Raw genomic sequence first — 115,066 nt, forward strand, 5'->3', positions numbered from 1 at the left:
CCCCCACCCCCACGCCTCCGGGTAACGGCGGCGAGCACTACGACTTCACGCTCGCCGGCGAGACCTTCGTGAAGGCGCCGAACGGGACGGCGCCGCTGAGCGGCACCGTGGGCGCGGACCTGAACCTGGACAGCGGCGCCGTCACCGCGGACCTGAAGCTGAACCCGACCAAGGGCAACTTCCAGATCCTCGGCTTCCTGCCGGTGACCTCGGACATCGCGCTCGTGAACCAGGGCCCGACGACCGGCCTCTACAAGGACGGGCAGCTGACCACCAACTCCAAGGTGATCACCAAGCTGTCGACGTTCAACGTCTTCGGCGCCATCCCGATCGGCGGCGGCGACAAGTGCCAGACGACCAAGCCGTCCGACATCACGCTGAAGTCGGCCGACGGGCAGTTCTTCGACCCGGGCGTCGGCGGCAAGATCAGCGGCACCTACGCGCTGTCGTCCATCGACAACTGCGGGCCGCTGACCGGCATCCTCAGCCTGTTCACCGCCGGTGACGGCAACACCATCGACCTGAACCTGACGCCGAAGTCCTGATCGGGGACGGCGGACGCAAGGTCGACGAAGGACGGCCCCCGCCGTACCGGGAGGTGCGGCGGGGGCCTTCCCCGCAAGGGGCGCGGAGCGCCGAGAGGTGGCAAGTGAGAACCAGGAACAGAGCCAGAAGGGCGGGAGCCGCCCTGGCCGCGGCCGTGGCGGCCGTGGCCGCCGCCGGCCTCGCCGGTGTCGCGGGCGCCGGTCCCGCGGCGGCCGGGCAGGTGACGCTGGGGCTGGACTACCACTGCACCTTCCCGCTGCTCGGCCCCGAGCCCGTGCACGTGGACCTCACCGCGGACGTCCCGTCCTCGGTCGAGGTCGGACAGCAGATGAACGGCTTCACGGTCGACTCGGTGTCGGCGGTGAACGCCGAGTCCGCCCGCGCCCTCGGCGCGCTGTACTCCGTCACCCTGGAGGGGAACGCGCTCGCGGACGCGACCCTGACCGTCCCCGAGGAGCCGGACGGCCTCCCCGTCCAGGTCGACTCCGCGCTCGACAAGACCGCGCTGCCCGCGTCCGGAGGGTTCACGGTGCGCGGGAAGGGGACGTCCCCCGACCTGACCTTCACCCAGGCCGGGCCCGGGAAGGTGACGGTCGGGAACCTCGTGCTGACCCTCACCCCGCGCACGGACGACGGCGGCCCCACCGGCCTCGGCACGTTCCAGTCCGAATGCACCCAGGACCCCGGCCAGAACAACGTCCTCGCCGGCTTCCAGATCACGCTTCCGGGCGCGCAGGGGCCGTCCAAGCCCGGCACGCCGGCGGTCACCGCCCACACCTCGACGAGCGTGACGCTCAAATGGGGCGCGTCCACCGAGACCGGCGGGACGGTCACCGGCTACGACGTCTACAGCAACGGCGCCGTCGTCGCGAGCTCCACCGGCACCACCGCCACCGTCCCGAACCTGACCCCCAAGACGAGCTACACCTTCACGGTCAAGGCCAAGGACGGCAAGGGCAACGTCTCGGACGCCAGCGACCCCGTCACCGTGACCACCGACGCGGCCGGCCCGTCGAGCCACGCCTACACGCTCAAGGGCACCACCACGATCAAGGCGTCGAACGGGACCGTGCCGCTGACCGGCTCCCTCAACACGCAGGTCGCCCCGGACACCGGCGCCGTCACCGGCGACCTCGCGCTCGACCCGGCCGACGCGGCCCTCCAGGCGTTCGGCTTCCTGCCGGTGACCGCGCACCTCACGTTCGCGAACCAGGGACCCACCACCGGCACCTACGCCGGCGGCGCGCTCAGCACGGACACCAAGGTGCTCGTGAAGGCGTCCTCGTTCACCGCGTTCGGCATCGTCCCGATCGGCGGCGGCGACCAGTGCCAGACCACCGCCCCGTCCGACCTGAAGCTCGCCTCCGCCGGGACGTTCGACCCGGTCAAGGGCGGCGCGCTCAAGGGCGGATACGACCTGGCGGCCCTGACCGGCTGCGGTCCCGTCACCGGCCTGCTCAGCCCGCTCGTCGCCGGGACCGGCAACACCGCCGACCTGGCGCTCACCCCGAAGTCCGGCAGCTAGGAGGCCAGGAGATGCCGAAGCACATCGCGCTCCCGCGCCGCGGCCGGGCGCTCCTCGCCCCCGCGGCCGCCGCCGTCGCGCTGGTCGCCGCGCTCGGGACGGCCCCCGCCGCCCCCGCGAGCGCCGCACCGGCCGCGCCCGCCGCGGCCGCGCCCGCGGCCGCGCCCGCGGCGACCGATCCCGGCCCGGCCGGCGACGCGTTCTACACCCCGCCGTCGCCGCTGCCCGCGGGCAAGCCCGGCGACGTCATCCGGGCCCGTCCCGCCAAGGCGGGCCCGCCCGCCGCGCGGGACCTCGCCAACGCCTGGCAGGTCATGTACCTGTCGACGGACGCGCTCGGCAAGCCCGCCGCGGTCACCGGGATGGTGCTGGTGCCGAAGAACGCCGACCCGGCCAAGGCGCCGATCGTCGGGTTCGGCCCCGGGACGAGCGGCCCCGCGTTCCGCTGCGCGCCGTCGAGGTTCATCGACCAGGGCGCCTTCTACGAGCAGTCCGCCGTCAACGAGATGCTCCAGGCCGGCTACGCCGTCGCCGAGACCGACTACCAGGGGTACCACGAGAACCCCACGACGACGTACGTGGTCAACTCGATGGGCTACGACCTGATCGACGCCGTCCGCGCCGCGCAGCGGCTGCCGGAGTCGGGCCTGTCCGCGTCCGCGCAGGTCGCGTTCCGCGGCTACTCGCAGGGCGGCGCCGCCGCGATGTGGGCGGGCCAGAAGCAGCCGGGCTACGCGCCGGAGTTGAAGCTCGCCGGCGTCGTCGGCGGCGGGGTGCCGTCCGACCTCGCGGCGGTGGGTGCCCCGCTGGAGGGCGCGAAGCCGTTCGGGTTCCTCCTGTACTCGATGGTCGGCATGGACAACGCCTACCCGGAGCTGAAGCTCGCCTCGTACGCCAACGACGCCGGGAAGGCGATGCTGGCCGATTTCCAGGGCAACGTCTGCACGCTGGAACTGCTGCTGGACTACCAGGGCAAGACCGTCCCGGACTACTTCACCTCCAGCCCCTACGGGAACGAGGACTGGCTGGCGCGGGTCGCGGAGAACACGCTCGGCGCCGACCCCGTCAAGGTCCCGGTGTTCCAGTACCACTCCACCGCCGACGAGATCGTCGCCTTCGGCCAGGCCAAGGAACTGCGCGACAACTACTGCAGGCTCGGCGTCCAGGAGACGTGGAAGACCTGGGACAAGGTCAGCCATATCACGCTCGTCTACCGCGGCGACCAGGACGCGATGGCATTTCTCGCCGACCGGTTCGCCGGAAAGCCGGCGACCTCCAACTGCTGACCGCGGTCCCATCGGGGAATTCATCGGCCGGTCTCAGCTCGGCACCGGCGCAGTCGAGAAGGAGAAGGAAATGGTTCGGCGATTGATCGCCGGAGCGGTGCTGGCCGGTACGGCCGCCTGCTCCGTGGCCGGATGCGGCTCGGACGGCAAGAAGGACCAGGCCGGTCCCGAGGTGGCCTGGGCCGGGAACGTCTGCACCGCGATGGCCAGGACGAGCGCGCTGTCGGTGCCGAAGCTGAACTCGGCGGACGTGCTGACGGACAAGCGGTCCCTGACGAAGCTCCTCGACGGCATCGGCAAGCGGATGGGGACGCTGGAGATGAACCTCCAGGGCGTGGGGGCGCCGCCGGTGCCGAACGGCAAGCAGCTGTTCACGACGGCCATGGGCAACCTCACCCGGACCCACTCGTCGGTCAGCACCGCCTCCAAGCGGCTCCAGCGGGCGAAGGTCACCGACAAGAAGTCGCTGCAGACCGCGGTGAAGCAGGTCGGCACCGTGTTCGCGCAGTACAACACCTACCAGGGGCCGCAGCAGGACTTCCGCAGGGACCCCAAGCTGAACGCCGCGTTCGCCAAGGCCCCCGCCTGCCAGACCACCAAGCCGGGCTGACCCGTGCGGCGGGGACCCTGGAGGTCACTTCGCGCCGGCGGACTTCATGCAGGCGAGGAGCGCGGCCTGCATCTTGGTGTCGCCCGGGCTGGACGTGGGCTGCCAGTGGCTCACGTCGTCGGGCACCTTGACGCCGTGCGCGCGCATGCAGGCCACGAAGTCGTTGACGACCTTGGTCGGCGCGGAGGAGACCTGCGGGGCGCCGGGGGACGCGGCCGATCCGCCGGTGCCGCCGCCTCCGCCGCCGGACCCGCCGCCGGGGCTGGACGGGAAGGTGATGCCCGAGCTCGCCTCCGGGGCCGGCCCGGACGGGGAGGGCGAGGCGCTCTTGCCGTCGCCACCGCCGCCGCAGGCGGTGAGGGAGAGCGCCGGCGCGAGCAGCAGGACTGCGAGGCGACGTCGGTTCACTTCGGTTCCTTCCCGCGGGGTGGGGCCCTGACGATAGCCGGTTCCGCGCCGTTCGCGCGCCCTCTCCGGGCGGCCGGTGAACGTGTTGCCCGGCGCCAAATAAATACCGGTGATCATCGAGAACATGTCAGTTCGGGATAGAAAGGCACCGGCCAAAGGATTTTCGTCCCCCGAGTTCTTGCGAACCGAATTTACCCGCCAGTAGTTTTCCTCGGACCCTGCGAAACGCGAAAGGAGGCCCGGCCGTGGCGGTACCGGTCATCGAATTCCCGCTGGGCGCGCTGCGCCAGGCGGGGCGGCTGTTCGCGCTCGGCGCCACCGTGCTCGGCATGGCGTTCCGCCGGCCGTTCCAGTTCCGCGAGTTCGTCGAGCAGTTCTGGTTCATCGCCAGCGTGACGATCCTGCCGACCGCGCTGGTGTCCATCCCGTTCGGCGCGGTGACCTCGCTGCAGGTCGGCTCGCTCACCCAGCAGTTCGGCGCGCAGTCGTTCACCGGCGCGGCCAGCGTGCTGGTGGTGATCCAGCAGGCCAGCCCGATGATCGTGGCGCTGCTGGTGTCCGGGGTGGCGGGCTCGACGATCTGCGCGGACATCGGCGCCCGGACGATCCGCGAGGAGCTGGACGCGATGGAGGTGCTCGGCGTCTCGCCGGTCCAGCGCCTCGTCGTGCCCCGCGTGCTCGCGTGCGTCGCCGTCGCGCTGCTGCTGAACGGGCTGGTCTCGGTCGTCGGCGTCGCGGGCGGCTACTACTTCAACGTCATGATGCAGGGCGGCACGCCCGGCGCGTACGTGGCGAGCTTCTCCGCCCTGGCGCAGCTCCCCGACATCTACGTGGGCGAGGCGAAGGCGCTGCTGTTCGGGTTCGTCGCGGGCGTCGTCGCCGCGTACCGGGGGCTGAACCCGAAGGGCGGGCCGAAGGGCGTCGGCGACGTCGTCAACCAGTCCGTCGTCATCACGTTCCTGCTGCTGTTCCTGATGAACCTCGTGATCACCGGGATCTACCTGCAGGTCGTCCCGCCGAAGGGAGGCTGAGCGATGAGCCTGCTGACGGCGGTACGCGGCGGCCCGAACCGGTGGTTCGCGTGGCTCGACCAGCCCGGTGACCAGGGCACCTTCTACGTCAAGGCGCTCCTGTGGACGCCGCGCGCCCTGCACCGCTACCGCAAGGAGGTGCAGCGGCTGCTGTCGGAGGTCGCCTTCGGCAGCGGCGGTCTCGGCGTGGTCGGCGGGACGATCGGCGTGATGGTCGCGATGACCCTCGCGACCGGCGTCGTCGTCGGCATGCAGGGCTACTCCGCGCTCCAGCAGATCGGCACGTCGGCGTTCACCGGGTTCGCGTCCGCCTACATCAACACGCGGGAGATCGCGCCGGTGGTGTCGGGCCTCGCCCTGTCGGCGACGGTCGGCGCCGGGTTCACCGCGCAGCTCGGCGCGATGCGGATCAGCGACGAGGTCGACGCCCTGGAGGTCATGGGCATCCCGAGCCTGCCGTACCTGGTGACGACCCGGATCATCGCCGGCGCGGTCGCGATCGTCCCGCTGTACGCGATCGGGCTGATGTGCGCGTACCTGGCGTCCCGCGAGGTCACGGTGAAGGTGAACGGGCAGTCGGCGGGCACCTACGACCACTACTTCGGGCTGTTCCTGTCGCCGGCGGACGTGGTGCTGTCGTTCCTGAAGGTGCTGGTCTTCAGCGTCCTGGTGATCCTGTCGCACTGCTACTACGGCTACCGCGCGGCCGGCGGCCCCGCGGGGGTGGGGAAGGCCGTCGGCCGCGCGGTCCGCACGTCGATCGTGCTGATCAGCGTGAGCGACTTCTTCTTCAGCCTCGCGGTCTGGGGCACCAACACGACGGTGAAGGTCGCCGGATGAGCGCCCGGCGGGAGGCCCGCGGGCGGCGGGCGGGGCGCGAGCGGGTCGCCGCGCGGCGGCTGGCCGGGGTGGCGTTCCTGCTGGTGCCCGCGCTGCTGGTCTGGCTCTCGATCGCGATCTACGACAAGGCGTTCACCAGGGCGAGCTGGGTGACGCTGAAGACGGCGAGCGCGGGCAGCGAGATGCACCCGCACGCGGACGTGAAGCTGCGCGGCGTCGTGGTCGGCGAGGTGCGGACGGTGTCGTCCAACGGCGGCGTCGCGACGCTGAAGCTGGCGATCCAGCCGGACAAGGTGAAGCTGCTGCCGCGCAACGTCACGGCCCAGCTGCTGCCGACGACGCTGTTCGGGCAGCGGTTCGTCGCGCTGATCCCGCCGGCGCAGCCGAGCCCGGCGCGGCTGACGGCGGGGAGCACGATCGGCCAGGACCGCTCGTCCAACGCGATCGAGCTGCAGCGGGTGATGGACAACCTGTATCCGCTGCTCACCGCCGTGCAGCCGGCGCAGCTGTCGGCGACGCTGACCGCGGTGTCGCAGGCGCTGAGCGGGCGCGGCGAGCAGCTCGGCGACACCCTCGTCGAGCTGGACGGCTACCTCAAGAAGATCAACCCGAGCCTGCCCGCGCTGAACCGGGACATCCGGGAGCTCGTCGCGGTCAGCAACGACTACGCCGAGGCGACGCCCGACATCCTCCAGGCGCTCAACGACTTCGGCTACACGACGCGCTCGATCGTCCAGCAGCGCACCGAGCTGAGCCGGCTGTACGAGACCGTCACCGGCGCCTCGCAGGACATGTCCGACTTCCTTCACGAGAACTCGGCCAACTTCATCGCGCTCGCGGCCGACAGCCGCGCGTCGCTCCAGGTCCTGCAGAAGTACTCGCCGGAACTGCCCTGCACGCTGCGGATGCTGAACGACTTCATCCCGCTGATGGACAAGGTCCTCGGCAAGGGCACGGACCGTCCGGGCCTGCACGTCGACGTGACGACCGTCCGGAACAAGGGCCGGTACGTCCCCGGCAAGGACGCGCCCCGCTACACCGACCGGAGCGGGCCGCACTGCTACCCGGCCGGCGCCGCGGCGAAGTCCGCGCCGCCGAACGCGGCCACGCCGGTCGCGGTGGCGCCCGGCGCGCTCGGCCTGCCGAACTCCCCGGAGGAGAACCGGCTGGTCAACGAGCTGCTCGCGGCCGGCCTCCAGGAGGTGCCCGAGGACCTGCCCGACTGGAGCAGCGTGCTGCTCGGCCCCGTCTACCGCGGCACGGAGGTGAGGCTCAAGTGAACCGGAGGGGACTGGCCGGGCCGCTGGTGAAGTCGCTGGTGTTCGTCGTGGTGACGGTCGTCGCGACGGCGCTGCTGGCGCTCAGCATCACGCAGACCGGGGGCGGCGGGACCGTCACCTACAAGGCGCGGTTCACCGACGCGTCCGGGCTGCGCGACGGCGACGGCGTGCGGATCGCGGGCGTCGAGGTCGGCCGGGTCGCCGGGATCAGGGTCGCCGGCCGCCGGCAGGCGCTGGTGACGTTCACCGTCGGGCGCGGGCACCGGCTGCCCGCCGCGTCCACCGCGACGATCAAGTACCTGAACCTGATCGGGCAGCGGTACGTCGAGATCGGCCGCGGGACGGGCGGCACCGGCACGCTGCGGCCGGGCGCGACGATCCCGGTCGAGCGGACGGCCCCGGCGCTGAACCTGACGCAGCTGTTCAACGGCTTCCAGCCGCTGTTCCAGGCGCTGTCGCCGAAGGACGTCAACCAGCTCGCCGGGTCGATCGTCCAGGTGCTCCAGGGCGAGGGCGGCACGGTCGAGGACCTGCTGTCCACGGTCGGGACCCTGACCCGCGGCATCGCCGACAAGGACCAGGTCATCGGGCAGGTCATCGACAACCTCAACACCGTGCTCGACACGGTCAACGGGCGCGGCGACAACCTGTCGAGCCTGATCGCGACGCTGCGGCGGCTCGTGTCGGGCCTCGCGGGCGACCGGACGTCCATCGGGAACGCGATCAGCGCGCTGGACGACCTCGCCGGGGTCACCACCGGCCTCCTCCAGGAGGGCCGCGCGCCGCTCAAGCAGGACATCGCGCAGCTCGGGCGGCTGTCCGCCAACCTCAACGACGACTCCCCGACGATCGACCGGTTCCTGCGGACGCTGCCGGTGAAGATGGCGGCGATCGGCCGGATCGGCTCGTACGGGTCGTGGATGAACTTCTACATGTGCGAGGCGTCCGTGACCGGGGTGACCTACAAGCAGTACCCGGGCGAGACCCACCCGGCGCCGACCGGCGTGCACTCGGACGCGGCGAGGTGCGGGTCATGAGGCGGCCGCGGCTGAAGCCCGTCCGGGAGCGCAACCCGGTCCTCGTCGCGATCGTGTCGATCACGCTCATCGTCGCGGGCGGGCTGGCGGCGTTCAACGCCAGGAACCTGCCGGTGATCGGCGGCGGCACCCGCTACACCGCCGACTTCGGCGAGGCGGCCGGGCTGCGGTCCGGCAACGAGGTGCGGGTCGCGGGCGTGAAGGTCGGCGAGGTCACCGGCGTCCGGCTGGACGGCGCGAAGGTCGCGGTGTCGTTCCGGGTGAAGGGCGCCTGGGTCGGCGACGCCAGCACCGTCGCGATCGCGATCAAGACGCTGCTCGGCGACAAGTACCTCGCGGTCGACCCGCTCGGCCCGCGCCGGCAGGACCCGGGGGACACCATCCCGCTCGACCGGACGACGTCGCCCTACGACGTGACGCAGGCGTTCCAGGACCTCGCCACGACGACCGGGCAGCTCGACTCGGCGAAGCTCGCGCAGAGCCTCGACGCGATCTCCGGCGCGTTCGCGCACACCGCGCCGAGCGTCCGGCAGGCACTGACCGGCGTGTCCGCGCTGTCGAAGACGATCTCGTCGCGGGACTCGCAGCTGTCCCGGCTGCTCGCCAACACCCGGCAGATCACCGGGACGGTGTCCGACCACACGCAGGACGTCCAGGCGCTGCTGCGCGACGGGAACCTGCTGCTCACCGAGATCGGCCGGCGCCGCGAGGCGATCCACGGGCTGCTCGTCGGCACGCAGTCGCTGTCGCAGCAGATCACCGGGCTCGTCGACGACAACCAGGAGCAGCTCGACCCGACGCTGCGCGCGCTCGGCCGCGTCACCGACCTGCTCCAGAAGAACCAGGACAACCTGGACCGCGCGCTGAGGACGGCCGGCCCGTACACGCGGCTGCTCGGCAACACGATGGGCAACGGCCGCTGGATGGACGGGTACCTGTGCGGGCTCGTCCCGAAGGAGTACGCGCCGAAGACCACACCGGACAAGGGCTGCATGCCGCCCGAGAAGGGCGGGCACTGATGCTGCGCAAGCTGGCCGGTCCGGCGTCGCTGGTGGCCGCCGGGCTCGCCGTCATCGCCGCGGCCGCCGTCGCGTTCGTCGTGCTGCGCCCGCCGGCGGGCACCCGGGTCACCGTCTACTTCCACGACGCCGTCGGCGTCTACAAGGGCTCGGACGTGCGGGTCCTCGGCGTGAAGGTCGGCACGGTCAACTCCGTCCGGGCGCAGGGGACGCAGGTCAGGGCGGTGATGACGGTCGACCACGGGATCGTCGTCCCGGCGGACGCGAAGGCCGTCGCGATCGCGCCGAGCCTGGTCGCGGACCGGTACGTCCAGCTCACCCCCGCCTACACCGGCGGCCCGAAGATGGCGAGCGGCGCGACGATCCCCGCCGAGCGGACGGCGACGCCCGTCGAGCTCGACCAGATCTACGACAGCGTCCGGAAGCTGTCGGACGAGCTCGGCCCGAACGGCGTGAACAAGGACGGCGCGCTCTCCCGCGTCCTCGGCACCGGCGCCGAGAACCTCCAGGGCAACGGCCGGGACATCCGCACCACCACCGAGCGGATGGCGCAGGCCGCCAAGACCCTGTCGGGCTCGCAGAAGGACCTGTTCGCGACGATCTCCAACCTGTCGACGTTCACCACGATGCTGAAGACGAACGACGGGCAGGTCCGGCAGGCCGAGCGGCAGCTCGCGGACGTGTCCGGGTTCCTCGCCGACGACCGGCACGAACTGGACGCGGCGCTGAAGGAGCTGGCCGCCGCGCTCGCCAGGGTCAAGGTGTTCATCCACGACAACCGCGAGCAGATCAGCACGAACGTGCGGAAGCTCTCGAAGATCACGCAGCTGCTCGCCGACCAGCGGCGGTCGCTGGCCGAGGCGCTGGACGTCCAGCCGCTGAACGTCACCAACGTCCTGAACGCCTACGACCCGAGGAGCCGGACGCTGATGGGCCGCGGCGACCTCGACGAGATGAGCCTGCCGCTGCCGGCGGCCGGCCGGGCCGCGCCCGCGGGCGGTGCGGGGAAGGGGGCGCCATGAGCCGCGCGCACCTGCGGCGCGTCCGGAACGCGGCACCGGCCGCCGCGCTCGCCGTGCTCGCCGCGGCGACGCTCGGCGGCTGCGGCCCCGCCGGCGCGCTGGGCGGCTTCTCCGGCGTCCAGGACCTGCCGCTGCCCGGCGGCGCCGACCTCGGCGACCACCCGTACACGGTGAAGGCGCAGTTCGCGAACGTGCTGAACCTCGTCCCGCAGTCGGCGGTGAAGGTCAACGACGTCGCGGTCGGGCGGGTGGTGAAGGTGTCGCTGCCGGCCGGCGGCTGGACCGCCGAGGTCACCATGAAGATCAACGGCGACGTCCGGCTGCCCGCGGACGCCGCCGCGCAGCTGGAGCAGTCGAGCCTGCTGGGCGAGAAGTTCGTCCAGCTCAGCGCAGCACCGCGAGACACCGGGCTCCCGGCTGGCCCCGCCGCGCCGGGCGGTGCCGCGCCGGGCGGGCCCGCGCCGTCCGCGAGCCCGGGAAGGCTCGCGGACGGCGCGGTGATCCCGGTGTCGCGCACCAACCGCAACCCGGAGGTCGAGGAGGTGTTCGGCGCGCTGTCGCTGCTGCTCAACGGCGGCGGGATCGCGCAGCTGCGCACCATCACCACCGAGATGAACAAGGCCCTCGACGGCAACGAGCCGCGGATCCGCTCGCTGCTGGAGCAGGCGCGCAGGCTCGTCGGCGACCTCGACGCCAACCGGAAGGGCATCACCGACGCGCTGGACGGCGTCAACCGGCTGTCGGCGACCCTGCGCGCCCGCCAGGGGCAGATCGGCGTCGCGCTCGACGACCTCGAACCCGGCCTGAAGGTGCTGGAGGAGCAGCGCGGCGCGCTCGTGCGGATGCTGAACTCGCTGAACGACCTGTCCGGCGTCGCCGTGACGACCGTCCGGCGGAGCCAGGACGACCTCGTCGCCGACCTGAAGGCGCTGGAACCGACGCTGCGCAAGCTGTCGGACGCCGGGCACGACCTGCCGAACGCGCTGCAGGTGCTGCTCACCTACCCGTTCACCGACGCGGTCCTGCCCGCGATCAAGGGCGACTACCTGAACGTCTATCTCCAGGTCACCGCGCAGCCGGGGACGCAGATCGTGCCGCCGATCGCGCCGCTGCCCACGGCCGGGGACGGCAAGCCGAGCGGCTCGGCGGGCGGCGGCCCGGCAGGCGGCGGTTCGGCGGGCGGCGGTTCGACGGGGCAAGGGGGCTGACCGGATGCTGACCATCGGCACCAGGATCAAGAACGTCGTCTTCCTGATCGTCGGCGCGCTCGCGATGTGCTACGTCGGCCTGAACTACGCCGACCTCGGCGGATACGTCGGGCTGCAGAACTACTACGTCGTCAAGGTCGACCTGCCCGAGGCGGGCGGGCTGGCGAAGAACGCCGACGTCACCTACCGCGGCACGTCGGTCGGACGCGTCGGGGGCCTGGAGCTCACCGGCGACGGCGTCATCGCCGACCTGCGGATCCGCAAGTCGGCGCCGAAGGTGCCGCGCGACACCCGGGCCGTCGTGGCGAACCGGTCGGCGATCGGTGAGCAGTACCTCGACCTGCGGCCCCGCACCGCCGCCGGGCCCTACCTCGCCGCCGGCTCGGTCATCCCGCGCTCCTCGGCCACCACCCCCGCGCCCGTCACCGACCTGCTGACCAGCGTGAACAACCTCGCGGCGTCCGTCCCGACCGGCTCGCTGCGGACGGTCGTCGCCGAACTCGGCACGGCCTTCGCCGGCGAGGGCCCGAACCTCCAGGTCCTGCTGGACAACAGCCACACCCTCACCGAGGCCGCCGACCGCAACATCGAACCGACCCGCTCGCTCATCGGCGACGGCCAGACCGTCCTGCGCACCCAGGACGAGGAGTCCGGCGCCCTCCAGGCGTTCGGGCGGAACGCCCGGCTGCTGTCGCAGCAGCTGCGCGCGTCCGACCCGGCGTTCCGCAAGCTGGTGTCGACGGCGCCCGGCGCGGCCGGCGAGCTCCAGGGCCTCGTCCGCGACCTCGACCCGTCGATGAGCGTCCTCGTCGCGAACCTGCTGACCACCTCCCGCGTCCTCCAGCCGAGGACGGACGGCCTCGAACAGCTCCTCGCCAAGCTCCCCGACGCCGTGTCCATGGGCCTGACCGTCGCGCGGAACGGCCGCCTCAGCTTCGGGATGGTCAACACCTTCTTCAACCCGCTGCCCTGCACGTCCGGATACGGCGGGACGGAGTACCGCAACGGGCTCGACACGTCCGCCGGGCCAGCCCTCAACACGGCGGCCCGCTGCACGGCCCCCGCGTCCAGCGGCGTCAACGTGCGCGGTGCGGCGAACGCGCCGCACCGGCCCGTCCCGGCGGCGGTGCGCCCCGGCTCGGTGCTCGGCGGCGGGACGGCGGCGTCGGCGTCCGCCCTGCCGGGGGCGCTGGCCCTGCCGGGCGTGGCGCCGGGACCGTCGGGGATGAGCGCGCTGCTCGGCCTCCAGGGAGGGCACTGATGGCCACCACCGCGAAGGCCGAGGCGCCGCCGCGGCCCCGCACGAAACGGCGGCCCCTGCTCGCCGGGTGGGGCCTGATCGGCTGGACCGCGGTCCTCGCCGCCGCGGCCTTCCTCGGCTGGACGGCCTGGACCCTCCTCCACGGCGGCACCGGCCACGAGAGCGGACCCGAACGCGAACGCGGCATCGTCCTGCGCAGCGGCGAGCGGGAGATCGCCGCGCTCAACACCATGGACCGCGCCGACCCGTCCGGCGGGCTCAAGGCATGGCTGGACGCCTCCACCGGCCCCCTGCGCGACCAGCTCCAGCGCGACGAACCGCAGAACCGCGCCAAGATCGGCACGTCGCGGACCAGCGCGTCCGCGACCGTCACCGGCGCCGCCGTCACCTCCCTCGACACCGCCGCCGGCAAGGCCCGGATCATCGCGTCGGTGCGGGTCGAGCTCACGCCGCAGGGCGGCGCGCCCACCCTCCAGCGCAAGCGCTTCGAGGCCGGCGTCGTCCGGACCGCGTCCGGCTGGAAGCTCGAATCGCTCACCTCGATCCCGGCCGGTGCCCGATGAGCCGCCTCCTCGCCCTCTCCAAGCCGCTCGGGATCGCGTTCGGGCTCGTCCTCGCCGCGCTGCTCCTGCACCCCCTCGCCGGCCGGCTCCGCGACGACGACGCCCCGCACGACCGGGCCGTCCTCGACGGCGTCGCCACCACCAACGTCACCGGCGACGTGTCCACCGCGCTGAGCCGCATCTTCAGCTACACGCCCGCCGACGTGGACGCCGCGCAGCGCGCCGCGTCCGAGGTGCTCACCGGCTCCGCCGCAGCGCAGTACGAGCAGATCTTCGGCCAGGTGCGGCGGCAGGCGCCCGCGCAGCGCGTCACCCTGGCCACCCGCGTCGTCCGCGCCGGCGTCGTCTCCCTGGTCGGCGACACCGCGCGGCTCCTGGTGTTCCTCGACCAGACCGCGACCCGCGCCGGCAGGCCCGACGGCACCCCCGCCGCCGCCCAGCTCACCGTCACCGCGCACCGCGACGGCGGCCACTGGCGCATCACCGAGCTGAAGTCGGCGTGACCGGGAGGCCCGCGATGCCCCAGCCCGAAACCGCAGACCGGAACGACACCGTCCGGCGGACGGCCGCCTGCCTCGCCGTCCTCGCCGCGCTCTTCGCCGCCTGGGCCGGCTGGAACTGGTACTCCGCCGCCCACGACGGCGCCTACGCCTACTCCCGGACCCGCGACGACGTCCTGCAGAGCGCCGAGCAGGGCGTCCAGAACCTCAACACCCTCGACTACCGCGCCGTCGACGCGGGACTCAGGAGCTGGCTGGACTCCACCACCGGCGACCTCCACCAGCAGATCGCCCAGGGCCGCGCCGCCTTCACCGGCCAGGTCCGCAAGGCCCGCACCGTCACCACGGCCAGGATCCTGGACGCCGCCGTCTCCGAACTGGACGAGCGGTCCGGCAAGGCGAGCGTGCTGGTCGCCGTCGAGACCACCGTCACCCCGCCGGACGGCCCCCCCGTCACCAAGCAGAACCGGCTGGAGGCCCGGCTCGCCCGCAGCGGCGGCGGCTGGCGGCTCAGCGACCTCGGCCAGGCCCCGACGGGCACGACGTGAGAGGACGGCCCGCCATGGCCGCGCAGACCACCCGCATCGTCGGCGGCGCCCGCTGGAAGGCCGCCGCCGCCTCGCCTCCCGTCCTCGGCCTGCTCGCCGTGCTGCTCGCCGCGTCCGGGATCTGGATGCACCGGCAGGCGGACGGCGTCCGCGCCGACCCGGCCGTCCGGAACACCGCCCTCACCGACAGCGCCGCCACCAGCCAGGTCAAGGGCGCCGTGGCCGACATGGTCGGCGCGCTGTTCTCCTACGACTACAACGACCCCGGCCGCACCGACGCCGCCGCCCGCACCGACCTCTCCGGGGACGCCGTCCGCCGGTACGCGGCGCTGATGGGCAAGGTCCGCACCGACGCGCCGCGGGAGAAGACCGTCCTGAGTACCAAGGTCACCGACAGCGCCGTCATCACCCTCCGAGACGGCCGCGCCCGGCTCCTCGTCTACGCCGACCAGCAGACGACCCGCACCAGCGACGGCAAGAGCACCACGTCCCCCGCCATGCTCGCCGTCACCGTCGCCCGCCATTCCGGTCACTGGCGGATCACCGGCCTGAACACGTTCCAATCCTGAAAGGCCGCCGCCCGCGCGACGGCTCCGGCCTGCCGGGGGCACGGTCACCGCCGTTTCCGTCGGATTTTCCAGAATGGTGAAATGGAAATGCCGTGCGACCTGCGGTTTTATCAGTCGACTCCAAGAAATACCGCTGAACGGTTTATTTCAGCGACAATCGGAATCGGGTCCCCATCCGGGATCCTGGGGAGCGCCGCCGGACCGGCGGACCTGGGACAGGGGGATCGACGCGTGGTGCGAACAGGGTTGGACGGGCGGGTCTTCGAGGCCGTCCCGGCGTGGGTGGCGCGGCGGCTGCGGCCGCACGTGGACCGGGCGGCCGACGAGGTGCTGAACGAGCTGCGGCACGGCGACCCGCCGCTGGGCGAGGAGGAGGCCGGCCGGGCGCGCGCCGGGATCGCCGCCGGGATCCGGCACTTCTGCGACCTCGTCGAGGACCCCGGCGCGGGCTGGGACCGGGTGGCGGCGTTCTACCTGCGGGTCGGTCGGCACCAGGCGCGCGACGGCCGCGACCCGGTGGAGACCCAGCAGGCGCTGCGGCGCTCCGCGCTGGCCGCGTGGCGGACGCTCGCGTCCGCGCCGGGCGGGCTCGAACTCGACGTCGGCGCGCTCAGCCTCGTCGTGGACGCCCAGTTCTGCTACATGGAGGCGGTGTCGGAGATGATCGCCGCCGGGTACGCGGCGGAGGTCGCCGCGCGCGCCGGCGGGGCCGACGACCTCGCCGCGCGCCGCCGCCGGGCCCGGCTGCTGCACCTGCTGCTCGCCGAGCCGCCGGCGGACGCCGCGCGGATCGCGGCGCTGGCGGCCGAGGCCCGCTGGCCGCTGCCGCGGACGGTGGCGGTCGCGGTGGCGCGGCAGCGCCGCGAGGACGCCGGCCGGGCGCCCGCCGCCGTCGCCGGCGGCCTGCTGTGCGACTTCGCGGCGCCCGAGCCGTGCCTGCTCGTCCCCGACCCGGACGGCTCCGGACGGGCCGGCCTGCCGGACGCCCTGCTGCGCGACTGGTCGGTCGCGATCGGGCCCGCGGTCCCGCTCGCGCGCGCGGCGGACTCGCTGCGGTGGGCGCGCGAGACCCTCGCGCTGGCGGCGCGCGGGGTGATCCCGGACGGCGGGCTGATCCGCAGCGCCGAGCACGTCCCCGCGCTGGTGATCTCCCGGGCCGGGGAGCTGATCGACGACGCCGCCGCGACCCGGCTGGCGCCGCTCAGCGCCGTCCCGCCGGCCCGCCGGGAACGGCTCGCGGAGACGCTGCTGGCGCTGCTGGAGCACAACTTCAACGCGGCCGACGCGAGCCGCCGATTGCGCGTCCACCCGCAGACCGTCCGGTACCGGCTGCGCCATCTGCAGGACCTCTTCGGGGACGACCTGCGCGACCCGCGGCGCTGCCTGGAGATGGAGCTGATCCTGCACGCCCGGCTCGCCGGCCGCGGCACGGCCCGTTGAACCGGGCGATGTGACGCTTCGACGCGCGATCGCACGACTTTTTGTCAATCCTGTGACAATCGGACCGCCGAATCGTTGCGCGGCGTGCATGGTGCGCGACGGAGCGCGGCGCCATAGTCGGGGACCGCATGCTCGGCCGTCCAGTGAGGTGGTGCTCCGATGTCCGGTGACGCGTACGACGTCGATGTGATCGTCGTCGGGTCCGGGTTCGGCGGCAGCGTGTCGGCGCTGCGGCTGGCCGAGAAGGGCTACCGCGTCGCCGTCCTGGAGGCGGGCCGCCGCTTCGACGAGCGGACGCTGCCGAAGACGTCCTGGCGGCTGCGCAAGTACATGTGGGCGCCGCGGCTCGGGATGCGCGGCATCCAGCGCATCCACCTCGTCGGCGGCAAGGCCGGGGTGCTGGTGCTCGCGGGCGCCGGCGTCGGCGGCGGGTCGCTGGTGTACGCCAACACCCTGTACGTGCCGCCGGAGCCGTTCTTCAAGGACCGGCAGTGGGGCCACATCACCGACTGGCAGGACGAGCTGAAGCCGTTCTACGCGCAGGCGCAGAAGATGCTGGGCGTGACCGTCAACCCGCTCGTCACCCCGGCGGACGAGGCGATGAAGCGCGTCGCCGACCGGATGGGCGTGGGCGACACCTACCATCCGACGCCCGTCGGCGTGTACTTCGGCGACAGGCCGGGCGAGGACCACGACGACCCGTTCTTCGGCGGCGCCGGCCCCCGCCGGACGACGTGCACCGCGTGCGGCTCCTGCATGATCGGCTGCCGCGTCGGCGCGAAGAACATGCTGACGAAGAACTACCTCTACCTGGCCGAGCAGGCCGGCGTGGAGGTGCTGCCCGACACGACCGTCACGGCGGTGTCGCCGCTGGACGGCGGCGGCTACACCGTCGAGACGGAGCACACCGGGCCGCTGCGCAAGCGGCGCCGCACGCTGACCGCCGAGCACGTCGTCTTCGCCGCCGGGACCTACGGCACGCAGCGGCTCCTGCACCGGATGCGCGCCACCGGCCGCCTCCCGCACCTGTCGCCCCGCCTCGGCGAGCTGACCCGCACCAACTCAGAGGCGCTCCTCGGCGTCGAGCGCATGACGGTGTGGCACCGCAAGAAGGACGTCGACCACAGCACCGGCCTCGCCATCACCTCGTCCTTCCACCCCGACGACAAGACCCACATCGAGCCGACCCGCTACGGCGCCGGCAACAACCTGATGGGCTTCATCCGGACGCTGCTCATCGACGGCGGCGGCCCTCCCCGCTGGCTGAAGTTCCTCGGGCAGGCCGCCCGGCACCCCACCGTCATCCTGCGCGGCCTGTCGCTGAAGGACTGGGCGAAGCGGACCGTGATCGCGCTCGTCATGCAGACCGCCGACAACTCCATCACGATCAGCGAGAAGCGCGGGCGGCTCGGCCGCCGCCGGCTGTCGGCCGGGCTGGGCGAGGGCGAGCCGAACCCGACCTGGATCCCGATCGCGCACCGGGCCGTCCGGATTCTGGCCGACGAGCTGGACGCCACCCCCGGCGGGACCTGGTTCGACCTGTTCAACATCCCGACCACCGCGCACTTCATCGGCGGCTGCGTCATCGGCGAGACGCCCGAGACCGGCGTCGTCGACCCCTACCACCGCGTCCACGGCCACCCCGGCCTGCACATCGTGGACGGCTCGGCGGTCACCGCGAACCTCGGCGTCAACCCGTCCCTCACCATCACGGCGCAGGCCGAGCGGGCGATGGCGTTCTGGCCGAACCGCGGCGAGAAGGACCCGCGCCCCGAGCCCGGCGCCCCCTACCGGCGCGTCGAACGCGTCGCCCCGCGGTCCCCGGCCGTCCCCGAGGGCGCACCCGCCGCCCTCCCGCTCGTCTGAGCCGGGACGCTCAGCGCGGGCCGGTGCCGTCCGCGTCCGGGCACGGGCTCATCAGCCGGTCCATCAGCACGTGCATGTGCTCGCGGAACGAGGCGATGATCTCCGGGTCGAAGGCGCTGCGCATGCCCTGGGACTGCTCGAAGACGCCCGAGCCGAGGAAGCCGTGCACGCACCAGACCATGGTGCCGAGCAGGTAGAACGGGTTGACGTCCGGCGGGATCACGTCGCGGATCTTGCGGATGGCCAGGTGGAACAGCGGCCGCGCGTAGTGGTCCTCCAGCTCGGAGATGTCGGCGGCGTCGGCCACCCACCGGTGCGCCCACAGCGCGCGGTTCTGCGGATGCTCCAGGTGGAAGTCCAGGTAGCCGTCGACGATCTGGTGGATGGCCCGCCGCCCGGGTTCGGCCTGGTCGACGACCGTCTCCAGCATGTCCCGCTCGGCCTCGAACGCCTGCCGCATGACCTCCAGGTAGATGGCGCGCTTGTCGCCCGCCGCCTCGATGACCGCCGTGGACCCGGTGCCCAGGGCGTCCGCGATCAGCTGCATGGGGGTTCCGTCGTAGCCGAGTTCGCCGAACAGGCGGGTGGCGACATCGATGACCTGCTGCCGCGTGATGACACTGCCCATACGACGACGCTATGTAGCCCCGGTTCGGGTGGAACGTAAGCGCGGGCATGGGCGTGGCCAACACCCGGTAAACGCCGTGGTCCTGCCGGTAGACGCCGTGGCCGCGCCGATCTCAGAGGATCGGCGCGGCCACGGACGGGAAGACGCGGGAGGGAGGGGTCAGGCCTTGAGGGCGGCGGTCGTGACGGGCTTGTCGAGGACGCCGCCCGACGTCCACTTGGCGAACGACATCTGCCAGTAGCCCCAGCCGTTCCACCACTCCAGGTTCCGCTTCGTGCCGGTGATGGTGACGATGTCGCCGCGGTAGGACCAGCCGTAGAACCACCTGGCGTCGTCACCGGGGGAGCGGACGCAGCCGTGGCTGCAGTTGCGGTCGCCCAGGCAGGTCGGGTCGTCCATGTTCTGGTGGATGTACTCGCCGCTGTTGGAGATGCGGGTCGCCCACGGGACCTGCTCGTCGTACCAGCCCGGGTCGCCCTTCTTCTTGCCCGGCGGGCGCATCCGCTCCAGCCGGCTGTGGTCCATGGTCAGGTGGACGCCGCTGGTGGTGAGCAGGTGGTCGACGCCGTCGGACTGGACGTCGCCGCCGGCGCCGAGGCTGACGCCCCAGGACCGGACGGTGCGGCCGTTCTTCTTGACCACGAGCCGGTCGGTCTTGGCGTTCACCTGGATGGTGTGCGAGTCGCCGATCTTGAACGAGCGGGTGGTGTCCTTGTTGCCGAACACGTTGTCGCCGATCTTCAGGCCGGCGTAGTGGACGGTGACGGAGACCCGCTGGTGCGGCGCCCACGGGTGCTTCGGGCGGAACACCAGGGACGGCAGGCCGTTGAACGACTCGCCCGGCGCCAGCCACCGCCAGGCGCCCTCGGTCGGCTTCGTCGAGGAGATCTCGATGCTCTTCTCGATCGCGGCGCGCGCCTTGACCGGGACCGTCTTGTTGAACTGGATGAAGACCGGCATGCCCGTGCCGACCGTCTCGTTCGCGCTCGGCACCACGTTGTTGATGACCGTGGCGGCCGTCGCCTTGCTCGTCTTGAACGCGCTGGTGGCCGTGGTGGCCTTGCCCTTGGGGGAGGTGGCGGTGGCCGACACCTGGTAGGTGCCGCCCGGCTGGAGCGTCCAGGTGGAGTGCCACTGCCGCTTGTCCGCCGACAGCTCGCCGGGGACCGGGACCGTCCTGCCGGACGCGGTGCTCTTCAGCTGCACCGAGATCTGGCCGAGCGTGCCGCCGGCGGCCGCCACCGTCACGCCCTCGTCCGGGCGGGCCTTGCCGGCGCCGTTCGCGGGGGTGATCGTCACCTTGGGGGCGCCGTCCTCACCGCCCGCCGCGGTCGTCCCGCCCTCGCCGCCGCTGCCACCGCACGCCGTCGCCAGCCCCAGCACCAGAGCGACCACCGCAACCGACTTCCCTCGCACCGTACTCCCTCATCCAGCCCACCCGAACCCGGCGGAGCGCGGACCCCGCAACGCGATCGCTGACGAACGGCCCTTCGAGCCCGGCCCGTACCAGGGGGACGGCCGGTCAACACGCCCGATCACATGTGACGTCCATCGTGCCCGGAAGGTTCGCGTCGCGCAGGGGGTTCTCCTCATCTTTCGCCGCAGGCGCCCCAGGCGTTCACCGCGGCGGGCCGGGCGCCGGCGCGGCCGGCACCGCCCGGGGGCCGCGGCCGGGGGGCCGGCGGGGGCGGCGGAACGCATGTCATTGCTCGCAATCGGCGCGGGGTCGGGCGAAAAGGAAAGGCATCGGCGGCGTCCCGGGATATGGAAATGCAAGGGCCGCCGCGGGGCCGCGGCCCTTGGTGTTTCTTGGCGAAAGCGATGGCCGGTGATGGGGTCGTCGCCGCAGGTCACGTGGGTAGCACCCGGACAGTGTCGATCTTCTATTCAAGACTGCGGTGGCCTTCGTTAAAAGCGCCGATCGGCGCCGGTTCGCGCTGCGATGCTGGGCCGTGGCCGCTCGCGGACCCCGTGTTCGGCGGCGGGGAATGCGCGCGGCGCCATGGCACGGCGGAGCCGGCGCCGCCACCTGCCGGTGAGTTCCTGTCAGCGAAGGGACGCGGGAGATGAGAGCCCAGGGGCTGAGCGCCTCCATCGACTCGAGCGCCCCCGTCGGCTCCGGGGCGCCCCTCGCGGACCCGCCGTCCCCGCCGCCGCGCCGCCGCCGGACCCCGGCCCCGATCGCCGTGCTGTACCCGGCCTGCCTCGCCGTCGCCGACGGCTGGGCGATGGCCGCCGCCGTGTCGGTCGCGCGCGGCGCGGGCCCCGACGGGGCGCTGCCCGCCGCCGCGTCCGCCGCCGTCATCGCGCTGAACGCCTCGGGCGGGCTGTACCGGATCCGGCGCAGCCCGTCGCTGCTGGCGGACGCGCGCCCGGTGCTGGTGCGGACGCTGGTGGTCGGCGCGCTGGCCGCCGCGCTGCTGCCCGCCCTGACGCCCGGTGCGGCGCCGTCGCGCGCCGGGACGGCCACGTGGCTGCTGATCGCGTCGGTCGCCGGCCTGCTCTCGCTGGCCGTGCGGGCGTTCGGGAACGCCGCCGTGCGCACCTACCGGTGCCGCCGGTCGCGCGCCCGCACCGCCCTCGTCGTCGGGACGGGGGCGATGAGCGAGCACGTCGTCGACATCCTGCTCGGGCGCGGCGACCTCGGCCTCGCCCCGGTCGGGCTGGTCGCGGCCGGCGGGACGGACGCGGCGCCGGGCCAGCCCGTCCTCGGTGACGCCGCCGACCTGCCCGCGCTCGTCGAGGAGCACGGCGCCGACACCGTGGTGATCGTCGCCGAGGACGTCCATCCCGGCCGGCTCGACGCGGTGCTGCGGCTGGTGTTCGGGCTGCCGTGCGAGACGCTGCTCGTCCAACCGCCGTCGGACGTGGTGCCGGTGGCGCCGGCCCGGCGCGAGTACCTGGCCGGGCTGCCGTGCGCGCGGGTGGACTGGCGGCTGCGCGGCGCTGCGCCGCGGCTCGCCAAGCGCGCGCTCGACCTGGCCGGCGCGCTGCTCGCGCTGCTGCTGGCGGCGCCGGTGCTGGCCGCGTGCGCCGCCGCGGTCCGGCTGGAGGGCGGCCCCGGCGTGCTGTTCCGGCAGCGGCGGATCGGGCGCGGCGGCGAGGAGTTCGTGCTGCTGAAGTTCCGCACCCTCAAGCCCGCGGACGAGCAGGAGTCCGACACCCGCTGGACGGTCGAGGGCGACCACCGGATGGGCCCGGTCGGCCGGTTCCTGCGCCGGACGTCGCTGGACGAGCTGCCGCAACTGTGGAACGTCGTCCGCGGCGACATGAGCCTGGTCGGGCCGCGCCCGGAGCGCCCGCACTTCGTGGAGCAGTTCTCCCGGTCGTGCCCCGGCTACATGCTGCGGCACCGCGTCCCCGTCGGGATGACGGGCTGGGCGCAGGTGCACGGGTTCCGCGGCGACACCTCGATCGAGCTGCGCGCCCGCCTCGACAACCACTACATCGACCACTGGACGCTCGGGTCGGACCTGCGCATCCTGCTGCTGACGGTGCGGACGATGCTCTGCCGGGACGCCGCATGACCGAGCGAAGCGAGGGCATGCGGCTGCCTTTGCCAGGGGGTGTGGGGGGTCGTCCCCCACAAGCGGCACGCATGACCGAGCGAAGCGAGGGCGTGCGGCTGCCTTTGCCGGGGGGTGTGGGGGGTCGTCCCCCACAAGCGGCACGCACGACGACGCTGCCCCGGCACCGCACGACGGCCGTCCCCTGCCCGGGCCGGACGGCGCGGGCGTCCCGGCGCGTCCTCGCGGACCTGCGCGGCCGGCCGAGCTGGCTGGTCGCGGCGACCGTGGCGTGCGTCGGCGTCCCGCCCGGCGGCGACGGCGGCGACGGCACCGGGGTGCAGGTCACCGCGGGCGACGTCGCGAGCGCCGTGCTGGTCGGGGCGGCCGTGCTGCTGGTGGCGACGCGGCGGGTCGCGGTGCCGCGCCGGGCCTGCTGGGCGTTCGCGCCGGCGGCCGTGGCGTTCGGGGTGACGACGGTCGCGTCCACCGACATCGCGTCCAGCATGTCCGGGTTCGTGCGGGACGTGCAGATCTTCGTGCTGGTGCCGCTCGCGGTCGTACTGCTCGCGCGGGACCGCCGCGACCTCGGGATCGTGTTCGGCTCGGTGCTCGGCCTCGGGCTCGGCGAGGCGCTGTACGGGATCTGGCAGTCGCTCAGCGGGACGGGCGCGTCGATCGGCGGCGAGAACGTCCGGGCGGTCGGCACGTTCGGCGCCGCCGACGTCATGGCGATGTCCATCGTCGTCGGGTTCGCGTTCCTGGTGCTGACGGCGTTCGCGCTGGTCGCGCCCCGGTACGGCGCCGCGGCGGTACCCGTCGCGCTCGCCGGGCTCGGCGTGCTGGCGCTCGCGCTGCTGCTCGCGCTCAGCCGGGGCAGCTGGATCGCGCTCGGCGCCGCCGTCGCGCTGATGCTGCTGGTCTTCGACCGGTGGCTCGCGGTGAAGGCGGCGGTCTGCTGCGCCGCGCTCGGGCTCGTCGTGTTCGGGCTGCTCGGCGGCGGCGAGGTCGTCCAGCGGTCCGCGTCGATCGCCAGCTCGGTGAACGACCCGGACCAGTCGGTCAGCGACCGCTACAACCTGTGGGCCGCCGCCGGGCGGATCTGGACCGACCACCCGGTCACCGGCGTCGGCGTGAAGAACTTCCCCGCCTACCGGGACGCCTACGCGGGCATCGAGCTGTCGTCCGGCAGCGAGACCGACGACCCGGTCAACGGCTACCGGCGGCAGCCGCTGCTGTCCCCGCACGAGGAGTACCTGCTGGTCCTGTCCGAGCAGGGCGTGCTGGGCTTCGCCGGGTTCGCCGCGCTGCCCGCCGCGATCCTGTGGGGCCTGTGGACGCGCCGCGACCTGCGCGACCCGTTCTGGCTCACCGGCACCGCGTTCATGACGTTCCTGCTGGTCAACTTCCTGTACGCGGACATGGGCGGGCCGACGTGCGTGCTCACCGGCGTGCTGCTCGGCGCCGCCGCCCGCCGCGCCTTCGGCCTCGGCCGCGGCACCGCCCCCGACCGGCCGGGCGGGGCCGGCGGATGACGGCGCGGGACGTGCGGCGGGGCGGCTCGGTCGGACGGGCCGCCGCGCTGTCGGGCGTCCTGATCGCGGCCGGCACCGGGCTCGGGTTCGTGCGCGACCTGGTGATGGCGCACCGGTTCGGCGCGAGCGGCGCCACCGACGCGTTCCTCGTCGCCTGGACGATCCCCGAGACCGTGTCGCCGCTGCTCATCGAGGACGCGATGGCGCTGCTGATGGTCCCGGTCGTCACCCGGCTGCTCGCCCGCGGCGGCGGCCTGCGCCCCTTCACCGCGACGACGCTGCCCCGGATGGTCGCCGGCCTCGCCGTCGTCACGCTGGTGCTCGGGTTCGCGGCCCCCGCCGTCGTCGAGGCCCTCGCGCCGGGGCTGACCGAGCCGGGGCCGGCGGTGCGGTGCGTCCGGCTGACCGCGCTCACCGTCGTCACGTTCGGCGTCGCCGGGTTCATGAGCGCGACGCTGCGCGCCCACCACCGGTTCGGCCCGCCCGCCGCGATCTACCTCGCGTACAACGTCGGGATCCTCGCGCTGATCGCCGGGTTCGCCGGGCTCGTCGGCATCATGAGCGCGGCGATCGGCGTCGCCTGCGGCAGCGTCCTCATGGTCGCCGTGCAGCTGCCCGCGTTCGCCCGCTGCCTGCGCGAGGACGCCGCGCCGCAGCTGGACCGCGCCGGCCTGCGGCTCGGCCTCGCCGCCGTCGCGCCCGTCGTCGTCTACACCGTGACCCGCCAGGCGCAGGTGTTCGTCGAGCGGTTCATCGGCTCCGGCCTCGCCGCCGGGTCGATCTCGCACCTCAACTACGCGCAGAAGGTCGCGCAGGTCCCGATGGTGCTGTCGCTGCTGATCGTCACGGTGACGTTCCCGCGCCTCGCGCGCGCCTCGGCGGACGGCGACACCGGCGGCGTCGCCCGCCGCGTCCAGCAGGACCTCGTCGTCGCCGGCGGCCTGGTGCTGTGCGCCACCGCGTTCCTCATCGCGTTCGCGCCCGCCGTCATCCGGGTGCTGTTCCAGCACGGCGAGTTCACCGCCGCCGACACCCGCGACACCGCCGCCACCCTGCGCGTCTACGCGCTCGGGCTGTGGGGGCAGTCGACGGTGGGGCTCGCCGCCCGCGCGTTCTTCGCGCTGCGACGGCCGCCGTGGCGGCCCGCCGGCGTCCTCGCGGGCGGCCTCGCCGTCACCGCCGCCGTCTGCGCGGCGCTCGCCGCCGCGACCGGGACGGTGGCGCTGGCCGCCGCCGACGCCGCCGGCATCACGCTCGCCGCCGTCCTGCTGCTCGCCGGGCTGCGCGCCCGCGTCGCGCCGATCGCGCTGCGCCGCGTCGCCGCGGACGTCGCCCGGCTCGTCCTCTTCGCGTCCCTCGCCGGCGCCGCCGCCCTGCTGGCCACCGGGCCGCTGGGCCGGTCCGGCGGGACCGCGCCCGCGATCGCCCGGCTCGCCGCCGGCGGCATCGTCACCGCCGCCGCGTTCGCCGCGCTGATCGCCGCCGCGGGACGCGACCTCATCGCGCCATGGGCGATCCCATGGCCCTCATGGAGGCCCGGCGCGCTCGTCCGCCGCGGCCGCACTTCTTCCGGGGGAACCAGTGACCCAGCCGACCGAACCGGCGCCGCACACGACGCCGCAGACGATGCCCGTGCCGGCGACAGAGCCGGCGGCGCGGCCCGCGCAGCCTCCGCAGGAGGTCGAGCCGCCGCCGCTGGTGCTGATGTACCACTCGATCGACCGGTGCGATGACGACCCGCACCTGGTGACCGTCTCGCCGCACCGGTTCGAGCGGCAGATGGCCTGGCTGCGGGCCCGCGGGCTGCGCGGCGTCGGGATGGCGGAGTTGCTCGCCGAGCACGCCGAGGGCCGCGCGCGCGGCCTCGTCGGCCTCACCTTCGACGACGGCTACGCCGACTTCGCCACCCGCGCGCTGCCCGTCCTCGTCCGCTACGGGTTCGGCGCCACCGTCTTCGCCGTGTCCGGACGCGTCGGCTCCTACAACGCCTGGGACGACGGCCCCCGCAAGCCGCTCATGACCGCCGAGCAGCTGCGCACCGTCGCCGACACCGGCATGGAGGTCGCCTCGCACGGCCGCCACCACGTGTCGCTCCCCGAGGTGGACGACACCGAGCTGCGCGAGGAGCTCGAGGAGAGCCGCACCGCCCTGGAGGGCATCGTCGGGCGGCAGGTCACCGGCTTCGCCTACCCGTACGGGCACGCGACGGCCCGCGAGATCGCCGCCGTCCGCGCCGCCGGGTACGACTACGCCTGCGACATCCGCCCGCAGGAGCCGTCCCGGCACGCGCTCGGCCGCGCCTACATCGGCGAGCGGGACGGCGGCCTGCGGCTCCGCGCGAAGATCATCCGGCATCAGCTGCAGTGGCGGAGCCGCCTGTGACCCGCGTCCTGCACGTCATCACCGGACTGGAGCACGGCGGCGCCGAGCGCCAGCTCGCGCTGCTCCTGCGCCATCTCCCGCTGGACTGCGAGGTGGCGACGCTGACGCACGCGGGTGCGGTCGGCGAGGAGATCCGGCGCGGCGGCGTGCCCGTCCACGAGATCGGCATGCGCGGCAACCGCGACCTCGCCGCGCTGCCGCGCCTCGTCCGGGTGATCGGCGACGGCGGGTACGACGTCGTCCACACGCACCTGTACCGCGCCTGCGTCTACGGCCGCGTCGCCGCCCGGCTGGCCGGAACGCCGCGCATCATCGCCACGGAGCACTCGCTGGGCGACGGCCACATCGAGGGCCGCCGCACCACCCGCGCCGTCCAGGCCCTCTACCGGGCGACGGAGCACCTCGGCTCCATGACGGTCGCGGTGTCCCCGACGGTCGCGACACGGCTGCGCGCGTGGGGCGTCCGGCCGGACCGCATCACGGTCATCCCCAACGGGATCGAGCCCACGGCGTTCGCCTTCGCCCCCGCGCGTCGCACCGCCACCCGCCTGCGCCTCGGCATCCCGGCGGACGCCCACGTCGTCGGCGCCGTCGGACGCCTCGTCCCGACCAAGCGCTTCGGCCTGCTCGTGGAGGCCGTCGCCCGGATGCCCGGCGCCCGGCTGCTGATCGTCGGCGACGGCCCGGAGCGCGCGCGGCTCCACCGGCTCGCCCGTGCCCGGCACGTGGCCGACCGCGTCGTCCTCGCGGGTGCGACGGGCGACGTGGCGCCGGCCCTCGCGGCCATGGACGTGTTCGCCGCCCCGTCCACGCAGGAGACGTTCGGCCTCGGGGTCCTGGAGGCGCTGGCCGCCGGGCTGCCCGTCGTCCGCACCGCCTGCCCGGCCCTGGACGGCCTTCCGCGCGGGGAGGCCCCGGACGCCGTGCGCCTGCCCGCCGCCGCCGGGCCGGACGCCTGGAGCGCCGAACTCGGCCGCCGCACCGGACGGGTCCCGGTGCCGCCGGCCGTCCACCGCTACGCCATCGCGGAGCAGGCCGCGAAGCTCGCCCGGCTCTACGCGGGCGGCGCGCCGCGCGCCGGCCGGGCCCGGCCCGCCCGCGAGTCCATCCCGACATGACGGCATGAGAGAAGGGTCAGCCGATGTCGCAACGTGACACCAGCAGGAAGCCGGCCGCCCGGAAACCGGCCACCGGGAAGCCGGCCGCCGGCGGACCGGCCGAGCAGCCGGCCGACGCAGGCGCCGCCCCGCCCACCGGCCGTGCCGCGCGGCGGCTCGCGGCCCGCCGGGCGGCGGGCCGGGCCGCCGCGACGCCACGCCGCGCCGCCGGCCGGCTGCGCGCGCCGCTGGCCGCGTGCCTCCGCCGGTTCGGCCCCGCCGTCGCGCTCGTGCTGAGCGGGCTCCTCGGCGGGCTCGGCTACGCCCTGTTCGCGCCCGCGACCTACACCGCCACCGCCTACGTGCTGGTCGTGGACGACGGCGACGGCGCCCAGGGGCCCGCGGCGGTCAGCTTCGCGCAGGCGTTCGGGCGGCTCGCGCCGCTGCCGGAGACCCTCGCCTACTCCTCGATCCCGCTGCCGGACGGCGCGATGGCCGCGACCCGCGACCACATCCAGTCGTCCACCTCGCCGGACACGCCGCTGATCAAGCTCGCCGGCAGCGCGGACACCCCGGCCGGCGCCGCCGCGTTCGCCAACGCCGCCGCCGACGCGCTCGTCCGGTACGGCACGTCGCACCGCACCGACACCGGCGTCCGGGTCGCGCTGATGAGCATGGCCGCGACCCCGTCGGCGCCGTCGTCGCCGAACCTGCCGCTGGACGTCGCGGTCGGCACCGCGTCCGGCGTGCTGCTCGCCGGGCTCGGCGCCGCCGTGCTGAGCGGGCGGCGCGGGCGCGGCCAGCACGACGCGTCCCGGCCGCCGCGCGGCGCGGTCCCGAGCCCGGCCGCCGAGCCCGTGGAGGTGAACTCGTGACGCTGTCCAGCACGATCCGCCCGCGCAGGGCCGCCGCGCCCGCCGGGACCTGGCAGGTGGAGGTGCGCCGCGACGAGGGCGCGCTCATCGAACTCGCCGGCGAGCTGCGCGACCTGTACGAGCGCAGCCCGGAGGCCACGCCGTTCCAGACCCACGAGTGGCTCAGCGCCTGGTGGGGCTGGTACGGGATCCGCGGGCGGCTGCGGCTCGTCCTCGTCCGGCACCGGGGCCGGCTCGTCGCCGCCGCGCCGCTGATGACGGCGGGCCGCTGGGGCTTCCCCGTGCTCGTGCCGATCGCCGACGAGCAGAGCGACTTCACCGACTTCCTGCTCGACCCCGCCTACGCCGACGGCGCCGTCGAGCACCTCGCCCGCGCGCTGCACCGGATGCGCGGCCGCTGCGCGGTCGACCTGCGCGAGGTGCGCCCCGGCTCCGTCGTCCACCAGGTGGCGCAGCGCTGGCCGGGCCGGTCGTGGCGGATGCCGGCGTCGGTCTGCATGGAACTGCCCTGCACCGGCATCGACGACGTGCTGGCGCGGCTGCCGGGCCGCAGCGCCGGCAAGATGCGCGCGAAACTCCGCAAGATCGACGTCCGGGGCATCACCGTCGAGACCGTCCCGCCGGACGCGGCGGGGGACGCCGTCGCCGCGCTGCTGGACCTGCACGCCCGGCAGTGGCGCAACCGGCCGATGAACCCCGAGCACACCCGCGAGCGGTTCCGCCGCCACCTGGCGGAGGCGGGCGCCGCGATGGTCCGCGAGGGCCGCGCCGCCATCCTCCAGTACCGGTGGGACGGGCGGCTCGTCGCCAGCGACCTCGTCCTCATCGGGCACCGGTTCGTGGGCGCCTACCTGTACGGGGCGATCCCAGAGCTGCGCGACAGCGTGGACGTCACGCTGATGCTGCTCCGCGAGGACCTCGCCCTGGCGCGCGCGCGTGGCCGCCAGGCCGTCAACCTGCTGCGCGGCGAGGAACCCTACAAGCTGAAATGGCGGCCGAGCCGCGTCCAGAACCAGCGGATCATCCTCGGCCGCGCCGTCCCGGCGCCGGTGTTCGCGGGGATGGCCCTGGTCCGCGCGGGCCTGGCCGCGCGCAGGCACCACCGGCCGGCGCCCGTCCCCCTGCCGACCCGGCCCGGCGACGACACGCCGACGCCCCGCGTCGACGTGCCCCAGCCCCGCGAAGACGCCCCCCGCACCGCCGCACCCCGCGGCGATGCGGGGAGCACGGGCGCGGCGCCCGCGCACGGCGGGACGCGCGAGGGCGGGCAGCCGGGGCATGGCTGACGCCGCCGCCCCGCTGCGGGTACTGCACGTCAGCCAGCCGAACGCGGGCGGCGTCGCCGTCTACGTCGGGCAGGCGGTCGCCGACCAGCGCAGGCGCGGCTGGGAGGTCGCGGTCGCCTGCCCGTCCGGCGGCGACCTGCCGGCCCGCTGCGCGGCGGCGGGCGTGCCGTGGTTCAACTGGGACGCCCACCGCGCGCCCGGCCCGCGGACGCCGCTGGAGGCGCTGCGCCTGCGCCGCCTGGTGCGGGGCTTCGAGCCGGACGTCGTGCACCTGCACTCCTCGAAGGCCGGCCTGGCCGGACGGCTGCCGGGCCGCCCGTGCGGGGTGCCGACGATCTTCCAGCCGCACGGCTGGTCGTGGCTCGCGGCGACCGGCCGGCAGGACCTGGTCAGCCGGATCTGGGAGCGGCTCGCGGCCCGCCGCGCGGACGCGCTGGTCTGCGTCGGCGAGGGCGAGCTGCGGGCGGGGATGCGGGCCGGCGTGCGGGGCCCGTTCCGGCTGGTCCGCAACGGGGTGGACCGGCGCCGGTTCGGGCCCGCCGACGCGTCCGCCCGGCTCGCGGCGCGGACCCGGCTGGGCCTGCCCGCCGCCGCGCCGCTCGCGGTGTGCGTCGGCCGGCTGACCCGGCAGAAGGCGCAGGACGTGCTGGTCGCGGCCTGGCCGGCGGTCGCCGCGCGGTGCCCGTCGGCGCGGCTGGCGATCGTCGGGGACGGCGAGGACCGGGACGCGCTGCGCCGCCGCCGGGTGCCGGGCGTCCGGTTCGTCCCGGCGGTGCAGGACCCGCGCGACTGGCTGGCGGCGGCGAACGTCGTCGTGCTGCCGTCCCGCTGGGAGGGGCTGCCGCTGACCGCGCTGGAGGCGCTCGCCACCGGCCGGTCCCTCGTCGGGACGGACATCCCCGGCATCAAGGAGGTCGTCGGCCCCGGGCTCGGGGCGCTGGTCCCGGTGGACGACCCGGGCGCGCTCGCCGACGCGCTGGCGGCCCGGCTGCTGTTCCCCGGGGTCGCGGAGCGGGAGGGCCGTGCGGCGGCCGGCGCGGCGGCGGCCTACGACATCACCGAGACGGTGGCGCGGCTCGCGGCCGTCACGTGCGAGGTCGCCGGCGTGCCGGTGCCGGACGGCGCGTCCGGCGTGCTCGCGGCGGCCTCGACGTCGGAGGCTCAGCTCCTGGGCGCGGACGTCCTGGCCGACTCGGAGGTCCTGGCGATGTCGGGCGCGGGCCGCGCCGGGTCGGCGGGCGGCGCGGGCGGTGCGGGCGGCGTGTTCGCGGGCGGTGGAGCCGGCGCCGGCGTGGTGTTCGACGCGGGCGGCGCCGGTTGGGCGGGCGGCGGCGCGGGGCTCGATGCCGAGGGCGCGGGGTTTGGCACCGGTGGCGGAACGGACGCCGGAACGGACGCTGGAGCGGACGCCGGTGGGGACGCCGGGGCGGGCGAGCCGGCGGGCGGATCGGCGGCGCTGCCCGACGGGCTCGGGGACGGGGCGGTCACGCCGCCGAACAGCTCGCGGTAGGCCTGCGCCGACCGCGGGTTGGCGCCGCATTCCCACACGCCGTGCGGGCAGTAGTCCGTGATCGACTGATAGACCACGTTATGCGAAACGATCCAGTCATGCATTCCCTGGATATATTCGGGGTTGTCGGAGTTGCGGAACAGGCCCCATTCGGGAAAGGAGATCGGCTTGCCGTGCGCGGCGGCGAAGTCGGCCTGCGCCCTCATCCCGTACGGCTGATCGATGTAGTCCTGGAAGGAGTCCCCGGGCGGCTGGTCGTAGCTGTCGGACCCGATGATGTCCACGACGTCGTCGCCGGGATAGCAGTCCGTCCACGGGACGGCGTCGTGGCCGCGGTTCGGCGCGAAATCGAACCGGAAACCCGCGCCGGGGACCGCGCGCATGGCCGTGACGATGCGCCGCCAGTACGCCTTCCACGCGCCGGGGTCGGGCGCGCACCGGCCGTCGTAGACGTCGCCGTTCATCTCCCAGCCGAGGACGAGCACCGAGTCGCCGGCGTTCAGCCCGACCAGGTTGCGCGCGAGCGCCCGGTAGTGGTCGTCGAACGCGCCCGCCGCGCCGCCGCGCAGCAGCGAGGACAGCACCGTCGGCGGCAGCTCCGCCTCGTTCGGCGCCATCATCGGCACGTTGACCGCCAGCGTCCGGCCCGGGGCGGCCTCCCGCCAGCGCGTCCACGGCTGCAGGATCTGCGGCGGGCCCTCGACGTCCGCCCAGGAGTCGCCGGGCAGGTAGGTGCGCCCGACCGTCACCGTGGAGCCGAGCCAGCGCTGGAACCGCTCCACCCGCGCGACGCCTTCGGCGCCGGACCCGAGAAATGCCCCCAATGGCACATAATTCACCGTTTTATGCGCCGCCTGCGGCTGGAACCAGGTGACCAGGGTGGACGCCGCGAGCGCGACCAGCGCGGCGGAGCCGAGCAATACCGGGGAGAACGGCAGGAGCGGTGCGCGCCTTTTCCGCCGCGTTTCCTGCGGCCGCCGCCCGGTCGAATGGATATTCGCAGCTCGCATGCGTATCGTATGCCCTCTGGCGGCCGCAGCGAACGAATCGGCCAAGCGGCCGATCACAAAATTTACCTTGAAAGGGAAGGCTAGCCGTGCGCCTCAATCCGCCGGAACCGGCCGGCTGACGCGGATGTTCCTCGACACCCTGACCCAGCCTTTCGGACGGAGGTCCCGGATCTCCGCGGGGCCGCTCCCGGAGGCGACGCCGCCGCCGGTGCGGCCGCCGCTCGATCCCGGGCTGCCCGTCCTGCTGCTGCGCACCGACCACAACCTCTTCCACCACGGGAGCCTCGGCGCGATCCGCTCGCTCGGCCGCGCCGGGGTGCCGGTGCACGCGATCCTGGAGGGCCGCGCCAGCCCGGCCGCCCGGTCGCGCTACCTGCACCGGGGGCACCCGTGGGCGCCGCCCGCCGAGCGGCCCGCCGAGCTGGTCCGCCACCTGCACGGCATCGCCGAGCGGATCGGCCGCCGGGCGCTGCTGCTGCCGGTCGACGACGCCGGCGCGCTGTTCGTCGCCGAGCACGCCGAGGCGCTCGCGCCCGCGTTCGCCTTCCCGCACCAGGACCCGGGCGTCCCGCGCCGCGTCGCCGACAAGTCGCAGCTCATCGCGGCGCTGCGGGAGCACGGCGTGCCGTGCCCGCAGAGCCGCACGCCGCGCAGCGCCGCCGACGTCGAGGACGCCGCCGCCGAGCTCGGCCTGCCGCTGATCGCGAAATGGGCGCGGCCGTGGCGGCTGCCGCCCGGCATGCGCAGCACCACCGTCGCGCACACCCTGGACGAGGCGTACCGGCTGTTCGCGGCCGGGCTCCGGCGCGACCCGCACGGCGACGCGGGCCCGCTGATCCTGCAGCGGCGCATCCCGAAGGCCGGCGGCGACTGGTTCTTCCAGGGCTACTTCGACGCGTCGCTGGACTGCCTGTTCGGCGCCACCGGCCGCAAGCACCTGGCGCATCCGCCGCAGGCCGGCCACACGATCGCGGGGGAGTGGGCGCGCAACCCGGAGCTGGAGCGGCTCGCCGTCCAGACCGTCCGGACGCTCGGCTGCCGGGGGCTGGTCGACCTGGACTTCCGCTTCGACGCCGGGACCGGCGCCTACCACCTGCTGGACTTCAACCCGCGGATCGGCGCGCAGTTCCGGCTGTTCACCGACCGGCGCGGGCTCGACCTCGTCCGCGTCCTGCACCTGGACCAGTCCGGGCGCGAGGTCCCGCCGGCGCTGCCGGCGTTCGGCCGCCGGCTGCTGGTGGAGAACCACTACCTGAAGCAGTCGATCGGCCGTCCGCTGCTGCGCGCGGGGACCCTCCGCCCGCTGCGCCAGGCCGACGAGCTGGCCTGGTACGCCGGCGACGACCTGCCGCCGTTCCTGGCCATGGGCCGGCAGAGCGTGCTGCGCGCCGCCCGGCGGCGGGACCCGCGCCCGTCCTGAGGCGGCGCCGCCCGCCCGCGGGCGGCCCTTCCACACGCATTGACACACACATCGGGGGAACGAGAAATGACCGATTCGGTCAGCGACGTCGTCATCGTCGGCGCCGGGCCCTACGGCCTGTCGACCGCCGCGCACCTGCAGAACCTCGGGCTGGGGGTGCGGATCATCGGCACGCCCATGGAGTACTGGGCCACCAGCATGCCCGAGGGCATGCACCTGAAGTCCGAGCCGTTCGCCTCGAACCTCGGGGCGCCGCAGGAGGGCCTGCGCTTCACCGACCGCCATCCGGACTGGCGGCTCGGCCGGCCCATCCCGCTGGACACCTTCGTCGCCTACGGCCGCTGGTTCGCCGAGCAGGCGGTCCCGGGCACCGAGCCCGTCGAGGTGGTGAGCGTCGAGCGCGGCGCGCCGTCGGGGTACGCGGTGACGCTGTCCACCGGCGAGACGATCGCGGCCCGCGCGGTCGTGATGGCGGTCGGCGTCGGGCCGTTCGCGCGCGTCCCCGACGAGCTGGCGGGCATGCCGTCCTGGCTCGTCTCGCACAGCGGCGACCACCGCGACCTCAGCCTGTTCGCGGGCAAGGACGTCGCGGTCGTCGGGGCCGGGCAGTCCGCGCTGGAGACGGCGGTGCTGCTCGCCGACGCGGGCGCGCACCCGCACGTCATCGCGCGGCGCGGCGAGATCGACTGGAACACGGTGCCGAAGGAGCACCGCACCCTTCCCGAGCGGCTGCGCCAGGGCCCGCGGTCCGGGCTCGGCACCGGGTACCGGACGTGGGTGTGGTCGCAGCGGCCCGGGCTCGTCCGGTACCTGCCGGAGCGGACCCGGCTGCGGCTGGTCCGCGAGACGCTGCCGCCGGCCGGGTCCTGGTGGCTGCGGGACCGGCTGGACGAGCGGATCCGCGTGTCGACGGGCCGGCGGCTGGTGAAGGCCGTCGAGCAGGACGACGTCGTCGCGGTCACCACCATCGACCGGACGGGCCGGCGGCTGGTCGTCGAGGCCGAGCACGTGATCGCGGCGACCGGGTTCGTGCCGGACGTGGAGCGGCTGACGATGCTCTCGCCGGAGCTGCGGGTGCGGGTGGACAACCGGCTCGGCGCGCCGGTGCTCAGCGCGAACTTCGAGTCCTCGATGCCGGGGCTGTACTTCGCGGGGCTGGCGGCGGCGCCGACGTTCGGGCCGGTGATGCGGTTCGTGCACGGCGCGGGCTTCGCGGCCCAGCGGATCGCCCGGCACATCGTGCACCGGACGCCTCCGGCGGCGGCGCCGGCACGGCCCGCGACCGCGCCGGCGCTGGAGACCGACGCCCGGTAGCGGGCCGGGAGAAGGATCTCTCCGGTCGAAGGATCCTGCACCGGACGGGACGACGCCGGTGGCGCGCCGAGGCGGCGCGCCACCGGCGCCCGCGTTCGCGGGCCCGCGCGGAAGGAGCCGCCGGTGTCAGCGCCAGAGCGGGTGGGCGCGGCGGCGGACCCGCTCGAGCCGGGACGTGGCGATGGCCCATTCGAGCCGGGCGAACAGCGTCCAGGCGCGGGTCCACTCCGGCCGGGTACGGGTGAGGATCCGCTCCGGCCTGCGAAAACCGCCGGCGACGCGGATGCCCTCGCGGCTGACCGAGTAGCGCACCGGCCGCGCGCGGGACGCGCCGGGCGGGCGCGGGCGGGCCGGCCGGGGAAGGAACCGGTGCGGCGGCCGTGGCCACGTGTTCGCGGACGAGGGGTCGGGCATGCGGTCGGCTCCTCGGCTAGACGGCCACCGTGTCACCGAATGTAGCGCATCGGATACCGCGCGCCATGCTTCTCCCGGACATCGGGGGGAAACCGGATGCCGAGGCGGCCGGGGGCGCGTGGGTGACGAGTCCCGTTAATTCGGGCGAAGTCCAGTCAAACGGCCAGCTCTTCGGGCAGAGAATATGCCGGGAGAAAAGCGGAATCCATGCCCGGGTAAACGATGGCAAAGACGCGCCGACCTGCCCGATGACACATCGGTGAATGCGCCCAGCGCGGTGCTACGGTCATGCCGACCGGCCAGGAACCGGACATCGGACGACGGCCCCGCGAGGGCCCGGAGCGAGGAGTTTCCGCAGTGCGACGCCTACCGATCCGCGACGGGGCGAGCCGCCCCGACGGGCGGCGGCGTGCCCTCGGAAACGTTCTGGTGCGCGTGGCCGCCATTGCCGGATTCGCGTTCGCCGGCTGGATCGCGCTCAGTTCCATGAACCAGTCCGCGCACGCTGCAGAAGGCGGATCACCGCGCAATGACGCGGGCCCGGGAACGGACCGGACCGCCCAATGGAGCCCGGTCGATGTGGACGGGCTTTCCACGCTCCGTCATTTCCGGTTCGAGCACGGACGCCCCACCGGCCGGACGCCCGGCGCCGTCGCCGGCGACGTCCGGGAGGCCGGCTCGCGCCCGGTCCCGTACCTCAGTGAGCGCGGGCACGACGCCGTCCACGACGGCGGGCATGCGACCCGCGGCGTGGTCCGCACCGTCGGCACCACCGTGAAGAAGACGGCCGACGCGACGGGAGCGTCGCACCTGCGGCTCCCGGACGTCCGCACGTCCGGCTCCGGTGTCGGCCGGCTCGTGCACGGCGTGGCCGCCCCGCGCTCCGCGCCGCACGGCGCGCAGCCGGACAAGGCGCACGCGTCGTCGCGTCATGACGGCGCCGCGCACGGCAGGGCCCACGGCAAGGCGCACGCGCAGATCGCCGCGGCCTCCAGGACGGCCCGCCACGCCGACGCGAAGGCGTCGTCCGGCGACCACCGCTCCGGCGGGCACTGCCGGATGTGCGGGTACGGGCACCGCGTGCCCGGCGCGCCCGCGATGCCGTCCGACCAGGACGGCAACCCGCGCAGCGGGCCGCCGTCCGGCGGGCACCCGTTCGGGCCCGTCGCCGACCTCGGCACCGCCGCGCACCCGCAGGCGCCGCGCGCCCTCGCGTCCGGTGCGTTCCACCGGACCGCGCTGACCGACGAGGCGGCCCCGGGCCGTCCCTCGGTCGTCCCCGACTAGCACCCGCCGCCGGGCGCCCGCCGCGATCCCGCGCGATCCCGCGCGCCCCCGGCCGGAAGCCGCCTCCGCGGTACGAGCCCTTCCCGTACGCGTCCGTCGTGCGAGCCCGTACCGGCCGGACGGCCGGCTCCCCCGCATCCCACGAGCTTTTCTCCCAACGGCACGGCCCTGGCCAGGCCGCTGCCCGCTGCGCTCACCCGGACGGTGCACGCAGTGATCATCACCGATTCACCGATTCACCGAAAGAAGGAGCAACACCATGCGCATCTGGGCAAGGAACACGGGCCGCGCCGCGCTCGTCGCGGCGGGCTGCGTCGCCATGGGGGCGAGCGGGCTCGGCGCCCCGGCCTCCGCGGACACCACCACCAGCGGCGACCTCAGCATCCTCGGCGGCAACCAGGTCGTCGCGCCGATCTCGATACCGATCGAGGCCAGCGGGAACGCCGTCGGCGCCGTCGCCGGGATCGCTCAGGCCGGTTCCAAGGGCGGCGCGCTCGTCGAGCGCCGGGGCCACGAGGGCGGCGACATGCACACCTCGGGCAACATGTCGATCGGCGGCGGCAACCAGGTCTACGCGCCGATCTCCGTCCCGATCGACGTCTGCGGCAACGCCGTCGGCGCCGTTCTCGGCATCGCGCGGGCCGGCTGCGAGGGCGGCGCCGCCGTGATCAAGAAGGGCGGGGACGGCGGCCACGGCGGCTGGCGCGCCGGCGGCCGGGCCGCGACGCCCGGCGAGCGCCAGGCGGCGCCCGCCGCCGGCACCGCCGACGACGCCGCCGGCAACGGCCGCATGGCCGCCTGGGACGGCGCCTGGAGCGGCGGCGGCGGCCACGGCGGCGGGCACAAGATGCAGACCTCGGGCAACATGAGCATCCTGGGCGGCAACCAGGTGTACGCGCCGATCTCCGTGCCGGTCAACGTGTGCGGCAACTCGATCTCCCTCATCGCGGCGATCACCCAGGCGGGCTGCAAGGGCGGGGCCGCCGTCGTGCGCAAGGGCGACGACGGGCCCGACATGAAGACGTCCGGCAACATGAGCATCCTGGGCGGCAACCAGGTGTACGCGCCGATCTCCGCGCCCATCAACGTGTGCGGCAACGCGATCGGCGCCATCCTCGGCATCGCGCAGGCGGGCTGCAAGGGCGGCGCCGCCGTCATCACCGACGGCGGCCACAAGAAGCACAAGCTGCCGCCGACGCTGCGCACCCCGAAGAAGCCGCACAAGAAGAAGCCCTACAAGCCGGCCAAGCACCGTCCGGCGGCCGGGCACCACAAGCTGCCGTCGACCCTGCGCGGGTCGAGCGAGCGCGTCGCGATGGGCCCGGACTACCGCAGCGCCGACGGCATGCCCGCCGTCCAGGAGCTGCTCGGCAAGGTCACCCGCGTGGCCAAGCCGGTCGCGAGCGTGACCCCGGGGCAGGCCGACGCGCAGCTGCCGCAGGGCAACGAGGTCCCGGTCAAGCTCGGCACCCCGCTGACCAACTGAGCCGCGGCCGGCCCGGATGACGATCCGGACCGCCGGGGCAGCCGGTGAAGGGGGCGGCAGACGTGCCGCCCCCTTCCCGCGTCCGGACGGCGCCGCCCTCCCGTGCGGGCGGCGCCGTCCGGCTCCCGGGACGCGGGAGACGGAGACGGCGCGGGAGACGGAGACAGTTCAGGAGACAAAGACCATGACCGAGAGAACGTTCCGCGCCCGGGTCCGGGCGCTGCCCGCGGCGGGCCTCCTCGCCGCCGCCTGCGTGACCGCCGTAGGGACGCCGATTGCGCACGCCGCGCCGTCCGCGCCCGCCGCGCCGGCCGCCGTCCGGCCGAAGACCGGCAAGGTGGTCGCGACCATCGGGATCAAGCGGATGCACCTGGCGATGAAGGTGCGGGAGGGCGTCTCGGAGCGGGTGCTTAGCCAGGGCGTCGGGCACTACCCGCGGACGGCCCTTCCCGGTCGCCTCGGCAACACCGTCCTGCTGGGGCACCGCACCACCTGGAAGCACCCGTTCGGCAGGCTGGACACGCTGCGGCGCGGCGACCGGATCGTCCTCAAGGCGCACCACAAGACCTACGTGTACCGGGTGCGCGGAACGCACGTGATCAAGCCGGCCGACCGGCGCGCGCTGGAACCCGTGCCGTTCAAGCCCGGAAAGGCGCCGGACGGTCAGTACGTCACGCTCATCAGCTGCACCCCGAAGGGCTCGGACCGGCGGCGCATCGTCGTCGTCGGCAAGATGAAGAAATGACGGCTATGCCGTCGAAGTGCGGGCGCCGTAAAGGGCGATGAGCCCGTCGTAGTCGCCCTTTCCGAGGGTGGCCGGGTCGTCGACGCAGGCCGCGACGGTCGGCGCCATGGTGAGCGCGGAATGCTGCGATCCCTCGACGTGCCCGAGCCCGAGCATGTGGCCCGCCTCGTGCGTGGTGACCGCCGCGGCGTCGTAGCTGCCCGCCGGGCAGGACGAGCCGTCCTGCGGGCCCGGCCACCACTTCTTGCCCTGCGCCTGGAGCGCCGTGTCGCTCTCGATCGTCGTCGAGCCCTGGTACCAGGTGCAGGTGGCCGCGAGGATCTCCGGCTCGGCGGCCGGCATCGCCTCCCAGCCGGACACGTTCGTCCCGTCCCGGTCGCCGCAGTTGGCCTGGGTGGTGACGTTCGGGGCCGTGCCCGTCTCGCCCGCGTACTTCTCCGAGACGTCCGGCGGCGGCGTGAACTTCCGGGCCGGATTGCAGTCGGTGGCGGCGTTGAACACGTTGGAGATCCCGGTGGACACGCCCGACATGGGCAGCCCGGCCGTCCCCGCGTAGTAGTGCCACTCGATCGTGGCGCCCTTCGGCCATTTGCTCGGTTCCTGCTGGTAAGCGCCGTCCTTGCAGGGGTCGAGCGGAGCACGGAACTGCCGCGGCCGGCCCTGCGGCACCCGCGTCCCCACGGCGGTGACGGTGACCTCGCCCTTCCGCTCGTCCACCCGGATGCGCAGTTCGGACGCGCCGTCGGTGCCGAGCGCGTGCGCGGTCACCGAGGTGCCGTCGGACGGGACCGCCGCGGCGAGCCCGTTCTCGCCGCGCACGACCCGGCCGCGCAGGTCGCAGTCGGACATCCGCACCTTCTGCGGCATCGCGCGGGCGGACAGGGCCCCGCCCGGCTTGCACCAGGCGGGCGGGCGCCGGGCGGCCAGTGCGGTGCCCGGCCCCGCGGTGACCGTGCAGGACAGAGCCGTGGCGGCGGCCGCGCCCACTGCCGTGGTGCACAGTGCGCGGGTGCGCCGCCCGCGTCCGGCGGGCGAGACGTCGTCCATGCCATTTCTCCGATGTGTCGGTCCAGCTGCTGCGGTGCGGCCCTTCGCGCTCCAGCCGTGAGTCTTTCGCGGCGCCGGAAAAGGCAAACCGGCGCAGCCTAAAATGATCACCACGTTGCGAATGGGCCCCTTGTCGAATAGACGGCATCTGCGCATCTTCCGGAAAACGTGGGCGGGACGGTCAGAGGGGCGCTCCCCGCGCCCCGGCGGCATCCGGTAAGGCTTGGGCAAATCACCGTTCATCATTCGGTAAACGCGTTTACCGGTGTGCGACCGGGAAAAATCAGGAGGTAATCAGGCAACTCGGGGGTGTTCAACGTGCAGACGCAGACACAGGTGCGGGAACTGATGGGCATGAGCGTGACCGACACCCACGGCACCAAGGTCGGCACGGTCAAGCAGGTCTACCTCAACGACGACTCCGGCGCGCCGGAGTGGGTGACCGTGCACACCGGCTGGTTCGGGATGCGCGAGAGCTTCGTGCCGCTGTCCGGCGCCCGCAAGGCCCAGGACATGCTGCAGGTCCCCTACGACAAGGAAACGATCAAGGGCGCGCCCAACGTGAACGCCGACGAGCATCTGTCGCACGCGCAGATCGTCGACCTCTACCGGCACTACGGCGTGCGCCCGCCGAGCGGCCGCCGCACGGAGGGCGGCGAGGGCACGGGCACGGCCGGGGGCGACGCGGACCGCCGCGCCGGCGGGGCCGAGACCGGCCCGTCCGCGCAGGGCACGACCGGTGCCCAGGGCAAGGCGCCGTCCGGCATGGCCGGCACGACCGGCACCGGCGGTGACGCCGGCACCAAGGGCACTACGGCGGGCGCCGCCGGGATGGCCGTGCGTCCCGAGCACGCAGAGCGCGGCGGGCGCGGCGAACCGCTGCCCGGGCAGCCGGGCGCCCCGATGACCGAGGTCACCCGGTCCGAGGAGCGGCTGCACATCGGTACCGAGCGGCACGAGGCGGGCCGCGTGCACGTGCGCAAGTGGGTGGAGACCGAGATGGTCGAGCGGACCGTGCCGGTCACCCACGAGGAGATCAAGATCGACCGGGAGCCGATCCCGGACGGCCAGCCCGACATGAAGGTCAACGTCACCGAGGACGACGTGGAGATCATCCTCTACGAGGAGCGCCCGATCGTGAACAAGGAGACCGTCCCGGTCGAGCGGGTCCGCGTGCGCACCGAGCAGGTGCGGGACGAGCAGACCGTCCGGGGCGAGCTGCGCAAGGAGCGCGTCGAGGTCACCCGCGACGAGGAGGGGCGCGGCGAGGGGGGCGGGCCCGGCAGGCGTCCCCGCAGCTGACCACCGCACCCGGCGTCGCTCGAGAACCGGACCGCGCGCGCCCGGCCGGCCCTTCCACCCGCAGGCCGGCCGGGCGTTCCCGGCGTCTGGTATGGGCATGGGCGTACAATTTCGGACATGGCCACGGTAGCGCTCGCCGTCAGCGAGGGGATCACGCTGTTCGAGGTCGCCGCCCCCTGCGAGGTGTTCGGCGTGGACCGCGGGCTCGCCGACCCCTGGTACGACTTCACCGTCTGCGCTCCCGCGTCCGTCCGGCTCGGCGGCTGGTTCCAGGTGACCGCTCCGGACGGGCTGGACGGGCTCGCCGCCGCCGGCACGGTGATCGTCCCGGCCTGCCGCAACGTCCTGGAGGAACCGCCCGCCGATCTCGTCGCGGCGGTCCGGGACGCGCACGAGGCGGGCGCGCGGGTGGTGTCGATCTGCACCGGCGCTTTCGTCCTCGCGGCCGCCGGGCTGCTGGACGGGCGGCGCGCCACGACGCACTGGATGCACGCGGCGCGGCTGGCCGAGCTGTACCCGCGCGTCGATGTCGACCCGGGCGTGCTCTACATCGACGACGGGACGGTCATGACGTCGGCCGGCAAGGCCGCGGGCATGGACCTGTGCCTGCACATCGTCCGGCTCGATTACGGCGCGGCCGTGGCGAACGACCTGGCGCGGCGGCTGGTCGTCCCGCCGCACCGTCCGGGCGGGCAGGCCCAGTACATCCCGGCGCCGGTCACGGCCGGGCGGGACGAGCCGCTGGCCGAGCTGTTCCCGTGGGCGCTCGCCCGGCTGCACGAGCCGCTGACGGTCGAGGACCTCGCGCGTCGCGCCGGGATGAGCTCCCGCAATCTCGCCCGGCATTTCAACGCGGTCGCCGGGACGACGCCGCTGCAGTGGCTGCACGCCCAGCGCGTCCAGCGCGCCCAGGAGCTGCTGGAGACCACCGACGACGGCATCGACCTGATCGCCGACCGGACCGGGATGGGCACGGCCGCCACGCTCCGGCGCCACTTCGGCCGCGCCCTCGGCGTCTCGCCGGACTCCTACCGCCGGACGTTCCGGGCGGCGGCCGCTTCCGGCTGAGCTGTCGGTGGCGTGCGGACCGTGAGCGCGGGGTCCGCCGTCCTGACGAGGGCCGGGATCGCGAGCGTCAGCACGGCCAGCCCGGCCATGACCAGCAGCAGGACGGCCGGCGGGGCGAACCGCCCGGCGGCGGCCAGCGGGAACGGCACCGCGAAGCCGAGGTAGGAGACGGCCTGGTAGACCGATGTCAGCGCGGCGAGGCGGTCCGGGCGGGCGAGCCGCTGCACCTCCTGCAGCCCGCACACCTGGCAGGACCCGTATCCCGCACCGAGCACCAGCGCGGCGGCGACCGCCGGCCACGGGCTGGTCGCGGCGGCGGCGCCCGCCGCGACCAGCATCCCGGCGATGACGAGGCCCAACGCGGCCGTGCGGAGCCGCTGCGGTGTGCGGGCGCGGCGGGCGATCGGCTGCACCGCGATCCCGGCCGCGGACGCCAGCGTCGCGACGGCCGCGCTGTAGACGAGCGCGTACCCGCCGAGACGGTCCCCGAGCTGGGCCGGGAGGTAGGCCAGGGCGACGGCCGCGGAGGCGAACACCCACGGCGCCAGCGGCACGACGACCGTGAGGAAGCGCCGCCCGCGCGCCTCGGGGACGCGCAGCGCGTCGCGCAGGCCGCCGCGCGCCGCGTCCGGCCGCCGGGTCTCCCGCGCCCGGGCGGCGAGCGGCAGCGCGACCGCGGCGAGCAGCAGGTGCGGCGCGTACGGCAGGACGGACGGGGCGGGCGCCCACTGGGCGAGGACCCCGGCGACCAGCGGCCCGAGGCCGAACCCGACGCTCATCGCGATCGTGAGCCGGCGCGGCGCGGCCCCGGCCCGGGACGCCGAGAGCTCCTTGATCCAGGCCGATCCGGCGCTGAACGCGGCACCGCTCGCGATGCCGGCGACGAGCCGCCCGGCGAACAGCCAGCCGGCGCCCGTCCCGCCGAGGACGAGCAGGGCCGTGCCGGCCGCGGACACGGCGAGCGCGGGGACGAGCACCCGGCGGCGGCCGTACCGGTCCGACACCGGGCCGCCGAGCAGCAGGCCGGGGACCAGGCCGAGCACGTACATGCCGAAGGTGGCCTGCACGGTCGTCGCGGAGAGGCCGAGCCTCGCCCGGTACATCAGCAGGAGCGGGGCGAACTGCTGCGCGCCCCAGCCCACCGCCGCGACGGCGAGCGCGGCCCGCCACCAGGCCCTTTCGTCCGGGTCGAAGTCGTTCATGGCTCCATGCTCGCCACCGCGCCGGTCCGGGACGAGTGTCTGGAACGACAAGGTCCGCACAGTTTCGGACGGCCGCGTCCCCGAGTGCCGGGGCCGCGGCCGGGTGTGGCCACCGGGCCGGACGGGCCGCCCGCCGGGTGCCGCGCCGGGGCAGCGCGGAGCCGGGGCGGGCGTCTTGGGTCCCGGCCCCGGTGCGCAGGCTTAATTCAGCCGATGATTTAAAGGGTGAACTTAGTTCCCGTCAAGCCCCCGCGGCCCATCCGCCGACCAAGATCATCCAGGCGGGGCGGGAGGTGCTTGACAGGTGATCAAGGGCGGGGGAGGTTCCTGGTGACGCTGAAGCCCGCCGCAAGGGGTCATGGCCGTCCGGGCGCGCCGTGACCCCGCCCGTCCCGTCGCGGACGTCCCGTCCGCCGCGGGCGGGTGGAGCGGGCGAGCGGCCCGGCCGGGCCGCGCCGCGTCGCCGTAGCGACCCAGGAGGGACCTTGCGACACCCCCACAGACGAACGGCCACCCGGACCAGGCGTTCACTGATCGCGATCGCGGTCGCCGCCGCCGTCCTGCCCACGGCGGCGGTCGACACCGCGTTCGCGGGCGCACCCGCCTCCGCGCCCTACCTGAACCCGCGGCTGCCCGTCGCGCAGCGCGTCTCCGACCTGCTCGGCCGGATGACGCTCCAGGAGAAGATCGGCCAGATGACGCAGGCCGAACGCGGCGCCATCGACTCCGACCCGAGCCAGATCACCGCGCTCGGCCTCGGCTCGGTGCTGTCCGGCGGCGGCTCCGTGCCGGCCGACAACACCCCGTCCGGCTGGGCCGACATGGTCGACCGGTACCAGGCCGCCGCGCTGAACACCCGGCTGAAGATCCCGCTGCTGTACGGGATCGACTCGGTGCACGGCGACAACAACCTCGTCGGGGCCACCGTCTTCCCGCACAACAACGCGATGGGCGCGACCCGCGACGCGGACCTCGTCCGCAGGGAAGAGCAGATCACCGCGACCGAGACCCGCGCGACCGGCCCGCAGTGGGTCTTCGCGCCCTGCGTCTGCGTCTCCCGCGACCTGCGCTGGGGCCGCACCTACGAGTCCTTCAGCGAAGACCCGGCCCTGGTCATGAAGATGGAGACGGCTCTCGAAGGGTTCCAGGGCCGGCGCACCAAGGACCTCGCCGACCCGACGCACGTCCTCGCGACCGCCAAGCACTACGCGGGTGACGGCGACACCAAGTTCGGATCGTCCACCAGCGGGACGTACACGATCGACCAGGGCGTCACCGTCACCGACCGCCGGACGTTCGGCCGGATCGACCTCGCGCCCTACGTGCTCGCGGTCAGGAAGTACGGGGTCGGCAGCATCATGCCGTCGTTCTCCAGCGTCGACTGGACCGAGGACGGCATCGGCAACCCGGTCAAGATGAGCGCCAACAAGGAACTGCTCACCGACGTCCTCAAGCAGAAGATCGGGTTCGACGGCTTCCTGATCAGCGACTGGGAGGCCATCCACCAGATCCCCGGCGACTACGCCACGCAGGTCCGCACGTCCGTCAACGCGGGCATGGACATGTTCATGGAGCCCTACAGCTCGCCGCAGTTCGAGCAGACGCTCCTCGCCGAGGTGCAGGCCGGACGCGTCCCGATGTCCCGCATCGACGACGCCGTCGGCCGCATCCTCAAGTCCAAGTTCGAGCTCGGGCTGTTCGAGCACCCGTACACGGACCGGACGAACATCAAGTCCGTCGGCTCGGCAGCGCACCGCGCCGTCGCCCGCGAGGCCGTCGCCAAGTCGCAGGTGCTGCTGAAGAACTCCGGCAACGCGCTGCCGCTGAAGAAGTCCCAGCGCATCTACGTCGCCGGCGTGAACGCCAACGACATGGGCAACCAGGCCGGCGGCTGGACGGTCACCTGGCAGGGCGGCTCCGGCAACACCATCCCGGGGACGACGATCCTGCAGGGCATCCAGCAGAACGCCAAGAACGTCACCTACAGCGCCGACGCGTCCGCGCCGACGGCCGGCAGTGACGTCGGCGTCGTGGTCGTCGGCGAGACCCCGTACGCGGAGGGCGTCGGCGACGTCGGCAACGGCCACACCCTCAACCTGTCCGACGCCGACAAGGCCAACATCGACAAGGTCTGCTCCGCGGTCGAGAAGTGCGTCGTCCTCGACGTCGCCGGGCGCCCGCAGATCGTCACCGACGAGCTGTCCAAGACGGACGCGTTCGTCATGTCGTGGCTGCCGGGCATCGAGGGCGCCGGGGTGTCCGACACCCTCTTCGGCCACCGCCCCTACACCGGCCGCCTCCCCGTGACGTGGCCGCGCAGCGAGTCCCAGGAGCCGATCAACGTCGGCGACAAGAACTACCACCCGCTGTTCCCCTACAACTACGGCCTCCGCACCCGCGGCTGATCGGGTGCCCCTCGGCGCCGGGCCCCCAGCCCGGCGCCGAGGGCGCGGCCGTGGTCAGGAGCAGGTGGAGCGGTAGGGGAGGTCGGGCGCGTACCGCTTCCACTCCGCCTTCGTCAGCCCGCCGACCTGCGCGCACAGCCGGTCGCCGATCCGCTCCGGATCCAGGACGAGGGCCTGGACGGTGTGGTCGCTCCCGGTGCTGAACAGGGTCCTGCCGTCGCGGGAGAAGGCCAGGCCGTCGGTACCGTCCGCGTGGCCGGGCAGGTCGAGACCGAACTGGCGTCCGGAGGCGACGTCGTACAGGTGGATGCCGCCCGTCCTGTCGCTGACGGCGGCGAACCGGCCGTCCGGTGAGAACGCGGCGGGTATCGGATCGGTGCTGTTCTGGTTGGACACCGCGGCGAGCGCCGGGCCCTTCCGCTTGCCCGCCCGGACGTTCCACAGGTACACGTCGTCGGGCGGGGCGACGGCGAGGGCCGTGGCGCCGTCCCGGCTGAGCGCCATGAGCTGCTTGACGGCATCCTGGCCGAACCGGGTGCGGACGCGCCCCGACGGCACGTCGACGGTGCCGGTCTGCAGCGTGACGGCCCGCCCGTCGGCCCGGTAGAACATCGGCCCGCTCGCCGGTTCCTTCAGCAGCGCCTCGCGGGTCCGTCGGCCGGTGCGCGCGTCCCAGAACTGCAGCCGGTCGGGGCCGTCGTCCGACAGGAGCGGCGCGGCCAGCGTCCGGCCGTCCGGGGAGAAGGCGACACCGTTGACGCCGGCGCTGGAGCCGGCGCCGCCGGGCCAGTCGAGCTGGGCGAGCTTGCGCAGGGAGCGGGCGTCCCAGACGCCGTATCCGGAGTCCGGGCTGGCGTCGGGAATGGCGAGGAGCGTGCCGTCGGGGCTGAACACCACCGGGTCGGTGCTGAGGCCGGGCACGGGAATGGCGGCGGACGCCCGCCGCGCGCGGACGTCCCAGACGGCCACGCTGTCCAGCCGGACGATCGCGGCGCGGTCGCCGAACGGGCTGAGCACGATGCGGTCGGCGTCCTGCGCGACGGGTGCCCGCCCCGTGTAGGCCGCGACGTTCGTCGCCACGATCCGGTCGCCGGTGGTCGCGCAGCGCAGGATGTCACCGCCCGCGGAGAAACGGCAGTCGGCGGGCAGATCGTCCTCGGACAGGCGGCGGTCCATGAGCGGCGGACCGTTGCGGTGGTCGTCGATCTCCCACAGGGTGAAGCCGACGGCCAGGAACCGGCCGTCGGGGCTGAACACCGGGGCGTCCAGCCCGCGCCTTCCGAGGTCGGAATGCCGGGGCGCTCCGCTCAGGGAGGCGGTCAGCTCGCCCCGGTCGACGTCCACGGCGAAGGCGTGGGTGCCGGCGACCAGCGCGAGCGTGGTGCCGCGCGGACCGAACGCCAGCCGGCGGACCGGCTCGCGGCTCTCGCCGAGGACGTCCTTCAGCCATGGTGTGGGCACCTGCTTGTGCGTCCGGATGTCCCACAGTCGCAGGCCGCCGGGCACGACCATCGCCGCGTACCGGTCGTCCGCGCTGACCGCCCAGCTCTTCGTGGCCTGCTTCCATTCCCCGACCAGGTGTCCGTCGCGGGCGTCCCACAGCGCCATGTAGGGCTTGGTCCGGGGGTATCCGGAACCGGTGCCGGCGTCGGCCATCAGGTAGTCGCCGCCGACGCTGTAGCGCAGGCTCCGGAACGCGTTGCCGGGCCTGGTCAGCGGTGCGCCGGCGGGCCTGCCGGTGGACGTGTCGTAGATCCGGACGGCGTCGAACACGCTCTTGTTCGTCGCGGACGGCAGCAACTGGGCCATGTGGCGGCCGTCCGGGCTGAGCACTGGCCTGCCCTTCGGCAGCGCGCCCGGCGTCGCGGGCAGCCGCTCGTGAGACCTCAGGTCCCAGCGCGTCACCTTGAAGGAGTTGTCGAGCGTCGCCGTACGGCCGTCCGGGTTCAGCGTCGCGACGGCGCCCTCCCCTTCGAGGCCGAGCGCGAACACGTCGTCCTCCCACTGGTACATCGCGCTCAGCTCGGCCTGCCGCGTCTGGTCGTCGTCCTTGATCCGCAGCGCGGCGAGGGCGAGGCGGCGGCTGGTGCGCGGGTCGTCGCGGTGCAAGGAAGTGGCGAGCACGGCCAGCCGGTCCGCGACGGCCTTGTCGCGCTGCGACGCCACGGTCCGGCTCTGCCGGACCGCGACCACGGCGGCTCCGACCGCCACGACCAGCAGCACGGCGAGCACGGCGGTGAGCGCGCCGCGCAGCCGCGTCCGCCGCCGGGTGAGCGCGGCGCACGCGTCCAGGAAGGAGCGCTCGACGGTGTTCAGGGTGAGGTTCCGGCGCCCCGTCGCCGCCCACTGCACGGCCCGCTCCAGCACGCTGCCCTGCAGCAGGTCGCCGCTGCGGCGGCCGTGCTCGTCCCACAGCCGCGCGGCGTCCGCCAGCGACCGGTGCGCCGGCAGGCCGTCGCGTTCGGCGTCCACCCAGCCGCGCAGCCGGGGCCACGCGCGCAGCAGTGCCGCGCTCGCCAGCGCCACGTGCTCGCCGTCCTGGACGAGCAGCCCGTCCCGGGTGAACCCGGTGACGACCTGCCGGACCTCCGGGGCGTCCCCGAGCTCCGCCGCGGTCGCGCGGCGCAGCGTGTCGTCGGCGCCCTCGCCCGGCAGCACCATCCGCAGCAGGACCGCGGGGGCGGCCTCCCGGGCCGCCGGGTCGAGCCGCTGGAACGCGGCCTCCGCCTCCTCCGCGAGCGACGGGCCCGCGGGCTGCGGCGGGTGCACGCCGGCGGCGACCCGGCTGCCCTCCGACAGCAGCCGTCCGGTCTCCCCGTCCCCGCCGACCAGGCCGAACAGCACCTCGTGCGCGGACGGGCGGTCCGCCGGGTCCTTGGCCAGCGCCGCCGCGACGACCGCCCGCAGCGGCTCGCCGAGCACGCCGGTCTCCGGCTCGGCGGTCCGGACGGCGTGCGCGAGCTGCGGCAGCGTGTCGCCCGCGAACGGGGCCCGGCCGAGGGCCGTGAACAGGACCACCGCGCCCCACGCCCACACGTCCGACGCCTCGCCCGCCCGGCCGCCCGCGAAGATCTCGGGGGCCATGTACGGGGGAGTGCCCTTCACCCCGGTGGTGCTGCGGGTCATGTCCGCGATCCGCGCGATCCCGAAGTCGATCACGCGCGGGCCGTCCGGGCCGAGCAGCACGTTGCCCGGCTTGAGGTCGCGGTGCACGATCCCGGCCCGGTGGATCGCCACCAGCGCGGTCGCGATCCCGATCGCCAGGCGGTGCAGCTCCCCCGGGGGGAACGGGCCGCCGGCGGCGACGGCGTGGGCCAGGTCGGGGCCGGGGACGTACTCGCTCACCACGTACGGCGGTTCGGCGTCCGGTTCGGCGGCCAGCATCCGGGCGGTGCAGAACGAGGACACCCGCGCGACCGCCTCGATCTCCCGGGCCAGCATGTCCCGCTGCCCGTCACCGGAGAACCCGGCGTGCAGCGCCTTGACCGCGACCCGCTGGCCCGCCGCGTCGTACGCCTCGTACACCACGCCCTGACCGCCCGCCCCGAGCCGTCCGGCGAGCCAGTAGTCGCCCAGCTGCCGCGGATCGCCCGGAATCAAGGGAGAGACCATATCCGTTGGACGTGGCGCTCACCGCGCCGGTTTATCTCAGGCCCGCCGCACGTCCGTGCAGTTGTCCACAGTCTGTGGACGGTGCTCCGGCGGTGGCGTCACGATGCGAGGAGGGCGGTGAAGCGGGCGGCGTTGCGTTGGGAATGGTCGGCGCAGCAGTTGTTGAAGACGACGTAGGTCGTTTCGACGCGGTCGGCCAGGTCGCGGATCCGGGGGGCCCAGGAGCGCATCTCGGCCTCGGTGTAGAGGTAGCCGAAACGTTCGCGGACGTCGCTGGAGTCCCAGCGTTCGCTGTGGCCGTGGAAGCGGACGACGGCCGCGTCGCCGGTCGCCGCGAGGACGGGCGGCATCGAGGACCGGTGGCCCTGCGGCATGTCCACGCCGACATACGGAATGCGGTGGCCGGACATGAAGGCGAGCGTCGCGTCGCGGTGCTCGTCGTCCATCCAGGCGGCGTTGCGGAACTCGACGCAGATCGGCATGGGGGCGCAGCGGTCGCGTGCCTGAAGGATGTATTCGCGGTTGCGGTCGCCCGGTGGGAACCAGACCGGGAACTGGAAGAGGAGCAGGCCGAGTTTCCCCGCCTCGTGGAGGGGTTGGAGGGCGCTGAGGAAGCGGTCCCAGACCTCGTTCTCCACGTCCTTCGGAACGTCCTTCAGATAGACGTTCCGTTTGTCCGGGACTTTGTCGCGGAGGTTCTTGTAGAGGGAGCCGGGTCGGGTCGGGTGGCCGGTGAGGAGGGAGAACGCCTTGACGTTGAAGACGAAACCGGGCGGGGTGCGCTCAGCCCAGAGGCGGACGGTCCGTTCCGCCGGGGGCGCGTAATAGGTGGCGTCCACCTCGACGAACGGGAACTGGGAGGCGTAGTAGCGCAGGCGGTCCTCGGCGGTTCTCGCCTCCGGCGGGTACCAGCCTGAGGAGAGCAGCGTCTTGTCCGTCCACGAGGCGGTGCCGACCAGGATTCTGCCCATGCCGGGAGGCTAGGGCTGATCGGGTTGGTTCGTCCGGGCTTCTGGGGGGATGACCGGGGCGTCGAAGGAGGGACGGTGGCGGAGTCCGGGAAGACGGCGCTCGTGCTGGGCGGCGGTGGCGTGCTCGGCGCGCACGAGGTCGGGATGCTGCGGGCGCTCCAGGAGGCCGGGGTGCGGCCCGACCTGGTGGTGGGGACCTCGATCGGGGCGCTGAACGGGGCGTTCGTCGCGGCGGAGCCGGACACGGCGGTCGAGCGGCTGGCCGGGTTGTGGTCGGACGACTCGGTGCGGGAGGTGTTCGGGGCGCGGGTGTGGGAGCGGCTGTGGACGCTGGCGCGGTCGGGGACGCATCTGCATTCGGCGGAGCCGCTGCTGCGGATGATGGACCGGTTGCTGCCCGCCCGGACGTTCACGGAAATGGCCGTGCCGTTCCAGTGCGTGGCGGCCGGGATCGAGACGGCGATGGCGCACTGGTTCTCCGACGGGCCGGTGATTCCCGCGGTGCTGGCGTCGTGCGCGGCGCCCGGACTGCTGCCGCCGGTGCGCGTCGACGGGAGGCATTACTTCGACGGCGGGCTGGTGCACAGCATTCCGGTGGGGCGCGCGGTGGCCTTGGGCGCCACGACGATCTACGTTCTGCAGGTGGGCCGGATCGAGCGGGCCCTGGAGCCGCCGCGCAGGCCGTGGGAGGTCGGAATGGTCGCCTTCGAGATCGCGCGGCGGCACCGGTTCTTCGAGGAGATGGCGGCGCTGCCGGACGGGCTGACGGTGCACGTCCTGCCGGCGGGCGGCGAACGGAAGGCGGGGGTGGACTACTCGCAGCTGCGGTACCGGAACGCGTCCGGTATCTCGGCGCATATCGAGCGTGCTTACGAGGCGTCGATGAAATACCTCAAAGAACAGGCGTGAAATGGTGCCGCCCCCCATCGTCCGGCGGCTGGTCTGCACGCCGGTGCTGTTCCTTCTGACCCTGGTGGTCGTCGTCGCGTTCCCGGTCGTCTGGGTGTGCGGCTCGGTGTTCGGGCGGGAGCGCAAGCGGGCCGTCCGGTTCCTGTGGTTCGCGCTGGCGTGGGGGACGCGGGAGTCGGCGGCGGTAATGGAATGCACGTGGCTTTGGTGCACCGGACGCGGCCACGACGACCGCCATTACGACGTCATCCGCCGCTACGTCGCCGGCCTCTACGCGGTCGCGGGGCGGCGGCTCGGCCTGCGGGTCGAGGACGAGGGCAGCTGGGACGGGACGGGCGCCGACCGGCCGCTGATCGTCCTCAGCCGGCACGCCGGTCCGGGCGACGCGCTGATCCTCGTCCACCACCTGCTCAGCGGATACCGGCGGCGGCCCCGGGTGGTCATGAAGGGGCAGTTGCAGCTCGACCCGTGCATCGACATCGCGGCCAACCGGATGCCGAACGTGTTCGTCGAGCACGGCGGCGCCACCGAGAGCATCGGGCGGCTCGCCGAGGGCCTCGGGCCGTGCGACGCGCTGCTGATCTTCCCGGAGGGCGGCAACTTCTCGCCGGAGCGGCGGCACCGGGCGATCCGGCGGCTGGCGCGGCACGACCGCCCGCGCGAGGTCGCGCGCGCGTCCCGGATGCGGAACCTGATGCCGCCGCGCCCCGGCGGCGTCCTCGCCGCGATCGACGCGGCGCCCGGCGCGGACGTCGTCTTCGTCGCGCACGTCGGCCTGGACCGGATGGCCACGGCCGGCGACATCTGGCGGCGCGTCCCGCTGACCGAGCCGGTCCGCGCGCGGTGGTGGCGGATCCCCGCCGAGGACGTCCCCGAGGAACGCGAGTCCCGCATCAACTGGCTGTACGCGCAGTGGGAGCGGGCGGACGCCTGGATCACCGCGCACCGGTGATCGAATAAGCCGTTGACGGGGCACTTCGCGCGGTCAATAGACTCCGGTGCATGGCGGACGAGGGGACGGTGCGGGTCGATCTGTGGATCTGGTCCGTCCGGCTGCTGAAGACCCGGTCGATGGCGACGACCGCGTGCCGCGGCGGGCACGTGCGGGTGAACGACGAGCGCGCCAAGCCGTCCACCGCGGTGAAGATCGGCGACGAGGTGCGGCTGCGGCACGACGGCCGGGAGCGGATCGTGATCGTGCAGAGGATCGTCCGCAAGCGGGTCGGGGCGCCCGAGGCGGCGCAGTGCCTGATCGACAAGAGCCCGCCCCCGCCGCCGCGCGACGCGCTGATCCCGGTCGGCCGCCGCGACCGGGGCGCCGGGCGGCCCACCAAGCGCGACCGGCGCGAGCTGGAGCGGCTGCGGGCCCTGAACTCCACGCTGGACCGGCCGCCCGGCGGCTGAGGTCAGACGCTCACGGCCTGGACGGCCGACCGGGCGAGGACCCGGCCGTTCGCGCCGAGCGCCTCCGCGACGACGCGCGGCGCGACCGGCATCGTCGCGGCCGTCTCGAACCCGGTCCGCCGGACGCTCGCCGCGGGCGCGAAGCGGGCCGCGTTCGCGTCGGTGAGGAACCGCCACGCCGCGACCTCCGTCGCGCCGTTCCAGCTCGCGTGCACGCGCATCCGCCCGCCCGACACCGACGCGATGGCGACGGACGGCAGGGTCTTGGGCTGCGCCGACCAGGGCGCCCGGTACGCCCGGTACGAGCCGGCCCCGGTCATCTCCATGACCGGGCGCCCGTCCGGCCCGAACTCGATCACCATGGCCGTTGAGCCGTAGCCGACGACCGCGTTGCCGTTCTCGAGCAGCTGCACGTTGCCCATGTACTGGCCGTAGGTCTTGCCGTCGGTGTACTCCCGCAGCAGCGTCGCCTTGCGGGCCTTCTCATCGATCTTCAGGACGACCCCGCGCGACGCGCCGTCGCCCACGTCGGTGATGTGGTTGTCGAACAGCGTGATCGTGGTGGCGTCGTGCCAGCGGGCGTTGTGCTGCCAGGCGAACGCGGCGCGGGAGCCCACCGCGAAGTCGCTGCGCCTGCCGCCGAGCCGCCACCGCACCGCCCCGGTCCGCCGGTCGACCGAGTACAGCGCGCAGGTGTCGCGCGCGGAGATCAGCAGCGTGTCGCCGTGGGCCTGCACCGAGTTGACGTGGATCGGGTCGAACGTCTTGCCCTTCGTCCCGTCGGTGTCCTTGGTCATCGGCATCTTCGTCTCGGCGATCCCGATGTGGTCGAGCGCCTTCCAGTCGAGCAGCACCTTGCCGGTCTCCACGTCCACCTCCTGGACGTGGCAGCCGTAGACGTGCCCGTCGCGGGGCCCGCCGATCGGCCGCAGGTCCGCGACGACCTCGGGGTAGGCGGTGAGCAGCGCGGTGCCCTGGTCGGTGAGCTGGAACTCGTGCAGGTCGCCCTGCATGCCGTCGCCCGCCCGGACCTCGGCGATCTGCTGGTAGCTCCGGTCGAGGAGGATCCCGGTGCCCGCGCCGTGCCCGCCGACGAGCCGCGCGCCCTCCCAGTAGGTGAGCGCCGGCTCGCCCTTGTAGGTCTGCACGCGCAGGTCCGTGACGAGGTCGGTCGAGCCGCGGAACCACACCGGTTCGCCGTCGTCGTCGACGATGAGGGCGTCGGCGTAGTCCGTCCCGCGGAACGGCCCGAGGAACACCAGCCCCGGCGCGACCTGGCCGGTCCGGCGCACGGTCACCTTGGGCGGCTGAGTGCCCGTCAGCGTCAGGTAGCCGCTCGGCTCGGCGGCGGTGGTATCGGCGTCGGCATCGGGGCCGCCGCCGCGTTCGAGCGTTCCGGCCGCCCCCGCCAACGCCGCCCCACCGGCCAGCACCGTCCCCACCAGAAACCCGCGCCGCGACAATCCCATACCCGACGGTCTATGAGGCGAACCTGGGCCTTCCTTGAACGCGGACTGAGGCAACCCTCTGGACATTCCGGGCGGGGGTCTGTCAGCATGCGGGCATGATCGATGAAAGGGGCGCTGCCGCCCGCATCCGATGAGCGGAGCCGTGCAGCGGGAAGCTGCCGCCGTCCGCGAGGAATGGCTGGGCCGGGCACTGTCCGTGCGGCCCGCCGACCGTCCGGCCGCCGAAGCGGCCGTCTCCGGCCTGTACCGGCTGGCCGGGTTCGATCCACCCCGTTTCCACTGGGTCCCGTCACCGCTCGCCGCCTTCGAGACCGTCCCGCCCGGCATGCGTCAGCGCGCCGGCGGCGCCGGCGTCTTCGACGGGCCCGCGGTGCGCGCGCTCGGCGCCTCCTTGGCCCGGCTGCGCCTCGATCTCGACGAGGAGATCAGGCGGCACTGCTCCGGGCTGGCCGGCCTGTTCCGGCAGCAGGTGCAGTTCTCGCTGGCCACGTCGGTGCGCGGCACGCTCGGCCTGGCCGCGCGTTCGGCGCACGACCCGGAGCGCGCGGCGGGCACCTGGTACGACCGGTTGTGCGTCTCCCGGATCGCCTACTTCGACGTCGCGCGCCGGGTCGCGGGCGTGCCGTTCGCGCCCGAGCACGTCCGGCACCTCGACCTGTGGGGGGCGGCGCTGTCGTCGGCCGGCTGGTGGTGGCCGCACGAGGACGTGTGCACGGTGTCCGAGCGGCCCGTCGCCGTCCGCACCGAGGTGTGCGGCGACGACGGCGAGGTCCGCCCGCACGCCCCCGACGGCCCGGCGATCCGCTACCGGGACGGCTGGGACGTGCACGCCTGGCACGGCAGGCCGGTGCCGTCCTGGGTGATCGACGACCCGGCGCCGGACCGCATCGAGCGCGAGACGAACGTCGAGGTCCGGCGGTGCGCGATCGAGCACCTCGGCTGGCCGGCCTACATCGAGGGCGCCGGGCTGCGGCTCGTCTCCGCCGCCCCCGACCCCGGCAATCCCGGCTCCGAGCTGCGGCTCTACGACCTGCGGCCGGAGACGCGCGTGCTGCTGGCCGTGAACGGGTCGGTCGAGCGCGACGGGCACCGCCGCCGGTACGGGCTGACCGTGCCGGGCGCGATCCGCGACCCGGTCGCCGCGGCGGCCTGGACGTACGGCCTGTCCGCCGAGCAGTACTCCCTCCTCGCCCGCCGAACCTGAAGGTGATGACCATGACGCAGACACTCCAGTCCCTTTCCCTCCAGACGGGCGTGACCGTGCTCGACCACCTGGAGCGGTCGATGCGCATCCCCGTCGTCGACGGGCTCCAGGCGCAGGGCGACCTGATCGTCGTCCCGCTGCACGTCGTCGCGCGGTCCGTGACCGTCCCGCCCGAACGGCCCGGCTTCACCCACCCGAACGCGCGCTGGCGGGATGTGCCGCCCGAGGGCGTCGAACTGCTGCGCGCCGAGGCCGGCGGCAACACCCACACGCTGGTCGCCGAGCCCGGCACCTGCCGCTGGACGGTCAACGTGCTGGACGACACCCGCCTCGCGATCGGCGTGTTCGAGGCCTCGGAGGTGGTCTACCTGCTGCATCCCGAGCACGGCGCGTCGGGCTGCGCGCCGGGGACCTACGTCGTCCGGCGGCAGCGCGAGCACGACCGGCGCAGCGGCGGGATGCGCTTCGTCGCCGACTGAGGGGTCAGCGGAACTCCAGGCCCTCGAACGTCCCGGACGAGCGCCACCGCTCCAGGTAGGAGAAGTAGGCGGTGGCGCCCGCCGGGTAGCCGACGTTCAGCAGCGACCACGGCGACGGCGCCTGGCCCTCGTTGTTGTAGTAGCCCGGCGTGCAGTCGGGCAGGAACCGCATCGCCGGCGCTGCGTGGCCGAGGACGTCGAGCCAGGCGTCCTCGGCCGCCCGCGTCACCTCGACCTCGGTGAACCCGTGGTCGAGGGTGTGCCGGATCACCGCCGCGATCGTCGCGCCGGCCTCGGTGAGGTTGTGCGGGATGTTGGAGATCAGGTTCGCGCCCTGCGCGGGCTGCGCGACGAACGCGTTCGGGAACCCGTGGACGTGGGTGCCGTGCAGGGTGCGCATTCCCTGCGACCAGTACCGCGACAGCTTCAGCCCGTCGCGGCCGGTCATGTCGTAGCCGGTGCGGCGGGTGTACTCGGTGCCGACCTCGAAGCCGGACGCGTAGATCACGCAGTCGACCGCGTACTCGCGTCCGCCGGCGACGACGCCGGACGGGGTGACGCGGTCGACGCCCCTGCCGTCGGTGTCGACCAGATGCGTGCCGGGGACGTTGAACGCCTGCAGGTACTCGTCGTGGAAGCACGGCCGCTTGCACAGCTGCCGATACCAGGCCTTGAGCCCGCCCGCGGTCTCCGGGTCCTGGACGATCGCGTCCACGCGGGCGCGGATCTCCTCCATCTTCTCGTGGTCGGAGTCCTCGTAGACCTCCATCATCTTCTCGATCGTCGCCTCGCCGGGCCCGAGCGCCGCGTACCGGGCGCGGATGCGGCGGCTGAGGTCGGTCCAGCCGTCCATGACGAGGTCGATCTCGGCGGTGCCGCCGGCCTGGTTGGAGGTGAAGTTCTCCAGCCAGCGCCGCTGCCAGCCCGGCGTCGCGATCTCCGCGAACCACTTTGGGTCGATCGGGTGGTTGTTCCGCACGTCGACCGACGAGGGCGTCCGCTGGAAGACGTACAGCTCCTTGCAGGCCCGCGCGAGATGCGGGACGCACTGGACGGCCGTCGCGCCCGTCCCGATGATCGCGACGCGCCGGTCCGCCAGCCTGTCCATGGGCGCGCCGGACGGGTCGCCGCCCGTGTAGGCGTAGTCCCAGCGGCTCGTGTGGAAGGAGTGCCCCTCGAACGCGTCGATGCCGTCGATGCCGGGCAGCTTCGGGACGTGCAGCGGGCCGGTGCCCATGGCGACGAACTGCGCGGTGAACGCGTCGCCGCGGTTCGTCCGGACGATCCACCGCGACCGCGGCGCGTCCCATTCCAGGTCCTCGACCTCGGTGTGGAACAGCGCGTTGTCGTACAGGCCGTACTGCTTGCCGATGCGGCGGCAGTGCTCCAGGATCTCCGGCCCGTGCGCGTACTTCTCGGTCGGCATGTGCCCGGTCTCTTCGAGCAGCGGCATGTAGACCATCGACGCCGTGTCGCACTGGGCGCCCGGGTAGCGGTTCCAGTACCAGGTGCCGCCGAAGTCGCCGCCCTTCTCGACGATCCGGACGTCGTCGACGCCGGCCTCCTTCAGCCGGGCGCCGGTGACGAGCCCGGCGAAGCCGCCGCCGACGAACGCGACGGTGACGTGGTCGGTGCGCGGATCGCGCGGCGCGACGGGCGTGTGCGGATCGGTGAGGTAGCGGGCGAACCGGCCGGTCAGCCGCTTGTACTGGGCGTTGCCGTCGGGGCGGAGGCGCTTGTCGCGTTCGGTGCGGTACTTGCGGCGGAGGGCTTCCTTGTCGGTCATGCGTGCTCCGGGGGGCGGGCCGGCGGGCGGCGCGCGTCCGCCCTCGTCCCGACCAGAATGACATTCAGGTGCGTCCCCTGGCGACACTCGTGAACGACCGGCCCCGGACGGCCGTTCCGCCCCGCGGCGCGGTCAGTCCAGCGTGATGACGACCTTCACGTCGTCCTTGTCCGGCGTGAACGCGTCCTGGAACCCCTCCAGCGGGACGCGCCGCGACACCAGGCGGCCGAGCCAGTCCAGATCGGCCTCGGCCAGGGCGTCCGCCGCCGCCGCGTAGTGGTCCAGGTTGGCGTTCACCGAACCGACGATCGCGTCGTTCTCCAGCACGATCTCCCGGTTGATGCTCCCGGCGTCCACGGTCAGCTTCCGGCCCGTCGGCGACACCCCGGTCAGGCAGACGACGCCGTAGGCGCCGGTCGAGGCCATCGCGCCGAACACCAGTTGGCCGACGCCGGTGGCCTCGATGACGATGTCCGGCTTGGCGTGCGCGACGGCGGCGTCCATCCCGCCGCTGTGGTAGGTCGCGCCCAGTCTCTTGACCAGGTCGGGCTTGGGGCCGTCCACGACCTGGTCGAGGACGTGCACGTCCAGCCCGCGCTGGACGCCGAGCAGCGCGGCCAGCAGCCCGATCGGCCCGGCGCCGGTGACCAGCGCGGTCTTCGGCTGGTACCAGGCGCGGGACCCGACCTTCTCGACCTGCTCCCACGCCTTCGCGACGACCGTCGTCGGCTCCATCAGCATGCCGACGTCGGCGAGCCGCGGGTCCAGTTTCACCGCGTAGTCCGCCCTGACCGTCCACGCCTGGCTCGCGTAGCCGTCGATCTCCTTGATGCCGCGCTCGGTGTACCGCCCGTTGCGGCACATGTCGAACTGCCCGTGCGCGCAGGCCCCGCAGGGCACCGGGTCGGGCCGCCGGACCACGCCCACCACCAGGTCGCCCTCCGCGAACCCGCTGCCGGACGGTGCCCGCCGCACCCGGCCGAGCGACTCGTGCCCGATGACCAGCCGGTCATGGCCGGGCGGCGCCCAGCCGTACTCGCCGGACGCGATCTCCCGGTCGGTGCCGCAGACCCCGACGGCCAGCCCGTCCACCAGCAGTTCCCCGTCGCCGGGCGCGGGATCGGGGACGTCCCGGACGGCCAGCGAGTCCTGCTGCCCCGGAACGACGGTCAAGGCGCGCATGTGCGGTCCTCCTTCGGCTCTGCCTCTATCGGTTCGGTCCCCGGGACGTCCGCACCGCCGCGGCGGTGCCGCTCAGATGCCGGGCGGTGTTGACGAGCCCGACGTGCGAGTACGCCTGCGGGGTGTTGCCGACGTGCCGTCCCGTCGCGACGTCGTACTCCTCGCTGAGCAGCCCGAGGTCGTTGCGCAGGCCCAGCAGCCGCTCGAACAGCTCCGTCGCCTGCTCGCGCCGGCCGATGCCGACCAGCGCGTCCGCGAACCAGAACGTGCAGGCCAGGAACGCGCCCTCCGACCCCGGCAGGCCGTCGACGCCGCCGTCGGCCCGCGTGTCGTAGCGCAGCACGAACCCGTCCCGGTACAGCTCGCGCTCCACCGCGTCCACGGTGCCCACCACGCGCGGGTCGCCCCACGGCAGGAAGCCGGTCTGCGGGATCAGCAGCAGCGCCGCGTCCACCCCGCGTGACCCGTAGAACTGGGTGAACGTGCCCTGGTCGGCGTCGTAGCCGTTCTCGCACACGTCCGCGTGGATCCGGTCGCGCAGCTTCCGCCACCGGTCCGCCGGGCCGTCCAGCCCGTGCTTCTCGACGCCCCGGACGGCCGCGTCGACGCCCGCCCACGCCAGCACCTTGGAGTGCACGAAGTGGCGGCGCTCGCCCCGCACCTCCCACAGGCCGTTGTCGGGGTCGTCCCAGTGGCCCTCGAGGAAGTCGAGCAACGCCTTCTGCACGTCCCAGGCGTTCTGGACCGCCCCGATCCCGGCCTCCCGCCCGAGGTGCAGGCCGTGCAGCACCTCGCCCCAGGTGTCCAGCTGGAACTGGCCGGACGCCGCGTTGCCGACCCGCACCGGCGCGGACCCCTCGTACCCGCCGAGCCAGTCGAGGGTGTACTCCGGCAGCCGGCGCGTCCCGTCGATGCCGTACATGATCTGCAGGTCGGAGGGGTCGCCGGCGACGGCGCGCAGCAGCCACTCCCGCCAGTCCCGCGCCTCGTCGGCGAACCCGGTGCCGAGCAGCGCCTGGAGGGTGAACGTCGCGTCGCGCAGCCAGCAGTACCGGTAGTCCCAGTTGCGCGGGCCGCCGAGCTGCTCGGGCAGCGACGTGGTCGCGGCGGCGACGATCCCGCCGGTCGGCTTGTAGGTCAGCCCCTTCAGCGTGATCAGCGAGCGGCGGACGGCGTCCTCCCACCGCCCGTCGTAGCGGAAGCGGCCCGTCCACTCCGTCCAGAACGCCTCGGTGTCGCGGAGCGCCTGCTCCGGGTCGACGCGGCGGGGGCGCGGCTCGTGCGACGGCCGGTAGGTCAGGACGAACGGGACCCGGTCCCCTTCCGCCACCGTGAACTCGGCGAATGTCGACATGTCGCGGCCCTCCAGCGGGACCGGCGTCTTCAGCCACGCCGCGTCGGGGCCCGCGACCGCCTCGAACTGGCCGTCCAGGTGCCGCACCCACGGCACGATCCGGCCGTAGTCGAACCGCAGGCGCAGCGTCGTGCGCATCGGCACCCGCCCGCTGACGCCCTCCACGACGCGGACCACGTCCGCCGCCTCGCCGCGCGGCGGCATCGCGTCGATCAGCCGGACGGTGCCGTCCGGCGTCTCCCACTCCGTTTCCAGGATCAGCGTGTCCCCGCGGTAGCGGCGCCGCGCGCACATCCCGCCGGACGCGGGCGCGATCCGCCAGAACCCGGCCGCGTCGTCGCCGAGCAGGGCGGCGAAGCAGGCCGGGGAGTCGAACCGCGGCAGGCACAGCCAGTCGATCGAGCCGTCCTTGCCCACGAGGGCGGCCGTCTGGAGATCGCCCAGCATGCCGTAGTCCTCGATGCGCAGCGCCAACGTCCACCTCCGTGCCCGGTCTCCCGTCCTTACTGCACTACCCGCGGGCCCGGATCCATGTCAGGAGGCGGGTGATCCACCCCGTCGCGCCCCGCATGGAGGCCGCGTTCACGGGCACCCCGGCAGAGAGGACCGGACGCATGCGACCGGAGAGGGGACAGACCATGAAGTACGGGCAGTTCATCGCGACGGTCCGCGACAACGGGGACTACAGCGGCCGCGAGGAGGCCGAGCGCGTCACGGAGGCGGTGCTCGCCGTCCTGCGGGACCGGCTCACCGAGGAGGGCGCCGACCATCTGGCGGCGCAGCTCCCCGAGCCGCTGGACGAGCTGATGCGCGACCGCCACGGCCAGGCCGAGTCGTTCGGCTCGGCGGAGTTCTGCCGCCGGGTCGCGGGGATGACCGGCGCCACCGAGCGCACGGCCGAATGGGACGCCGACGCCGTCCTCAGCACGGTCGCGGGCACCGTCTCCGGCGGCGAGCTGAACCATCTGCTGAGCCAGCTGCCGTCCGGCTACGCGCCGTTCTTCGGCAAGAACGACCTCAGCGACTGATCGGGGATCAGGGGGAAAGGACGGCGACCGCCTCCAGGTAGGCGGACGGGACCTCGACGGTGCCGCCGGGCGCGGTGCCGGCGGCCTCGATGTGCCGGGTGAGGTCGGTGGTCAGCGCGTCCCGCCCGGCGGCGTCGAGGACGTCGAACGCGAGCTTCAGCGGGCCGAAGTGCGCCCGGAAGTAACCGATCATGTCGGCGGGGGAGCGGAACCGGAACCGCCACTGCCGCTCGGTGCACTCCAGCGCGGACGCGTGCGGCCCGAGCAGCCGCTCCAGGTGCTTCGCGGTGCCCCACAGCGTGGGCGCCGCCTCCCCGGACGCCCCGGCGGTGTACCGGTCGACGAGCCGGAGCAGCTCGCCGAGGTAGCCGCCCGGCGACCAGCTCGCCAGCGCGATGCGCCCGCCCGGCCGGACCACCCGGAGCAGTTCGGCGGCCGCCCTCTCCTGGTCCGGGACGTACTGGACGCCGAACGTCGACACCGCGACGTCGAACGCGCCGTCCGGGTGCGGCAGCTCCAGCGCGTCGCCGGCCTCGAACCGCACGTCGAGGCCTTCGGCGGCGGCGCGGGCCCGCGCCTGCTCCAGCAGGGCGGGGACGTAGTCGACGCCGGTCACGTCGGCGAACCGGCGGGCGGCGGCCAGCGCGGTGTTCCCGGTCCCGGTGGCGACGTCGAGGACGCGCTCGCCGGGCCGGATCCCGGCCGTCTCGCAGAGCAGCTCGCTCACCAGCAGCCAGCGGTTGCCGACGCGGGCGTAGTCGCCGCTCGCCCAGGTGCCGCCGGCGCCGGTGTCGACCCCGCCGATGTCGTCGCGCATGGACCCGTCTCCCCTCGAAGGCGATCTTGATCGTGCGGTATCGCGGGCGCGAGGACAAGGGGCGCCGAAAACCGGTCACGTCGTGGCAGGTCGGGGGTGCCTTCTCGGCGGAAAAGGGAAGGACCGGGTCGGGGGAGGGGAGTTCTGGTGGACCGAAATATCAGGCTTGTCGCGGGAATCCTGGCGGGGACGGCAGTGCTGCTGGCGGGCTGCGGCGGCGGAGGCGGGGAGCGCAGGGCGAGGACGGCCGCCGCCGCGCCGTCGCCGTCCCCGACCGCCGGCGGGGCGCAGCTCCAGCAGCAGTACGAGCAGGTCGTCGCGGCCGTGCTGCCCTCCGTCGTGAAGATCGAGACCGACCAGGGCGAAGGGTCCGGCGTCGTCTACGACACCAAGGGCGACATCGTCACGAACGCGCACGTCGTCGCGGGGGCGAAGCAGATCCGGGTGACGGCCTCCAGCGGCGGCAGCCCGCTGAAGGCCAGCCTCGTCGGTTCCTTCGTGGCCGACGACCTCGCGGTGGTGAAGGCGAGCGGCGGGAACCTGCGCCCCGCCTCGTTCGGCGACTCCACCCAGGCCAGGGTCGGGCAGATCGTGCTCGCGATGGGCAACCCGCTCGGCTTGGCGGGAAGCGTGACGAACGGGATCGTCTCCGCGCTGAACCGGACGGTGTCCACCAAGCAGGAGGGCGCGTTCCCCGGTGCGACGATCGGCGACGCGATCCAGACCAGCGCGCCGATCAACCCCGGCAACAGCGGCGGCGCGCTCGTCACGCTGGACGGCAAGGTCATCGGCATCCCGACCGCCGCCGCGTCCGACCCGCAGATCGGCGGGGCCGCCGCCGGCATCGGGTTCGCGGCGCCGAGCGGCACCGTGCAGAAGATCGCCCCGCAGCTGATCCAGAACGGGAAGGTGTCGCAGTCCGGGCGGGCCGCGCTCGGCGCCACCGTCCGGACGATCGTCGACCCGAACAGCGGCGAGCAGTCCGCGGTCGCGGTGGTGGAGGTGACCAAGGGGGCCGGCGCCGACAAGGCCGGGATCAAGGCCGGCGACCTGATCCTCGCCGTCAACGGCACCGCGACGCCCGACCAGACCGCGCTCGCCGCCGTCCTCGCCGGCCTGAAGCCCGGCGCCACCGTGAAGGTCCAGGTCGAGGAGCCGAGCGGATCGAAGAAGGACGTCCAGGTCGAGCTCGGTGAGCTGCCCGGCGGCTGATCACGCGCGGGCGCCGGTCGGCGTGACGCCGAACCGGGCGCGGAAGTGCCGGGCGAACTGCGCCTGGCTGGAGAAGCCCCAGCGGTGCGCGACGTCCGCGATGGTCGTCCGGACCGCCCCGCCGCCGGTCAGCTCCTCGTGCGCGCGCTGGAGGCGGCGCTCCAGGATGTGCCGGGACGGGGTGGTGCCCGCGGCCTCGAAGATCCGGCCGAGGTGCCGGACGGACACGCCCACCACCCGGGCGACCTCGCCCGGCGCGAGCGACGCGTCGTGCAGGTGCCGGTCGATGTAGTCCTCGGCGATGATCAGCCGGCTCCGGTGCCCGGCGGGCGCGGGCCGCCCGCCGGACCGCTCGTCCGCCAGCATCCGCAGCACGCCGAGGACCGCGCCGCGCGCCCCCTGCGGATCGGCGGCGGCCGGGCTCTCCAGCAGCGACCGCAGCCCCACGACCAGCTCGCCCTCGCGCGCCGTCCCGCGCCCGAACAGCATCGGCGCGGGCACCCCGGCCGCCATGCACTCGCGGACGAACAGCTCGCGCGGCACGTCCACCAGGAACTGCCGCATCGACGAGGAGAACCCGAACAGGTAGGGCCGCCGCGTGTCGTAGACGACCAGGTCGCCGGCCGTCGCGGCGAGGCAGCCGTGCTCGTGCAGGAAGACCGCCTCGCCCTTCACCAGCAGCGAGGCGAACACCGAGTCCTTGGGCGCCGACCGCGCGACCTGCGGGGTCCGCTCGATCGCGTGCGCGTTGCCGCTGATGTCGGCCAGCCGGACGTCCCCGAGCCGGTAGTTGGTCTGCCGCGCGACCAGCCCGCGCTCGGAGTAGGACGTGCAGGACAGCCCGACCAGCGCCCGCCGGTTGTAGTCCTCCCAGAACCCGATGCGCTCGCGGGGCTCGACGTCCTCTGTGGAGGCCGTGGAGGTCATGAGGGCGGCGGCCGGCATGGGGTCTCCCGATCGCGAGGGGTCTCCTTGGAAGGAGCCTACGTCGGGTCCGCCGCCGAACGGGGTCGTCCGACGTCGTCAGCGGAACAGGGAATTGACGTAATCGGCGCCGAGGCCAACCTTCTCGTAGTGCGTGCGGCACATGTCGATGTAGTCGTGGACGTCGAAGTACCCCTCCGGGTCGCCGTTCTCGTCCAGCCAGACCAGCGGCCCCTTGACGATGAACAGCGTCTTCATCGGCTCGCCGGACTCGTAGGCGACCAGCGTGTGCCCCTCGCCGGGCGCCTCGTAGACGAAGTCCCCGGCGGTCGCCGTCCACGGGCGCTCCAGGTACCCCCACTTGCCGGAGATCGTGTAGGCGAACACCTCGTGCGGGTGGTAGTGCCGGTTGACCAGCCCGGCCCGCTTCGCCCGCAGGACGTCCGACCAGGTGTTGTCCTTGACGTTGATCCACAGCGGCCGCGACCCGACCGTCTCGGTGAACGGCACGTAGTACCGGTCGTCGTCGGTGGCGACCTTAGGCAGGTAGACCTCCGGCAGCGCGTCGGGCTTCAGCGAGTTCCCGATCGGCCTCAGGTCCTTCCAGAACTCAGAACCGGCTGCTTCCGGCATCGGAACGGCTCCTCCCACTCGCGGTCCTCGCTCGTGCCGCGAGTGAACCCCGCAGGAGACGCCCCCGTCTTTCTCCTGCCGGACGTCACCGTTTGCCGATTCCGGACATCTCCCTAGCGCGGCGGTCACCGGCCGCGCTCACCCTGCTCCGGGGCCTGCTCGCCCTGCTCCGGTCCCTGCTCCCCCTGCTCCGGTCCCTGCTCCCCCTGCTCCGGTCCCTGCTCTCGCCGCTCCAGGCCCTGCCGCACCGCCTCCAGCAGCACCTTCACCGCCACACCGAGCAGCACCAGATCGGCGAGCATCTGCACCATCGTCAGGATCCGCGCGGCCCGCGTCCTCGGCACGATGTCCCCGAACCCCACCGAGGCGAACACCGTGACGGCGAAGTACAGCGCGTCCACCCTGGTCAGCGGCTCGCTGAACGACCCCGGCGAGCCGTTGTCCATCAGCCGGTACGCCGCCGCGAACAGCACCAGGAACAGCACGACGGACGTCGTGAGCGCCTCCACCGCCCGCAGCCGGGGCGACGGCGACCGCATGATCGCCCGTGCCTGCCACCCGACGAGCGCGCCCAGCGCGACCAGCGCCCCGAACAGCGCCGCCACCGTCCCCGGCCCGAACCGCCGGTCCAGCGGCGCGACCGAGTACAGCACCAGCACGCCGGCCGACGTCGCCAGCGTGCGCACGACCGTCGTCAGCAGCGGCTGGCGCGACCGAGTGTCCACAGTCTGTTGATCCCCGGATCACTCCCGGTAATGCTGGACGTCCGCCATCGGCGGATGCGAGGCTGCCGCACGTGCTGATCTTGGACGTCCTGGCACCGGCCTCCCTCGCCGCGTGGCTCTACCTGGCGGCCGCGCACGGCGGCTTCTGGCGCACCGGCCCGTGCCTCCCGGACGGCCCCGACCCGCCCGCATGGCCGCACGTCACCGCCGTCATCCCCGCCCGCGACGAGGCCGGCGTCCTTCCGGAGACGCTCCCGACCGTCCTCGCCCAGGACTACCCCGGCCGCTTCGACGTCGTCGTGGTGGACGACGCCAGCACCGACGGCACCGCCGAGGCCGCCGCCGGGCTCGGCGCGGACCGGGTCGTGCGGGCCCGCGACCGGCCCGCCGGCTGGGCGGGCAAGGTGTGGGCGATGTCCGAGGGCGTTCGGGCGGCCGGCGAACCCGACTTCTACCTGTTCACCGACGCCGACATCGCCTACGCCCCCGGCGCGCTCGCCCGGCTCGTCCGCGACGCCCACGACCGCGACCTCGTCTCCCGGATGGCCACCCTCAACACCGTCACCGCCTGGGAACGGCGGATCGTCCCCGCCTTCGTCTACTTCTTCGCCCAGCTCTACCCGTTCCGCCGCGTCTGCCGGGGCCGGCGCACCGCGGCGGCGGCCGGCGGCTGCATGCTCGTCCGCCGCGCGACGCTCCTGCGCGCGGGCGGCCTGGCCGCGATCCACGGCGCCCTCATCGACGACGTCGCCCTCGGCCGCCTCCTCAAGCGCGCCGGCGCCCGCTGCCGCCTCGACCTGGACCGCGGCGTCGTCAGCCGCCGCCCCTACCCGCACCTCCGCGACCTGTGGGCCATGATCGCCCGCAGCGCCTACCACCAGCTCCGCTACTCGCCGGCGCTGCTGGCCGCCACCGTGCTGGGGCTCCTGCTGGTGTACGCCGTCCCGCCCGTCGCGGCGCTGGCCGGCCTGGTCGCCGTCGAGCCCGTCCCGGCCGCCGCCGGCCTCCTCGCCTGGGCCCTGATGACGGCCACCTACGTCCCCATGCTGCGGTTCTACCGCCTTTCCCCGCTGCGGGCGCCGGCGCTCCCTCTGACGGCCCTCATGTACGCCGCGATGACCGTCGATTCCGCTCGCCTGCACTGGAAAGGGAAAGGCGGCGCATGGAAGGGCCGCGTCAGGTGAGGGCCGGCTCGCGTCCCCGATGGCGCCGCGAACGCCGAGCACCATCGGCGCGACCGGACGATGCGCCGACCATGCCAGTAATCACTGGAAACTTGTGCGCGCGGTGACAAGAAAACCCGCCGGCCGGCGGGCAGGATCGGGCCCATGAGGAAGATCACCGCAGCCGGGGCCGCCCTGGCGCTCGCCGGAACCCTGGCCCTCGGCACCGTCCCCGCGCAGGCGGCCCCGAAACCGAGGCAGGCCCCGCCGGCGGACGTCCTGAAGCGGCTGCCCGCCCCCGTCCAGAAGGCGATCGGGGAGACCTTCGGCACCCTCGGCTGGGACGCGAAGGGCCCCTACATCGTCTGGGGCAGCATGTCGTGCCACCTGCACTTCCTGGACCCGAACGAATGGTCGTGGGCCTGGGACACCGGCCCCTGCTGGTTCTGACGGGCTGGTTCTGACGGGCTGGTTCTGACCGGCGGGCCCGGGGCGCTCAGGGCAGCTGCTGGATCCGGATCAGGTTGCCCGCGGGGTCGCGGACGGCGCAGTCGCGGACTCCGTACGGCTGGTCCGCCGGCTCCTGCACGACCTCCGCGTCCCCGGCCTGCAGGCGCTTGAACGTCCCCTCGAGGTCGTGCGTCGCCAGCTGGACGAGGGCATAGGTGCCCTTGGCCATCATCTCGGTGATGGTGCGGCGCTCGTCGTCGGTGATGCCGGGGTCGGCGCCCGGCGGGTACAGGACGATCGACGTGGCCGACCGGTCGGCCGGGCCGACCGTGATCCAGCGCATCCCGCCGTACCCCACGTCCAGCCGGACCTCGAAGCCGAGCACGTCGCGGTAGAAGGCGAGCGACTCCTCCGGGTCGGTGTGCGGGAGGAAGGTCGAGTGAACGGTGATGTCCATGCTGGTCAGGCTAACCCGGCGGCTCGCCGTCCGGCGGCCTTCGGGCGCGGACCGGCCGGGTCACCTGCTTGGCCACGCACGCCGGCATCCCGGCCGTCGCGCGCGCCCCCTCGCGCCGGTAGACGCTCGGCGGCACCCCGACCAGCTCGGTGAAGCGCGTGCTGAAGGTGCCCAGCGACGAGCAGCCGACCGCGAAGCAGACCTCGGTGACGCTGAGGCCGCCGCGACGCAGCAGCGTCATCGCGCGCTCGATGCGCCGCGTCATCAGGTAGCTGTACGGCGATTCGCCGTAGGCCTGCCGGAACGCGCGGCTGAGGTGCCCGGCCGACATGTTCACGCCGCGCGCGAGCGCCTCGACGTCCAGCGGCTGCGCGTAGTCCCGGTCGATCCGGTCGCGGACGCGGCGCAGCCGCGCGAGATCGCGAAGGCGCTGCTCGGCGGCCGGTTTCGAGGTCACCACCGGATCGTACGACGCGGGTGCGACAGTCTGGCGCCCCCGGCGCCCCTGTCGCCCCCCGCGCCCCGCCAGTCGCCCGCGCGCCTGCTGCTGCGGGACCTCGAACGCCATCCGCCCGTAATGCACCGTCTTCACCACCGTTCGAGGCCGCCGAGCCGGAACCGACGACAGGACGCGTCGCACGACGTCGGCGAAGGCCACGTTCAGGCGCCGACATAGTCCGCGAGGTGCTCGCCGGTCAGGGTGGACCTGGCGGCGACGAGGTCCGCCGGCGTGCCCTCGAACACGACCCGGCCGCCGTCGTGGCCGGCGCCGGGACCGAGGTCGATGATCCAGTCGGCGTGCGCCATGACCGCCTGGTGGTGCTCGACGACGATGACCGACTTGCCGGCGTCGACGAGCCGGTCGAGCAGGCCGAGCAGCTGCTCGACGTCGGCGAGGTGCAGGCCCGCGGTCGGCTCGTCCAGCACGTAGACGCCGCCCTTGTCGCCCATGTGGGTGGCCAGCTTGAGCCGCTGCCGCTCGCCGCCGGAAAGCGTGGTGAGCGGCTGCCCGAGGCTGAGGTAGCCGAGCCCGACGTCGGCGAGCCGGCCGAGGATCTTGTGCGCGGCCGGCGTGCGCGCCTCCCCGGTGCCGAAGAACTCCTCGGCCTCGGTCACCGGCATCGCGAGCACCTCGCTGATGTCCCGGCCGCCGAAGCGGTACTCCAGCACCGACGCGTCGAACCGCTTGCCGTCGCACTCCTCGCAGGTGACGGGCACGCCGGCCATCATCGCCAGGTCCGTGAACACGACGCCGGCGCCGTTGCAGCCGGGGCAGGCGCCCTCGGAGTTGGCGCTGAACAGCGCCGGCTTCACCCCGTTGGCCTTCGCGAACGCCTTGCGGATCGGGTCCAGCAGGCCGGTGTAGGTCGCCGGGTTGCTGCGCCGCGAGCCGCGGATCGCGCCCTGGTCGATCGACACCACGCCCGCGCCGGCCGGGATCGACCCGTGCACCAGCGAGCTCTTGCCGGACCCGGCGACGCCCGTCACGACGACGAGCACCCCGAGCGGCACGTCCACGTCGACGTCCCGCAGGTTGTGCGTGCTCGCCTCGCGGATCTCGAGCGTGCCGGCCGGTTTCCGCACCGCGTCCTTGAGCGCGGCCCGGTCGTCGAGATGGCGCCCGGTGATGGTGCCGGCGCCCCGGAGGCCCTCGACGGTGCCCTCGAAGCAGACCGACCCGCCCGCCGTGCCGGCGCCCGGCCCGAGGTCCACGACGTGGTCGGCGATCGCGATCATCTCCGGCTTGTGCTCCACGACCAGCACCGTGTTGCCCTTGTCCCGCAGCCGCAGCAGCAGGTCGTTCATCCGCTGGATGTCGTGCGGGTGCAGCCCGATCGTCGGCTCGTCGAAGACGTAGGTGACGTCGGTGAGCGACGAGCCGAGGTGCCGGATCATCTTGACGCGCTGCGCCTCGCCGCCCGACAGCGTGCCCGACGGCCGGTCCAGCGACAGGTAGCCGAGCCCGATCTCCACCAGCGACCCGAGGGTCCGCCGCAGCGCGGTGAGCAGCGGCGCCACCGACGGCTCGTCCAGGCCGCGGACCCACGCGTCCAGGTCGCTGATCTGCATCGCGCAGGCGTCCGCGATCGAGATCCCCTCGATCTTCGAGGAGCGCGCCGCCTCCGTGAGCCGGGTGCCGTCGCAGTCGGGGCACACGGTGGTCGTCGTCGCCCGCTCCACGAACGCCCGGATGTGCGGCTGCAGCGCGTCGGCGTCCTTGGACAGCATCGACTTCTGGATCTTCGGGATCAGCCCCTCGTAGGTCAGGTTGATCCCGTCGACCTTGATCTTGGTCGGCTCCTTGTGGAGCAGGTCGTCCAGTTCCCGCTTGGTGTACTTGCGGATCGGCTTGTCCGGGTCGAAGAACCCGCAGCCGCGGAAGATCCGGCCGAACCAGCCGTCCATGCTGTAGCCGGGGATCGTGAGCGCGCCCTCGTTCAGCGACCTGGAGTCGTCGTACAGCTCGCCGAGGTCGATGTCGGAGACCGACCCCCGGCCCTCGCAGCGCGGGCACATGCCGCCGGTGATGCTGAACGCGCGCCGCTCCTTCACCGTCCTGCCGCCGCGCTCCACCGTGACCGCGCCCGCCCCGCTGATCGAGCCGACGTTGAACGAGAACGCCTTCGGCGAGCCGATGTGCGGCCGGCCGAGCCGGCTGAACAGGATCCGCAGCATCGCGTTGGCGTCGGTGGCGGTGCCGACCGTGGACCGCGGGTCGGCGCCCATCCGCTGCTGGTCGACGATGATCGCCGTGGTCAGCCCGTCGAGGACGTCCACCTCGGGCCGCGCCTGCGCCGGCATGAACCCCTGCACGAACGCGCTGTACGTCTCGTTGATCATCCGCTGCGACTCGGCGGCGATCGTGTTGAACACCAGCGAGGTCTTCCCCGACCCGGACACCCCGGTGAACACCGTCAGCCGGCGCTTCGGGATCTCGATGCTGACGTCCTTGAGGTTGTTCTCGCGGGCGCCGTGCACGCGGATCAGGTCGTGGGTGTCGGCGACGTGCGGCACGTCCGTCCTGGTGGTCATGCTCATCCTGCCTCGGTCGGTGGGCGGTCTCCGTCCGGCGTCCCCCGGCTCGGACCGACAGTATGTCCGGTTCGCCGGAGCCCCGGCCGGGTTCCGGCCGGGGCGCGGCGGATCACCGGTCCTGGACCAGTCCGAGGACGTTGCCGTCGGGGTCGGTGAACGTGGCCACCAGGCGCCCGCCGCCGACGTCGTGGGCGGCCTCCTTCAGCTTCGCGCCCGCGGCCGTCACCTCGGCCAGCTTCGCCTCGATGTCCGCCACGTGCCAGTAGGCCACCGGCGAGGCCATGTCCTGCTGCCCGCCGGCCGGCACCAGCCCGATGTGCTGCCCCTCGGCATCGAAACCGACGTAGTAGGACGAGTCGGCCGTCGGCTCGACGCCGAGCAGCGCCGCGTACACCGCCTTGGCCGCCTCCAGGTCGGTCACCGGGTGCAGCACGGTCTTGATCCCCTGCGTGGAAGTCATGATCACTCCTGGGTTCGCCTTCCGGGCGCGGAGCCCGGCCATGCCGACGACGCTATGCGCGGCCCGGTCACCTGCGCTTCTTGATTCCTGACCGGTCTGGTCACCTGCCGCGCGCGGAACGATCGGGCAAAGTTCTGGAAAGCGCCGGATAGCGCCTCCCTGCCGGAACACACCCCCGGATGGACGGAAGAGCGGGGGCGTGGACATGTCCGACGAACGGGTCATCGATCCGCACGGCGCGTACACCTGGGACGGCTGGGGCACCTGCCTGTCCTGGTGGGCGAACACCGAACTGGGCACCCGCGACGACCTGGCCGCCGCCCTGTTCGGCCTGGACACGGTCGAGGTCGGGGCCGCCGAACTTCCCGGCCTGGGCCTGAACATCGTGCGCTACAACCTGGGCGCCTGCACCTGGACGCCCGAATCCGCGATGGTCGAGTCGCCCGCCATCGTCCGCCGCAAGCAGATCGAGACGTTCTACGACGGTGCCGCATGGAACTGGTCCGCCGACGCCCACCAGCGGACCATGCTGGCGAAGGCCCGCGACGCGGGCGCCGACGTCTTCGAGATGTTCTCGGTGTCACCGCCGTGGTGGATGACGGTCAACGGCAATCCCTCCGGCGCCGAGCAGGGCGCCCAGGACAACCTGGAATTCCAGTACCAGCAAGCCTTCGCGCGCTTCATCGCCGCCGTCACCAGACGGGCCCGCGACGAATGGGGAATCCGCTTCGCCTCCGTCGAGCCGTTCAACGAGCCGTCACTGAACGCCTGGCACGCACGCCAGAACCAGGAGGGCTGCCATTTCACCCTCGGCGCACAGGAGGCGGTCATCGAGTACCTGCGCCGCGCGCTGGACGAGCACGGCCTGCACGACGTGCTGATCGCCGCGTCCGACGAATGCCATTACACCGACGCGGCGGACACCTGGCAGAAGCTCACCGAAAGCACCAGACGGCTCATCGACCGCGTCAACGTGCACGCCTACGAACGCGACGAGGACTGCCGCAGCCGCACCAGACTCCGCAAAACCCTCGGCGATACACCGGTATGGCAATCGGAGTACTCCGAAGGCGAGCCCGACGGAATGTCGATGGCACTGAGCATCAGCCGCGACCTTCGCCACCTCCGGCCTCGCGCATGGGTCTGCTGGCAGCCGGTTGAAGCGCTCGATTGGGGCCTGCTGGACGGCGTGTACGACGACCAGACCCCGAACCCGACCGGCGGAGCCAAAGGCACGCTCGAAGGCCGGGTCGGCGGCGTCAACACCAAGTACCACGTCCTCGCCCAGTACACCCGCCACATCAGACCAGGGGCACGAATCCTCGACTCCGGCCACACGAACACCGTCGCCGCCCACGACACAAAGACCCGCCGCCTAACCCTGGTAACCGCCAACAACGGCCCCCAACAAACCATCACCTACAACCTCAGAAACCTGACCGAAAGCACGACCACCGCCCACACCTGGGTCACCGACACCTCGGGCACCCGCCGATACACCCGCGAACCCGACACCCAGGTCCACGCCGGAATCCTCACCGTCCTCCACCCCCCAAACACGGTCACAACCCTGGAACTCAACAACATCACCCCCTAACCACCGCCCCCAACCGCGCGCGCATCAATGCGATCTCGCGTGTGAGAGAGTGGTTCATGCCCTTGAGCGCGTATGAACTCAGGACTTCGGTCGCCGTGTCCGACATACAACAGGCGGTCGCGTTCTACGAAGGCAAGCTGGGCCTGGAGGCGCTGTGGTCCGGCCCCAGTGCCCACATCGCCGGTGGCAGCCGCATCTACGGTTCCGGTGGCGGGCCGGCGCTGAACGTGTACCAATCGGGCACCGCCGGAAAGAGCCCGGCGACACTGGCGACGTGGTACGTGGACGACATCGACCAGATCGTTGACGAGCTGACCTCGTCCGGCGTCGAGTTCGTCCGTTATGACCAGTATGAACACGATGCCAAAGGGATCACCGCGCGAGCCGGCGGCGGACGTATCGCCTGGTTCCAGGACCCGGACGGCAACACCTTCGCCATCGAAGCCGACGTCTGACCGGCTGTCACTTCTCGTCGAAGAGGTGCGTTCGGTGGGCCCATGCGGCGGCTTCCAGGCGGGTCGACACCGTGAGCTTGGCCAGGATGTTCGAGACGTGGACGCCGGCGGTCTTGGCGGAAATGAACAGGTGCTCGCCGATCTGGCGGTTGCTCAGGCCGGCCGTCAGGAGTTCCAGTACTTCGAGTTCGCGGTTGGTGAGCCCGGCGGGAGTCGCGTGCTGCGGGACGGGCGCGTCCACGAGCACGCGGGACCGCTTGGCCAGCTTCTCGATCTCCGTGCGGAGCGGGCCCGCCCCGAGGTCGGTCGCGATCGACGCGGCTTCGGTCAGGAGGACGGCCGCCTGGCCTCTGTCCTGGGCGGACAACGCGGCGCGTGCGGCGCGAAGCAGCGTCTCGGCCAGGGCGTAGGGCTGCTCTAGATCGCGCCACGCCGCGATCGCCCGGGGCCACGCGTCGATGCCCTCCTGACCCGTCTCGGCCTCGAACGTCACCTTGTAGGCCTGCTGGAGTCTGCCGGTGGCCGTGAGCTTCGTGCTCCAGGCGATCAGCCGCTCGATCAGGCCCTCGGCCTGCCGGTGGTCGCTCAGGCTCTGTGCGGCGGCGAGCAGCAGGGGCCAGCCGTAGCGGGGGCTGACCAGCAGATCGTGATCGCTGAGGACGTGGTCGATGACCGCGGCCACGGCACCGGCGTCCTGTTTGACCTGGGCCAGCCGGCAGTCCAGCAGGTCGGGCTCCAGGCACGACTCCTCGCCGCGGTTGTTGCCGCGCAGGGCGGCCCTGGCCTGCTCGGCCGCCCTCTCCGCCTGGCCGACGTCCCCTCGCCTGAGGTCGACGGTCGCCTGGATGATCCTTAAGTACGCCTGGTAGAGCGGCGGCGGCGCCAGGCCCAGCGCGTCCCGGTTGACCTCGCCGGCCGCGGGCCAGTCGCCGAGCGAGAGCAGCGACTCGGAGAGGTTCGGCGCCAGGAGCGTGCCGCGGGTGCGGGCCAGTCCCAGGCCGTCGGCGAGGGCCATGCCCTGCCGCGCGACCTGCGCCGCCCGCGCATGCTCGCCGGCGGCCTCCAGGGCGTCCGACTCGGTGATCGCCACGAGCAGCCGGGTGTCGTCCGCGCCGGCGTCGCGGGCGGCCGCGCCGGCCTGCCCGAACAGGTCGGTCGCCGCCGGCAGGTCCGCGTTCGCGGCGGCCAGCGCGGCGAGCGTGACGAGCGCCTTCGCCTGGACGACGCGATCGCGCGTCCGGCGTCCGATCTCCAGCGCCTCCTCGGCGGACGCGCGGGCCGCCGCGAGCCGGCGGTGGTTGCGCTGCGAGGTCGCCAGCTCGGCCAGCACCCGTCCGCGCACCGCCGACGCCGGGGCGGCCGGCAGGGACCGGGCCGCTTCCAGCAGGTCGGGCAGCGGATCCTGGCCGTCGCGGTCGCGCATCGCCGCCCGCGTCACGAGCAGCGCGGCGGCCCGCTCGGGGTCCGGCGACTCGCCGAGCGCGGCGGTCGCCACGGCGATCCCGGCGTCCAACTCGCCGGCGTTCAGACAGGCTTCGGCGGTCATCTCCATGACCGTGAGCCGGTCGGCGCCGATCCGGTCCGGCAGGTCCGGCAGCCGGTCCCAGAGCCGGAGGACGCGATCGAGCATGCGGTGGCGCTCCGCGTGCGCGTACGCCCGGCGCGCCGATTCGGCGGCCTGCCAGGCGGCCTCGGCGGCGCGGGCGTCCTCGCCGGCCGCGTACCAGTGCACGGCGATCTCGACGGGTGCGCGGTCGGCCGGGACCAGCCGCCGGTCGGCGCTGATCGCCTCGGCGCAGCGCCGGTGCAGCCGGACGCGTTCACCGGGCAGCAGCCCGTCGTGGACGGCCTCGCGGATCAGGTCGCGGCGGAAGGCGTACCCGCCGTCGACCACCTCCAGGAGCCGGCGGCGGACGAGCGGCCGGAGCGCGTCCTCGAACTCGAGATCGTCCATCCCGACGAGCGCCGCCAGCAGGCCGTGCGCCACCGGGCTGGCGGCGACCGCGGCCGCGTGCACGACCCGCCGGCTGGGCTCGGGCAGCCGCTCGACGTCGGTCAGCAGCAGATCGCGCAACGACCGGGCGGGCGCGTCGCCGGCGGCCACCAGCGCTTCGACGAAGAGCGGATTGCCCTCGCTGCGCCGGAAGATCCGCTCCACCCGCGGCTCGCCGGGGTCGTGCCCGAGCAGTGCGGCGACCTGCTGCGCCACCGCGTCGCGGTCCAACCCGGTCAGCGCGATCCGGCGCACGTTCTCGCCGCGGGCCACCAGCGGACGCAGCGGATGCGTCGCGACGATCTCGTCCGGCCGGTACGTCCCGACCAGGAGCAGACCCGGCCCGCTGAGGTTCTGCGCCAGAAAGGACAGCAACTCGCCCGTGGACCGGTCGGCCCAATGCAGGTCCTCCAGAGCCACGACCAGCGGACGGTCGGCTGCGGACCCTTCCAACAACAGGAGAGCCTCTTCGAACAGCCGGGCGCGGCCGAGGTCCCGGTCCGGGTCGCCGTCGTCCTCGCCCAGCTCCGGTAACAGCCGGGCCAGCCCGCGCCGTCCGCCGCCGGGCAGCAGGCCCGCGGCCACCGGGACGCCCATCGCCCGCACCAACCTGCGGAGAGCCGTGACGAAGGCCCCGAACGGCGGCCCGTCGGTGCCGAGATCGGTGCACCCGCCCGCCACCGTCCGCGCGGACGCGCCGAGTCCGGACGCGAACTCCCGGACCAGCCTGGTCTTGCCCATGCCGGCCTCGCCGCCGACGAGCACCACCGTCGCCTCCCGCGCGGCATCGCCGTGCGCGGCCAGCAGCGCCGCGCGTTCCCGTTCCCGGCCCACCAGAACCGGGCTCACCGAACGGCTCGCCATCGCCACAGAGTAGCCCGCGCACCGGAATCTAAAGAGGCGCCAACGCCCCGACTAAGGCATCAGCCCAATGTGCCCGGCCACCATGCCGGACACCCTGGAAGGGCACTCCACCGAAAGGAACCCGCCATGCGCATCCGTACCCACATCGCCGTCAGCGTCGACGGCTTCATCGCGTCGCCCGACGGACTGCCCACCATCCTGACCGCACCGGACTTCGAATCCGGTCTCTCGCACGGCCACCCCGAATTCATCGCCGACTGCGGCGCGGTCCTCATGGGCCGCAACACCTTCGCGCCGGCGGTCGGCTCACCCCACTGGCCGTGGCCGAACCTGCGGGTCTTCGTCCTGACCGGCCGTCCGCTCCCGGAAGGGACGCCCGACGGGGTCGTGTCCGCCGCCGAACCGGCCGAACTGCTCCGCCTCATGCGCGACGCGGACTTCACCGGCGACGTCCATCTGGTCGGGGGCCAGCAGACCATTCAGGCCTTCCGCGACATCGACGCCCTCGACGAACTCGGCGTCGTCGTCATGCCGATCCTGCTGGGTGACGGCCTCCGCCTGACCCCGCCCAAGACCTCCGCCACCCCCCTCCAACTCACCGCCACCCGCACCTTCCCGGACGGCTCCGTCGAACACGTCTACACCCCGTCCCACAACCAAAACTGATCAAGAATCAGCCGCCTAACCGATGCCACCGTGACTGTGCGTCACTTGCCGGCCGGCGCGTACACCAGTTCGAGAATTCCAGACGGGAAGGCCGTGCTTTTCACCAAGCGCAGGTTCAGGGGCTGATCCAGCTCGGGGAACAGCGGCGCGCCCTTACCGGTGGCGGCGGGAAGCACCCACAGCCGGTACTCGTCGACCACGCCGAGCCTGATGAGGGAGTGCATGAACTCGGTGCCGCCGGCGGCGACGAGATCCTTGCCGGGCTCGGCCTTGAGCTTGGCGATCTCCTCCGCCGTGTCACCGCCGGCGATCCAGGTCTCGGGCCAGTCGTCCGCGGTTTCAAGGGTGCGGGAGAACACGACCTTGGGAATCTCGTTCATGGCTCTGGCGGACGGGTGGTCGGAGCCGGCCCAGTATCCGGCCTCCCACAGCCGGCTGACGAAGTACTCCTCCTGCTGGGGGTCGTCAATGCCCACCATGACGTCCCAGATTCCGTGCGTGAAATAGGCGACACGACGACGGCGTTGCCACGACGGCGCCCTTTAAGGAGCCTCCGGCGGGGACGCGATCGCGCGATGACCCCCGAGCGGTTTCACGGATCAAGGAGTTCGTTGATGGTCAGTGTGAGTATGGAGACTGCGGAACAAACAGAAGAGCGGCTACGCCGTGTGATCGCTCGGGCTGAACTGGTCGTGCACGACGGCGTCTGGTGTTTCGAGGAATCTCCGGCCGATCAGCCGCCGGCACTCACTCCCGAGACGCTTGCAGTCGTTCGGGACCAGGAGAGTTGGAGTCGCCTGGTCCCGCTCACCCAGCAGGATGACGCTATCGAACGCTTTGGAATCTTCTCCTTTCACTTCATCGACCAGGTGGACAACAGCGGTTTCGTCGGCTGGCTGGCCACCCGCCTCAAAGCTGAACTGGGGACCGGCGTATTCGTTGTCTGCGGCAGCAACCGCGCCCGCGGCGGCATCTATGACTACTGGGGTTGTCCCATCGACCTGCTGGCCCAGGCCGTCACGGTCGTCGAGACGCTACGAGCCCGAGGCCGTGACAGTGAGGCGGACGGCGCCTAGTGCCAGACCTGCGCCGGTAGCGGTATCGAAACCCCGACGCTGAAGGACGCGCAGCCGCTCCAGCGGGTCGGGAAAGCGCTGTGGCCCCAAGACCGATGACTCGGACGCTGCGGGAGCACAAGCGAGATCGGCGACCGAACAAGCGGACACTACGGCCTCGTCTTCCCTCCCCACGCGGCACCCGGACAACCTCGGCCGCTCCTGGGCCGACGTGGAGTCGATGCGCTTCCACGGCATGCGGCACGTCCCTGCGCCCTGCTGGACCTCGTGATGCCGTCAAACGAGTACAACTGCCCTCCGCGCCGCCCGGCCTGCTCTCTGCCTTGGTCGACGTGAAGCTCGAACGCGCGGTGTTGGTCAGACCGTGACGACGATCTTCTTTCCGGCGTCGAGCCCCTTCTCGAGGTGGCGGTGTGCCTCGACGATGTCGTCAAGGTCGAACACCTTGCCGATGGCGGGCCGCAGTGCGCCGAGGCGTACACCGGCGTTCATGAAGGCCGCCATGCGCTTCACCACCACGGGGTCGAGGGTGTGCTCGAAGCTCCGGTAGCCGAAGATCGTGAGCGGCGTGCCTCCCGGGAAGGAAGTGGGGCGAGGGTCCAGGAAGCCCGCGGCGACCAGCGTTCCGCCGGGGCGGGCCGCCTTCAGAAGATCCTGCTGGCCGGGGCCCATGACGAGGTCCAGGACGATGTCGGCGCCGGTCCCGCCGGTGTGTTGGCGGACGGCTTCGACGACGTCCACGTGGTCGGTCGCGATTACCGCGGCGGCACCGGCGGCGATCAAGTCGTCCTTCTTCGCGGTGTGCCGGGTGACGGCGATGGGGACGGCGCCGATCTGATTGGCGATCTGCATCGCCGCCCGGCCGACGCCGCCGGACGCCGCGGTGATGAGGACGTGGTCGCCGGGACGCATCCGCGCCTTCTCGATGAGCGCGCCGTAGGCGGTGGAGTACGCGACCCAGATCGCCGCCGCCTCCGTGATTCCGAGCCCGGCGGGCCGGGCGACGACCCGGCTCGCGGGGACCGTGGTGTATTCGGCGTAGCTGCCGCTTACGCTCGCGTCCGGAATCGCCGCGAGAATGACCGGATCGCCGATCTGCAGGCCGGTGGCCTCGGGGCCCACCGCATCGATGACGCCGGTTCCTTCGACACCGAGGCGAGCGTGCGGCAGTGGGACGGGTGCGGGCGAAGTGCCGGAACGCATCAGCTGGTCGAGCGGGTTGACGGCGAACGCTTCGATCCTGACCCGTACCTCGCCGGCTGCGGGCTCGACGACCCGCTCCTCGACGACGTGCATGACTTCCGGCCCGCCGAACTCGTCGAACACAACGACTCGTGGCATGGTGACTCCTCCGCATCTTGTGCTGGATTCGTTGCTCACCGAAGACGTTACGGAGCCGTCGGTTACCTCCTGGTACCTTCGATATCCATGCAGAACACGGCTGGACCGACCTTCCTCGCCGACTGCCCCACACGACTGGCGGTCGAGATCCTCTCCGACAAATGGGCCGTCCTCGTCCTCTTCGGGCTCAGCCGCCAGCCTCGCAGGCACGGCGAGCTCGTCGACCTCATCGGCGGCGTCTCGCGCAAGGTCCTCACCCAGACGCTGCGCCGACTCCAGCAGTACGGTCTGGTCGAACGCCATGCCGAAGCGCCCCGACGGGTCGAGTACAGCCTCACCGACCTCGGCCAGACCCTCGTCGAACCCATCGAGGTCCTAACGAACTGGGCGAGGGACCATGGCGGAGCCATCGCCGACTTCCAGGAGGCGTCGGCAGCCGCTACTCCTGCCCGGGCCCGCCGGGCGAGTTGATCTAGAAGGAACCGAACCGCGGGCTCACAGTCGACCAGGCGCGGGATGGCGAGCCGTGCGCAGCTAGAGGTGGTCCAGACCCTTCAACGGCTCGCCGGCGAACTGCGGTTCGTCCCGCCCAAGACCCAACGACTCAACGCGAACCACCCCGCTGCCGGACCCGCGCGTCACGACGCTCTGCGAACACCGGGTGAAGCAGGACACCAACGGTCCGACACTTGGCCGCGCTGGCAGGATCACGGGCTCATCTTCCCGTCGAGCCTCGGCACTCCCATGAAGCCGGACAACCTCCGCGGTAACTGTGGCCACATCCGCGCCGCTACGGGCCTCGGCTCAACGCGACTTCACGACATGCGACACACCTGCGTCTAACTGCTCCTCGACCTCGGCGCCCCGCCGCACATCGTGCGAGAGGTGGTCGGGCAAAGCGATCTCGAGGTGACGATGACGATCTACGCGCACCCGTCCCTCGAGGACAAGCGGGCGGCGCTCGGGAAGTTGGAGGATGCACTCGGCTGAGCCTCGGTATCCCTTGACGGCCCCGCACGTGCGTCCGGGGCCGTCAAGCGTTTGAGAGGTGCAACGGGGCAGCTCTAGGGTCGGCCGATGCGCTACCTACCGATGTCCTTGACCCTAGGGGCGCTCCGCCGTGGGTGCGGCATAGAGCAACTCCTCGGCGGCTTTGAGGAAGACGGGCGCCGCGGAGTGAGGCACGCCGCAATCTCTCCGACGTCCAGCGGCCTCTGTTACGTCACGTGTACGGCTGTTGAAGACACGGTGGAACTCGATCGGCACGAGGGCCTTCTCTATCCGAGCGATGATGCCTTCTATCCGGAGGACGCCAACAGAGAGGGTGCCCGGCCGGTTGGCACTGCCCCGACACCAGAGAGGGCCATTGAGTTGGCCGAGCGGGAGTTGGGCGCTGATCCGCGCTTGTGGGTCAATCTGGGGATGCTGGGCTACGAGTACAGAGACTTCGTGGAGCGCGGCCGACCGCACGGCCCATGGCAGCCGACGTGAGTGGCCGTTGCTGTCACCGTTGCCGTCAAAAGGCCCGGAACCTGATCAGGTTCCGGGCCTTTTGGCTGGTCATTGAGGTGGGCAGGGGCGGGGTCGAACCGCCGACCTTCCGCTTTTCAGGTCACAGCGTCCAAGCGCTGTACTGACCTGCGAAAACCCAGGTCGCTCACGAGCGAGAAGCCGATAAGCGGATTGTGTTCCTCGCCAAGCTATCACGCTGTGCCACAGGAAGACCACCCAGAGCTTGCAGCGTACAAGCCTGCTGGTCTGGGCCCAGTTGCAGAGACCCCCAGCAGCGACCACCCGGCTGCAACTCCACCGAGTTCGGGCGGTGCCCGAGACGCGCCCGTGGCGGCCGCTGTGCGAGGCTGATCTCGTCAGAAGCTGTCGCCAACGGTGAGTCGTCGAGAGTCGCGCGCTCTCTTCCTCGACACACCTCAATCTGCTGGGTGAGCATCCGTCTTTCAGGAGTAGCAACCATCCCGCGGCTGCCCCGCTGGCCGAAGTCAGACGGTGCCTGACATACGCCCGTGGTGCCTTCTGGCGGCCGTCGTTGCCATCAACGTCGCCGTCACCGGTCGGCCAGTCGACCTCGCGCTTTCAACCTCCGGACGTGCCGCTCGTGCTGCCCGGCGTGGCGCCGCTGCGCGCGGTCGATGAGCAGCGTCCGCGGGTTGGCCGCCAGCTCGTACAACTCGACCTCGAACGGGTCGGCGTCGTACTCGATGAGACGAGCCAAGGTGTTTCGATCCTGCTCGACAGTGGCTCGCCGGCGGTGTTCCCGCCAGACAAGCTCGCTCGCCTCGGCCTCGGCCATGCTCCGACGATAAGGCCTCTTCTCGCCGTGACGACCCTCTGCTGTACGACCCGGTCAGTCATCCGACGACTCGTGGTGGCTGTCACCGGCCAGTGCTTGAAGGTCTCGCACTGACTCGGCCCCCAGGGGCAGACCATCCACGCCCAGATGCCTTCGCATCCTCGGCGAGACCGTCATCGGTGCCGTCCAGCCTTGGTGCACTGAGTGATCTGACTCGGAACGGGCGTAACCGGGTAGGTGGTGATCCCCTGTGCCCAGTTCATGAGCAGCCCTTCTGTCCCGTCGAGGTCGGTCATGACGAGGGAAACCGCTAGTCCCTGCTCGCTCCAGGTGTTCCAGATCGCCCACCCTTCGGGGCGCGGATCCACGTTGAGGCGCTGACATGCCGTCTCATAGTCGTCGTCCATACCGAACGGCATGGCCGCCGGCCTCAGCAGGACGACTCCTGCCAGGCGCATCCTCGGCCGGTCGGCCTCTTCATCCAGGCAACCGTCACCTTTGTAGTGGTAGTGCCGGAGAGCGCCAGCCAACTCCTTCACAGCCCTGCGGAGCGCGCTCGTGTCCCCGGACTCCTCGTCGCCGGCAAGCCATCCATCGCCGGCAGCCGCGTCGACCACAGCACGAGCGCGAGCCTCGACCTCTCGCAGATACTCGTATTCGCTCAGCTCAGGACGGGCCACGGCGTCAGTTTGGCACGGCACACTTGATCGGGAGGCCCGGTTTTCTCTGGCGCCGTCGACTCGAAGCATCTGGCTACAAGCAAGATCAGGACCGTCCAGGGCTATCCCCACGAGTCCCCTGACCAGCCCCGCGCCGTCCTGCACGTCCCCACCCGTCCAAGATCTCTGCTGTTAGCGCCACCCTTAGCACGCACGCTCGTCCCGGAGGGCACGCCCGCGCGAATGGCGAGACTGTGTGACAGACAGCTTCGCGCGGGCGTGCCCTCCGGCCCGCGGGCCCCCGCATCACTCCGCCAACCTCCTGAGGCTGACCACGGCCTTAGCGCCAAGAGCAGCGGGGCGCATTGATCTGAGACCACGATACGGAGGCTAGAATATTCGCCGTGGCGCGTCGACGGCGGAATATGAGTGACCCAAGATGGCTAACTTACGAAAAAAAGGTTGCCGAGCTACTCCAAAAACTGGATTCAAGATCTTTCGTTGAACATAATGGTAAGCAGGTTGGAGAAATTAGCCTCACTCCCAGGCAGTTGGATGTTGTTGCCACAGGAACTGTCGTAGGTCAACCAATCAAAATTGTGGGTGAATGCAAGTGCTACCGCACCAGGCCGGTGACCGTGGGTGGCATAGATGAATTTATTGGAAAGTTGCTGGATGTGGGCGCCGACCGCGGAATCTTGTTCTCGTATACGGGTTTCAGTGATGGTGCTTTTCTAAGGGCTGCCGGTGCAAGGGGGCCTAGTGTAGGGCTCATTGCACTAGGTGAAATCGAGATCGAGAACGGGGCTCCCTTGGCGCATTCAGCCTCCATGGCGCCAGACTCCTCGACAAAGCAAATAGTAATCACGGAAGATTACCGAGATTTTCTAGAGCAGGGAACCTTCCTCTATCAAGAGGAATTTTGACTGCTTGTCCCGGTGACTCGTCACGACGCCGGGAGAGCCGGCGGCCTGAGCGCCCGCTTCTCAGAAGTAGCAACCACTCTGCCGCCGCCCTGTCCACCGAGGTCAGATGGTGCCCGACGTGCGCCCGCGGTGCCGGTCGGTTGCCGTCGTTGCCGTCACGGTTGCCGTCAACGCTCCGGTCTGAAGCCTGTCCCGACCCACGGACACGGAGGGTTGGAGGGGGCTCTGTGCAGTCGTAGCGGCTCAAGACGGATGGCTCCTGAGGTCGTCCGAGCTTACGGAGCCGCTCCCGGGTGTATCTGACGGGGCCGTGCACACCGGTTTCCATGCCGACGACCTACCCGCTTGACCGTGAGCTGTGCTGAGACCGTTTCATTACGAGTCTCACGAGCAAGATCCACAATCGTCCAGACCGGTCCGCTGACCTGCTGGGCAGCCCCGTCAAACATCTCCGAGTTCCACCTTCGACCAGGCTTGTCCAAACCCGCCGTTAGCACTCTCGTAAGCAAGCCAGAGCGCCCCGCACCGATCGGGCCGGGGTGCTCGTTCACGCGAACGGCACACAAAGGTGTGACAGAGCGTCCCGCGCGAACGAGCACCCCGGTGTGCCGAGGGGACTGGGGCGGGAGGTTGCCGCTTCGGGCACGAGCGACCATTCTCCTCAAAACGGAAATTACCACCCACTCACTGCGTTTCCGGATGGACTGTTCCCAAACTTCTAACTTCCCACTTCCGAGTATGGGTTGATGTAGATTGAAGCGTCCTCGACTGCTTCGGTACAGGCTTGCGAGGCGTGAGTGGCACGCTTATTGCCATGCTCGGGAGGCCGAGGCAAGATCTGCAGCTATCCCCCTCGCGACCAGTGGTTGTCATGAATTCGCCTTCAAGGATTTCAGCGTGGGCAATATCTTCGTAGTCTTGATTGCCATCACTGTTACCAGCGTAGCCTTGCTCATACTCAGGCATATCGTCAAGCGGCGGCAAAATGCAGGCGACTCCACAACTTTCTGGCAATGGCTTGAACGAGCTAGTTGGGTGACCGGCTCCCTTGGAACTCTGCTGGCAATTCTAGTGCTGATCTCCGCTTCCGGCTCTAATAGTTCACCAGATTCTCCGACCGAAATTCCGTATCCTGCACAACGCTCGCAACCCGTCAACGCGGGTCGCGCTCCTTGGGATGCACCACAACTACGAGAAGACGAAGCGCCAAAAATATTAGTGCACGAGTGGCGAAGGGCGAATAATCGCGACGACTGTGCTCCGATTGCTCCTGCGCAGCTCGGCGCGGGGGCAGGCGCCCATGTTCGCCGCGCGACCTTCGATGGAGGATGGGGAATTACCTACGAAGACGCTAGGGGTGATTTCACCATTGCAGGCACCAGCGAACCTGCTTCAGGCGGAGTAGATCCTGCCGACCCATGGCGCTACCATGTTCGTTGGAATGACGGAAGTATCGTGGGTTACGGCACAGAAGGGGGCCAGTACGGCGGTGGACCAGACTCGACCACATATCTGGCCTATCTGGCCATCCCCGGCCAAGGCTGCCTTTACAACATCAGCACAAAGCTTGGCAAGGGGCATCTGGAGTACCTATTGACGCAGTTGAGAATTGTGAACGTCTCAGAGTAAGCTAGCGGATCGCACAAAATCCTCGCGTGGGTCGGTCCTATCTGCTGATAGCTTATCGACATGAGCCACGAAAGTCCGACGCGGGTGAACTCGTCGTATTCGGGCATACAGGTGGTCAGGCGCGGCGGGACAGGCCGCCCGCCCTGCACGCGCGCCGGCACGAGGAGGAAGATGACGGCGGCGCGGGCAGAAACGTTGGTACGCGTGACCCTAATGGCTGTCCGCGATGGCGGCAGAAACGATCAAGGTCCAAGTTTGGGGATCACATGTCTTGCCCTGGACCTTCTGCGGGAGCGGGTGGCGGGATTTGAACCCGCGCGGTCAGCTTGGGAATCAAACCGATGCGGGCAGTCATAACGGCTGAGTTGGCCTTCACGTACCGCAAGTGACCGCGACTACCCCCTCGATGCGAACCACCGGCACCCCGCACCTCTTCACTATCCGCCTCAGCCACAGCGTGCGCCGATGTGTGATCACGTAAGTCAGCGGGAGCCGTTGTTGCAGTACTTCTGTGCTGTACGACTCCCTTCAACCAGGGTGCTCATATGCTTCGTCCGAGGTCGTGCAGCACGCTGGCGAGGTTGCTGCGGCTGACCGCGGTGTGGGGGTGTTCAGGACCCAACACCCGCGTACTGGTCTCCAGTACCGCGCGGCCCTCGGCCTCGGCCTCCCTCAACCGCCCCAGGCCATGCAGCACGCTGGCGAGGTTGCTGCGGCTGATCAGAGTGTCGGGGTGTTCAGAACCCAGCACCCGCCTGCAGATTTCATACTCAGCGCGGCCCTCTGCCTCGGCCTCCTCCAACCGCCCGAGGCCATGCAGCACGCTGGCGAGGTTGCTGCGGCTGGTCAAGGTGTGAGGGTGTTCAGGGCCCAACACCCGCGTACTGGTCTTTAGTACCGCGCGGTGTTCGGCCTCGGCCTCCTCCAACCGCCCGAGGCCGCGCAACACGAGGGCGAGGGTGCTGCGGCTGGTCAAGGTGTCGGGGTGTTCAGGTCCATGTTGGTCGTGGTTGGCGGTCAGTGCTTGGCGTACAGCGGTCTCTGCCAGCCGGTAGCGGCCGTGGTCATATGCCGTGTCGGCGAGGTTCATTGTGTCGGCGGCGTCGGCGTGGGCCAAGGTCTGGATGATGGTGGGTTCGGGCACATGGTCGCCGGGAGGGGTGGTGCGTTGGACGCTGTCCACCAGGTAGTCGAACACCTCATACCGGTCGTCGGTGACGGCGTGCAGCAGGGCATTGCCCGATTCGCGGACCTGGGTCGCCCATTGCCAGGCTTGCTCTTCGGTCTCGGGACGCAGCCGGGCACCGCCGTACCGGTCGAGATAGTCGGCATGCAGTTGGGCGAGCAGTTCCCTAGGAAGTGGTGCGGTGAACCCGGCCCGGCGCACGTCCACGGCGGCAGCCACAAGCGCGGCGGCGCGAGGATGCCCGCCACGGATCCGCGCCCGCTCCCACTCCTGAAGCAGTTGGGGCCCACAGGCCAAGTACTCGGCGATCCCATAGCTGTCGGCATGCTCAAGTGCATCGGCGACCCGAGAGTCCTCCACCGCAAGGTCTCGGGCGCGCTCCCGCTCGGCCTCGCTGAATCGGTGTTCCACGAAGATCCGGTGGGCCTGTTCCAAGACTGCGCGGCTGTCGCGCTGCGCCTGCCGCCCCTCGGCATCGTCGCCGCCGGCGGTCAGGCGGTCCTCTTCGGCGGCCCGCAGCGTGGCCACGATCACCCTGTGGTGCTCATCCCCGGCCAACACCTCGGCGACCTGCCTGCGGGTCAGACCACCGGCCCCCAAGTAGTCGTGGATGTCATTGAGCCACAGCACACACCGGCGAATCGTGGCGGCCCTACGCACCGCCGCCGCCACCCCATCCCGGTTCTCCGGCACGATCAGCGTGTGGTCGGGCAACATCGCCCGTACCGCCTCGAACGCCGCCCGCGTCTTACCCGCCGCCGAATCCCCGACCAGCAGCACAAACCCGCCGCTGCCAAGTTCCCGGCGAAGCTCGGCGTCGATGTCACGCAGCACGTACACCGGCACCCGGTCCCCGCTCCGTCCCGGCTCCCCAGAACCTGCCGAGAGGGTGGTCTCCCTACGCCGCGCGGGATGGACCCCTATCGTGATCGGGTCGATGATGTCCCGCACGCGAGGGAGTTTGCCGCCAGGGGTGAACGTTCCCTTGATCAATTCCTGGTCGAGGGTCTGGCGGTCCTGCATGTCCTTCTCGAACCGCGTCTTCCAGACTCCCGCGAACAACGTCGCAAGCGGGACCAGCACCGCAGCGGCGGTCAGCAACCGCCAGTCCTTCACCCCCGCCGCAGCCAACACCCCCGGCGCAGCCACCAGCAACGCCGCCGCACTCGCCAAGAACCCCGTCCCGACAGCCCGGTTCCCGCCCACACCTCACCACCCGTCCCGAGCCGACTCCGTTGACGGCAGGCTTACACGCACCCCATCCCGAAACAGCCCCAGATGGCTCAATGTGACCTCACCTGGCCGCACCGCCGTCTAACCCGCACGGTCGCGTCTCGCCTCGGAGTGCTCATCCGCGCGAACGGTGAGACGGTGCGACAGACCGATTCGCGCGGGCGTGCCCTCCGGTTCGCGGGGGGCTGGGGGCTGCGAAGCCAATGCAGTTGCTTTAGGGAGGTGCCTGGGTCTTGGCAGGGCGTGGGGTGTCGTTGAACGCGCGGCCTGCTTCGCGCCGGGGTTTGCTCTTGACGGTCTGGCTGTGGGCCCAGCGGCCTGGGGCGACGTGGCGGTGGCCTGCGCGGGTGCGCAGTACTGGCCATCTGCTGGGCTTCTTGATCGCTCGGTGGTTGTGCCGGCCGGTCCGGGGAGGCGGGAGGCGCCTGCGTGCCTCGTGCAGTGCCTCGGCGAGGGCATGGGTGAGTTCGCTGCCGGTGGTTGCGACCTGGGAGAAGATGCTTCTGCGGATGATGCGGACGCAGGTCAGGTAGGAGATCCTGTCGGTGTCGACGACCGGACCGGCGCTGACGGCGGCCGCATGGGCGAGGCGGCGGATCGCGTGATGGACGGCGAGGAAGGCCCAGAGTTCCTGGCGGGGCTCCTTCGGGTGTGCGTGAGCGTAGCGGTCCTGATGGGCCGAGATGGTTCTTCAGCTCGTCGAAGGCCAGCTCGATCTCCCAACGCTGCCGGTAGAGCGCTACCAGTTTCTCGGCGGGGTAGGCATGGTGGTCGGTCAGGGCCGTGCCCAGATGGATGACCTTGTCGCCGGCGGCGTAGCTGATCACGCGGAAGATGATCTGTGCGGGTGGCGTCCGGCCTTGCTCTCTGGCGCGCCGCCGGACCCTCTTGCTGCATGTCGAGGTGGACAGGACCGATCCGTCGGCGAGTTCTTCCAGTGCGGTGCCCAGGTGGTTGGACTGCAATCTGACCAGCAGTTCGGCCTCCGTCGCGGTGAAGACGTCAACGACCTCGGCTGACCAGAATCCCCGATCGGCGATCACCAGGTCGCCGGCACCCGTGGCGGGTGTCAGGGCAAGCGCCAGACTCCGTTCCCCGTCCCGGTAGCCGCCCATCGCGGTGTCCAGCACCCCATGTGTGCCGATCTCTGACAGCACCACAGCCCTGATCTGCGGAAACCCGAACGGGACACCCCTGGAGGAGGGCCCTCGAAACTCTCGCCAAGATCCTCGACTGGGCGAGAGCCTTCAACGGGCCTGGCCTGCTGGACCTGGCGTCCTGGGAGGACACTCCGAAACCGCTCGACACCGAAGCCGTGGCCCGAATGATTCGCGCCTACATCGCGGCGGGCGGAAGCGAGCATGCTGCCTCAGAGCGCGGGGGATTGCCTGCTGAGGAGTGGGCCGGCGGCTGGCACCGCGTCTGGATCTGCGAGTGGTACCTCCAGCAATGCGTCCGCTGGATGCCCGATCCTGCAAACGACGCGGCGACTCAGCACACGGTCTTGAGGCACCTGACGGAGGCAGTGCGATGCCTGACGCAGTGAGCAACGTCCATTCGTCCACACGGCTCGCTCTCCCCGAGGGAGGCGCCGCGGACATCGACCTGAAGATGGTTCCGCTCGTCCAGGCGCTCTGGGCGATGGGACTGCGCACGGCCGGGTGCTGCCAGGACCTCGGCGAGTCCACGGCTCTCAGCGGTGACAGTGCCGGACGCGAACGCTTCGGCCAGTACTACCGAGACCAGGCCTGGCTGAAGATGCCCGTCGAAGACGGCCGAATCATGCTCGCGCACCTCGCCGAGCACCCCCGGTTCCGTGATCGCTTCAACCGCTGGACCCGCCCGGACGCCTGGGAGAGCTACGTGTACCTGCTCGCGGACGGCAACGACGTCCAACTCTCCGCCTGGGCCCAAATCCACTTACCCAACGACCAGCTCGACGAGGCGACCACCACCCTCGCCAACCTTCTGTGAACAGTCGACGCGATCCAGGCCAGCCCTCCAACTTGAAGGCGCCGTCACGCCGCCTGTCCTTCATGAGAAGGCCAGCGAGCTCGAATCGGCCGGAAGGCCGTCAGTGATGGAACCGCGCCCGGTTCCATCGCATAAGAGGTGCGTTATCCATTTCTTGCCCCGCCTGGGGTTGGCGGTGCTGCCTGCACGACTGTAGGGGGCACCTGATGCCCGCCCACCGCAGGCTGCACGGGGCAAGATATGGATATCGTGCCATTTTTGTGGCCGGACCGAGCGCGGTCCGTTGGTGTGGGATGGGGATCGGGCGCGATCCCGGACGCGATGGCGTCCGCAGTTGGGAAACCAGCTCGTGTCGACGGCAAGACACGGGGGAGCTGCCGGCCCCTGGAGCTGGCGTCCATCACAGTCGGTGGGAAACCGAGGCATCGCAGCGTCCCTCTTCAGACATCGCAGACCACGTTGCGCAGTACGGAAGGAGGCCGACTTCTCCGCCGCCGCTTCGTCTGGTGTCCAGACGGCCGTCCGTTCGCGCGGACGATGTCGGCCGATGAGCGGACGGCGTCGGCCGATGAGCGGACGGCGTCGGCCGAAGCGCGGACATCTCGTCCGCCGCGCGGCGGAAGAGCGGACGGAGCCCGGTCAGCTCGGGGACGGCTCGTACGCCGCCCGATAGATCGGGCAGACGATGCAACAAAGGGCATATCGGATAGGCGTGATTCGGTGGCAACTGCAACACGCCTTGATGCTGCGACGATTGACTATCACTACGATGCAATGCATCGTCGATGAGTTGGCCTGAAAGTAATGGCATTTCCGTCAAACTAGATCGAAGCGACGCAAATGCGTTACTGGCTGATGAAGAGAAGCGTATCCGGCAGGAAGGGCGATGATCTGAGTATCAGCTACCTGGAGTAGGGGGACTGTGGCGGGGATCGACAAGCGGATCGCTGTGCTTGTGTCCTGGAGCAAGACCGGGGACCGGAAGCAGCGCACGAAGCCGGGGCGGGACGCGTTCGTGGCCCGGTTCGAGCGAGAGGTTGACCCGGAGGGCGTGCTTCCGGTGGAGGAGCGACGGCGGCGGGCCGAGTTGGCCAAGCGGGCCTACATGCTGCGACTGGCGAAGCGGTCGGCGCAGGTGAGGAAGAAGGGCTGACCTACAGCGAAGCCCCGGCGCGTGCCGCGCCGGGGCTTCGTCGTGACGTTGGTCAGTCCTCCATGATGCGGTCGTAGGTACGGCGGGCTCGGGTGCCGGCGGCGCTGCGGCCGTAGCGGCGGAGCATCTGGGGTGATGACCAGCCGTTGAGTTCCATGAGGTCGCCTTCGGCTCCGCCCTTGTCGAGCCAGGTCTGGGAGAAGTGGTGGCGGAACTTGTGCGGGTGGACGGCGACGCCGCATTCCTCGCCGCTGCGGACGACCATCTGGTAGATGCCGTTGGCCGTCATCGGTGGACGGTTGTTGGTGCCCAGCCACAGGTGCCTGCTGGAGGCGTAGGTGTGCTTGGCGCGGACCCGGATGTAGCGGTCGATGGCTCGGGCGGACGGGTGCCCGAAGCGGACGATGCGCTGCTTGTTGCCTTTGCCGGTGACGAGGAGTTCGCGGCGCATCAGGTCCAGGTCGCCGCGGTCGGGGTCGTCGGCGTCGTAGATGATGCCGGCGAGTTCGGACAGCCGCAGGCCGGTCGCCTTGAACAGCGACAGGATGGCGAAGTCGCGGCGCTGGGTGAAGGTCTTCCCTTCGCAGTGCTTGAGGAGCTTGGTGAGTTCGTCGTCGGTGAAGACCGGGACGACCTTCTCACCAACGGCGGGCGGACGGAGCTTCGCCATGGGGTTGGGCAGTTCTTCGTCGGTGGACCACCACTTGAAGAACTGCTGCAGCGCCCGGTACTGGTTGTTGGCCGTAGCTGTCGGAGTAGGTGTTGAGCAGCCAGACCGTCCAGGCGCGGACGTCGTCGGTGGTGACGTCGTCCCAGTCGGTGTGGTCGGTGTTGCGTCGAAGATGCTCGGCCGCGAACCACTGCGCCGCTTCGGCGTAGGTGCGGACGGTCTTCGGGGACTTCCCCTCGGCGTTGAGATGCAGGGTGAACGAGTTGATCGCGGGCTGGAAGGCGCCTGCTCGGAGATCCTTCGGACGCCGCGTACGCGCGGTACCCATGGGAGTGAGAGTTTTCCTCTGTTCAAGCGGTGTACACCGGAAGTGATCAATCCGTTACCGGTGTTTCCGCTGGTCAGAGAACCAAGGTGGGCAGGGGCGGGGTCGAACCGCCGACCTTCCGCTTTTCAGTGAACGACGCTTCGACCCACGCACACCCCGCGTGACCTCCTAGAACGCTGCTGGCAGGCGACGGGCAGACTGCGACTTGCGCATAAGTTCCGCACGATCAAGCGGGAACGCCCCTCTGCCGAGATCGCCAACCGGTCCCTTCCCCCGCAGCCTCGCCGAGGTCCGATCGGCGCTCAGGAGACAACTCAGGGGCCCGGATCCTGCGGTTGATCGCGCCACGCCCCCGAGCCGGCTGCATCCTCGGCGGGAGGAGTACGGGACGCGGGGGCTCCCGCCGCAGAATCCGCAGAATCCGCATAAACCCTCAGATGCAACAGTATGGCGTTGGTGCGCGGTTCAGCGGACCACGCACTGCCGTCGTGCACAGACGATGACGTTGGTAGATGCGTGGGTGCCACTGGAGGTCAACGCATTACGCGGATTTCTGCGGCTTTCCGCTACCACCTCGACGCTCGCGTCTCGGTGGCCCGCGACCGGTAGGTGTCCGCGAGGCCGTGAGAGTGTCGCAGAACGCCTCGCAGCCTTGCCGACCAGCACGCGTTCATACAGGTCACGGGATTGCGTGGATTTCTGCGGTAATACGCGGTCCGCGGCGCCGAGGGGCAGCAACCCGGATGGCCACGAACCCGGGGGGGTCTGCGGATTCTGCGGATTCTGCGGCGGCGCCGGGCGGGCAGACCCTAACAATCACGGAGATCGGTGCGCAGCCCCCCGCCTAGCGTGGGGCGCCGCGAACGCCGCCATGACGGTGTCGTTGAGGCAGTCGCCTGAGCACATGTCGGCGATCTACTTGGGCTCATCCCTCGGCGATGCGGTCTTTGGAGACGTTGAGCCAGGCCACGTGCATGCGTTCGGTTTCCTCAATGACCCTGTCCCACGTCCTGAAGGAGAGGCGGACATCAGTCGAGCTTTCAAGACTGCGCCTCAAGCCATCTGCCTGGGCCGTGTACGCCTGGGTAATCATCAGACCGCGAACGGCAGGATGCTCCGTGCTTCTTTGGTAATGCTCCCTGACTGCGAGCACGTAGAGATGGAACTTCGTCACCTCCTCAGGCGTTACCTTCCGCTCCTTGCCTCTCGCATCAGTTCCTCTCTTGATTTCAACCACGATGACCTCGTCCAGCCTTGCTGGCGGATGAGGAGCGAGGGCGAAAATGAAGTCAAGGCGGAGCCCGTCCTCACCTTCCTCTGGGTCAAAGGCAACGCCCAGTGTGGAGACATCGACCTCGTCGGCGATAATGTTCCATCTTGGATCCAGCAGCCATGGATCGGATATTACGATCTTGTGGATCTCCGGCACCTCACGCGCGCCGTTTTTGATGGCCTCTTTCAGTTTTCTGATCGTTGCAAGGCGCGCCTCAATTATACTCATCACTCGCCTGGCGTCTATGAGACCGAAGTCATGCACAATTTGCCAGACGCGCTCCTGGAAGGCGTCGTCTTGTTCTTCGATTTCCTCCATTAGTTCTCGCACAGCCTTCTCGGACTGCGCATTGACGACCGATTTCATGGTGTCAGCAATGCCGCGTTCGTCTATCTCGGGTATCTTAGATACGGTTCGCGCGACATTGAGAAGCCGTCTCTGCTCTGTCTTCGTATAGGGCTTTAGGATCTCCTTTACCTCGTCATCTACCTGTACCTTTCCATACGTCGACTCTCGGCGCAGCGTGTTGCGCTCCTTTAGAGCCCAGCGAAGACGTTTACGGCCCCAGTCAAGGAAAAATTGGAGCCTCTCATCCTCCAGCTGTAGCTGGTCGCGATTCGATTGAATGAGATCGTCTTCTATGTCCACGCCAGTGTCGAGCCAGTCAGCGCGCACTTCACCCACGAGGTATTCCTGCCCCAGTTGCCCCTCTGTTCCCTGAGAGGATTCAAACTTGAACGGGCGCTGCGCCATCTTTCCATTGGCGATTATGGAGATTCCTTGCTGCGCATCTTCGTCAAGCGGCTTCTCGGTGAAGCCGATCCACCATCGGACCGGACAAGGATCCCCATTTTCGTTGATTAGCGTCTCTTCTGCCCAGCCGTCGGGAGCTACGTTAACATCGGCGGTAGGTATACCGTCCTTCGGGAATCTGAACTGACATTTGATGTCGAAGCGCTTCAAACCCTCGGACGAGTTAACGATGATCTGCATTTCGCTTTCACTGAGAGCGAAGCGGCGAGACATTGAACGCATAAATTGGTCTTGCGAGATACTCTTCTTGAGCTTGAGTCGCGAAAGCCGGACGCGCGTTCCATGTTCTAGGACGTTTCCGTCAGGGGTCACCATCGGTTGAAGCTCTGATACGTCTTCAACTTCATAATCCTCAGCAGGCGAAAGCTGTCGAATGCGATCGTAATCCAGCCGAAAGTCAGTGCGTTCACCTGAGCGAATAGTGGTGCAGTCCAGAACGCCAGCCGTCCCGAACGCGGCAAGCTTTCCAATCCCTTTGCGTCCATGAACCAGTCGTCCCTGGCTTTCCGACTTGTTGCCAAACTGTATCCGCCGCTTCCTGCCAACAACGAGGTACGTGTCCTGAGCCTGCTGGCGGGTCATACCATGCCCGTCATCTAGCACCACGATCTCATCGTCCGGTTGCCACTTACCGAACGGTATCTGGATCCAAACGTGCTTAGCGTCGGCATCCCAAGCGTTCGAGATTAGCTCGGCGACCGTAGCAGTGACGCTGGGGTAGAGCTGCGCTCCGAGCTGCTCCACCAAGGATCCGCCAAACTTCAGTTGCAGCCGGCCATCCGTCATGCTAGATACCCTCCCTGGACGGGTCGTCCTCACGACTGGGGTGAGGCATGGCAACGCATAGCGTCACTCGTTTGGCAAGTTGGAGCAAGACAAGAGCCGGTAGTGGCCACTAAGATCAGGTGGGTGGGCAGCGCTGTGAGAGCTGTGGACCTGTTTGCTGGCGCCGGTGGCGCTACGGCCGGGCTGCGCCAAGCGGGCATCTCGGTTGTCGGCGCAGTGGAGAATGACGTTTACGCATGTCAGTCGTACCACGCCAATCATCCCGACGTACTACTCAAGGAAATTGACATACGGCAGCTCGATCCTGATGCATTCAGGCGAGAGTTGGGCTTGAAGCGAGGCAGCCTTGAGCTGCTTAAAGCGTGTCCTCCGTGTCAAGGATTCTCCACTCTCGCGAGTGGCGATATTGATGAAAAGCGCAATGACCTCGTTCTCGATGTTGCGAATTTTGCAGTCGCTTTCCGACCTCGGATCATTCTGCTAGAAAATGTGCCGGGCCTTGCGCGAGATAATCGACTCTCAAATCTGCTGGCGATGCTGGAAGGGGAAGGTTATCGTTTCCGGCAATACAAGGTAAACGCGGCCGATCTGGGCGTCCCTCAGCGCCGCAAGAGACTTATCGTCATTGGCGCATCGAAGGCTGTCCGACGCCGCCTTCCGGAAGAAATAACGGATCTGATTCCGGAGCACTTTGAACTCGCTGGCACGACAGTCAAAGATGCTTTTGATCTGCTCCGTAAGAGCGGAACTCTCGATGACCCTCTCGATCGACATCGGCAGAGCAGCCCCCAGGTGGCAGCCCGTATTGCTGCGGTTCCGGTCAACGGCAGCAGGTTTGACCTTCCACCTGATCTTCAACTTGATTGCCATAGGCGGGTTACAGGGCGGACGGCGACGGCATCTTACGGACGTATTCGCCTTGACGCGCCTGCGCCAACGATGACAACTCGATGCACCACGCCGGCGTGTGGAAGTTTTATCCACCCCACGGAGCATCGAGGAATAACTCTCCGAGAAGCGGCCATTCTTCAAACTTTCCCGCCGACCTATCAATTTCTTGGCCATTATGGATCTATAGAACAGCAGATAGGCAACGCTGTTCCGGTTCGCATGGCGGCCGCCCTCGGTGAGGTGGTGCGGGGTATACTCGGGCAATAAGTGTTTGGCCCCGGGCTGGGTGCGCCCGGGGCCTTAATGCGACTATGCGTCCAGGTATCTAAAATTCGGCTTCGGGTGCATCAGGAAGTCGTGGTGGGAGATGTTCCAGGCGTAGGCGCCGGCCATGGAGAAGGCGACCAGGTCGCCAACGGCGATGCGGTCAGTGGGGACCTCGCGGGCGAAGACGTCCTTTGGTGTACAGAGCTGGCCGACAAGCGTCACCGGCTCGTTAGCGACTGCGGGGCCGTCGCCGTTGCTGGTGAGGACGTCGAACGGTTGGTTGTGCTGCTTGGTGACCGGTGTCCGGATGTGCATGGTGCCGCCGCGCAGGACGGCGTACCACTGGCCGTGTGCCTTCTTCACGTCCAGTACTTCCGTGACGTACCACCCGGCGTAGACGCTGATGGAGCGGCCCGGCTCGATGCGCAGTGTCTCGCCCGGCTGGGCGAGGCCGGCGACCTCGGCGCCGTACTGCTTCCAGTCGAATCGGGTGCCGGGCGTGCTGTAGTCGACCGCCATGCCGCCGCCGAGGTTGAACTCACGCGGCCCGGTGTGGCCGATCCTGTCGAGCCATGCGCGGCCCCACGCGAGGATTTCGGCAGACTGGGCCGCCATGGCGGACGCGTCCAGCCCGGACGCTAGGTGCGCGTGGATGCCGCGTAGGCGCACGTGCGGCGAGGCGGTCAGGGTGTCGGTGCAGGTGTCCATGAGTTCGGGGTCCATGCCGAACGGGCCGCTCATGGCCAGCGCTACGCCGCTGCGGTCGCCGGCGAGGTTGACCCGTAGCAAGACGTCGACCTCGCGCCCGGCTGCCTCGGCGATGCGCGCGAGGCGAGATAGTTCGTACGGGCTCTCGACGTGGATGCGCTCGACGCCGAGGTTGAGCGCCAGTTCGAGTTCGTCATCGGTCTTGCCGGGGCCGCCGAACGCCAACCGTGTGTCCGGGAGTGCCTCGCGCACGTGCGCCAGCTCGCCGCCGGACGCGACCTCGATGCCGTCGACGTACGGGGCGAGCGCGCGCAGGATCGGGACGTCGGGATTGGCTTTGGCGGCATAGAAGATCTCCGGCGCGCCCGGCGCCGACAGTGCCGCCTTGACCTCGGCTGCGTGGTCCCGGAGTGCGGCGAGGTCGTAGACGAACGCGGGTAGGTGCGCGTCCGCGGCGAGCGTGCGGGCGTGGTCTTCGACGAGTCGCGTGATCATGGGGTGTGGTCTCCGGATGTCAGGCGAGCGGGAACTCGTACTGGGCCGTGAGGTAGTGGGCGGGGGCGACAGAGATCGTGACCTCGACTGCGCGGCCCTCGGCGGTCATGCCGACGTGGGTTATCTCCACCACGGTACGTTCCGGGCTGATTTCCAGTGCCCGCGCTTCGGCGTCGGTGGGCAGACGGCTGGGCGTGATCTCTTCGCGTGCCGTGACCTGTGGGTAGCCGAGTTCGCCGAGGGCGCTCTTGACCCCGCCCACGATGACCGGCCCCTCCTCCTCCAGGACCGTGCCGCCCGCGATCTCCAGCGGGAACCAACTGGCGTTGAGCCGGACGGGGATGCCACTGGCCAGCAGACGACGGCGCCGGACGAGACAGTTCACCTCGCCGGTGGGGAGGCCGAGCAACTCGGCGACGCGTGCCGGCGGTTCGGCGTGTTCGGTGGTGATCTCGTGCTGAGGCTCTAGGCCGCGCGCTCGCACCTCGGCGTCGAACGCGCCGCGGGCGCCGTTGTTCTCGCGCTTCGCGCGGTCGTACCGGGCCGGTGAGTGAAGCATCGGCGGTAGCCACGTGACCATGGTTCCGCGTCCCTGGCGGGGCCGCACGATGCCCTCGGCTGCGAGCATCTGCATTGCTCGGTTCACCAAGCTGCGCGAGGCGCCGTAGCGCTCCGCCAGCTCGGGTTCGGCGGGCAGGACGCTCCCCGTGGGGTACGCCCCCTTGATGATCTCTTCACGGATTTTCGCCGCGATCTCGCGGAACCCGTGACGCTCCGAGTTGGGCATCTACCTGCTCCTTTCTGCTGTCTGCGTGCTGCTTAGGTCCACCTAACCAGACGAAACGCCAAACGCCAAACGACTGGCGGCCCTTGACAAGCGCGCCGCCCTAGGCGCAGTCTGACCTACGTCAAACGACAAACGTTTGGCGTATCAGTTCAACGTCAGGAGCCGTCACGTGATTCCGCAGAAGTCCAGCAACATCCCGCAGTGGCTCGCCGGCATCGCGGTCGCGATCTTCGCGATCAACAACCCCGACAAGGCCGCCGAGCTGGTCAACCAGGTGATCCACGCGATCACCACGTTCTCCGCCCACCTGGGCTGATCCGCGATGACCGTCTACCGCTCGCAGCCGCTCGCCCTCGGCGCTCAAGCCACCAAGCACGCCGCCGAGGGCCGCGCCTTCCGACCGATCACTGACCCGAACGAGGTGCCCGTGTCTCGCTCCCTGTCCCCGTTCACCGCGCTGGCCGGTGCCGACCTGCGTGGAATGCCCATCACCGGCGCTCAGTGCCGGTTCGACCCCGAGTTGCACACCGGCCCGGACGTCGAGGAGACGCCCGACGAGTGCGCCGCCCGCGAACTGGTGGCCGCCGAGGTGTGCGAGTCCTGCCCGCTGCGTGGCGCCTGCTTCGAGCTGGCGATGCGGATCCGCCCCGAGTTCGGGGTGTGGGCCGGCTTCACCGCCGCCGAACTCGCCACTCTCGCCGCCCTGGTCGACAACGACGCCGCCGACTCCCACCCGTCCGACCTCGACCTGAACGAGGTGGCGTGACCATGACGACCCGCACCCTGACCGCCACGCGTCCCGGCCCGGTGGCTCTGTCGGTCGACCTGTCCGCCGGCGACGTCCGTATCTTCACCGACACGGGCCGCACGCTCGCCGAGGTCACCGTGACCGCTCACGGCGACGACCCCGCCGTTCACGACGCCGTCCGTGACGCCATCCTGCGGTGGGAGAAGGACGCCCGTGCCGTGACCGTCCGGGTTCACCCGCCCGCCGGCGGTGTGACCGTCATCGGTACCGGTCAGGCCGTGTTCGGCAACCACGCAACGACGGTCGTTCACTCGTTCGGCGACATCCCCGCCGGCGTCACCGTGACCGGCGCCGTGATCAGCGGCGAGGGCATCGTCAACCTCGCCGGTGGCCGCGTGACCGTCAACGGCGTGGAGGTCACCGGCAGCGCCGTGGCCGGCGGCCGCGTCCAGATCACCGCGCACCTCCCCGAGGGATCGTCGGTGACCGCGCTCACCAAGTCCGCCCCGCTGGCGTGCACGGGCGAGTTCGCCGCGATCGACTTCACCTCGACCTCCGGTGACCTGACCGCCGGTGGCATCGACACCCTGCGCGCCCGGACCACGTCCGGGGACATCACGGCCGCCGTGGTAGACGGCGCCGCGGTGCTGCGGTCGATCTCGGGTGATGTCTACCTCGGCCGCGCCGACGACGTCACCGCCGCGACCACGTCCGGGGACGTAACGGTGAACGACTTCGCCGGCCGCGCCGACCTGCAGAGCGTGTCCGGTGACCTGCGAGTGCGCGCGACCGAGGGCGGCATCATCACCGCCCAGACGGTGTCGGGCGACATCACGGTGACCGCGACCGACACGGCGCTGACCGAGGGACTGACCGTCGACGCCACCTCGCGCGCCGGCCGCGTCACCACGCCCACCGACAACCCGCCCGGCCCCGCGACCGCGGCCCGCGCCCGCCGGCCGCGCCGCACGAACGGGAGCGCGTGATGGCTGCCGTGATTCTCGCGCTGGCCGTGCTCGCCGCGGGGTGCTGGCTGTGCCTGTCCCCGGCCCGACTCGCCGCCGCCGGCGTGGCGCTGCTGATCGTCCACCCCGTGCCGACGTTCGCGCTCACCGCCGTGGCGGTGCTGGCTGTGACGGTGGCCGGCGTGCGGCTGGTCTCCCGGTCGCTGCGTGAGGGCGGTTGGTATCTGGTCACCGTCCAGCGGCCCGCGTTCGCGGTGAGCCGTGCGGGGGGTGTGGCGTCATGACTCGCCGCCGTAGCTCGGTCCGGTTCTTCGACCCGGCCGGCGCCCGGTTCGGGATCCCGACGTGGCCGTGGCGGATGGCGCCGCCGCACCTGCGCACCCGCCGCCAGCTCGCCGCCGAGGGGCTCCGGCCCGGTGGTCAGGACGTGGCCGGTCAGGTGCTGTGGAATTCGCGCCGCGGTGGTGGCGGGGTCCGCGCCGCCTACCTCTACGACGTCCGGTTGGCGCTGCCCAAGCGGACCCCGTCCGAGCGTCAGCGCGTCGCCCTCGGCAAGGCGCTGGCCGCTCGCCGGCGCTGCCCCGACTGCGGACGCGACGCCGGTTACGTCCTGCCCCGCCACCTCGGAACCTGCCTCGACTGCGCCGACAACGGCGCGACCACTCTGGAAGGGAGGAACGCAGCATGACCGCCCCGCCGCTCCACCTCCGGACGACCCTCGGCGCACAGGCCACCAACCCGCACGCCGCCGAGTCGACCGCCCTCCTGCGACCGATCACGCACCCCAACGACACCCCGCCCACCACGCCCGACACCGCCGAGGGCGACGCCTCGCAGTCGCGGGCGCTGACCTCGAATGAGTTCACCGCGGTATGCGTGGTCGCCGCGCTGGTGACCGTTCTGGGGCTTTTGGGGTTCGTCAACAGCTTCGCCGCGGTCGCCGACGCCGCCGCCCCATCGTTCGGCCGGCTGGCGTGGTCGGTGCCGCTCGGTATCGACCTGGGCATTGCGATCTTCGCCGCCCTCGACATCGTGTTGGCCCGGCTCGACATGCGGGTTCGGTGGCTGCGGTTCATCCCGTGGACCCTGACCGCCGCGACCGTGTATCTGAACGTGGCCGAGCAGTCGACCGCGTTCGGGCGCCTCGCGCACGCCGTCCTCCCGGCGCTGTGGGTGTGCGCGGTGGAGATCGCCGCGCATGTGATCCGGATCCGGGCCGGCATCGCCGCCGGCACCCGCATGGACGGCATCCGCGCCTCGCGGTGGATCCTCGCGCCGTGGCCGACGCTGAAGTTGTGGCGCCGCATGGTGCTGTGGGAGATCCGTTCCTACGCCGATGCCCTCGGCCGTGAGCGCGCCCGCGTGCTGGCGTTGACCGACCTGCAGGACACCTACGGGCGGTGGGCATGGCGCCGCCGCGCCCCCCGCCGCGTCCGCGCACTGTACCGGCTCGGCGAACTCGCCCCCGCACCCCTGGCCGCCGTCCCGTCCGCTGCACCGGTCGCGGACCGTCCGGGCCCCGCCGAGGGGGACCGTCCGGCGCTGGAGTCCGGACCGTCCATCCCGCCGACCGCCGGCCCGTCCAACGCGCAGTCCCGGACGGGCAAGCAGACGGGCACACCCAAGCGGGTGGGCGGTCCCGGTGGACGGAACACGCGCCCGTCCCGCACCCGCAGGACCGGCAAGACCCCGCCGCCAGACGTGGACGACCTCATGCCGCTGGGCTGGAGCATCGCCGCCGACCTGGCCGCCGCCGGCGAACCGCTGACCCGCAACAGCCTCGCCGCGCGACTGCGCGCCGCCGGTCAGACCGCCGGTAACGCCCGTGTCGGCGCCCTGCTGGCCCGCCTGAAGACCGAAGCACCCGCCGACCCCACCGCCAACCCGGCCGCCGAGGACATCGCCGCGGCGCCGTCCGCCGAGGGAGAGAACGCATCATGAGCCACCCCAAGGCCATGGGCGAGGTCGTCCGCCTGCCCGTCCCGCACCCCGACCACAACGCCGCCGCGCCCGACCTCGACGCCCCGCCGACCATGCCCGGCAACGCCGGCGCCGGTACCCCGCCGACCGACCCGCCGCTCATCCCCGTCCTGTCCGGGGACGGGGATGACGGCGACGGCGAGGCGATCGAGGGGCGCGTGCTGGTCGACCGCCCCGACACCTTCCGGCCGGACGTGCGGGCGCGCCGGATGGCCGGCGAGCGTGCGCAGCGGCGCCCGATCATCGCGCCGTGGCTGCGCGACCGCGGCGAGGCGCGCGCCACCGTCTGGTGGGCGGTCGGCTACGCCGGTCACGTCACCGGCTACCACGCCGCCCGCACCCCGCTCTACGGTCTGCGGCTGGCGATGCGCTCGCCCCGTGGCTTGTACCGGGTGGTGGCGGGCACGTGGCGGTGGACGTTCGACATCGAGTCGCGTCCGCTGCGTACGCACGCCATCGACCGCCGCAACGACGACTCGTACCTGAAGCTGATGAGCGAGCGCAACGACCGCGTCCGCGCCCGCCTGTTCGTCGCCGGCGCCGGCATGGTCGGTGCCGGGCTGGCCGCCGCGTCGGTGGCCGCCGCCGGCGGTATCACGCAAACCGTCGTGCTCGCCGCGCTGGTGGCGCTGCTGGGGTGGATCGGGACGCCGACCGACCGGCGCATCCTGGACACCGCCGTTGTCTCGACCAAGGCGCCCAAGCTCACCTCGGAGATCGTGGTGCGGGCGCTGGCCGCCCTCGGCAACGCCGAGATCAACAAGGCGGTCGGCAAGGGCGGCGGCGGGATCACCTTCCCCGCCCCGATCACCCGCGACGGCCCCGGCTGGCGCGCCGAGGTTGACCTCCCCTACGGGGTGACTGCGACCGACATCATGGAACGCCGCGACCGCCTCGCCTCCGGCCTGCGCCGCCCGATGGGGTGCGTGTGGCCCGAACCCGCACACGACCAGCACGCCGGACGGCTGGTGCTGTGGGTCGGCGACCAGGACATGAACCAGGTCAAGCCGGTCGCCGGCCCGCTGGCCAAGACCACCGCGGCCGTGGACCTGTTCAAGCCGGTCCCGTTCGGCACCGACCAGCGCGGACGCCCCGTCACCGTCGAACTGATGTACGCCAACGCGCTGTTCGGCGCCATGCCCGGCATGGGCAAAACGTTCGCGCTCCGCGTGCTCGCCCTGGCCGCCGCCCTCGACCCCACCGCGCAACTGCGCGTCTACGAACTCAAGGGCACCGGCGACCTGTCGCCCCTGGAAAAGGTCGCCCACCAGTACGGATCCGGGCAGGATGACGAGACCCTCGCCGCCTGTCTGGACGCGCTCCGCGAGGTCCGCAAGGACCTGGAACGCCGCGCCAAGGCGATCCGAAAGCTGCCCAAGGACATCTGCCCGGAGAACAAGGTCACCCCGCAACTGGCCGCCAAGCGCTCCCTCGGGCTGTACCCGTCGGTGTTCATCCTGGACGAGTGCCAGAACCTGTTCGCCCACCCAGACTTCGGTGACGAGGCCGCCCGGCTGGCCGTGGACATCATCAAACTCGGCCGCGCCCTCGGCGTGATCCTGCTGCTAGCCACCCAGCGGCCCGACAAGGACTCGCTCCCCACCGGCGTCTCGGCGAACGTCGGGCTGCGGTTCTGCCTGAAGGTCATGGGCCAGACCGAAAACGACATGATCCTGGGCACCTCGATGTACAAGAACGGGATCCGCGCCACCACCTTCACCAAGAAGGACAAGGGCATCGGCTACCTGGCCGGCGAGGCCGACGACCCCCAGATCGTCCGCGGCTACTACATCGACAACCCGGCCGCCGACCGCATCGCCGACCGCGCCCGCGCGCTACGCAAGGCCGCCGGCACCCTGACCGGCATCGCCGCCGGCGAAGACCCCACCCCGACCGCCGACGACGGCGCATCGCTGCTGGAAGACCTCGCCGCCGTCATGGCGCCCGGAGAGGACAAGGTCCACTCGCAGGTGCTCGTTGACCGCCTCGCCGAGCTGCGCCCGGTCGCCTACGGGCCGTGGGCCGACCTCGACCCGACCGGCAAGGCCCGCCAGCTCGCCGCCGCGCTCAAGCCCTACGGCATCGGCACCCCACAGGTTTGGGGACAGGACGAAACCGGCAAGGGCCGCAACCTCAAGGGCGTCCACCGCGACCACGTCACCGACGCCCTGGAAACCACCCGCCGCCCCGGCCGGTAGACCACCGCCGCGCCTCTAGGTCTAGAGGCCACCACCTCTAGACCTAGAGACCTCTCTAGACACCCATTCCCGCGCTGACCAGTGATCTAGCGCCTAGAGCCCCCACCTGCAACAACCCCGAAAACCGCCCTGGGAGGCACCTGTGACCCCCCTGCTGACCGCCGCTAGCCACACCGCCCACCCCACCGGCCTGTGGCTGCTGCTGGTCATCCTCGCCGCCGCCGGCTACCTGCTCCACTGCGTGATCTGGCCGTATCGGGCGTGCCGTAAATGCCAGGGCGCCGGCCGGTTCCGCTCCCCGTCCGGCCGCGCCTGGCGCTACTGCAACCGCTGCGGAGGCCGCGGCGCGCAACTGCGCACCGGCCGCCGCATCTGGACCCACCTGAAGAACATCGACCGCGGCCGCCGATAGCCGGCCAATGCATCCGGAGGGCACAAAAGCGGCTCTCGGCGCACAAGCCACCAAGCACGCCGCCGAGAGCCGCCCCTCCGACCGATCACGGACCTCAACGAGGCCCCTAGCAGGAGGAACACCCATCATGACGCACCCCGTCCGGTCCGTCTCGCACCGGCCGAACACGGCCGGCTCGCCGCCGCGCCACGCAGGCCAACCGTTGAAGGGCGTTCGGATCCTTGACGCGTTCTGCTGCATCGGTGGCGCGGCCCGCGGCTACCTCGACCTCGGCGCTCATCTCACCGGTGTCGACATCGCCCGCCAGCCCGACTACTGCGGACACGAGTTCATCCAGGCGGACGCGGTGGCGTTCATCGCCGAGCACGGGCACCGCTTCCACTTCATCCACACCTCCCCGCCGTGCCAGGGGGAGGGCGCGCCGACCAAGGGCAGCAACGCCGCCCGCAACGCCGCCGCGGGCCGCACCCACCCTCGCCTCATCGGCCCGGCCCGCGCCGCGTTGGAGACCACCGGCCGCCCGTACGTGATCGAGAACGTGGCCGGTTCCACCGTCCGCAAAGACCTGCGGCTGTGCGGCGAGATGTTCGGACTCGGCGTCATCATGCACCGCTACTTCGAGTGCGGCGGCGGCTTCACCATCACCCAGCCCCCGCACCCGCGGCACCGCGGACGCGTCCGAGGGTGGCGGCACGGCGTCTACTACGACGGCCCTTACGTCGCCGCCTACGGCAACGGCGGCGGCAAGGCCACCGTCGCCGAGATGCAGCACGCCAAGGGCATCGACTGGAGCACCGATCACCTCGGCCTGCGCGAGGCGCTCCCACCCGCCTACACGCGCTTTGTCGGCGCCGCCATCCCCACCGCCCTCGACCACCGGAAGGCGGCATGACCATGACCGACGGCCCCGGACTCATGGTGACCGCACTCGCCCACGCCAGCCGCGGCTGGCAGGTGTTCCCGCTGCGGCCTGGTGACAAGCGGCCCGCGCTCCGCAACGACTGGGAAGGCCGCGCCACCGCCACCGACCGCGCGCGTATCTGGCGGTGCTGGCACCACGCCCCCTACAACATCGGGATTGCGTGCGGCCCGTCCGGGCTCGTGGTGGTCGACCTCGACCGGCCCAAGCCCGGCGAGACCGCGCCCCCGGAGTGGGACATGCCGGGGATCAACGACGGCGCCGACGTGCTCGCCGCGCTGTGCGAGCGGCACGGCCAGCCCTTCCCCTGGGAGACCCACACCGTGCGGACGGCGTCGGGTGGGATGCACCTGTACTTCACCGCCCCACCCGGCGCGAGCCTGCGCAACACCGCCGGTCGGCTGGGGTGGCTGGTCGACACCCGCGCCCACGGCGGATACGTGGTCGCCGCGGGGAGCGCACTGGCGACCGGCGGCGCCTACGTGACGGTGTACGACGTTCCGCCCGCGCCGCTGCCCGAATGGTTCGCCGACCTGCTCACCACCCCCGACCACTCCGCCGCACCGGTGCCGAGGATGCCCGACCTCGACCAGCGGCACACGGCCGGATACGCCGGTGCCGCGCTGCGCGCCGAGGTGCAACACGTCCTCGACTCCCGGCCCGGCGCCCGCAACCACACCCTCAACGCCGCCGCGTTCGCCCTCGGCCAGCTCGCCGCCAGCGAGATGCTCCCCGATGGACTCGTGGTCGACTGCCTGACCGCCGCCGGACTCACGGTCGGACTCACCGCGCGCGAGTGCGAGGCGACCATCGCCAGCGGGATGCGCGCCGGCGCCCGCACACCCCGCGGGAGCGCTGCGTGAGCGCCGCTGACAGCATCCTCGCCGCCGCGGGCGCCGGCGCCCGGCTGGCCGAACTTCACGGCCAACCCGCCGCGCCCGCGTGGGAGACGCCGGTGCCCCTCGGCGCCCGGCAACGCCTCCCCGCCTTCCCCGCCGACGCATTGCCTGGCTGGGTCGGTGCGCAGGTGTGCGCGGTAGCCGAGTTCACCCAAACACCCATCGACCTCGCCGGCTGCCTCGCACTCGCCGCACTGTCGACCGCCGCCGGTGGCCGCGCCATCGTCAACGTCCGCGGCACCTGGGTCGAGCCGGTGAACATCTTCACCGTCGTGGCGATGCCGCCCGGATCCCGCAAATCCGCCGTCTTTCGCGCGATGACGCAACCGCTGCTCAACGCCGAACGCGCCCTTGCCGAGCGCACCCAACCCCGCATCGTCGAGGCCGAGTTGGCGCGGCGCGTGGCCAAGGCCGCCGCCGAGAAAGCCGCCGGCATCGCCGCCGGATCCGGCACCCCCGGCGGCGACCCCGAAAAGCTCGCCGACGCCACCGACGCCGCCATGGCAGTAGAAGCCATCAAAGTGCCCGTGGTGCCGAGGCTGGTCGCCGACGACATCACCCCGGAAAAGGCCGCATCCCTGCTGGCCGAACAAGGCGGACGACTGGCCGTGCTGTCCGCCGAGGGCGGCATCTTCGCCACCGTCGCCGGCCGCTACTCCTCCACCCCCAACATGGAGGTATTCCTCAAAGGCCACGCCGGCGACATGCTGCGCGTCGACCGGCAAGGCCGCCCCACCGAACACGTGGAACACGCCGCGCTCACGCTCGGACTGGCCATTCAGCCGGAAGTCATCACCGATATCGCCAAGATGCCGGGCTTCCGCGGCAAGGGATTGCTCGGACGGCTGTTGTACTCGCTCCCGGAAAGCAACATCGGCCGGCGACGCATCAACCCGCCCGCACCGGCCGAAGAAGTCGTCTCGCGTTACGACACCCAGCTACAGAACCTCGTCAACGCGCTGTACGACTGGGACGACCCCGCCCGGCTCCAACTCACGGCGGACGCGCACGCCGAATTTCTCGCCCTGGAAACCCGCACCGAACCGCGCTTGCACCCCGAAAGCGGAGACCTCGGCCACCTTGGCGACTGGGCTGGCAAGTACGTCGGTGCCGTCGCGCGCATCGCCGGACTGCTCCACTTGGCCACGCGCGTTGATGACGGATGGCGCATCCCGATCGAGGTCGACACCATGCGCGCCGCCATACGGCTGGGGGAGTACTTCACCGCGCACGCCGTCGCCGCATTCGACGCCATGGGCAGCGATCCAGACCAGCACGCCGCCCGCGACATTCACGCGTGGATCGAGCGCGCCAAGCCCGAACAGTTCACCGTCCGCCAACTGTTCAGCAAACTGCCCCGCACCAAGTTCCCCAAAGTCGCCGACCTGGAGACGCCCCTAGACCTATTGGAACAACACGGCTGGATCCGCCGCCTGCCCGACCCCGAACGGACCGGCCCCGGCCGCCGGCCCTCACCCGCCTACCTCGTACACCCCGAACTCAGCGGAACCGGTGCATAAAACACCAAGCACGCCGCCGGAACACCGCTGACTGTCCGACCGATCAAGCCGAGTAGCGAGGTCGCCCGTGAAAATGGCAATCCGTCCCAAGGAAATGCTCACCCTCGCCGAGGTGTGCGCCGAGATCAAGATTTCGCGATCCACCTTCTACGACTGGCGCGCCAAGGGACTCGCGCCGGATTGCTCGAAAATCCCGAACGGTGAACTACGCGTCAGCCGCGAAGACCTCGACGCGTGGTGGGAAGCCCGGAAGGTGGCCGCCTGATGCAGAACATCACCTACGACGTTCGTATCTACAAGACCGAGGTCTACAAGGGAAAGAGCGTCACCACCTACACCGCCCGGTGGAAGGCAGGCCCCCAGGTGTGGCGCGAATCCTTCCGCGTCAAGGCTCAGGTCGACAGCTTCCAAGCGGAGCTGCGCGCCGCCGCCCGGAAGGGCGAGGCGTTCGACCTCGCTACCGGCCGCCCGGTGAGTTGGGGGCGCGCCAAGAAGGACATGTCCTGGTATGCGTTCTGCCTCGCCTACGTGGACATGAAGTGGAAAGGCATCTCAGCCAAGCACCGAGCGAATACGGCATGGGCACTCGTCACCGTCACGCCCGTGATGCTCGCCACCGAACGCGGCAAGCTCAAAGACCAGCACATCCGGACCGCGCTTCGCCGGTGGGCGTTCAACACCAAGAACCGCCCCGCATGCCCGCCGGACGCCGCCGAGGTTCTGCGCTGGGTCGAGAACAACACCAAGCCCATGTCCGTGCTGAACGACCCCGCCGTCGTCCGAGAACTCCTCAACGCCGCGGCCACACTTCTCGACGGCAAGCCGGCCGCGCCGTCCACCGTCCAGCGCAACCGAGCGATCCTGCACCACGCGTGTGAATACGCCGTGGAAATCGGCGTCCTGCCCAACAACCCGATCAAGACGACAAAATGGAAGGCGCGCAGCACGAGTTCCCCCGAGGTCGACCGCCGTTCGGTTATTAACCACGCCCAAGCGCGCCGAATCCTCGAAGCGGTCCGCCAGCAGAAACCAAGCGGAGAACGCCTCATGGCGTTCTTCGCTGTCATCTACTACGCTGCGCTTCGTCCGGAAGAGGCGGTGAACCTCCGCGTCGAGAACGTCACGCTTCCCGCCCTGGTGTGGGACGACGACGCACAGAAGTGGCAGGAACCCGCCGACGACTGGGGAGAGCTGCACTTCAACACCGCCAGTCCGGAAGTCGGAACCGACTGGACCGACGATGGCGCCAACCGGGAACGGCGCCAGCTTAAGGGTCGCCCCGAGGGCGCGTGGCGCCGCGTTCCGACCCCGCCGCCGCTTACCCGCATCCTGCGTGCCCACTTGCGGGACATCGGCCCCGGCCCCGGCGGGCGCCTGTTCTGGGGGATCCGCGGCGGCGAGCTGGCCAGCATCACCTACCGCCGCGCGTGGGACACGGCCCGCCAGGCCGCGCTCAGTGACGCCGAGTACGCCTCGCCGCTCGCCAGGAGGGTCTATGACCTTCGGCACGCCTGCGTGTCCACCTGGCTCAACGGAGGAGTACAGCCGACCGACATCGCCGAGTGGGCCGGCCACAGTGTCGAGGTGCTGCTCCGCGTCTACGCGAAGTGCATCGAGGGGCAGAACGAGGCCGCTAAACGACGCATTGAGCAGGCACTACGGGACGACTGAGTTCCGCAAGTATCCCGCGCGGTAGCGCAACCCATGGCCAGAGCTGGATGCAACCGCACAGCGAGCACAAGGCCCCAGACCACACCCACGCCCGGTCTGGGGCCTGCGGGCGGCTCACTTGTTGTGAAGCGTCCAGAGGAATCTTCAGAGACGCCGGGATGGGAGGGGGCCATTCCGGCTCTTGGGCCCTGACCGGCAAAATTAGTGATGGGTAGCTGTCTCATCGATCCTGTAGATCTCTGCGCCAAACCGATCGAAGTCTCTGGCGCGGACGTACGTGTACGGCTTTCCTTCATGTTCGATGATGAGAGTATCGTTATCGTTGTTGGCGTCGATGGGAACCCAGAAAGTTCGATTCGTCAGGGATGGGCCGCCAACAAGTGTTACGTATCTATTGACTATTCGTGGTTCCATGGCTCCCCCCGGTGACCATATATGCCACATCAGTCGGTCTCATCGCCGCAAGGTCGATTCTCCCTGTTCCCCTACCCCCTTTATTATCTCGGTGCCTCTCATGGCCGAGTAAAGGGGACGTCATGCATGCCATGATCTTTGCGATGGCTTGATCGGCTGTAGGCGTGAACTCCGCCATCGGATGGGCTTCCGGGAGGCTGTCGTGGGCTACCACACAAGTGGAAAGGTCAGCGACGAAACCGGCACCGACAGCAAGGGCGCCACCAGGGTGGCCTGGCCCAGGCCAGAGTGCGGGGCCTCGACAAGGTCGCCGTCTGGGCGTTGGGGCTTTGAGGGCTGGAGGGCCGTGTTGGGGTTGAGCAGGCACTACAGGACGGCTGGGTTCCGCACGCATTCCGCACGGTCACCCGCAACCCGCCAGTGACGGCCGGACGCGACCGGACAGACGGGAACGGCCCCTGACCGCGTAAGCGCTGGTCAGGGGCCGTTCTTCGCTGCTTGGAATGGTGGGCAGGGGCGGGGTCGAACCGCCGACCTTCCGCTTTTCAGGCGGACGCTCGTACCGACTGAGCTACCTGCCCAGGACGCGCGTCGGCGCGTCTGGCGGTCCTGACGGGATTTGAACCCGCGGCCTCCACCTTGACAGGGTGGCGAGCACTCCTAGCTGCTCCACAGGACCTTGCTTGCCTCGAGCTTAGCGGCTTCGGGGCGGTGACCCGACCGGCTGGGCTGCCGGTCCTTGGCGACGTCCGAGAGCATACGCGATGCCCGAGGACGGCGCCAACTCGTTAACCGCGGGCGGGACGGGGGAGGACGGGGGCTACGGAGGGTCACGGGGCGTGTGTTTCGTTTTCGGGGGCGCGGTTCCTAGTCTGGCCGGGCCGGAGCCGTCCCGGGAGGGGCGGCCGTCGACGTGAGAGGTTGGAAGAAGCGCGTGGTCGCAAAGCTCCCAGACCAAGCGGAGGGCTATCAGCGCGGGCTCGGTACCCGCCAGATTCAGATGCTGGCCATCGGCGGCACCATCGGCACGGGGTTGTTCCTCGGGGCCGGGGAGAACATCGCCAAGGCCGGCCCGAGTCTCGTGCTGACGTACGCCGTCGCGGGGTTGATGCTGTTCTTCGTCATGCGGGCGCTCGGTGAGCTGCTCACCTACCGGCACGCGGAGGGAGGTTTCGCCGGGTATGCCCGTGAGTTCCTCGGGCCCTTCTGGGGCTACGCCACGACCTGGACGTACTGGATCATCTGGGTGACGACCGGGATGGCGGAGCTCACCGCGGCCGGCACGTACGTCCAGAAGTGGCTGCCCGGGGTCGAGCAGTGGCAGACGGCGCTGGTGGCGCTGGTCGTGCTGTTCGTGGTCAACCTGATCTCGGTGAAGGTGTTCGGCGAGCTGGAGTTCTGGTTCGCGATGATCAAGGTCGCCGCGATCGTGATGATGATCCTCGTGGGGATCGGGGTGCTGGTCTTCGGGTTCAGCGACGCCGGCGAGACGGCGAGCGTCTCGAACCTGTGGGATCAGGGCGGGTTCTTCCCCGAGGGGGCCGGCCCGATGCTGATGACGCTGCAGATGGTGATGTTCGCCTACCTGGGCGTCGAGCTGGTCGGGGTGACGGCGAGCGAGGCGCGGGATCCGGAGAAGAACATCCCGCGGGCGATCAACGCGCTGCCGGTCCGGTTCGCGCTGTTCTACCTGGGGTCGCTGCTGGTGATCATGGCGGTGGTGCCGTGGACGGCGTTCAAGGGCGGGGCGAGCCCGTTCGTGCTGGCGTTCGACAAGATCGGCATTCCGGGCGGCGGGGACATCGTCAACTTCGTGGTGCTGACGGCGGCGCTGTCGTCCTGCAACGCGGGCGGGCTGTACTCGACGTCCCGGATGCTGCGGACGGCCGGCGTCAACGGGGATGGGCCGCAGGCGCTCGCGCGGTTGAACGGGCGGAGCGTCCCGGTGCTCACCGTTGTCATCTCCGCGCTCGTCATGGGTGTGGGCGTGGTGGTCAACGCGGTGGTGCCGGACAAGGCTTTCGAGTACATCACGTCGGTGTCGACGGGTGGCGCACTGCTGGTGTGGACCGTCATCCTGGTGGCGCACATGGCGTACCGGCGGAAGGTCGCGGCGGGCGTGCTGCCCAAGGCGCCCTACCGGATGCCGTGGGCGCCGTACACCAACTGGCTGGTGCTGGCCTTCTTCGCGTTCGTCACGGTGACGATCGCGTGGGAGGCGGACACCCGGGTCGCCCTGTACGTGATGGCGGGCTGGTTCGTGATCATCCTGGCGGGCTGGCCGCTGGTGTGGCGGAGCTCGCAGCGGGCGGCGCCGGCGGAGGTCGCGATCGCCGAGGAGGGCAGCACCGTCTAGTGCGATGATTTCCGTGGGACCTCGGGGACGGAGGCGCAGCTGTGACCAGGACGGTGGCGCGCGGCCTGCTCCCCGGGGTGCCCCGGACGATGCTCGAGGTGCGGGTCCGGTGGGTGCTCGCGGTCGTGGTGGTGGTCGCGAACATCATCGGCGGCCTGGTGGTGCTGCTGTTCGCGACGTTCGTGGTGCCGGATCCGCCGCTGCGCGATCCGGATCATGTGCATCTGGTGAACGCGGTCGCGTTCTTTAGCTATCCGGTGGTGGCGGGGCCGATCGCGCTGGTCGCGGGGCTGTGGCTGTGGCGTCCGGTGGTCAGCCTGGTACGGGGCGGCCATATCCCCGACCGGGCGGAGGGGCGGGCCGTCCTGCTGGGGCCGCTGCGCCTGACGTTCCTGGTCGGCGCGCTGTGGGGGGTCGGCGCGGCCGGCTGGGCCGGGCTGGACGTGGTGCTGTTCACCGGCAGGCTCGCGGTGAAGACGGGCCTGACGTGCCTGCTCGGCGCGGCGACGACCTGCACGATCGTCTACCTGCTGTCGGAGCGGCTGCTGCGGCCGGCGGCGGCGCTGGTGCTGGCGGCGGAGGGGCCGCGCCGGCTCCGGCTGCCGGGGGTGACGACGCGGGTGATGCTCGCGTGGGCGCTCGGGACGGCGATCCCGGTGTTCGGGCTGATCTGCGTGGCGGTGGCGGCGCTCGCGGCGCCGGACATCGACGTCGACCAGCTGGCGATCACGATCCTGGGGCTGGGCGGTGCGGCCCTGATCGTCGGCGTGTACGTGACGTACATGGCGACGCGGGCGATCGCGGACCCGATCAAGTCCGTCCGGACGGGGATGGCGCAGGTCGAGCGCGGCGATCTCGGCACCGAGGTGGCGGTGTACGACGCGAGCGAGGTCGGGCAGCTGCAGGCGGGGTTCAACCACATGGTGGCGGGGCTGCGCGATCACGAGCGGCTGCGGGACCTGTTCGGCCGGCACGTCGGCGAGGAGGTCGCGGGGCTGGCGCTGGAGCGCGGCGACATCGAGCTGGGCGGCGAGACGCGCGAGGTCGCGGTGCTGTTCGTCGACCTGACCGGCTCGACGCGGCTGGCCGACACCCGCGGCCCGGACGAGGTGGTGGGGCTGCTGAACCGGTTCTTCGGCGTGGTGGTGGCGGTGGTGGCGCGGCACGGCGGGTGGATCAACAAGTTCGAGGGGGACGCGGCGCTGGCGATCTTCGGGGCGCCGTCGGAGATGCAGGACTCGGCGGGCGGGGCGCTCGGCGCGGCGCGCGAGCTGGCGGTCCGGCTGCGCGCGGAGGTGCCGGTGCTGGACGCGGGGATCGGCGTGTCGGCGGGCCCGGTGGTGGCCGGCTACATCGGCGCGCAGCAGCGGTTCGAGTACACGGTGATCGGCGATCCGGTGAACGAGGCGGCGCGGCTGAGCGATCTGGCGAAGGCGTCGCCGGGGCGGGTGCTGGCGTCCGGGACGGTGGTGGAGCTCGCGCATCTGGCGGAATCGGACGAGTGGGAGTTCGGCAGGTCGGTGACGCTGCGCGGCCGGAGCCGTCCGACCAGGCTGGGCGTGCCGAAACAGCCGAAACAGCCAAGGCGGCCCGTGGTGCCGCCCCCGGCGCCGGCGCCGGACGTGGAAGGGCCGCGGCGCATCCGGTTCCCGCGCCCGTTCCGTCCGCTGCGGCGCGGCGGGCGGGTGCTGCTCGGCGCGCTGGTGCTGACAAAGGCGGCGAAGGGCGCGAAGCGGGACGCCGGGGAGCCGGCGGAGGAACCACCGCAAGGGGACGGGTGAGTCGATCGGGCGAAGACGCCGTGTCCGCCTCGTAACGCACGCTCCGAATGCGTAATGTCACCCTTGGTACATGGTCTGCTACCGGCTCGTAACCCGGGCGTCATCGGCCGAACCGAGGGTCGAGGCAGGCATCCCCCGGCTCCCGAGAGGTGACAATGTCCCGTCGGCATGGCATCGCGTTCACGGCCGTCCTCACCGCGGCCGCGAGCACCGGCCCCGCTACGGCGGCCGCCGCCGACCCGCATCCCCTCCTCCCGCCTCTCCCGTTCCCGGCCGTCCAGCAGCAGGCGGCGGCCGCCTCCAAGGTCCTCGACGTCGGGCACCGCGGCGCGTCCGCGTACGCGCCGGAGAACACGGTCGCCTCGTTCAGGCTGGCGAAGTCCCGGCACGCGGACATGTTCGAGCTCGACGTCCAGCAGACGAAGGACCACAAGCTCGTCATCCTGCACGACACCACGCTGGCCAGGACGACCGACGTGGAGCACGTCTACCCGGCGAAGAAGCCCTGGAAGGTCTCCCAGCTCACCCTCAAGCAGATCAAGAAGCTGGACGCCGGATCCTGGTACTCCAAGAAGTACAAGGGCGAGCGCGTCCCGACGCTGGACGATGCGCTGGGCGCGCTGAGCGGCAGCGGCCTCGGCATGCTGCTGGAGCTGAAGAGCCCCGCGCTGTATCCCGGGATCGAGGGCCGGGTCGCCGCGGCGCTCAAGCGGCACCGGTCGTACTGGCTGGGCGCGAAGGCGGCGCCGAGCGAGCGGCGGCTCGTGGTGCAGTCGTTCGACTGGGCGTCGGTCAAGCGCTTCCACAAGGACCTGCCCGGCGTCCCGACCGGCCTGCTGGGCAAGCCGAAGGCCGCGGACCTGAAGAAGCTGAAGGCCTACGCGGACCTGATCAACCCGTCCTACGGCGACCTCACCAAGACCTATGTCGAGCAGGTGCACGCGGCGCACCTGCACCTGCTCACCTGGACCCTCAACAACAAGACGAAGATGGCGAAGGCCGTCGATCTCGGAGTGGACGGGATCATCACCAACAAGCCGGACGTCCTGCGCACCGTCCTGAAGGCCGAGGCATGACCCCCAGCAAAAGGCGCCCGCTAGCCGAGTGAGGGCAGGGCCGCACGCGCCCGGGCGATCAGCGCCCGCGCCGCCGGGCCGCGCGGCCCCTCCGCCCGCCACGCCAGCGCGATCCGGCCGCGCAGCCGGGGCCGGACGATCGGCATCGACGCCAGCTCGTCGGCCCGGATCGCGGTGGCGGACTCGGGAAGGACCGCCACGCCCAGCCCGTGCGCGGCGAGCTGGGCGAGGACGGGCGGCTCGCCGGCCTCGAACGCGATCCGCGGGCGCAGGCCGGCGGCCGCGCACGCCTCGTCCAGGACGGCCCGCAGCCCGGTGCCCTTCGGCAGGCTGACCAGGCGCTGCTCGGCGAGCGTGCGCAGCGGGACCGACGCGCGCCCGGCCAGCGGGTGGTCGCGGGACACGGCGGCGTACAGGTCCTGCTCGATGACGGACTGGACCGCGATCCCGGGCGGCGGCTCGGTGCCGAGGCTGAGGAACGCCAGGTCGGTGCTTCCGGAGAGCAGCCCGTCGGCCAGCGCCGCCGACTCGTCCTGCAGGACGGTGATCTCCACGTCCGGGTGGTCGCGGTGGAACCCGGCGAGCAGGCCGGGCAGGTCCAGGGACGCGATCCAGTCGACGGTGCCGATCGTGACGTGGCCGCGCAGCAGGCCGGTCAGCTCGTCCACCGACAGCTTCGCGCCCTCCACGGCGGCG

100 protein-coding genes, 2 tRNA genes and 4 pseudogenes (1 of these 106 cut by a window edge) are annotated in these 115,066 nt (G+C 71.6%); 70 read left to right on the forward strand and 36 right to left on the reverse strand.

The window, feature by feature from the left end:
• The 4 genes and pseudogenes from ACA514_RS38415 to ACA514_RS38430 form a co-directional block, all read left to right on the forward strand.
• Positions 1–545: pseudogene (locus tag ACA514_RS38415) on the forward strand (fibronectin type III domain-containing protein); the annotation flags it as partial.
• Between the two features lie 104 nt (positions 546–649).
• The gene (locus tag ACA514_RS38420; protein ID WP_375046217.1) at positions 650–2,071 is read left to right on the forward strand and encodes a DUF6801 domain-containing protein; all 1,422 of its coding nucleotides are present in this window, start codon (positions 650–652) and stop codon (positions 2,069–2,071) included.
• 11 nt (positions 2,072–2,082) lie between these two features.
• Complete coding sequence (locus ACA514_RS38425) at positions 2,083–3,357, forward strand: lipase family protein (RefSeq protein ID WP_375046218.1); 1,275 nt, start codon at positions 2,083–2,085, stop codon at positions 3,355–3,357.
• A 70-nt stretch (positions 3,358–3,427) separates the two neighbouring features.
• Complete coding sequence (locus tag ACA514_RS38430; protein ID WP_375046219.1) at positions 3,428–3,967, forward strand: hypothetical protein; 540 nt, start codon at positions 3,428–3,430, stop codon at positions 3,965–3,967.
• 24 nt (positions 3,968–3,991) lie between these two features.
• Here ACA514_RS38430 and ACA514_RS38435 read toward each other — a convergent pair whose 3' ends face one another.
• Entirely contained in the window at positions 3,992–4,375 is a 384-nt protein-coding gene (locus ACA514_RS38435; RefSeq protein ID WP_375046220.1) for a hypothetical protein, read from the reverse strand.
• 329 nt (positions 4,376–4,704) lie between these two features.
• Here ACA514_RS38435 and ACA514_RS38440 point away from each other — a divergent pair, with 329 nt between their 5' ends.
• The 14 genes from ACA514_RS38440 (at position 4,705) to ACA514_RS38505 (ending at position 18,559) form a co-directional block, all read left to right on the forward strand.
• The gene (locus tag ACA514_RS38440) at positions 4,705–5,406 is read left to right on the forward strand and encodes an MlaE family ABC transporter permease (RefSeq protein ID WP_375046322.1); all 702 of its coding nucleotides are present in this window, start codon (positions 4,705–4,707) and stop codon (positions 5,404–5,406) included.
• A gap of 3 nt (positions 5,407–5,409) precedes the next feature.
• Complete coding sequence (locus ACA514_RS38445) at positions 5,410–6,246, forward strand: ABC transporter permease (protein ID WP_375046221.1); 837 nt, start codon at positions 5,410–5,412, stop codon at positions 6,244–6,246.
• Positions 6,243–7,526, forward strand: coding sequence for an MCE family protein (locus tag ACA514_RS38450; protein ID WP_375046222.1), 1,284 nt, complete (start codon positions 6,243–6,245; stop codon positions 7,524–7,526). Before ACA514_RS38445 ends, ACA514_RS38450 begins: the two co-directional genes overlap by 4 nt.
• Positions 7,523–8,563 carry an MCE family protein gene (locus ACA514_RS38455; protein ID WP_375046223.1) on the forward strand — a complete coding sequence of 347 codons (1,041 nt, stop codon included), beginning with the start codon at positions 7,523–7,525 and terminating at the stop codon, positions 8,561–8,563. The genes ACA514_RS38450 and ACA514_RS38455 overlap by 4 nt, the downstream gene beginning before the upstream one ends.
• Positions 8,560–9,582, forward strand: a complete 1,023-nt coding sequence (locus ACA514_RS38460; RefSeq protein WP_375046224.1) for an MCE family protein — start codon at positions 8,560–8,562, stop codon at positions 9,580–9,582. Before ACA514_RS38455 ends, ACA514_RS38460 begins: the two co-directional genes overlap by 4 nt.
• Positions 9,582–10,604 (forward strand): MCE family protein, encoded by a 1,023-nt coding sequence (locus tag ACA514_RS38465; protein ID WP_375046225.1) that lies wholly within the window; start codon positions 9,582–9,584, stop codon positions 10,602–10,604. Before ACA514_RS38460 ends, ACA514_RS38465 begins: the two co-directional genes overlap by 1 nt.
• Positions 10,601–11,812 carry an MlaD family protein gene (locus ACA514_RS38470; protein WP_375046226.1) on the forward strand — a complete coding sequence of 404 codons (1,212 nt, stop codon included), beginning with the start codon at positions 10,601–10,603 and terminating at the stop codon, positions 11,810–11,812. The genes ACA514_RS38465 and ACA514_RS38470 overlap by 4 nt, the downstream gene beginning before the upstream one ends.
• A 4-nt stretch (positions 11,813–11,816) precedes the next feature.
• On the forward strand, positions 11,817–13,073 hold the full coding sequence (locus tag ACA514_RS38475; RefSeq protein ID WP_375046227.1) for an MlaD family protein: 1,257 nt from the start codon (positions 11,817–11,819) through the stop codon (positions 13,071–13,073).
• Entirely contained in the window at positions 13,073–13,636 is a 564-nt protein-coding gene (locus tag ACA514_RS38480) for a hypothetical protein (protein WP_375046228.1), read from the forward strand. The genes ACA514_RS38475 and ACA514_RS38480 overlap by 1 nt, the downstream gene beginning before the upstream one ends.
• Positions 13,633–14,139 (forward strand): hypothetical protein, encoded by a 507-nt coding sequence (locus tag ACA514_RS38485; RefSeq protein ID WP_375046229.1) that lies wholly within the window; start codon positions 13,633–13,635, stop codon positions 14,137–14,139. Before ACA514_RS38480 ends, ACA514_RS38485 begins: the two co-directional genes overlap by 4 nt.
• 14 nt (positions 14,140–14,153) lie before the next feature.
• Positions 14,154–14,684: a nuclear transport factor 2 family protein gene (locus tag ACA514_RS38490; protein ID WP_375046230.1), complete on the forward strand. Its 531-nt coding sequence runs from the start codon at positions 14,154–14,156 to the stop codon at positions 14,682–14,684.
• Positions 14,685–14,698: 14 nt separating this feature from the next.
• Complete coding sequence (locus ACA514_RS38495) at positions 14,699–15,253, forward strand: hypothetical protein (RefSeq protein ID WP_375046231.1); 555 nt, start codon at positions 14,699–14,701, stop codon at positions 15,251–15,253.
• Positions 15,254–15,484: 231 nt separating this feature from the next.
• Positions 15,485–16,693: a helix-turn-helix domain-containing protein gene (locus tag ACA514_RS38500; protein ID WP_375046232.1), complete on the forward strand. Its 1,209-nt coding sequence runs from the start codon at positions 15,485–15,487 to the stop codon at positions 16,691–16,693.
• A gap of 159 nt (positions 16,694–16,852) precedes the next feature.
• Positions 16,853–18,559: a GMC oxidoreductase gene (locus ACA514_RS38505; protein WP_375046233.1), complete on the forward strand. Its 1,707-nt coding sequence runs from the start codon at positions 16,853–16,855 to the stop codon at positions 18,557–18,559.
• 10 nt (positions 18,560–18,569) lie between these two features.
• Here the strand turns inward: ACA514_RS38505 and ACA514_RS38510 are convergent, their stop codons facing one another.
• Together ACA514_RS38510 and ACA514_RS38515 are read right to left on the reverse strand one after the other, a co-directional pair.
• Positions 18,570–19,187, reverse strand: a complete 618-nt coding sequence (locus ACA514_RS38510) for a TetR/AcrR family transcriptional regulator (RefSeq protein WP_375046234.1) — start codon at positions 19,185–19,187, stop codon at positions 18,570–18,572.
• 159 nt (positions 19,188–19,346) lie between these two features.
• On the reverse strand, positions 19,347–20,582 hold the full coding sequence (locus ACA514_RS38515) for an Ig-like domain-containing protein (protein WP_375046235.1): 1,236 nt from the start codon (positions 20,580–20,582) through the stop codon (positions 19,347–19,349).
• Positions 20,583–21,253: 671 nt separating this feature from the next.
• On the opposite strand from ACA514_RS38515, the gene ACA514_RS38520 reads away from it, so the two are divergent.
• The 8 genes and pseudogenes from ACA514_RS38520 to ACA514_RS38555 all read left to right on the forward strand — a co-directional run.
• The gene (locus ACA514_RS38520) at positions 21,254–22,714 is read left to right on the forward strand and encodes an exopolysaccharide biosynthesis polyprenyl glycosylphosphotransferase (protein WP_375046236.1); all 1,461 of its coding nucleotides are present in this window, start codon (positions 21,254–21,256) and stop codon (positions 22,712–22,714) included.
• 71 nt (positions 22,715–22,785) lie between these two features.
• Positions 22,786–24,228, forward strand: a complete 1,443-nt coding sequence (locus ACA514_RS38525; protein WP_375046237.1) for an O-antigen ligase family protein — start codon at positions 22,786–22,788, stop codon at positions 24,226–24,228.
• Positions 24,225–25,961 carry a lipid II flippase MurJ gene (locus tag ACA514_RS38530; protein ID WP_375046238.1) on the forward strand — a complete coding sequence of 579 codons (1,737 nt, stop codon included), beginning with the start codon at positions 24,225–24,227 and terminating at the stop codon, positions 25,959–25,961. The genes ACA514_RS38525 and ACA514_RS38530 overlap by 4 nt, the downstream gene beginning before the upstream one ends.
• On the forward strand, positions 25,855–26,610 hold the full coding sequence (locus ACA514_RS38535; RefSeq protein WP_375046239.1) for a polysaccharide deacetylase family protein: 756 nt from the start codon (positions 25,855–25,857) through the stop codon (positions 26,608–26,610). The genes ACA514_RS38530 and ACA514_RS38535 overlap by 107 nt, the downstream gene beginning before the upstream one ends.
• A complete protein-coding gene (locus ACA514_RS38540; RefSeq protein WP_375046240.1) occupies positions 26,607–27,728 on the forward strand; it encodes a glycosyltransferase in 1,122 nt (373 codons plus the stop codon). Before ACA514_RS38535 ends, ACA514_RS38540 begins: the two co-directional genes overlap by 4 nt.
• Before the next feature lie 23 nt (positions 27,729–27,751).
• Positions 27,752–28,582 carry a hypothetical protein gene (locus ACA514_RS38545; protein WP_375046241.1) on the forward strand — a complete coding sequence of 277 codons (831 nt, stop codon included), beginning with the start codon at positions 27,752–27,754 and terminating at the stop codon, positions 28,580–28,582.
• Entirely contained in the window at positions 28,579–29,868 is a 1,290-nt protein-coding gene (locus tag ACA514_RS38550) for a GNAT family N-acetyltransferase (RefSeq protein WP_375046242.1), read from the forward strand. The genes ACA514_RS38545 and ACA514_RS38550 overlap by 4 nt, the downstream gene beginning before the upstream one ends.
• Positions 29,861–30,844, forward strand: a pseudogene (locus tag ACA514_RS38555) (glycosyltransferase); the annotation flags it as partial. The gene ACA514_RS38550 and the pseudogene ACA514_RS38555, both read left to right, overlap by 8 nt.
• A 185-nt stretch (positions 30,845–31,029) precedes the next feature.
• On the opposite strand, the gene ACA514_RS38560 reads toward ACA514_RS38555, so the two are convergent.
• Entirely contained in the window at positions 31,030–32,388 is a 1,359-nt protein-coding gene (locus ACA514_RS38560; RefSeq protein ID WP_375046243.1) for a glycoside hydrolase family 26 protein, read from the reverse strand.
• Between the two features lie 124 nt (positions 32,389–32,512).
• On the opposite strand from ACA514_RS38560, the gene ACA514_RS38565 reads away from it, so the two are divergent.
• Positions 32,513–33,808: an ATP-grasp domain-containing protein gene (locus tag ACA514_RS38565; RefSeq protein WP_375046244.1), complete on the forward strand. Its 1,296-nt coding sequence runs from the start codon at positions 32,513–32,515 to the stop codon at positions 33,806–33,808.
• Between the two features lie 66 nt (positions 33,809–33,874).
• Positions 33,875–35,122, forward strand: coding sequence for an NAD(P)-binding domain-containing protein (locus ACA514_RS38570; RefSeq protein WP_375046245.1), 1,248 nt, complete (start codon positions 33,875–33,877; stop codon positions 35,120–35,122).
• Between the two features lie 126 nt (positions 35,123–35,248).
• On the opposite strand, the gene ACA514_RS38575 is transcribed toward ACA514_RS38570, so the two are convergent.
• A complete protein-coding gene (locus tag ACA514_RS38575) occupies positions 35,249–35,536 on the reverse strand; it encodes a hypothetical protein (RefSeq protein ID WP_375046246.1) in 288 nt (95 codons plus the stop codon).
• A gap of 579 nt (positions 35,537–36,115) precedes the next feature.
• Here ACA514_RS38575 and ACA514_RS38580 point away from each other — a divergent pair.
• The 3 genes from ACA514_RS38580 (at position 36,116) to ACA514_RS38590 (ending at position 39,054) form a co-directional block, all read left to right on the forward strand.
• Entirely contained in the window at positions 36,116–36,823 is a 708-nt protein-coding gene (locus tag ACA514_RS38580; RefSeq protein ID WP_375046247.1) for a hypothetical protein, read from the forward strand.
• Between the two features lie 259 nt (positions 36,824–37,082).
• On the forward strand, positions 37,083–38,309 hold the full coding sequence (locus ACA514_RS38585) for a chaplin family protein (RefSeq protein WP_375046248.1): 1,227 nt from the start codon (positions 37,083–37,085) through the stop codon (positions 38,307–38,309).
• Between the two features lie 184 nt (positions 38,310–38,493).
• Positions 38,494–39,054, forward strand: coding sequence for a class E sortase (locus tag ACA514_RS38590; RefSeq protein WP_375046249.1), 561 nt, complete (start codon positions 38,494–38,496; stop codon positions 39,052–39,054).
• Between the two features lie 3 nt (positions 39,055–39,057).
• Here ACA514_RS38590 and ACA514_RS38595 read toward each other — a convergent pair whose 3' ends face one another.
• A complete protein-coding gene (locus ACA514_RS38595; protein WP_375046250.1) occupies positions 39,058–40,101 on the reverse strand; it encodes a matrixin family metalloprotease in 1,044 nt (347 codons plus the stop codon).
• A 318-nt stretch (positions 40,102–40,419) separates the two neighbouring features.
• Here ACA514_RS38595 and ACA514_RS38600 point away from each other — a divergent pair, with 318 nt between their 5' ends.
• Both ACA514_RS38600 and ACA514_RS38605 read left to right on the forward strand, forming a co-directional pair.
• Complete coding sequence (locus ACA514_RS38600; RefSeq protein ID WP_375046251.1) at positions 40,420–41,403, forward strand: DUF2382 domain-containing protein; 984 nt, start codon at positions 40,420–40,422, stop codon at positions 41,401–41,403.
• 117 nt (positions 41,404–41,520) lie between these two features.
• A complete protein-coding gene (locus ACA514_RS38605; protein WP_375046252.1) occupies positions 41,521–42,471 on the forward strand; it encodes a helix-turn-helix domain-containing protein in 951 nt (316 codons plus the stop codon).
• On the opposite strand, the gene ACA514_RS38610 is transcribed toward ACA514_RS38605, so the two are convergent.
• On the reverse strand, positions 42,432–43,733 hold the full coding sequence (locus tag ACA514_RS38610; protein WP_375046253.1) for an MFS transporter: 1,302 nt from the start codon (positions 43,731–43,733) through the stop codon (positions 42,432–42,434). The two genes, ACA514_RS38605 and ACA514_RS38610, sit on opposite strands and share 40 nt — an antisense overlap.
• Before the next feature lie 425 nt (positions 43,734–44,158).
• On the opposite strand from ACA514_RS38610, the gene ACA514_RS38615 reads away from it, so the two are divergent.
• On the forward strand, positions 44,159–46,078 hold the full coding sequence (locus tag ACA514_RS38615; protein ID WP_375046254.1) for a glycoside hydrolase family 3 protein: 1,920 nt from the start codon (positions 44,159–44,161) through the stop codon (positions 46,076–46,078).
• 54 nt (positions 46,079–46,132) lie between these two features.
• On the opposite strand, the gene ACA514_RS38620 is transcribed toward ACA514_RS38615, so the two are convergent.
• Together ACA514_RS38620 and ACA514_RS38625 are read right to left on the reverse strand one after the other, a co-directional pair.
• Positions 46,133–49,678 (reverse strand): serine/threonine-protein kinase, encoded by a 3,546-nt coding sequence (locus ACA514_RS38620; RefSeq protein WP_375046255.1) that lies wholly within the window; start codon positions 49,676–49,678, stop codon positions 46,133–46,135.
• 110 nt (positions 49,679–49,788) lie between these two features.
• Complete coding sequence (locus ACA514_RS38625) at positions 49,789–50,661, reverse strand: DUF72 domain-containing protein (protein WP_375046256.1); 873 nt, start codon at positions 50,659–50,661, stop codon at positions 49,789–49,791.
• Positions 50,662–50,736: 75 nt separating this feature from the next.
• Here ACA514_RS38625 and ACA514_RS38630 point away from each other — a divergent pair, with 75 nt between their 5' ends.
• The 3 genes from ACA514_RS38630 to ACA514_RS38640 are packed head-to-tail and all read left to right on the forward strand — an operon-like array spanning position 50,737 to position 52,974.
• Positions 50,737–51,570 (forward strand): patatin-like phospholipase family protein, encoded by an 834-nt coding sequence (locus ACA514_RS38630; protein WP_375046257.1) that lies wholly within the window; start codon positions 50,737–50,739, stop codon positions 51,568–51,570.
• Between the two features lies 1 nt (position 51,571).
• The gene (locus ACA514_RS38635; protein ID WP_375046258.1) at positions 51,572–52,522 is read left to right on the forward strand and encodes a 1-acyl-sn-glycerol-3-phosphate acyltransferase; all 951 of its coding nucleotides are present in this window, start codon (positions 51,572–51,574) and stop codon (positions 52,520–52,522) included.
• Between the two features lie 50 nt (positions 52,523–52,572).
• On the forward strand, positions 52,573–52,974 hold the full coding sequence (locus ACA514_RS38640) for an RNA-binding S4 domain-containing protein (protein WP_375046259.1): 402 nt from the start codon (positions 52,573–52,575) through the stop codon (positions 52,972–52,974).
• Positions 52,975–52,976: 2 nt separating this feature from the next.
• On the opposite strand, the gene ACA514_RS38645 is transcribed toward ACA514_RS38640, so the two are convergent.
• Entirely contained in the window at positions 52,977–54,443 is a 1,467-nt protein-coding gene (locus ACA514_RS38645) for an arylsulfotransferase family protein (RefSeq protein ID WP_375046260.1), read from the reverse strand.
• 142 nt (positions 54,444–54,585) lie between these two features.
• On the opposite strand from ACA514_RS38645, the gene ACA514_RS38650 reads away from it, so the two are divergent.
• Both ACA514_RS38650 and ACA514_RS38655 read left to right on the forward strand, forming a co-directional pair.
• Positions 54,586–55,647, forward strand: a complete 1,062-nt coding sequence (locus ACA514_RS38650; RefSeq protein ID WP_375046261.1) for a DUF6745 domain-containing protein — start codon at positions 54,586–54,588, stop codon at positions 55,645–55,647.
• An 11-nt stretch (positions 55,648–55,658) separates the two neighbouring features.
• Positions 55,659–56,126 (forward strand): hypothetical protein, encoded by a 468-nt coding sequence (locus ACA514_RS38655; RefSeq protein WP_375046262.1) that lies wholly within the window; start codon positions 55,659–55,661, stop codon positions 56,124–56,126.
• A 4-nt stretch (positions 56,127–56,130) separates the two neighbouring features.
• Here ACA514_RS38655 and ACA514_RS38660 read toward each other — a convergent pair whose 3' ends face one another.
• From ACA514_RS38660 to ACA514_RS38670, 3 genes are all read right to left on the reverse strand, one after another.
• Positions 56,131–57,912, reverse strand: coding sequence for a flavin-containing monooxygenase (locus tag ACA514_RS38660; protein WP_375046263.1), 1,782 nt, complete (start codon positions 57,910–57,912; stop codon positions 56,131–56,133).
• 132 nt (positions 57,913–58,044) lie between these two features.
• Positions 58,045–59,094, reverse strand: a complete 1,050-nt coding sequence (locus tag ACA514_RS38665; RefSeq protein ID WP_375046264.1) for a glucose 1-dehydrogenase — start codon at positions 59,092–59,094, stop codon at positions 58,045–58,047.
• A gap of 25 nt (positions 59,095–59,119) precedes the next feature.
• Complete coding sequence (locus ACA514_RS38670; RefSeq protein ID WP_375046323.1) at positions 59,120–60,916, reverse strand: glycoside hydrolase family 15 protein; 1,797 nt, start codon at positions 60,914–60,916, stop codon at positions 59,120–59,122.
• Between the two features lie 170 nt (positions 60,917–61,086).
• On the opposite strand from ACA514_RS38670, the gene ACA514_RS38675 reads away from it, so the two are divergent.
• Positions 61,087–61,476, forward strand: coding sequence for a DUF2267 domain-containing protein (locus ACA514_RS38675; protein ID WP_375046265.1), 390 nt, complete (start codon positions 61,087–61,089; stop codon positions 61,474–61,476).
• Between the two features lie 7 nt (positions 61,477–61,483).
• On the opposite strand, the gene ACA514_RS38680 is transcribed toward ACA514_RS38675, so the two are convergent.
• Positions 61,484–62,293: a class I SAM-dependent methyltransferase gene (locus ACA514_RS38680; RefSeq protein WP_375046266.1), complete on the reverse strand. Its 810-nt coding sequence runs from the start codon at positions 62,291–62,293 to the stop codon at positions 61,484–61,486.
• A 147-nt stretch (positions 62,294–62,440) separates the two neighbouring features.
• Between ACA514_RS38680 and ACA514_RS38685 the strand changes: the two genes are divergently transcribed.
• The gene (locus ACA514_RS38685) at positions 62,441–63,505 is read left to right on the forward strand and encodes a S1C family serine protease (RefSeq protein WP_375046267.1); all 1,065 of its coding nucleotides are present in this window, start codon (positions 62,441–62,443) and stop codon (positions 63,503–63,505) included.
• Here the strand turns inward: ACA514_RS38685 and ACA514_RS38690 are convergent, their stop codons facing one another.
• The 3 genes from ACA514_RS38690 to ACA514_RS38700 all read right to left on the reverse strand — a co-directional run bounded on the left by ACA514_RS38690 (position 63,506) and on the right by ACA514_RS38700 (position 65,787).
• A complete protein-coding gene (locus tag ACA514_RS38690) occupies positions 63,506–64,450 on the reverse strand; it encodes a helix-turn-helix domain-containing protein (RefSeq protein ID WP_375046268.1) in 945 nt (314 codons plus the stop codon).
• A gap of 78 nt (positions 64,451–64,528) precedes the next feature.
• Positions 64,529–65,062 (reverse strand): 2,4'-dihydroxyacetophenone dioxygenase family protein, encoded by a 534-nt coding sequence (locus ACA514_RS38695; RefSeq protein WP_375046269.1) that lies wholly within the window; start codon positions 65,060–65,062, stop codon positions 64,529–64,531.
• Between the two features lie 125 nt (positions 65,063–65,187).
• Positions 65,188–65,787 (reverse strand): potassium channel family protein, encoded by a 600-nt coding sequence (locus tag ACA514_RS38700; protein WP_375046270.1) that lies wholly within the window; start codon positions 65,785–65,787, stop codon positions 65,188–65,190.
• A gap of 71 nt (positions 65,788–65,858) precedes the next feature.
• Between ACA514_RS38700 and ACA514_RS38705 the strand changes: the two genes are divergently transcribed.
• Entirely contained in the window at positions 65,859–66,971 is a 1,113-nt protein-coding gene (locus ACA514_RS38705) for a glycosyltransferase (RefSeq protein WP_375046271.1), read from the forward strand.
• A gap of 144 nt (positions 66,972–67,115) precedes the next feature.
• Positions 67,116–67,400: a hypothetical protein gene (locus ACA514_RS38710; RefSeq protein WP_375046272.1), complete on the forward strand. Its 285-nt coding sequence runs from the start codon at positions 67,116–67,118 to the stop codon at positions 67,398–67,400.
• Between the two features lie 46 nt (positions 67,401–67,446).
• Here the strand turns inward: ACA514_RS38710 and ACA514_RS38715 are convergent, their stop codons facing one another.
• From ACA514_RS38715 to ACA514_RS38730, 4 genes are all read right to left on the reverse strand, one after another.
• Complete coding sequence (locus ACA514_RS38715) at positions 67,447–67,857, reverse strand: VOC family protein (protein ID WP_375046273.1); 411 nt, start codon at positions 67,855–67,857, stop codon at positions 67,447–67,449.
• Between the two features lie 10 nt (positions 67,858–67,867).
• The gene (locus tag ACA514_RS38720; protein ID WP_375046274.1) at positions 67,868–68,314 is read right to left on the reverse strand and encodes a helix-turn-helix transcriptional regulator; all 447 of its coding nucleotides are present in this window, start codon (positions 68,312–68,314) and stop codon (positions 67,868–67,870) included.
• A gap of 203 nt (positions 68,315–68,517) precedes the next feature.
• Entirely contained in the window at positions 68,518–70,896 is a 2,379-nt protein-coding gene (locus ACA514_RS38725; protein WP_375046275.1) for an ATP-binding cassette domain-containing protein, read from the reverse strand.
• Positions 70,897–71,002: 106 nt separating this feature from the next.
• The gene (locus tag ACA514_RS38730) at positions 71,003–71,353 is read right to left on the reverse strand and encodes a VOC family protein (RefSeq protein ID WP_375046276.1); all 351 of its coding nucleotides are present in this window, start codon (positions 71,351–71,353) and stop codon (positions 71,003–71,005) included.
• 205 nt (positions 71,354–71,558) lie between these two features.
• Between ACA514_RS38730 and ACA514_RS38735 the strand changes: the two genes are divergently transcribed.
• Positions 71,559–72,950 (forward strand): glycoside hydrolase, encoded by a 1,392-nt coding sequence (locus ACA514_RS38735; protein WP_375046324.1) that lies wholly within the window; start codon positions 71,559–71,561, stop codon positions 72,948–72,950.
• 56 nt (positions 72,951–73,006) lie between these two features.
• Positions 73,007–73,405 (forward strand): VOC family protein, encoded by a 399-nt coding sequence (locus ACA514_RS38740; protein ID WP_375046277.1) that lies wholly within the window; start codon positions 73,007–73,009, stop codon positions 73,403–73,405.
• Positions 73,406–73,412: 7 nt separating this feature from the next.
• On the opposite strand, the gene ACA514_RS38745 is transcribed toward ACA514_RS38740, so the two are convergent.
• Entirely contained in the window at positions 73,413–76,262 is a 2,850-nt protein-coding gene (locus tag ACA514_RS38745; protein ID WP_375046278.1) for an AAA family ATPase, read from the reverse strand.
• A gap of 126 nt (positions 76,263–76,388) precedes the next feature.
• Here ACA514_RS38745 and ACA514_RS38750 point away from each other — a divergent pair, with 126 nt between their 5' ends.
• Positions 76,389–76,928, forward strand: coding sequence for a dihydrofolate reductase family protein (locus ACA514_RS38750; protein ID WP_375046279.1), 540 nt, complete (start codon positions 76,389–76,391; stop codon positions 76,926–76,928).
• A 41-nt stretch (positions 76,929–76,969) separates the two neighbouring features.
• On the opposite strand, the pseudogene ACA514_RS38755 reads toward ACA514_RS38750, so the two are convergent.
• Positions 76,970–77,443 (reverse strand): annotated as a pseudogene (locus ACA514_RS38755) (dihydrofolate reductase family protein); the annotation flags it as partial.
• A gap of 99 nt (positions 77,444–77,542) precedes the next feature.
• Between ACA514_RS38755 and ACA514_RS38760 the strand changes: the two are divergent.
• On the forward strand, positions 77,543–78,004 hold the full coding sequence (locus tag ACA514_RS38760) for a DUF6196 family protein (RefSeq protein ID WP_375046280.1): 462 nt from the start codon (positions 77,543–77,545) through the stop codon (positions 78,002–78,004).
• 357 nt (positions 78,005–78,361) lie between these two features.
• Here ACA514_RS38760 and ACA514_RS38765 read toward each other — a convergent pair whose 3' ends face one another.
• Positions 78,362–79,345, reverse strand: a complete 984-nt coding sequence (locus ACA514_RS38765; RefSeq protein ID WP_375046281.1) for a zinc-dependent alcohol dehydrogenase family protein — start codon at positions 79,343–79,345, stop codon at positions 78,362–78,364.
• An 87-nt stretch (positions 79,346–79,432) separates the two neighbouring features.
• Between ACA514_RS38765 and ACA514_RS38770 the strand changes: the two genes are divergently transcribed.
• Together ACA514_RS38770 and ACA514_RS38775 are read left to right on the forward strand one after the other, a co-directional pair.
• Positions 79,433–79,816: a winged helix-turn-helix transcriptional regulator gene (locus tag ACA514_RS38770; RefSeq protein WP_375046282.1), complete on the forward strand. Its 384-nt coding sequence runs from the start codon at positions 79,433–79,435 to the stop codon at positions 79,814–79,816.
• Positions 79,817–80,422: 606 nt separating this feature from the next.
• Complete coding sequence (locus ACA514_RS38775) at positions 80,423–80,836, forward strand: hypothetical protein (protein WP_375046283.1); 414 nt, start codon at positions 80,423–80,425, stop codon at positions 80,834–80,836.
• A gap of 571 nt (positions 80,837–81,407) precedes the next feature.
• On the opposite strand, the gene ACA514_RS38780 is transcribed toward ACA514_RS38775, so the two are convergent.
• Positions 81,408–81,653 carry a hypothetical protein gene (locus ACA514_RS38780; RefSeq protein WP_375046284.1) on the reverse strand — a complete coding sequence of 82 codons (246 nt, stop codon included), beginning with the start codon at positions 81,651–81,653 and terminating at the stop codon, positions 81,408–81,410.
• 173 nt (positions 81,654–81,826) lie between these two features.
• Positions 81,827–82,333 (reverse strand): hypothetical protein, encoded by a 507-nt coding sequence (locus tag ACA514_RS38785; protein WP_375046285.1) that lies wholly within the window; start codon positions 82,331–82,333, stop codon positions 81,827–81,829.
• A 383-nt stretch (positions 82,334–82,716) separates the two neighbouring features.
• Between ACA514_RS38785 and ACA514_RS38790 the strand changes: the two genes are divergently transcribed.
• Together ACA514_RS38790 and ACA514_RS38795 are read left to right on the forward strand one after the other, a co-directional pair.
• Entirely contained in the window at positions 82,717–83,238 is a 522-nt protein-coding gene (locus tag ACA514_RS38790) for a restriction endonuclease (protein ID WP_375046286.1), read from the forward strand.
• A gap of 897 nt (positions 83,239–84,135) precedes the next feature.
• Positions 84,136–84,867 carry a hypothetical protein gene (locus ACA514_RS38795; RefSeq protein ID WP_375046287.1) on the forward strand — a complete coding sequence of 244 codons (732 nt, stop codon included), beginning with the start codon at positions 84,136–84,138 and terminating at the stop codon, positions 84,865–84,867.
• Between the two features lie 541 nt (positions 84,868–85,408).
• Here the strand turns inward: ACA514_RS38795 and ACA514_RS38800 are convergent.
• The gene (locus tag ACA514_RS38800) at positions 85,409–87,226 is read right to left on the reverse strand and encodes a tetratricopeptide repeat protein (RefSeq protein ID WP_375046288.1); all 1,818 of its coding nucleotides are present in this window, start codon (positions 87,224–87,226) and stop codon (positions 85,409–85,411) included.
• 110 nt (positions 87,227–87,336) lie between these two features.
• Positions 87,337–88,470, reverse strand: a pseudogene (locus ACA514_RS38805) (transposase); the annotation flags it as partial.
• Between the two features lie 346 nt (positions 88,471–88,816).
• Between ACA514_RS38805 and ACA514_RS38810 the strand changes: the two are divergent.
• Together ACA514_RS38810 and ACA514_RS38815 are read left to right on the forward strand one after the other, a co-directional pair.
• The gene (locus ACA514_RS38810) at positions 88,817–89,260 is read left to right on the forward strand and encodes a hypothetical protein (protein ID WP_375046289.1); all 444 of its coding nucleotides are present in this window, start codon (positions 88,817–88,819) and stop codon (positions 89,258–89,260) included.
• A gap of 922 nt (positions 89,261–90,182) precedes the next feature.
• Positions 90,183–90,413, forward strand: coding sequence for a hypothetical protein (locus ACA514_RS38815; protein ID WP_375046290.1), 231 nt, complete (start codon positions 90,183–90,185; stop codon positions 90,411–90,413).
• A gap of 52 nt (positions 90,414–90,465) precedes the next feature.
• Here the strand turns inward: ACA514_RS38815 and ACA514_RS38820 are convergent, their stop codons facing one another.
• The 3 genes from ACA514_RS38820 to ACA514_RS38830 form a co-directional block, all read right to left on the reverse strand.
• Positions 90,466–91,083 carry a tyrosine-type recombinase/integrase gene (locus tag ACA514_RS38820; RefSeq protein WP_375046291.1) on the reverse strand — a complete coding sequence of 206 codons (618 nt, stop codon included), beginning with the start codon at positions 91,081–91,083 and terminating at the stop codon, positions 90,466–90,468.
• Entirely contained in the window at positions 91,052–91,411 is a 360-nt protein-coding gene (locus ACA514_RS38825; protein WP_375046292.1) for a hypothetical protein, read from the reverse strand. The genes ACA514_RS38820 and ACA514_RS38825 overlap by 32 nt, the downstream gene beginning before the upstream one ends.
• A gap of 925 nt (positions 91,412–92,336) precedes the next feature.
• Positions 92,337–94,283, reverse strand: a complete 1,947-nt coding sequence (locus tag ACA514_RS38830) for an ATP-binding protein (protein WP_375046293.1) — start codon at positions 94,281–94,283, stop codon at positions 92,337–92,339.
• A 123-nt stretch (positions 94,284–94,406) separates the two neighbouring features.
• On the opposite strand from ACA514_RS38830, the gene ACA514_RS38835 reads away from it, so the two are divergent.
• On the forward strand, positions 94,407–95,441 hold the full coding sequence (locus ACA514_RS38835; protein ID WP_375046294.1) for a DNA cytosine methyltransferase: 1,035 nt from the start codon (positions 94,407–94,409) through the stop codon (positions 95,439–95,441).
• A gap of 42 nt (positions 95,442–95,483) precedes the next feature.
• Here ACA514_RS38835 and ACA514_RS38840 read toward each other — a convergent pair whose 3' ends face one another.
• Both ACA514_RS38840 and ACA514_RS38845 read right to left on the reverse strand, forming a co-directional pair.
• Positions 95,484–96,644, reverse strand: a complete 1,161-nt coding sequence (locus ACA514_RS38840) for a type III PLP-dependent enzyme (protein WP_375046295.1) — start codon at positions 96,642–96,644, stop codon at positions 95,484–95,486.
• 19 nt (positions 96,645–96,663) lie between these two features.
• Positions 96,664–97,431: a GntR family transcriptional regulator gene (locus ACA514_RS38845; RefSeq protein ID WP_375046296.1), complete on the reverse strand. Its 768-nt coding sequence runs from the start codon at positions 97,429–97,431 to the stop codon at positions 96,664–96,666.
• 169 nt (positions 97,432–97,600) lie between these two features.
• On the opposite strand from ACA514_RS38845, the gene ACA514_RS38850 reads away from it, so the two are divergent.
• The 13 genes from ACA514_RS38850 (at position 97,601) to ACA514_RS38910 (ending at position 108,743) form a co-directional block, all read left to right on the forward strand.
• Positions 97,601–97,747, forward strand: a complete 147-nt coding sequence (locus ACA514_RS38850; RefSeq protein WP_208267229.1) for a hypothetical protein — start codon at positions 97,601–97,603, stop codon at positions 97,745–97,747.
• A gap of 6 nt (positions 97,748–97,753) precedes the next feature.
• Entirely contained in the window at positions 97,754–98,197 is a 444-nt protein-coding gene (locus tag ACA514_RS38855; protein WP_375046297.1) for a WhiB family transcriptional regulator, read from the forward strand.
• A 2-nt stretch (positions 98,198–98,199) separates the two neighbouring features.
• Positions 98,200–99,165, forward strand: a complete 966-nt coding sequence (locus ACA514_RS38860) for a DUF4097 family beta strand repeat-containing protein (protein ID WP_375046298.1) — start codon at positions 98,200–98,202, stop codon at positions 99,163–99,165.
• Complete coding sequence (locus ACA514_RS38865; RefSeq protein WP_375046299.1) at positions 99,165–99,428, forward strand: hypothetical protein; 264 nt, start codon at positions 99,165–99,167, stop codon at positions 99,426–99,428. The genes ACA514_RS38860 and ACA514_RS38865 overlap by 1 nt, the downstream gene beginning before the upstream one ends.
• On the forward strand, positions 99,425–99,832 hold the full coding sequence (locus tag ACA514_RS38870; RefSeq protein WP_375046300.1) for an RRQRL motif-containing zinc-binding protein: 408 nt from the start codon (positions 99,425–99,427) through the stop codon (positions 99,830–99,832). The genes ACA514_RS38865 and ACA514_RS38870 overlap by 4 nt, the downstream gene beginning before the upstream one ends.
• Positions 99,829–101,085 carry a DUF2637 domain-containing protein gene (locus ACA514_RS38875; RefSeq protein ID WP_375046301.1) on the forward strand — a complete coding sequence of 419 codons (1,257 nt, stop codon included), beginning with the start codon at positions 99,829–99,831 and terminating at the stop codon, positions 101,083–101,085. The genes ACA514_RS38870 and ACA514_RS38875 overlap by 4 nt, the downstream gene beginning before the upstream one ends.
• Positions 101,082–103,322, forward strand: coding sequence for a cell division protein FtsK (locus ACA514_RS38880; protein WP_375046302.1), 2,241 nt, complete (start codon positions 101,082–101,084; stop codon positions 103,320–103,322). The genes ACA514_RS38875 and ACA514_RS38880 overlap by 4 nt, the downstream gene beginning before the upstream one ends.
• A 142-nt stretch (positions 103,323–103,464) precedes the next feature.
• Positions 103,465–103,734 (forward strand): hypothetical protein, encoded by a 270-nt coding sequence (locus ACA514_RS38885; protein ID WP_375046303.1) that lies wholly within the window; start codon positions 103,465–103,467, stop codon positions 103,732–103,734.
• A 127-nt stretch (positions 103,735–103,861) separates the two neighbouring features.
• Entirely contained in the window at positions 103,862–104,626 is a 765-nt protein-coding gene (locus tag ACA514_RS38890) for a class I SAM-dependent methyltransferase (RefSeq protein WP_375046304.1), read from the forward strand.
• Positions 104,623–105,516 carry a bifunctional DNA primase/polymerase gene (locus ACA514_RS38895; protein WP_375046305.1) on the forward strand — a complete coding sequence of 298 codons (894 nt, stop codon included), beginning with the start codon at positions 104,623–104,625 and terminating at the stop codon, positions 105,514–105,516. The genes ACA514_RS38890 and ACA514_RS38895 overlap by 4 nt, the downstream gene beginning before the upstream one ends.
• Positions 105,513–107,072 (forward strand): YfjI family protein, encoded by a 1,560-nt coding sequence (locus ACA514_RS38900; RefSeq protein WP_375046306.1) that lies wholly within the window; start codon positions 105,513–105,515, stop codon positions 107,070–107,072. The genes ACA514_RS38895 and ACA514_RS38900 overlap by 4 nt, the downstream gene beginning before the upstream one ends.
• Positions 107,073–107,145: 73 nt before the next feature.
• A complete protein-coding gene (locus ACA514_RS38905) occupies positions 107,146–107,337 on the forward strand; it encodes a helix-turn-helix transcriptional regulator (RefSeq protein WP_375046325.1) in 192 nt (63 codons plus the stop codon).
• Entirely contained in the window at positions 107,337–108,743 is a 1,407-nt protein-coding gene (locus ACA514_RS38910) for a tyrosine-type recombinase/integrase (protein WP_375046307.1), read from the forward strand. Before ACA514_RS38905 ends, ACA514_RS38910 begins: the two co-directional genes overlap by 1 nt.
• A 918-nt stretch (positions 108,744–109,661) precedes the next feature.
• Here the strand turns inward: ACA514_RS38910 and ACA514_RS38915 are convergent.
• Both ACA514_RS38915 and ACA514_RS38920 read right to left on the reverse strand, forming a co-directional pair.
• Positions 109,662–109,738 (reverse strand) — tRNA-Phe (locus ACA514_RS38915).
• 20 nt (positions 109,739–109,758) lie between these two features.
• Positions 109,759–109,836, reverse strand: a tRNA-Asp gene (locus ACA514_RS38920).
• 255 nt (positions 109,837–110,091) lie between these two features.
• Between ACA514_RS38920 and ACA514_RS38925 the strand changes: the two genes are divergently transcribed.
• From ACA514_RS38925 to ACA514_RS38935, 3 genes are all read left to right on the forward strand, one after another.
• Entirely contained in the window at positions 110,092–111,513 is a 1,422-nt protein-coding gene (locus tag ACA514_RS38925; RefSeq protein WP_375046308.1) for an amino acid permease, read from the forward strand.
• Between the two features lie 41 nt (positions 111,514–111,554).
• Complete coding sequence (locus ACA514_RS38930; RefSeq protein WP_375046309.1) at positions 111,555–113,294, forward strand: adenylate/guanylate cyclase domain-containing protein; 1,740 nt, start codon at positions 111,555–111,557, stop codon at positions 113,292–113,294.
• A 155-nt stretch (positions 113,295–113,449) separates the two neighbouring features.
• Positions 113,450–114,370 (forward strand): glycerophosphodiester phosphodiesterase, encoded by a 921-nt coding sequence (locus tag ACA514_RS38935; RefSeq protein WP_375046310.1) that lies wholly within the window; start codon positions 113,450–113,452, stop codon positions 114,368–114,370.
• Between the two features lie 20 nt (positions 114,371–114,390).
• Here the strand turns inward: ACA514_RS38935 and ACA514_RS38940 are convergent, their stop codons facing one another.
• On the reverse strand, positions 114,391–115,066 hold the 3' portion of the coding sequence (locus tag ACA514_RS38940) for a LysR family transcriptional regulator (protein WP_375046311.1). It continues 215 nt past the right edge of the window; the window shows 676 of its 891 coding nt (coding positions 216–891); the start codon falls outside the window, past its right edge; its stop codon occupies positions 114,391–114,393.

The organism is Actinomadura sp. NTSP31, from assembly GCF_041951385.1.
Lineage (GTDB): Bacteria > Actinomycetota > Actinomycetes > Streptosporangiales > Streptosporangiaceae > Spirillospora > Spirillospora napierensis.

Coding starts and splice junctions, on each gene's coding strand:
- ACA514_RS38880 (WP_375046302.1), top strand. CDS start 101,082: ATGAGCCACCCCAAGGCCATGGGCGAGGTCGTCCGCCTGCCCGTCCCG.
- ACA514_RS38905 (WP_375046325.1), top strand. CDS start 107,146: ATGGCAATCCGTCCCAAGGAAATGCTCACCCTCGCCGAGGTGTGCGCC.
- ACA514_RS38725 (WP_375046275.1), bottom strand. CDS start 70,896: ATGAGCATGACCACCAGGACGGACGTGCCGCACGTCGCCGACACCCAC.
- ACA514_RS38770 (WP_375046282.1), top strand. CDS start 79,433: ATGCAGAACACGGCTGGACCGACCTTCCTCGCCGACTGCCCCACACGA.
- ACA514_RS38745 (WP_375046278.1), bottom strand. CDS start 76,262: ATGGCGAGCCGTTCGGTGAGCCCGGTTCTGGTGGGCCGGGAACGGGAA.
- ACA514_RS38935 (WP_375046310.1), top strand. CDS start 113,450: ATGTCCCGTCGGCATGGCATCGCGTTCACGGCCGTCCTCACCGCGGCC.
- ACA514_RS38870 (WP_375046300.1), top strand. CDS start 99,425: ATGACTCGCCGCCGTAGCTCGGTCCGGTTCTTCGACCCGGCCGGCGCC.
- ACA514_RS38465 (WP_375046225.1), top strand. CDS start 9,582: ATGCTGCGCAAGCTGGCCGGTCCGGCGTCGCTGGTGGCCGCCGGGCTC.
- ACA514_RS38660 (WP_375046263.1), bottom strand. CDS start 57,912: ATGACCGACAAGGAAGCCCTCCGCCGCAAGTACCGCACCGAACGCGAC.
- ACA514_RS38425 (WP_375046218.1), top strand. CDS start 2,083: ATGCCGAAGCACATCGCGCTCCCGCGCCGCGGCCGGGCGCTCCTCGCC.
- ACA514_RS38840 (WP_375046295.1), bottom strand. CDS start 96,644: ATGATCACGCGACTCGTCGAAGACCACGCCCGCACGCTCGCCGCGGAC.
- ACA514_RS38680 (WP_375046266.1), bottom strand. CDS start 62,293: ATGCGCGACGACATCGGCGGGGTCGACACCGGCGCCGGCGGCACCTGG.
- ACA514_RS38665 (WP_375046264.1), bottom strand. CDS start 59,094: ATGCGCGCCTTGACCGTCGTTCCGGGGCAGCAGGACTCGCTGGCCGTC.
- ACA514_RS38780 (WP_375046284.1), bottom strand. CDS start 81,653: ATGGCCGAGGCCGAGGCGAGCGAGCTTGTCTGGCGGGAACACCGCCGG.
- ACA514_RS38570 (WP_375046245.1), top strand. CDS start 33,875: ATGACCGATTCGGTCAGCGACGTCGTCATCGTCGGCGCCGGGCCCTAC.
- ACA514_RS38890 (WP_375046304.1), top strand. CDS start 103,862: ATGACGCACCCCGTCCGGTCCGTCTCGCACCGGCCGAACACGGCCGGC.
- ACA514_RS38910 (WP_375046307.1), top strand. CDS start 107,337: ATGCAGAACATCACCTACGACGTTCGTATCTACAAGACCGAGGTCTAC.
- ACA514_RS38710 (WP_375046272.1), top strand. CDS start 67,116: ATGAGGAAGATCACCGCAGCCGGGGCCGCCCTGGCGCTCGCCGGAACC.
- ACA514_RS38635 (WP_375046258.1), top strand. CDS start 51,572: ATGGTGCCGCCCCCCATCGTCCGGCGGCTGGTCTGCACGCCGGTGCTG.
- ACA514_RS38475 (WP_375046227.1), top strand. CDS start 11,817: ATGCTGACCATCGGCACCAGGATCAAGAACGTCGTCTTCCTGATCGTC.
- ACA514_RS38520 (WP_375046236.1), top strand. CDS start 21,254: ATGAGAGCCCAGGGGCTGAGCGCCTCCATCGACTCGAGCGCCCCCGTC.
- ACA514_RS38460 (WP_375046224.1), top strand. CDS start 8,560: ATGAGGCGGCCGCGGCTGAAGCCCGTCCGGGAGCGCAACCCGGTCCTC.
- ACA514_RS38440 (WP_375046322.1), top strand. CDS start 4,705: ATGGCGTTCCGCCGGCCGTTCCAGTTCCGCGAGTTCGTCGAGCAGTTC.
- ACA514_RS38505 (WP_375046233.1), top strand. CDS start 16,853: ATGTCCGGTGACGCGTACGACGTCGATGTGATCGTCGTCGGGTCCGGG.
- ACA514_RS38645 (WP_375046260.1), bottom strand. CDS start 54,443: ATGGGATTGTCGCGGCGCGGGTTTCTGGTGGGGACGGTGCTGGCCGGT.
- ACA514_RS38860 (WP_375046298.1), top strand. CDS start 98,200: ATGACGACCCGCACCCTGACCGCCACGCGTCCCGGCCCGGTGGCTCTG.
- ACA514_RS38820 (WP_375046291.1), bottom strand. CDS start 91,083: ATGGCGAAGCTCCGTCCGCCCGCCGTTGGTGAGAAGGTCGTCCCGGTC.
- ACA514_RS38765 (WP_375046281.1), bottom strand. CDS start 79,345: ATGCCACGAGTCGTTGTGTTCGACGAGTTCGGCGGGCCGGAAGTCATG.
- ACA514_RS38750 (WP_375046279.1), top strand. CDS start 76,389: ATGCGCATCCGTACCCACATCGCCGTCAGCGTCGACGGCTTCATCGCG.
- ACA514_RS38715 (WP_375046273.1), bottom strand. CDS start 67,857: ATGGACATCACCGTTCACTCGACCTTCCTCCCGCACACCGACCCGGAG.
- ACA514_RS38605 (WP_375046252.1), top strand. CDS start 41,521: ATGGCCACGGTAGCGCTCGCCGTCAGCGAGGGGATCACGCTGTTCGAG.
- ACA514_RS38855 (WP_375046297.1), top strand. CDS start 97,754: ATGACCGTCTACCGCTCGCAGCCGCTCGCCCTCGGCGCTCAAGCCACC.
- ACA514_RS38445 (WP_375046221.1), top strand. CDS start 5,410: ATGAGCCTGCTGACGGCGGTACGCGGCGGCCCGAACCGGTGGTTCGCG.
- ACA514_RS38875 (WP_375046301.1), top strand. CDS start 99,829: ATGACCGCCCCGCCGCTCCACCTCCGGACGACCCTCGGCGCACAGGCC.
- ACA514_RS38490 (WP_375046230.1), top strand. CDS start 14,154: ATGCCCCAGCCCGAAACCGCAGACCGGAACGACACCGTCCGGCGGACG.
- ACA514_RS38485 (WP_375046229.1), top strand. CDS start 13,633: ATGAGCCGCCTCCTCGCCCTCTCCAAGCCGCTCGGGATCGCGTTCGGG.
- ACA514_RS38545 (WP_375046241.1), top strand. CDS start 27,752: ATGTCGCAACGTGACACCAGCAGGAAGCCGGCCGCCCGGAAACCGGCC.
- ACA514_RS38510 (WP_375046234.1), bottom strand. CDS start 19,187: ATGGGCAGTGTCATCACGCGGCAGCAGGTCATCGATGTCGCCACCCGC.
- ACA514_RS38495 (WP_375046231.1), top strand. CDS start 14,699: ATGGCCGCGCAGACCACCCGCATCGTCGGCGGCGCCCGCTGGAAGGCC.
- ACA514_RS38640 (WP_375046259.1), top strand. CDS start 52,573: ATGGCGGACGAGGGGACGGTGCGGGTCGATCTGTGGATCTGGTCCGTC.
- ACA514_RS38810 (WP_375046289.1), top strand. CDS start 88,817: ATGCCTGACGCAGTGAGCAACGTCCATTCGTCCACACGGCTCGCTCTC.
- ACA514_RS38450 (WP_375046222.1), top strand. CDS start 6,243: ATGAGCGCCCGGCGGGAGGCCCGCGGGCGGCGGGCGGGGCGCGAGCGG.
- ACA514_RS38625 (WP_375046256.1), bottom strand. CDS start 50,661: ATGGGCAGAATCCTGGTCGGCACCGCCTCGTGGACGGACAAGACGCTG.
- ACA514_RS38430 (WP_375046219.1), top strand. CDS start 3,428: ATGGTTCGGCGATTGATCGCCGGAGCGGTGCTGGCCGGTACGGCCGCC.
- ACA514_RS38530 (WP_375046238.1), top strand. CDS start 24,225: ATGACGGCGCGGGACGTGCGGCGGGGCGGCTCGGTCGGACGGGCCGCC.
- ACA514_RS38740 (WP_375046277.1), top strand. CDS start 73,007: ATGCCCTTGAGCGCGTATGAACTCAGGACTTCGGTCGCCGTGTCCGAC.
- ACA514_RS38655 (WP_375046262.1), top strand. CDS start 55,659: ATGACGCAGACACTCCAGTCCCTTTCCCTCCAGACGGGCGTGACCGTG.
- ACA514_RS38675 (WP_375046265.1), top strand. CDS start 61,087: ATGAAGTACGGGCAGTTCATCGCGACGGTCCGCGACAACGGGGACTAC.
- ACA514_RS38845 (WP_375046296.1), bottom strand. CDS start 97,431: ATGCCCAACTCGGAGCGTCACGGGTTCCGCGAGATCGCGGCGAAAATC.
- ACA514_RS38480 (WP_375046228.1), top strand. CDS start 13,073: ATGGCCACCACCGCGAAGGCCGAGGCGCCGCCGCGGCCCCGCACGAAA.
- ACA514_RS38830 (WP_375046293.1), bottom strand. CDS start 94,283: ATGACGGATGGCCGGCTGCAACTGAAGTTTGGCGGATCCTTGGTGGAG.
- ACA514_RS38695 (WP_375046269.1), bottom strand. CDS start 65,062: ATGCCGGAAGCAGCCGGTTCTGAGTTCTGGAAGGACCTGAGGCCGATC.
- ACA514_RS38535 (WP_375046239.1), top strand. CDS start 25,855: ATGCCCGTGCCGGCGACAGAGCCGGCGGCGCGGCCCGCGCAGCCTCCG.
- ACA514_RS38760 (WP_375046280.1), top strand. CDS start 77,543: ATGGTCAGTGTGAGTATGGAGACTGCGGAACAAACAGAAGAGCGGCTA.
- ACA514_RS38825 (WP_375046292.1), bottom strand. CDS start 91,411: ATGGGTACCGCGCGTACGCGGCGTCCGAAGGATCTCCGAGCAGGCGCC.
- ACA514_RS38735 (WP_375046324.1), top strand. CDS start 71,559: ATGTCCGACGAACGGGTCATCGATCCGCACGGCGCGTACACCTGGGAC.
- ACA514_RS38525 (WP_375046237.1), top strand. CDS start 22,786: ATGACCGAGCGAAGCGAGGGCGTGCGGCTGCCTTTGCCGGGGGGTGTG.
- ACA514_RS38470 (WP_375046226.1), top strand. CDS start 10,601: ATGAGCCGCGCGCACCTGCGGCGCGTCCGGAACGCGGCACCGGCCGCC.
- ACA514_RS38585 (WP_375046248.1), top strand. CDS start 37,083: ATGCGCATCTGGGCAAGGAACACGGGCCGCGCCGCGCTCGTCGCGGCG.
- ACA514_RS38575 (WP_375046246.1), bottom strand. CDS start 35,536: ATGCCCGACCCCTCGTCCGCGAACACGTGGCCACGGCCGCCGCACCGG.
- ACA514_RS38865 (WP_375046299.1), top strand. CDS start 99,165: ATGGCTGCCGTGATTCTCGCGCTGGCCGTGCTCGCCGCGGGGTGCTGG.
- ACA514_RS38775 (WP_375046283.1), top strand. CDS start 80,423: ATGCGCTACCTACCGATGTCCTTGACCCTAGGGGCGCTCCGCCGTGGG.
- ACA514_RS38690 (WP_375046268.1), bottom strand. CDS start 64,450: ATGCCGGCCGCCGCCCTCATGACCTCCACGGCCTCCACAGAGGACGTC.
- ACA514_RS38730 (WP_375046276.1), bottom strand. CDS start 71,353: ATGACTTCCACGCAGGGGATCAAGACCGTGCTGCACCCGGTGACCGAC.
- ACA514_RS38560 (WP_375046243.1), bottom strand. CDS start 32,388: ATGCGAGCTGCGAATATCCATTCGACCGGGCGGCGGCCGCAGGAAACG.
- ACA514_RS38595 (WP_375046250.1), bottom strand. CDS start 40,101: ATGGACGACGTCTCGCCCGCCGGACGCGGGCGGCGCACCCGCGCACTG.
- ACA514_RS38895 (WP_375046305.1), top strand. CDS start 104,623: ATGACCATGACCGACGGCCCCGGACTCATGGTGACCGCACTCGCCCAC.
- ACA514_RS38565 (WP_375046244.1), top strand. CDS start 32,513: ATGTTCCTCGACACCCTGACCCAGCCTTTCGGACGGAGGTCCCGGATC.
- ACA514_RS38590 (WP_375046249.1), top strand. CDS start 38,494: ATGACCGAGAGAACGTTCCGCGCCCGGGTCCGGGCGCTGCCCGCGGCG.